General features: G+C 41.4%; 106 protein-coding genes, 2 other RNA genes, 3 pseudogenes and 3 other annotated features (2 of these 114 only partly in view). Of the genes and pseudogenes, 101 read left to right on the forward strand and 10 right to left on the reverse strand.

The features are described from left to right. From IRB43_RS00870 to uvrC, 20 genes are all read left to right on the forward strand, one after another. Positions 1-107 carry the 3' end of an MFS transporter gene (locus tag IRB43_RS00870; RefSeq protein WP_203361539.1) on the forward strand. Its footprint begins 1,090 nt before the window's first position, so 107 of the gene's 1,197 nt are visible here — the last part of the coding sequence; the start codon falls outside the window, past its left edge; it ends in the stop codon at positions 105-107. A gap of 162 nt (positions 108-269) precedes the next feature. Continuing rightward, complete coding sequence (locus IRB43_RS00875) at positions 270-944, forward strand: response regulator transcription factor (RefSeq protein ID WP_203361540.1); 675 nt, start codon at positions 270-272, stop codon at positions 942-944. Continuing rightward, positions 941-2,299 carry a sensor histidine kinase gene (locus IRB43_RS00880; protein ID WP_203361541.1) on the forward strand — a complete coding sequence of 453 codons (1,359 nt, stop codon included), beginning with the start codon at positions 941-943 and terminating at the stop codon, positions 2,297-2,299. The genes IRB43_RS00875 and IRB43_RS00880 overlap by 4 nt, the downstream gene beginning before the upstream one ends. Before the next feature lie 95 nt (positions 2,300-2,394). Next, on the forward strand, positions 2,395-5,451 hold the full coding sequence (locus IRB43_RS00885) for an efflux RND transporter permease subunit (protein ID WP_203361542.1): 3,057 nt from the start codon (positions 2,395-2,397) through the stop codon (positions 5,449-5,451). Between the two features lie 181 nt (positions 5,452-5,632). After that, on the forward strand, positions 5,633-7,321 hold the full coding sequence (locus IRB43_RS00890; protein WP_203361543.1) for a long-chain-fatty-acid--CoA ligase: 1,689 nt from the start codon (positions 5,633-5,635) through the stop codon (positions 7,319-7,321). 97 nt (positions 7,322-7,418) lie between these two features. Then, entirely contained in the window at positions 7,419-8,003 is a 585-nt protein-coding gene (locus IRB43_RS00895; protein ID WP_203361544.1) for a TetR/AcrR family transcriptional regulator, read from the forward strand. Positions 8,004-8,030: 27 nt separating this feature from the next. After that, on the forward strand, positions 8,031-8,804 hold the full coding sequence (locus IRB43_RS00900) for an enoyl-CoA hydratase (RefSeq protein ID WP_203361545.1): 774 nt from the start codon (positions 8,031-8,033) through the stop codon (positions 8,802-8,804). A gap of 67 nt (positions 8,805-8,871) precedes the next feature. After that, positions 8,872-9,645: an electron transfer flavoprotein subunit beta/FixA family protein gene (locus IRB43_RS00905; RefSeq protein ID WP_203361546.1), complete on the forward strand. Its 774-nt coding sequence runs from the start codon at positions 8,872-8,874 to the stop codon at positions 9,643-9,645. 19 nt (positions 9,646-9,664) lie between these two features. Then, positions 9,665-10,645, forward strand: a complete 981-nt coding sequence (locus tag IRB43_RS00910; RefSeq protein ID WP_203361547.1) for an electron transfer flavoprotein subunit alpha/FixB family protein — start codon at positions 9,665-9,667, stop codon at positions 10,643-10,645. A 137-nt stretch (positions 10,646-10,782) separates the two neighbouring features. Further along, positions 10,783-11,889, forward strand: coding sequence for an ABC transporter ATP-binding protein (locus tag IRB43_RS00915; RefSeq protein ID WP_203361548.1), 1,107 nt, complete (start codon positions 10,783-10,785; stop codon positions 11,887-11,889). Positions 11,890-12,044: 155 nt separating this feature from the next. Then, positions 12,045-12,359, forward strand: a complete 315-nt coding sequence (trxA, locus tag IRB43_RS00920) for a thioredoxin (RefSeq protein ID WP_203361549.1) — start codon at positions 12,045-12,047, stop codon at positions 12,357-12,359. 144 nt (positions 12,360-12,503) lie between these two features. Then, complete coding sequence (locus tag IRB43_RS00925; protein ID WP_203361550.1) at positions 12,504-13,703, forward strand: hypothetical protein; 1,200 nt, start codon at positions 12,504-12,506, stop codon at positions 13,701-13,703. Positions 13,704-13,809: 106 nt separating this feature from the next. Next, positions 13,810-14,760 carry an NAD-dependent epimerase/dehydratase family protein gene (locus IRB43_RS00930; protein ID WP_203361551.1) on the forward strand — a complete coding sequence of 317 codons (951 nt, stop codon included), beginning with the start codon at positions 13,810-13,812 and terminating at the stop codon, positions 14,758-14,760. Further along, positions 14,738-15,676, forward strand: a complete 939-nt coding sequence (locus IRB43_RS00935) for a lysylphosphatidylglycerol synthase transmembrane domain-containing protein (RefSeq protein WP_203361552.1) — start codon at positions 14,738-14,740, stop codon at positions 15,674-15,676. The genes IRB43_RS00930 and IRB43_RS00935 overlap by 23 nt, the downstream gene beginning before the upstream one ends. Beyond that, positions 15,673-17,139 carry an alkaline phosphatase family protein gene (locus IRB43_RS00940; protein ID WP_203361553.1) on the forward strand — a complete coding sequence of 489 codons (1,467 nt, stop codon included), beginning with the start codon at positions 15,673-15,675 and terminating at the stop codon, positions 17,137-17,139. Before IRB43_RS00935 ends, IRB43_RS00940 begins: the two co-directional genes overlap by 4 nt. After that, complete coding sequence (locus tag IRB43_RS00945; RefSeq protein WP_203361554.1) at positions 17,132-17,872, forward strand: glycosyltransferase family 2 protein; 741 nt, start codon at positions 17,132-17,134, stop codon at positions 17,870-17,872. The genes IRB43_RS00940 and IRB43_RS00945 overlap by 8 nt, the downstream gene beginning before the upstream one ends. Before the next feature lie 71 nt (positions 17,873-17,943). After that, positions 17,944-18,705 (forward strand): hypothetical protein, encoded by a 762-nt coding sequence (locus tag IRB43_RS00950; protein ID WP_203361555.1) that lies wholly within the window; start codon positions 17,944-17,946, stop codon positions 18,703-18,705. A 24-nt stretch (positions 18,706-18,729) separates the two neighbouring features. Next, entirely contained in the window at positions 18,730-19,653 is a 924-nt protein-coding gene (locus tag IRB43_RS00955; RefSeq protein WP_203361556.1) for an FTR1 family iron permease, read from the forward strand. A gap of 93 nt (positions 19,654-19,746) precedes the next feature. Beyond that, positions 19,747-21,207, forward strand: a complete 1,461-nt coding sequence (locus IRB43_RS00960; RefSeq protein ID WP_203361557.1) for a glycosyltransferase family 39 protein — start codon at positions 19,747-19,749, stop codon at positions 21,205-21,207. After that, entirely contained in the window at positions 21,200-22,975 is a 1,776-nt protein-coding gene (uvrC, locus tag IRB43_RS00965; RefSeq protein ID WP_203361558.1) for an excinuclease ABC subunit UvrC, read from the forward strand. Before IRB43_RS00960 ends, uvrC begins: the two co-directional genes overlap by 8 nt. A gap of 145 nt (positions 22,976-23,120) precedes the next feature. On the opposite strand, the gene IRB43_RS00970 is transcribed toward uvrC, so the two are convergent. Next, on the reverse strand, positions 23,121-23,546 hold the full coding sequence (locus IRB43_RS00970; RefSeq protein ID WP_238941730.1) for a YslB family protein: 426 nt from the start codon (positions 23,544-23,546) through the stop codon (positions 23,121-23,123). A gap of 289 nt (positions 23,547-23,835) precedes the next feature. Between IRB43_RS00970 and IRB43_RS00975 the strand changes: the two genes are divergently transcribed. From IRB43_RS00975 to IRB43_RS01065, 19 genes are all read left to right on the forward strand, one after another. Further along, entirely contained in the window at positions 23,836-24,444 is a 609-nt protein-coding gene (locus IRB43_RS00975; protein ID WP_203361560.1) for a succinate dehydrogenase cytochrome b558 subunit, read from the forward strand. 61 nt (positions 24,445-24,505) lie between these two features. Continuing rightward, on the forward strand, positions 24,506-26,266 hold the full coding sequence (gene sdhA / locus IRB43_RS00980) for a succinate dehydrogenase flavoprotein subunit (RefSeq protein WP_203361561.1): 1,761 nt from the start codon (positions 24,506-24,508) through the stop codon (positions 26,264-26,266). Between the two features lie 2 nt (positions 26,267-26,268). Continuing rightward, on the forward strand, positions 26,269-27,036 hold the full coding sequence (gene sdhB, locus IRB43_RS00985) for a succinate dehydrogenase iron-sulfur subunit (protein WP_203361562.1): 768 nt from the start codon (positions 26,269-26,271) through the stop codon (positions 27,034-27,036). A 122-nt stretch (positions 27,037-27,158) separates the two neighbouring features. Continuing rightward, positions 27,159-27,614 (forward strand): acyl-CoA thioesterase, encoded by a 456-nt coding sequence (locus tag IRB43_RS00990; RefSeq protein WP_203361563.1) that lies wholly within the window; start codon positions 27,159-27,161, stop codon positions 27,612-27,614. Positions 27,615-27,733: 119 nt separating this feature from the next. Next, positions 27,734-27,958, forward strand: coding sequence for a helix-turn-helix domain-containing protein (locus IRB43_RS00995; protein ID WP_094835889.1), 225 nt, complete (start codon positions 27,734-27,736; stop codon positions 27,956-27,958). A gap of 144 nt (positions 27,959-28,102) precedes the next feature. Then, complete coding sequence (locus IRB43_RS01000; protein WP_203361564.1) at positions 28,103-28,552, forward strand: MarR family winged helix-turn-helix transcriptional regulator; 450 nt, start codon at positions 28,103-28,105, stop codon at positions 28,550-28,552. Between the two features lie 10 nt (positions 28,553-28,562). Then, the gene (gene racE, locus IRB43_RS01005; protein ID WP_203361565.1) at positions 28,563-29,360 is read left to right on the forward strand and encodes a glutamate racemase; all 798 of its coding nucleotides are present in this window, start codon (positions 28,563-28,565) and stop codon (positions 29,358-29,360) included. 96 nt (positions 29,361-29,456) lie between these two features. Next, the gene (locus IRB43_RS01010; protein ID WP_481748103.1) at positions 29,457-30,506 is read left to right on the forward strand and encodes a GerMN domain-containing protein; all 1,050 of its coding nucleotides are present in this window, start codon (positions 29,457-29,459) and stop codon (positions 30,504-30,506) included. Positions 30,507-30,614: 108 nt separating this feature from the next. After that, positions 30,615-31,355 carry a ribonuclease PH gene (gene rph, locus IRB43_RS01015; RefSeq protein ID WP_203361567.1) on the forward strand — a complete coding sequence of 247 codons (741 nt, stop codon included), beginning with the start codon at positions 30,615-30,617 and terminating at the stop codon, positions 31,353-31,355. Positions 31,356-31,374: 19 nt separating this feature from the next. Continuing rightward, positions 31,375-31,983, forward strand: coding sequence for an XTP/dITP diphosphatase (locus tag IRB43_RS01020; protein WP_203361568.1), 609 nt, complete (start codon positions 31,375-31,377; stop codon positions 31,981-31,983). Next, positions 31,980-32,483 (forward strand): YfcE family phosphodiesterase, encoded by a 504-nt coding sequence (locus IRB43_RS01025; RefSeq protein ID WP_203361569.1) that lies wholly within the window; start codon positions 31,980-31,982, stop codon positions 32,481-32,483. Before IRB43_RS01020 ends, IRB43_RS01025 begins: the two co-directional genes overlap by 4 nt. A 652-nt stretch (positions 32,484-33,135) precedes the next feature. Next, complete coding sequence (locus IRB43_RS01030) at positions 33,136-33,387, forward strand: hypothetical protein (RefSeq protein WP_203361570.1); 252 nt, start codon at positions 33,136-33,138, stop codon at positions 33,385-33,387. Positions 33,388-33,686: 299 nt separating this feature from the next. Then, positions 33,687-36,893: a type I restriction-modification system endonuclease gene (gene hsdR, locus IRB43_RS01035; RefSeq protein ID WP_203361571.1), complete on the forward strand. Its 3,207-nt coding sequence runs from the start codon at positions 33,687-33,689 to the stop codon at positions 36,891-36,893. Between the two features lie 21 nt (positions 36,894-36,914). Next, positions 36,915-37,982, forward strand: coding sequence for a PDDEXK family nuclease (locus IRB43_RS01040; RefSeq protein ID WP_203361572.1), 1,068 nt, complete (start codon positions 36,915-36,917; stop codon positions 37,980-37,982). A gap of 110 nt (positions 37,983-38,092) precedes the next feature. Beyond that, entirely contained in the window at positions 38,093-39,520 is a 1,428-nt protein-coding gene (locus tag IRB43_RS01045) for a class I SAM-dependent DNA methyltransferase (RefSeq protein ID WP_203361573.1), read from the forward strand. Continuing rightward, a complete protein-coding gene (locus tag IRB43_RS01050) occupies positions 39,520-40,998 on the forward strand; it encodes a restriction endonuclease subunit S (RefSeq protein WP_203361574.1) in 1,479 nt (492 codons plus the stop codon). The genes IRB43_RS01045 and IRB43_RS01050 overlap by 1 nt, the downstream gene beginning before the upstream one ends. 452 nt (positions 40,999-41,450) lie before the next feature. Then, positions 41,451-42,053: a recombinase family protein gene (locus tag IRB43_RS01055; protein ID WP_203361575.1), complete on the forward strand. Its 603-nt coding sequence runs from the start codon at positions 41,451-41,453 to the stop codon at positions 42,051-42,053. A 449-nt stretch (positions 42,054-42,502) separates the two neighbouring features. Continuing rightward, the gene (locus IRB43_RS01060) at positions 42,503-43,021 is read left to right on the forward strand and encodes a hypothetical protein (protein ID WP_203361576.1); all 519 of its coding nucleotides are present in this window, start codon (positions 42,503-42,505) and stop codon (positions 43,019-43,021) included. 51 nt (positions 43,022-43,072) lie between these two features. Further along, the gene (locus IRB43_RS01065) at positions 43,073-43,690 is read left to right on the forward strand and encodes a hypothetical protein (protein ID WP_203361577.1); all 618 of its coding nucleotides are present in this window, start codon (positions 43,073-43,075) and stop codon (positions 43,688-43,690) included. A 265-nt stretch (positions 43,691-43,955) separates the two neighbouring features. Here the strand turns inward: IRB43_RS01065 and IRB43_RS01070 are convergent, their stop codons facing one another. Next, positions 43,956-44,144 (reverse strand): hypothetical protein, encoded by a 189-nt coding sequence (locus IRB43_RS01070; RefSeq protein WP_203361578.1) that lies wholly within the window; start codon positions 44,142-44,144, stop codon positions 43,956-43,958. Positions 44,145-44,591: 447 nt separating this feature from the next. On the opposite strand from IRB43_RS01070, the pseudogene IRB43_RS17750 reads away from it, so the two are divergent. The 9 genes and pseudogenes from IRB43_RS17750 to yihA form a co-directional block, all read left to right on the forward strand. Continuing rightward, positions 44,592-44,711 (forward strand): annotated as a pseudogene (locus tag IRB43_RS17750) (group I intron-associated PD-(D/E)XK endonuclease); the annotation flags it as partial. Positions 44,712-44,868: 157 nt separating this feature from the next. After that, positions 44,869-44,958: pseudogene (locus IRB43_RS18130) on the forward strand (group I intron-associated PD-(D/E)XK endonuclease); the annotation flags it as partial. Positions 44,959-45,309: 351 nt separating this feature from the next. Then, positions 45,310-46,158, forward strand: a complete 849-nt coding sequence (locus IRB43_RS01080; RefSeq protein ID WP_203361580.1) for a CsxC family protein — start codon at positions 45,310-45,312, stop codon at positions 46,156-46,158. A gap of 179 nt (positions 46,159-46,337) precedes the next feature. Further along, positions 46,338-47,309, forward strand: coding sequence for a tetratricopeptide repeat protein (locus IRB43_RS01085; RefSeq protein WP_203361581.1), 972 nt, complete (start codon positions 46,338-46,340; stop codon positions 47,307-47,309). A gap of 149 nt (positions 47,310-47,458) precedes the next feature. Next, positions 47,459-48,745 carry a trigger factor gene (tig, locus tag IRB43_RS01090; RefSeq protein ID WP_203361582.1) on the forward strand — a complete coding sequence of 429 codons (1,287 nt, stop codon included), beginning with the start codon at positions 47,459-47,461 and terminating at the stop codon, positions 48,743-48,745. Between the two features lie 239 nt (positions 48,746-48,984). Continuing rightward, positions 48,985-50,250, forward strand: a complete 1,266-nt coding sequence (gene clpX, locus IRB43_RS01095) for an ATP-dependent protease ATP-binding subunit ClpX (protein WP_203361583.1) — start codon at positions 48,985-48,987, stop codon at positions 50,248-50,250. A 467-nt stretch (positions 50,251-50,717) separates the two neighbouring features. Further along, entirely contained in the window at positions 50,718-52,364 is a 1,647-nt protein-coding gene (lonB, locus tag IRB43_RS01100) for an ATP-dependent protease LonB (RefSeq protein WP_203361584.1), read from the forward strand. A 259-nt stretch (positions 52,365-52,623) separates the two neighbouring features. Further along, positions 52,624-54,948, forward strand: coding sequence for an endopeptidase La (lon, locus tag IRB43_RS01105; RefSeq protein WP_203361585.1), 2,325 nt, complete (start codon positions 52,624-52,626; stop codon positions 54,946-54,948). Continuing rightward, entirely contained in the window at positions 54,945-55,532 is a 588-nt protein-coding gene (yihA, locus tag IRB43_RS01110) for a ribosome biogenesis GTP-binding protein YihA/YsxC (RefSeq protein WP_203361586.1), read from the forward strand. Before lon ends, yihA begins: the two co-directional genes overlap by 4 nt. Before the next feature lie 94 nt (positions 55,533-55,626). Here yihA and IRB43_RS01115 read toward each other — a convergent pair whose 3' ends face one another. Both IRB43_RS01115 and IRB43_RS01120 read right to left on the reverse strand, forming a co-directional pair. Beyond that, positions 55,627-56,130: a DUF2062 domain-containing protein gene (locus tag IRB43_RS01115; RefSeq protein ID WP_203361587.1), complete on the reverse strand. Its 504-nt coding sequence runs from the start codon at positions 56,128-56,130 to the stop codon at positions 55,627-55,629. Positions 56,131-56,141: 11 nt separating this feature from the next. Beyond that, positions 56,142-56,627 carry a LiaI-LiaF-like domain-containing protein gene (locus tag IRB43_RS01120; RefSeq protein WP_203361588.1) on the reverse strand — a complete coding sequence of 162 codons (486 nt, stop codon included), beginning with the start codon at positions 56,625-56,627 and terminating at the stop codon, positions 56,142-56,144. Between the two features lie 205 nt (positions 56,628-56,832). On the opposite strand from IRB43_RS01120, the gene hemA reads away from it, so the two are divergent. From hemA to ysxE, 8 genes are all read left to right on the forward strand, one after another. Next, the gene (gene hemA, locus IRB43_RS01125) at positions 56,833-58,176 is read left to right on the forward strand and encodes a glutamyl-tRNA reductase (RefSeq protein ID WP_203361589.1); all 1,344 of its coding nucleotides are present in this window, start codon (positions 56,833-56,835) and stop codon (positions 58,174-58,176) included. 13 nt (positions 58,177-58,189) lie between these two features. Then, positions 58,190-59,026, forward strand: coding sequence for a cytochrome c biogenesis protein CcsA (ccsA, locus tag IRB43_RS01130; protein ID WP_203361590.1), 837 nt, complete (start codon positions 58,190-58,192; stop codon positions 59,024-59,026). 15 nt (positions 59,027-59,041) lie between these two features. Further along, positions 59,042-59,971: a hydroxymethylbilane synthase gene (gene hemC / locus IRB43_RS01135; protein ID WP_203361591.1), complete on the forward strand. Its 930-nt coding sequence runs from the start codon at positions 59,042-59,044 to the stop codon at positions 59,969-59,971. Next, positions 59,972-60,751, forward strand: coding sequence for a uroporphyrinogen-III synthase (locus tag IRB43_RS01140; RefSeq protein WP_203361592.1), 780 nt, complete (start codon positions 59,972-59,974; stop codon positions 60,749-60,751). It begins immediately after the preceding gene. Beyond that, positions 60,748-61,725 (forward strand): porphobilinogen synthase, encoded by a 978-nt coding sequence (gene hemB, locus IRB43_RS01145; RefSeq protein WP_203361978.1) that lies wholly within the window; start codon positions 60,748-60,750, stop codon positions 61,723-61,725. Before IRB43_RS01140 ends, hemB begins: the two co-directional genes overlap by 4 nt. A 16-nt stretch (positions 61,726-61,741) precedes the next feature. Continuing rightward, positions 61,742-63,031, forward strand: coding sequence for a glutamate-1-semialdehyde 2,1-aminomutase (gene hemL, locus IRB43_RS01150; protein ID WP_203361593.1), 1,290 nt, complete (start codon positions 61,742-61,744; stop codon positions 63,029-63,031). 377 nt (positions 63,032-63,408) lie between these two features. Beyond that, positions 63,409-64,539 (forward strand): stage VI sporulation protein D, encoded by a 1,131-nt coding sequence (spoVID, locus tag IRB43_RS01155; protein WP_203361594.1) that lies wholly within the window; start codon positions 63,409-63,411, stop codon positions 64,537-64,539. Between the two features lie 58 nt (positions 64,540-64,597). Further along, the gene (gene ysxE, locus IRB43_RS01160; RefSeq protein ID WP_203361595.1) at positions 64,598-65,599 is read left to right on the forward strand and encodes a spore coat protein YsxE; all 1,002 of its coding nucleotides are present in this window, start codon (positions 64,598-64,600) and stop codon (positions 65,597-65,599) included. A 48-nt stretch (positions 65,600-65,647) separates the two neighbouring features. Here the strand turns inward: ysxE and IRB43_RS17755 are convergent, their stop codons facing one another. Beyond that, positions 65,648-65,839 (reverse strand): hypothetical protein, encoded by a 192-nt coding sequence (locus tag IRB43_RS17755; RefSeq protein ID WP_238941768.1) that lies wholly within the window; start codon positions 65,837-65,839, stop codon positions 65,648-65,650. 212 nt (positions 65,840-66,051) lie between these two features. Further along, positions 66,052-66,284, forward strand: a binding site (T-box leader). A gap of 57 nt (positions 66,285-66,341) precedes the next feature. On the opposite strand from IRB43_RS17755, the gene IRB43_RS01165 reads away from it, so the two are divergent. The 21 genes from IRB43_RS01165 to pheA all read left to right on the forward strand — a co-directional run bounded on the left by IRB43_RS01165 (position 66,342) and on the right by pheA (position 85,867). Further along, the gene (locus IRB43_RS01165; protein WP_203361596.1) at positions 66,342-68,984 is read left to right on the forward strand and encodes a valine--tRNA ligase; all 2,643 of its coding nucleotides are present in this window, start codon (positions 66,342-66,344) and stop codon (positions 68,982-68,984) included. 73 nt (positions 68,985-69,057) lie between these two features. After that, a complete protein-coding gene (locus IRB43_RS01170) occupies positions 69,058-70,344 on the forward strand; it encodes a bifunctional folylpolyglutamate synthase/dihydrofolate synthase (RefSeq protein WP_203361597.1) in 1,287 nt (428 codons plus the stop codon). Between the two features lie 91 nt (positions 70,345-70,435). After that, entirely contained in the window at positions 70,436-71,179 is a 744-nt protein-coding gene (locus tag IRB43_RS01175) for a prepilin peptidase (RefSeq protein WP_203361598.1), read from the forward strand. Positions 71,180-71,308: 129 nt separating this feature from the next. After that, positions 71,309-72,229, forward strand: coding sequence for a hypothetical protein (locus IRB43_RS01180; protein ID WP_203361599.1), 921 nt, complete (start codon positions 71,309-71,311; stop codon positions 72,227-72,229). Between the two features lie 177 nt (positions 72,230-72,406). Further along, a complete protein-coding gene (locus IRB43_RS01185) occupies positions 72,407-73,000 on the forward strand; it encodes a Maf family protein (protein WP_203361600.1) in 594 nt (197 codons plus the stop codon). An 18-nt stretch (positions 73,001-73,018) separates the two neighbouring features. After that, the gene (gene radC, locus IRB43_RS01190; RefSeq protein ID WP_275296740.1) at positions 73,019-73,708 is read left to right on the forward strand and encodes a RadC family protein; all 690 of its coding nucleotides are present in this window, start codon (positions 73,019-73,021) and stop codon (positions 73,706-73,708) included. A gap of 135 nt (positions 73,709-73,843) precedes the next feature. Then, positions 73,844-74,860: a rod shape-determining protein gene (locus IRB43_RS01195; RefSeq protein ID WP_203361601.1), complete on the forward strand. Its 1,017-nt coding sequence runs from the start codon at positions 73,844-73,846 to the stop codon at positions 74,858-74,860. A 73-nt stretch (positions 74,861-74,933) separates the two neighbouring features. Then, positions 74,934-75,827 (forward strand): rod shape-determining protein MreC, encoded by an 894-nt coding sequence (mreC, locus tag IRB43_RS01200; RefSeq protein WP_203361602.1) that lies wholly within the window; start codon positions 74,934-74,936, stop codon positions 75,825-75,827. Further along, positions 75,824-76,339, forward strand: coding sequence for a rod shape-determining protein MreD (gene mreD, locus IRB43_RS01205; RefSeq protein ID WP_203361603.1), 516 nt, complete (start codon positions 75,824-75,826; stop codon positions 76,337-76,339). The genes mreC and mreD overlap by 4 nt, the downstream gene beginning before the upstream one ends. A 77-nt stretch (positions 76,340-76,416) precedes the next feature. Beyond that, positions 76,417-77,103 (forward strand): septum site-determining protein MinC, encoded by a 687-nt coding sequence (gene minC, locus IRB43_RS01210; RefSeq protein WP_203361604.1) that lies wholly within the window; start codon positions 76,417-76,419, stop codon positions 77,101-77,103. Further along, positions 77,096-77,902, forward strand: a complete 807-nt coding sequence (gene minD / locus IRB43_RS01215; protein WP_203361605.1) for a septum site-determining protein MinD — start codon at positions 77,096-77,098, stop codon at positions 77,900-77,902. The genes minC and minD overlap by 8 nt, the downstream gene beginning before the upstream one ends. Positions 77,903-78,140: 238 nt before the next feature. Continuing rightward, positions 78,141-78,800: a peptidoglycan DD-metalloendopeptidase family protein gene (locus IRB43_RS01220; RefSeq protein WP_203361606.1), complete on the forward strand. Its 660-nt coding sequence runs from the start codon at positions 78,141-78,143 to the stop codon at positions 78,798-78,800. Next, complete coding sequence (locus IRB43_RS01225; protein WP_203361607.1) at positions 78,793-79,650, forward strand: site-2 protease family protein; 858 nt, start codon at positions 78,793-78,795, stop codon at positions 79,648-79,650. Before IRB43_RS01220 ends, IRB43_RS01225 begins: the two co-directional genes overlap by 8 nt. 56 nt (positions 79,651-79,706) lie before the next feature. After that, a complete protein-coding gene (locus IRB43_RS01230) occupies positions 79,707-81,155 on the forward strand; it encodes an Rne/Rng family ribonuclease (protein WP_203361608.1) in 1,449 nt (482 codons plus the stop codon). A gap of 118 nt (positions 81,156-81,273) precedes the next feature. After that, positions 81,274-81,358: a sequence feature (ribosomal protein L21 leader region), on the forward strand. Positions 81,359-81,372: 14 nt separating this feature from the next. Beyond that, positions 81,373-81,681, forward strand: a complete 309-nt coding sequence (gene rplU / locus IRB43_RS01235; RefSeq protein ID WP_203361609.1) for a 50S ribosomal protein L21 — start codon at positions 81,373-81,375, stop codon at positions 81,679-81,681. A 12-nt stretch (positions 81,682-81,693) separates the two neighbouring features. Then, positions 81,694-82,020, forward strand: coding sequence for a ribosomal-processing cysteine protease Prp (locus tag IRB43_RS01240; RefSeq protein WP_203361610.1), 327 nt, complete (start codon positions 81,694-81,696; stop codon positions 82,018-82,020). Positions 82,021-82,035: 15 nt separating this feature from the next. Then, positions 82,036-82,320: a 50S ribosomal protein L27 gene (gene rpmA, locus IRB43_RS01245; protein ID WP_203361611.1), complete on the forward strand. Its 285-nt coding sequence runs from the start codon at positions 82,036-82,038 to the stop codon at positions 82,318-82,320. A 238-nt stretch (positions 82,321-82,558) separates the two neighbouring features. Then, positions 82,559-83,101 (forward strand): Spo0B C-terminal domain-containing protein, encoded by a 543-nt coding sequence (locus IRB43_RS01250; RefSeq protein ID WP_238941771.1) that lies wholly within the window; start codon positions 82,559-82,561, stop codon positions 83,099-83,101. An 84-nt stretch (positions 83,102-83,185) separates the two neighbouring features. Further along, entirely contained in the window at positions 83,186-84,475 is a 1,290-nt protein-coding gene (gene obgE / locus IRB43_RS01255) for a GTPase ObgE (RefSeq protein ID WP_203361613.1), read from the forward strand. A gap of 28 nt (positions 84,476-84,503) precedes the next feature. Continuing rightward, a complete protein-coding gene (locus IRB43_RS01260) occupies positions 84,504-84,959 on the forward strand; it encodes an ACT domain-containing protein (protein ID WP_203361614.1) in 456 nt (151 codons plus the stop codon). Positions 84,960-85,015: 56 nt separating this feature from the next. Beyond that, on the forward strand, positions 85,016-85,867 hold the full coding sequence (pheA, locus tag IRB43_RS01265) for a prephenate dehydratase (protein ID WP_203361615.1): 852 nt from the start codon (positions 85,016-85,018) through the stop codon (positions 85,865-85,867). A 201-nt stretch (positions 85,868-86,068) separates the two neighbouring features. Here the strand turns inward: pheA and IRB43_RS01270 are convergent, their stop codons facing one another. Together IRB43_RS01270 and IRB43_RS01275 are read right to left on the reverse strand one after the other, a co-directional pair. Further along, positions 86,069-86,611: a transcription repressor NadR gene (locus tag IRB43_RS01270; RefSeq protein WP_203361616.1), complete on the reverse strand. Its 543-nt coding sequence runs from the start codon at positions 86,609-86,611 to the stop codon at positions 86,069-86,071. A 15-nt stretch (positions 86,612-86,626) separates the two neighbouring features. Continuing rightward, a complete protein-coding gene (locus IRB43_RS01275) occupies positions 86,627-87,763 on the reverse strand; it encodes an IscS subfamily cysteine desulfurase (protein ID WP_203361617.1) in 1,137 nt (378 codons plus the stop codon). A 92-nt stretch (positions 87,764-87,855) separates the two neighbouring features. Here IRB43_RS01275 and nadB point away from each other — a divergent pair, with 92 nt between their 5' ends. The 6 genes and pseudogenes from nadB to IRB43_RS01305 all read left to right on the forward strand — a co-directional run bounded on the left by nadB (position 87,856) and on the right by IRB43_RS01305 (position 94,332). Beyond that, the gene (gene nadB / locus IRB43_RS01280; RefSeq protein ID WP_203361618.1) at positions 87,856-89,448 is read left to right on the forward strand and encodes an L-aspartate oxidase; all 1,593 of its coding nucleotides are present in this window, start codon (positions 87,856-87,858) and stop codon (positions 89,446-89,448) included. Continuing rightward, a complete protein-coding gene (nadC, locus tag IRB43_RS01285; RefSeq protein WP_203361619.1) occupies positions 89,417-90,295 on the forward strand; it encodes a carboxylating nicotinate-nucleotide diphosphorylase in 879 nt (292 codons plus the stop codon). Before nadB ends, nadC begins: the two co-directional genes overlap by 32 nt. Further along, on the forward strand, positions 90,273-91,376 hold the full coding sequence (gene nadA / locus IRB43_RS01290; RefSeq protein ID WP_481748099.1) for a quinolinate synthase NadA: 1,104 nt from the start codon (positions 90,273-90,275) through the stop codon (positions 91,374-91,376). Before nadC ends, nadA begins: the two co-directional genes overlap by 23 nt. 176 nt (positions 91,377-91,552) lie before the next feature. Next, positions 91,553-91,699 (forward strand): annotated as a pseudogene (gene safA / locus IRB43_RS18135) (SafA/ExsA family spore coat assembly protein); the annotation flags it as partial. A gap of 1,093 nt (positions 91,700-92,792) precedes the next feature. Beyond that, positions 92,793-93,740, forward strand: coding sequence for a phosphotransferase (locus IRB43_RS01300; protein ID WP_203361620.1), 948 nt, complete (start codon positions 92,793-92,795; stop codon positions 93,738-93,740). A gap of 67 nt (positions 93,741-93,807) precedes the next feature. Continuing rightward, positions 93,808-94,332 (forward strand): YhcN/YlaJ family sporulation lipoprotein, encoded by a 525-nt coding sequence (locus IRB43_RS01305; protein ID WP_203361621.1) that lies wholly within the window; start codon positions 93,808-93,810, stop codon positions 94,330-94,332. A gap of 93 nt (positions 94,333-94,425) precedes the next feature. On the opposite strand, the gene ssrS (IRB43_RS01310) is transcribed toward IRB43_RS01305, so the two are convergent. After that, positions 94,426-94,612: non-coding RNA, 6S RNA (gene ssrS, locus IRB43_RS01310), on the reverse strand. Positions 94,613-94,784: 172 nt separating this feature from the next. On the opposite strand from ssrS (IRB43_RS01310), the gene ruvA reads away from it, so the two are divergent. Genes ruvA through yajC form a run of 6 tightly spaced genes read left to right on the forward strand, consistent with a single transcriptional unit; the run spans position 94,785 to position 99,126 of the window. Continuing rightward, positions 94,785-95,396 carry a Holliday junction branch migration protein RuvA gene (ruvA, locus tag IRB43_RS01315; RefSeq protein WP_203361622.1) on the forward strand — a complete coding sequence of 204 codons (612 nt, stop codon included), beginning with the start codon at positions 94,785-94,787 and terminating at the stop codon, positions 95,394-95,396. Between the two features lie 23 nt (positions 95,397-95,419). Beyond that, positions 95,420-96,421, forward strand: a complete 1,002-nt coding sequence (gene ruvB / locus IRB43_RS01320) for a Holliday junction branch migration DNA helicase RuvB (protein ID WP_203361623.1) — start codon at positions 95,420-95,422, stop codon at positions 96,419-96,421. Next, positions 96,418-96,624, forward strand: coding sequence for a DUF2905 domain-containing protein (locus IRB43_RS01325; RefSeq protein ID WP_203361624.1), 207 nt, complete (start codon positions 96,418-96,420; stop codon positions 96,622-96,624). The genes ruvB and IRB43_RS01325 overlap by 4 nt, the downstream gene beginning before the upstream one ends. An 18-nt stretch (positions 96,625-96,642) precedes the next feature. Then, positions 96,643-97,671 (forward strand): tRNA preQ1(34) S-adenosylmethionine ribosyltransferase-isomerase QueA, encoded by a 1,029-nt coding sequence (gene queA / locus IRB43_RS01330; protein ID WP_203361625.1) that lies wholly within the window; start codon positions 96,643-96,645, stop codon positions 97,669-97,671. Positions 97,672-97,692: 21 nt separating this feature from the next. Continuing rightward, positions 97,693-98,832: a tRNA guanosine(34) transglycosylase Tgt gene (gene tgt / locus IRB43_RS01335; RefSeq protein WP_203361626.1), complete on the forward strand. Its 1,140-nt coding sequence runs from the start codon at positions 97,693-97,695 to the stop codon at positions 98,830-98,832. Positions 98,833-98,862: 30 nt separating this feature from the next. Beyond that, positions 98,863-99,126, forward strand: a complete 264-nt coding sequence (yajC, locus tag IRB43_RS01340) for a preprotein translocase subunit YajC (protein WP_203361627.1) — start codon at positions 98,863-98,865, stop codon at positions 99,124-99,126. A 143-nt stretch (positions 99,127-99,269) separates the two neighbouring features. Here yajC and IRB43_RS01345 read toward each other — a convergent pair whose 3' ends face one another. Then, positions 99,270-99,650 (reverse strand): TIGR04086 family membrane protein, encoded by a 381-nt coding sequence (locus IRB43_RS01345; protein WP_238941733.1) that lies wholly within the window; start codon positions 99,648-99,650, stop codon positions 99,270-99,272. A gap of 79 nt (positions 99,651-99,729) precedes the next feature. Here IRB43_RS01345 and IRB43_RS01350 point away from each other — a divergent pair, with 79 nt between their 5' ends. After that, positions 99,730-100,377: a DUF421 domain-containing protein gene (locus IRB43_RS01350; protein ID WP_481748104.1), complete on the forward strand. Its 648-nt coding sequence runs from the start codon at positions 99,730-99,732 to the stop codon at positions 100,375-100,377. A 2-nt stretch (positions 100,378-100,379) separates the two neighbouring features. On the opposite strand, the gene spoVB is transcribed toward IRB43_RS01350, so the two are convergent. Beyond that, on the reverse strand, positions 100,380-101,915 hold the full coding sequence (spoVB, locus tag IRB43_RS01355; RefSeq protein WP_203361629.1) for a stage V sporulation protein B: 1,536 nt from the start codon (positions 101,913-101,915) through the stop codon (positions 100,380-100,382). 117 nt (positions 101,916-102,032) lie between these two features. Between spoVB and IRB43_RS01360 the strand changes: the two genes are divergently transcribed. From IRB43_RS01360 to IRB43_RS01410, 11 genes are all read left to right on the forward strand, one after another. Continuing rightward, the gene (locus IRB43_RS01360; protein WP_238941734.1) at positions 102,033-102,344 is read left to right on the forward strand and encodes a post-transcriptional regulator; all 312 of its coding nucleotides are present in this window, start codon (positions 102,033-102,035) and stop codon (positions 102,342-102,344) included. A 142-nt stretch (positions 102,345-102,486) separates the two neighbouring features. Further along, positions 102,487-104,751 carry a protein translocase subunit SecDF gene (gene secDF, locus IRB43_RS01365; RefSeq protein ID WP_203361631.1) on the forward strand — a complete coding sequence of 755 codons (2,265 nt, stop codon included), beginning with the start codon at positions 102,487-102,489 and terminating at the stop codon, positions 104,749-104,751. Between the two features lie 315 nt (positions 104,752-105,066). Further along, positions 105,067-105,366 (forward strand): LapA family protein, encoded by a 300-nt coding sequence (locus IRB43_RS01370; protein ID WP_203361632.1) that lies wholly within the window; start codon positions 105,067-105,069, stop codon positions 105,364-105,366. A gap of 137 nt (positions 105,367-105,503) precedes the next feature. Continuing rightward, positions 105,504-107,864 carry a single-stranded-DNA-specific exonuclease RecJ gene (gene recJ, locus IRB43_RS01375; RefSeq protein ID WP_203361633.1) on the forward strand — a complete coding sequence of 787 codons (2,361 nt, stop codon included), beginning with the start codon at positions 105,504-105,506 and terminating at the stop codon, positions 107,862-107,864. Next, positions 107,855-108,370, forward strand: coding sequence for an adenine phosphoribosyltransferase (locus tag IRB43_RS01380; RefSeq protein WP_203361634.1), 516 nt, complete (start codon positions 107,855-107,857; stop codon positions 108,368-108,370). The genes recJ and IRB43_RS01380 overlap by 10 nt, the downstream gene beginning before the upstream one ends. A 182-nt stretch (positions 108,371-108,552) precedes the next feature. Then, complete coding sequence (locus IRB43_RS01385; protein ID WP_203361635.1) at positions 108,553-110,742, forward strand: RelA/SpoT family protein; 2,190 nt, start codon at positions 108,553-108,555, stop codon at positions 110,740-110,742. 12 nt (positions 110,743-110,754) lie between these two features. Then, positions 110,755-111,195, forward strand: coding sequence for a D-aminoacyl-tRNA deacylase (gene dtd, locus IRB43_RS01390; protein WP_203361636.1), 441 nt, complete (start codon positions 110,755-110,757; stop codon positions 111,193-111,195). A gap of 68 nt (positions 111,196-111,263) precedes the next feature. Then, positions 111,264-111,488: a binding site (T-box leader), on the forward strand. Positions 111,489-111,568: 80 nt separating this feature from the next. Next, positions 111,569-112,846, forward strand: coding sequence for a histidine--tRNA ligase (gene hisS, locus IRB43_RS01395; RefSeq protein WP_203361637.1), 1,278 nt, complete (start codon positions 111,569-111,571; stop codon positions 112,844-112,846). A 1-nt stretch (position 112,847) separates the two neighbouring features. Beyond that, positions 112,848-114,623, forward strand: a complete 1,776-nt coding sequence (gene aspS / locus IRB43_RS01400) for an aspartate--tRNA ligase (RefSeq protein WP_203361638.1) — start codon at positions 112,848-112,850, stop codon at positions 114,621-114,623. Positions 114,624-114,690: 67 nt separating this feature from the next. After that, positions 114,691-114,880, forward strand: a non-coding RNA gene (ssrS, locus tag IRB43_RS01405) — 6S RNA. 148 nt (positions 114,881-115,028) lie between these two features. Beyond that, on the forward strand, positions 115,029-115,343 hold the 5' end (the start) of the coding sequence (locus IRB43_RS01410; protein ID WP_203361639.1) for a tRNA threonylcarbamoyladenosine dehydratase. The gene runs 447 nt beyond the window's last position; the window shows 315 of its 762 coding nt (coding positions 1-315); the start codon lies at positions 115,029-115,031; the stop codon falls past the right edge of the window.

A 115,343-nucleotide genomic window follows, 5' to 3' on the forward strand; every position in this document is an offset into this window, starting at 1 on the left:
TGACCGTCCCTAATGCCATTTATACATCGAGTCTGTTAATGATCGTGGCCGCTAGTTCGCTTGTCATACGAATAAAAAAGCAAAGAAGGCGGATGGAAAGCGAGTAGAGGGGTTCGTCATTCCCTATTAATTAAAGGAGGAACAAAGGTGAAAGTAGCAATCGGAAGAGCTATCTTATCATGAGATGGCTTTTTTTATTTTATCAATTTGTTCATATATGGTTCATATTATTGCGATATGATGGAATAAAAAGCAGGAGGAGTAAGGTTATGGTAAAAATTTTAATCGCTGAAGATGATCCTAATATTCAACGGCTGTTAAAGATCTATTTAGAACCGGAAGGCTTTGAAATTATTCAAGCTTATGACGGGACCGAAGCGCTTGATCAGCTCTATCAATGTCAACCGGAATTACTAGTATTAGATATTATGTTGCCGAAAATGGATGGAATGGCAGTTTGTAAAGAAGTGCGCCTATTTTCTCAACTGCCAATTTTAATGGTAACGGCTAAAGGAGAACGAATCGATAAGCTAAATGGCTTTCAAAATGGCGCGGATGATTATATTGTGAAGCCATTTGATCCCGTTGAGCTTGTTATGCGGGTGAAAGCGCTGTTAAGAAGATACCGAATTAGCTGGTCGCATCACTTGCAGATTGGTGATGTATTGCTTGATAAATTAGCATTGACACTTTCTATGAATGAACAATCAATTGTGCTCCCACAAAAGGAATTTGAGCTATTATTTCGTTTAGCTAGCTATCCTGGCAAAATTTTCACTCGGGCTCAGCTGATCGAACAAATATGGGGAATGGATTATGAAGGAGATGAACGCACTGTTGACGTTCATATTAAGCGGATTCGTGAACGGACGCGGCAAATGGAAGACTATTTTAAAATTATGACGGTTCGAGGCCTCGGATACCGTCTAGAAGTGATGTCATGAAAACACTCTATACTAGAATCACGCTCATTTATATAGTGACTTTTATTATGAGTCTTGTGGCTGGGGTTGTCACAATAAACTATTTAATGGATGACAAATATAGCAAGGAGCAAGAAGACATGCTGTTAGAGCAGGCGCAAAGCTTTATACAGCTTTATCAATCCATTCCTGATAAGGAGTTGTTAAAGAGTACATATAGCGGATTGCTTGATTCGCTTTATTTGCGTGTTCAGCTATACGATGGAACAGGAGATGTACAAGTGCTTGGAGGTCAAGTAGATGGAGTTACAAAGATTTCCGATGAAATTGTACAATCTGTTCAAGAGGGAGATATGTATAAAAGCAAGAAAAATATTTTTGGTTATATGACGGTCGGACTTCCATTTCAAATGGATGGGGAGCCATATGCGGTGTTTGTATATATTGATGATCAAGGACTGACCACCGATTTTTATAAAATATTAAACATTGGGCTGTTTGTAGCGATCATACTTGGAGCATTGTTGATTTTAATTGTTTCTCGCTACATCGTTCACCCACTGACCAAAATGACGGATGCTACAAAAAAATTAGCGAAAGGACAATTTGATGTTCAGCTACAATCGAAGCGAAAAGATGAAATTGGAACACTTGCTAGAAGCATAGATGCGATGGCAAAGGACTTAAGTCGTCTTGAAGAGATGCGCCGTAATTTTATTTCGGATGTTTCTCATGAAGTTCAAACCCCGCTTACATCTATTCGCGGGTTTTCGAAAGCATTAAAAAGAGAAGGATTATCAGAAATAGAGCGAGTAGAGTTTAGCGAAGTAATTGAACAGGAGAGTGAGCGTTTATCAAGGCTATGCAGCAACTTGCTGAGCTTGGCCTCTTTAGAATCCGATCAGCATCCATTTCAGCCTATTTCCTATGCGCTCGACGAACAAATACGCGGGTTAATTTTGAAAACAGAACCTCAATGGCTAGAAAAGTCATTGGAGCTTGAGATTAAATTGCCAAAAACGACGATTGAAGCGGATCGTGATCTGCTTTACCAAGTGTGGATGAATCTATTGCAAAACAGTATTAAGTACAATCAGCAAGGAGGAACGATTCGCATTTGGCTTCGTTCAAAAGGTGATTGCGTAAAGGTGGGTATAGAGGATACAGGGCCTGGTATTTCTAAGGACGATCAGCGTCACATTTTTGATCGCTTTTATCGAGCAGACTCTTCTAGGACAGAAAAAACAAGCAATGGCATTGGTTTATCGATTGTGAAGAGAATTGTTGATATGCATCAAGGAGATGTTCATGTGGAGAGTGAGGCTGGAGCTGGGAGCCGATTTATTGTCACATTGCCTCTGAAGCAAAAAAGATAAAAATTCATCAAATTCCAATAATTGTTCATATTGAGTTCATATTCGCTTGCTACATTATGGGAGAATTCACTAAATAAAGAGGAGGCTCAGCTAGAATGTTGCAGTTGACGAAATGGAGTCTGAAAAATGGAATTGCTGTTTTTTTACTATGTTTATTGGTTCTCGGAGGAGGAATATTTGCTGCTCGTACCATTCCGAAAGAAATTATGCCCGATGTGACGTATCCGGCTTTGTTCGTTCAAATTACTACTCCAAATGGCACATCCGCTGAAGTAAACGAAGAGCGGGTGACTAAGCCCTTTGAAGAGCAATTGAACGCTAGCGCAGATGCAAAAAGTATCATCAGTACGACATCGAATCAAATGATTACGTTCCAAATTGAATATCCTTATGGAACTGATCTTGATAAATCATCCGCTAAGCTTGAGACGATGATCAGTCAATTGTCACTCCCAGAACATACGGAACACCATATTTTGACGACAGACAGCATGATGAATACGGTCATGCAATTTGCTTTAACAGCCGATCAGCCAGATGAGCTGCAAATGTTTTTGAACGATACATTGATTCCTGAAATGAAAAAGACAGAAGGAATCGCCGGTGTTGATGTGACCGGGGAATCGAAAAATGAATGGTTCATTCAAGTGAATGAAAAGCGTGCTCAAGAGAACGGCTTCACGTTACAAGCTATTAGAGAAGCACTAGAAATGAAAAATAAGGATATATCCATTGGAGCGATAGACAGTGACGGTGGCACCATTCCTGTTAGCTTAAACCGACAAGTTCAAACCGTTGAAGAATTAAAGAAGACGAAGCTCACTCCTCCAGCTATCCCTGGAGCACCCGCCACACCAGTAGAACTGGGGAAAATCGCTGAAATTGAGATGAACAAAAAAGGCGAAGCCTCATCTCGCTATAACGGTAAACCTGCTTTTGTTCTCACGATCACGAAAGAAAAGAATGGAAATACGGTAGAGATCACCAATACGGTAGATAAACTAGTGAAGGACTATCAAAAGCAAGAAAAGTATGATGTGTTTCCGATTATGAATTTCGGAAATGAAATTGAGACGTCTATTTCAAAACTGGTCAAGGAAGGATTGTTTGGCGCTTTATTTACTGTTCTTGTCATTGCTTTATTTTTAAGAAGTTTTCGAGCGACAATTATTTCGATTATTTCCTTGCCCGTTTCTATTTTCGTGACGATCTTTATTTTTGAAAAAATGGGCTACAGCTTAAATGTCATGACTCTTGGTGGTTTAGCTGTGGCAATCGGACGAATTGTTGATGATAGTATCGTTGTGATTGAAAATATCGACCGCTGGCTGAAGGAAAAAGGCAGAGAACTTCCGAAAAAAGTTATTGCCCGTAAAGCGACGCAAGAGGTCATGAAGGCAATTGCCTCCTCGACGCTTGTGACTTGTATCGTCTTTTTGCCAATTGTGTTCGTGTCAGGCTTTACAGGAGAGCAATTCCGTCCATTTTCTTTAGCGGTTGTGTTCTCGATTCTTACTTCTTTCTTTGTAGCCATCATGTTAATTCCGATGCTTTCAAGTGTCTTTTTAAAGATGAAGCCAAAGAAAGAAGAAGAAGGAAAAACGATTCGTTTATACGAAAAAACGCTGCGTGGGGCTTTAAAAAGAAAATGGCTTGTGATCATCGCCTCTATCATAGTATTAGTTGGCTCCTTTGCACTTGTGCCGATGATGGGCTTTTCATTAATGCCATCTGAGAGTGGGACTTCATTAAAAATTGGGATGAAACTACCAGCCGCAGCAGAAGTAGACGAAACAAATGCAGCATCCGAAAAAGTAGAGAACTATTTGGATAGCCGAAAAGAAGTGGATTACAGTAGTGTTCAAGTCGGTCAGTCATTAGACCCGATGTCGATGCAAAGCAGCGACAACGAAGCTGTTTTTATTGTGAAGCTGAAAGAAGGGTATAAAGCAGATGCTTTGCTTAAACCAATTAAAAAAGATTTAGAAAGCAAAGTGGCGGATGCTGAAGTGACAGTGGAAGATTATTCTGTCATGATGGGATCTGGGCCAGCAGGTAACGAAGTCAATGTAGAATTATACGGCGATAACTTCGAAGCGTTAGAGAAAGCTTCTAATCTAGTTGAAGAACGCCTAAAAGAAAATGACCAGCTGAAAAACATAAGAAATGAAATGACGGGCGCCCGTACAAAATGGGAAGTAGCTATCAATGATGAAGGGCGTAAAGCGAACGTTGATGCGACTCAGATCATGTCTGTGATTCAAGAACGTCTCGTTCCAGTTCAATTAATGGATTATGAGTTAAATGATGAAAGATACAGCTTGACGTTGCAGTATGATAGGAAAATAGCAAGCAAAGAGGATTTACTTAACGTAAAAATAGCCACGCTCAATGGTGAAAAAGCGTTAAAAGATATCGCTGAACTCAAAGAAGTGAAAACACCGGTAGAAATTAAACATGAAGACGGTCAAGCGCTGGCGAAAGTAACAGCAACCGTTAAAGGACAAAATGTGCTAGAAGTAACGCAAAAGATTGAAAAAGAAATGAAAAAACTCTCATTTGAAGATGGGGTCACGCTCAAAACGGGCGGTGCGAATGAGGAAATTGACCAAGAGTTCTCCAAAATGATCACAGCGATGCTGATGGCGATTGGATTAGTGTTCATTGTATTATGTGCCACATTCCAAGGAATTGTAACGCCGATGGTCATTTTAACCTCGATTTTCTTTGTGCCGATCGGTTCGTTTAGTTTGCTGTTATTAACAGGCCAGCCGCTATCGCTCAGTTCCATGATCGGATTGTTAATGCTAATCGGGGTAGTAGTGACCAATGCGGTCGTCTTGCTTGATCGTGTGGAAACGAACAGAAAGAATGGAATGGATGTCACAGAGGCATTAGTGGAAGCGGGAAAAGTTCGTCTTCGCCCGATTGTTATGACGGCTGTAGCTACGATTTGCGCCTTGATTCCGCTTGCTTTATCTAGCGATACGGAATCGGTATCAGCGGCGCTGATTTCAAAAGGATTAGCGATTACCGTGATTGGAGGATTAACAACGTCTACTTTATTAACGCTGATTGTGATTCCTTCTATTTATAAAACGGTCAAACGTGACCGAAAAAAAGTCGCCCGTAATAAAAGGCAAACAGCTTAATTAGCTTGAAATATTCGGCTTCTTTCACTCAAATGATGAGTATAGAGAAGCCGGATTTTTCTTTTAGTGGCCGCTGTTATAACCGCTCGATCAGAAAAGAATTCATTGGCATCTACCGTAAAAATATATTATAATCGAATAGAATATTTTTAATATTCAAAACAATTTAAGGAGGGATAAGATGACGGATAAGAGGTGGCTTTCGCAATATCCAAAGGAAATACCAGCGACTTTGACGTACAAAGAGCAACCGTTGCAACAGTACTTAACAAAGGCAGCAAAAGATTATCCTGATAAAACAGCGATCCATTTCTTAGGGAAAGAATTAACGTTTACAGAAGTATATGAGTCTGCTTTAAAACTAGCTCGTTATTTACGAAAGTTAGGAATTGAAAAAGGAGATCGAGTAGCGATTATGCTGCCGAATAGTCCACAGGCGGTCATCAGTTATTTTGGCGTATTGTATGCGGGAGGAATTGTTGTTCAAACGAATCCTTTGTATACGGAACGGGAAATTGAGTACCAAATGAAGGATTCCGGTTCGAAAATTATGATCACGCTCGATATTCTTTATCCGCGCGTCCGCAGTGTATGGGCAAATACCAACTTAGACCATCTAATTGTAACCGCTATCAAAGATTACTTGCCTTTTCCGAAAAACATCATCTATCCTTACATTCAAAAGAAACAAACAGGTCTCGTCGTTCATATTGAAGAGCGGGGAGTCAATCATGAATTTAAGAACATCATGGCACAAGAACAAGCAGAGGAAATCGAGATTCCATTCGATTTTGAAGAAGATATCGCCTTGCTTCAATATACAGGCGGAACGACAGGGTTTCCAAAAGGGGTCATGCTCACTCATAAAAACTTAGTGGCGAATACGACCATGTGTGATGCGTGGTTGTACAAATGCAAGTATGGGGAAGAAGTGGTACTGGGCATCATTCCTTTTTTCCATGTGTATGGCATGACGGCTGTCATGATTTTATCGATTATGCAAGGGTATAAAATGGTGCTGCTGCCTAAGTTTGATCCGAAAACGACCTTAAAGACGATCGAAAAACAAAAACCGACTCTTTTTCCAGGCGCTCCAACCATCTACATTGCGTTATTGAATGAGCCGGATTTGCCAAAGTATGATTTATCTTCTATTCATGGCTGCTTAAGCGGCTCGGCTCCATTACCGGTCGAAGTGCAGCAAAAATTTGAAAAAATTACTGGCGGCAAATTAGTAGAGGGATATGGCTTGTCCGAAACGTCGCCTGTCGTTCACGCCAATTTCCTTTGGGATGGCGAACGGATTAAGGGAAGCATCGGCGTTCCTTGGCCCGATACAGATGCTGGCATTCTTTCCATGCAAACGGGCGAATTTTTGCCGCCGCGTGAAGTCGGAGAAATTGTTGTGAAAGGGCCGCAAATTATGAAAGGCTATTGGAATCGTCCGGAAGAAACGGAGATGGCTTTTAAAGATGGCTGGTTTTTAACGGGAGATATCGGCTATATGGATGAAAAGGGCTATTTTTATGTCGTGGACCGCAAGAAAGATATGATTATTGCCGGAGGATATAATATTTATCCGCGCGAGGTGGAAGAAATATTATACGAACATGAAGCGATCCAAGAAGCAGTAGTGGCGGGCATACCCGATCCTTATCGCGGAGAGACTGTCAAGGCCTATGTCGTGTTGAAGGAAGGCTATGAAGTGACGGAAGAAGAGCTCAACGCGTTTGCTCGAGACCATCTTGCTCCTTATAAAGTGCCGAAAATTTATGAATTTCGAAAAGAACTGCCAAAAACAGCGGTCGGGAAAATTTTGCGCCGTGCTTTAATAGAAGAAGATAAAAAGAAATTAGAGAAAACGAGCTAGGATCATAGGGCTGTCCTCTTGACTAATACAGAAAAAACAGATAATATAGAATTATGAATGAATAGTCATTCATTCTGTGGTTAGGGGGGGACAGCTCTTGAAAAAAAACAAACCAAAATACCATCAAATTATTGATGCAGCGGTTGTTGTCATCGCAGAAAACGGCTACCACCAAGCACAAGTATCCAAAATCGCGAAACAAGCCGGTGTAGCAGATGGAACCATTTATTTATATTTTAAAAATAAAGACGATATATTAATTTCTCTGTTTCGTGAAAAAATGGGGGATTTTGTCGGAAAAATTAAGGAAGCTGTAGCAGGAAAATCGACAGCGGCGGAGAAGTTATTAGTGTTGGTGGAAAACCATTTTAAAATGTTGTCGGAAGATCCTCATTTAGCCATCGTTACTCAGCTCGAAGTTCGACAATCGATCAAGGAGCTGCGCCTGCAAATCAATGCCGTCATTAAAGACTATTTGTTGCTGATGGATGAGATTTTAAAAGAAGGCGTGCGAACGGGTGAGTTTAGGGAATCGTTAAATATTTTGCTCGCTAGGCAAATGATTTTCGGGACGATGGATGAAACCGTTACCACTTGGGTGATGAATGATCAAAAATATGATCTGAAAGCTCTTGCAGAAGAAGTGGGAGACATGTTATTGAATGGATTTTCTGCCCGCTAAACAATGGAACAAAGGGATGGTGAGAAAATGGAGTACATATCTTTGCAAAAAGAAGGACGCGTGGCTGAAATCACGATTCAGCGTCCACCGGCCAATGCTTTATCTAGTGCATTGATTGAAGAGATTGATCACGTGCTGGATGAATTGGAAAACGATCAAGAGATTCGTGTTCTTTTGTTAAAGGGAGAAGGCAGGTTTTTCTCAGCTGGAGCCGATATTAAAGAGTTCACTTCCATTGAGACAGGTGAAGAATTTTCACAGCTCGCTGCGAGGGGACAGCGTGTATTTGAAAGAATGGAAACTTTTCCGAAACCGGTGATCGCTGCTATTCATGGCGCGGCACTTGGCGGCGGATTGGAATTGGCGATGAGCTGTCACATTCGCCTTGTCACGGAAAAGGCAAAGCTTGGTTTGCCTGAACTTTCTCTTGGTCTTGTCCCAGGTTTCGCGGGGTCCCAGCGCTTGCCGCGATATGTGGGTATGGCAAAAGCGGCGGAAATGCTGTTGACAAGTGAACCGATTTCCGGAAAAGAAGCGGTTCAATGGGGACTTGCCAACCATGCCTTTGAAGAGGAAGAACTGTTGCCGAAAGCGAGAGAAATGGCTGCGAAAATCGCACAAAAAAGCCCGGTTAGTATAAAAGCGGCTATTGAGCTATTAAACTATTCAAAGCACGCGGAATACTATAAAGGCGTGCAAAAGGAAGCAGATTGCTTTGGGGTGGTATTCGTTTCTGAAGATGCGAAAGAAGGCATTCAAGCCTTTATCGAAAAACGCCAGCCCGAATTTACAGGTCAATAATTTTTTTGTGAAAAATTTTCACAATCTTTTAAAACGATAGAAAGTTGAGAATGCAGGAGGGGAAAATATGAACATCTACGTATTATTAAAGAGAACATTTGATACAGAAGAAAAAATTTCCGTGGCGAACGGTGCGATTCAAGAAGACGGAGCGGAATTCATTATCAATCCATATGATGAATATGCCGTTGAAGAAGCGATTCAAATTCGCGACGATAAAGGCGGAGAGGTAACAGTCATTTCTGTCGGATCAGAAGAAAGTGAAAAGCAGCTTCGCACAGCTCTTGCGATGGGTGCAGATAAAGCTGTTCTCATTAATATTGAGGACGACGTTGAAGATGGAGATCAATTTACAACAGCGAAAATTTTAGCTGAATATTTAAAGGATAAAGAAGCGGATTTAATCATCGCTGGTAACGTAGCGATCGATGGCGGCAGCGGTCAAGTCGGTCCTCGTGTCGCGGAACTTTTAGATATTCCGTACGTTACAACGATTACAAACATTGAAATCGATGGCGAAACAGTAAATATCGTTCGCGACGTTGAAGGAGATTCCGAAAAAATCCAAACAACGCTTCCTTTATTAGTGACAGCTCAACAAGGATTAAACGAGCCACGCTACCCTTCTTTACCAGGGATTATGAAAGCGAAGAAAAAGCCGTTAGAAGAGTTAGAGCTGGATGATTTAGATTTAGAGGAAGACGATGTCGAAGCAAAAACAAAAACAATCGACATTTTCCTGCCACCAAAAAAAGAAGCAGGACGTATCTTAGAAGGCGATTTAAGCGACCAAGTAGCAGAACTTGTAAACGCATTGCATAAAGAAGCGAAAGTGATTTAACTGACAGGAGGGGACAAACATGGGAAAAAAAGTATTAGTATTAGGTGAAGTTCGTGACGGAGCATTAAGAAACGTATCTTTTGAAGCGATTGCAGCGGCTAAGAAAGTGGCAGAAGGCGGCGAAGTAGTCGGGGTATTGCTTGGCGATTCTGTCAGCTCATACGCTGCTCAAATGATTCATTACGGTGCGGATCGCGTCGTAACAGTAGAGGATGAAAAGCTGGCTCAATACACATCTGACGGCTTCTCGCAAGCATTGTTAGCGGTTGTTGATCAAGAAAGTCCAGAGGGAATCGTCTTCGGTCATACAGCGTTAGGAAAAGATTTATCACCGAAAATTGCGGCGAAGCTAGAAGCGGGCTTAATTTCTGATGCGACAGCTGTGGAAGAAGAAGGCGGAGAAATTGTTTTCACACGCCCAATCTATTCCGGAAAAGCATTTGAAAAGAAAACAGTGAGCGAAGGAGTCGTACTTGCGACTGTTCGTCCAAACAATATCGCACCGCTTGAAAAAGATGAGTCTCGTTCAGGCGATGTATCATCGGTTTCAGCAACGATTAAAGATCTTCGTACGATCATTCAAGAAGTCGTGCGTAAAACAAGTGAAGGTGTAGATTTATCAGAAGCGAAAGTAATCGTGGCGGGCGGCCGCGGCGTAAAGAGCGAAGAAGGTTTTGGGCCATTAAAAGAGCTCGCTGATGTGCTTGGCGGAGCAGTCGGTGCTTCTCGCGGAGCTTGTGATGCGGATTACTGCGACTACTCTTTACAAATCGGTCAAACAGGTAAAGTTGTAACGCCTGATTTGTACATCGCTTGTGGAATCTCTGGAGCAATCCAGCATTTAGCCGGAATGTCTAACTCAAAGGTGATTGTAGCGATCAATAAAGATCCAGAAGCAAGCATCTTTAGCGTAGCAGATTACGGAATCGTTGGTGACTTATTTGAAGTCGTACCGTTATTAACGGAAGAATTTAAGAAATTGAAAGTTGCTACTTCTTAAGGAGCAAAAAAGCTGTTAGTCTAATAGAGGCTAGCAGCTTTTTTTGTAGGATAGAAATAGTCGAAGATAAGCAGGTATTGGCGATCATTCGGCCTTTAGGCGCGGGAAAAGTATTTAGCTAAACAGGGGGACTGGCCATGGCAGAACTGCAATTAAAACAAATTTATAAAATCTATGACAATAACGTAACTGCAGTCGAAAATTTCAATCTCCATATTGAAGATAAAGAGTTTATCGTCTTTGTAGGTCCATCGGGTTGCGGAAAGTCAACCACTTTGCGCATGGTTGCAGGGTTAGAAGAAATCTCAAAAGGTGATTTTTATATTGATGGCCAACGAGTCAATGAAATGGCTCCTAAAGACCGTGATATCGCGATGGTGTTTCAAAACTATGCTCTTTATCCGCATATGACCGTTTATGATAATATTGCTTTTGGATTGAAGCTGCGTAAAGTGCCGAAAGAAGAAATTGAGCGCCGCGTAGTAGATGCAGCGAATATTCTCGGGCTAGAGAAATACTTACAACGTAAACCGAAAGAATTATCAGGAGGTCAGCGGCAGCGGGTCGCTTTAGGACGGGCTATCGTTCGCGATGCGAAAGTGTTCTTAATGGATGAGCCGCTTTCTAACCTTGATGCCAAATTACGGGTGCAAATGAGGGCGGAAATTATTAAACTGCATCAGCGCCTGCAAACGACAACGATCTATGTCACGCATGATCAAACAGAGGCGCTAACGATGGCTAGCCGAATTGTTGTGATGAAAGACGGCAAAGTCCAGCAAATCGGTACGCCAAAAGAAGTGTATGAAAATCCAGACAATATGTTTGTCGGCGGATTTATCGGTTCACCGGCTATGAACTTTTTTAAAGGGATACTTGCAGACGGTAAATTTATGATCGGCTCTACCGCGCTGCAGATTCCGGAGGGGAAAATGAGTAGTTTGAAAAAGCAAGGATATGTCAGACGAGACATTGTTCTTGGCGTCCGTCCGGAAGATATTCATGATGAATTAATTTTTATTGAAACATCTCAAGGGTCAGCAGTGAAGGTGAAGGTCAGTGTGGCGGAAATGCTTGGAGCAGAAATTATGGTATATTCGCAACTAGAAGGTCAAAATTTTGTAGCACGCTTCGATTCCCGATTAGATATTCACGTTGGTGAAGAGCTGACCATCGCTTTTGATATGAATAAAGCTCATTTCTTTGATCCTGATTCAGAAAAAAGAATTGAACTATTTGAATAAATCACGACTTCCTCCCAAACAGGAGGGAGCTATTTTCTTAAGGGATATTTTCTTTAGAAATGGGTTATAGTAGTTTTGAAACAAAAAAATAGCATCACTGTTTAAACGGTGATATACTATCCATAGTATATCGTTATTTTAGGAGGTAATTTCTTATGGCAATTGTAAACGCAACTGATCAAACATTCTCAACTGAAACGGAAAATGGTCTTGTACTTGTAGACTTCTGGGCTCCTTGGTGCGGACCTTGTAAAATGATTGCTCCTGTACTTGAAGAGCTAGATGCTGAACTAAGCGGCACAGCGAAAGTGGTTAAAGTCGATGTAGATGACAACCAAGAAACAGCTGCAAAATTTGGTGTAATGAGCATTCCAACTTTGATCCTTTTCAAAGATGGCCAGCCAGTAGATAAAGTGATTGGTTTCCAACCGAAAGAAGCATTAGCTGAATTAATTAACAAACATGCGTAATGAAGTACACAAGCGCCTTCTGTCATAGACAGAGGGCGTTTTTTTTTATTGCTAGAAAATTACCATTGACTATGAGAATCATTCTCTTTATAATGTGTTTATGTTGAAAAACGTTATCAATTAAGAGGTTTTGGAGGAACAGGCATGAAAAAGAGAGAACTACAGGCAATTTTTGCATCATTTTTAGTAGCGGGGACGGTGTTAGCCGGCTGTGGAGGCACAGAAGAAGCGCCGAAAGAAGAGAAAAAGCAAGAAGAAGCAAAGCCTGCTGAGGAAGCGAAAGATCAAGAACAAGCCCCAGCTGAAACAACAGGAGCAGTTGCAGCTCAAATTGAGGCTTATCAAGTATTTTCTGCTGAGAAAGATAAGCTGAAAGAAGGCGGCAAAGTGGACTGGACCAACGTTGAAAAAGCTTACTCAGAACAGTTGCAAGCGGCGATTAATGAAGTGAATGGGGAATATGCTCAAGGCATTGAAGCGGCAATTGAAGCGGGCAAATCAGAAGAGCTTGATTCCGTTGTGGCGATGCAACTTGTCGATAAATTAACGCAATCGTATTTCTATCAAAAGCAAAAGCGTCTGCAAAAAGATGCGAGTGCCGCATTAGCTGAGAAAAAAGCAGATGAAGCGAAAGCGATGTTTGATGAGATTAAGCAATTAGCGGATAACGTATTTATTCCAACAGCTGAAAAGCGCGATACGTACTATGAACTTTCTGGCAAAGACAGCGTGGCTGAAAACATTCGTAACGGCTTGAAAGTACAAGAAGAAGCATTAACCGCTGGAAATGCAGATGACTTCCAAGTATACGTTCAGTTGACGGATAAATCGATTTATAAAGTATATTACTTAGCGGCAAACGGCTATGCTGAAAAAATTGAAGCGGCTGTGGCTGAAGGAAAAGAAGATGAGTTAAAGATTATGCAAGCAGAAGGATATGGATTCCTTCAAGCGATTAAAGAATCATTATCAGGTGGAAATGAAGAAGCGGCTAAAAAGCTAGATGAATTATTCTCTCTTGATACAGATCCGAAAACAATCAAAGCTGTAGAAGTCAACAGTCTATTTAATACAGCCATTATCGGCAAAGTAACAGGCTATCATGAAAAGGTACCAGAAGCCTTAGCAGCAAACAAAACATTAGATGCGAAAGTAGAAGCGTTAGAAGGAAACATGTTCATGAACATGATTGATCTTCAATTAAAGAAACAGCTAGGTGAAGACAAAACGGCTGAACTTCATCAAAAAGCAGAAAAATGGTTTGAAGCGGTTGCTAATGAAAAAGCGGACGAAGCGAAATCATTAAGTGATGAGATCAAATCTAGCCTTAGCCAGATTAAATAATGAACAAATGAGGGAGAGCCGTTTTGCAGAAAAACGGCTTTTCTATTTTTCTCACAGGCTGTGATACAATGACATGTGACGCTGAAAAAGAAAGAGTTGAAGAAAGATGAAAATTGTCATCACAGGCGGGGCTGGCTTTATCGGGATGCACACAGCCACTCGATTGCTGAAGGAAGGGCAGGAAGTGCATATTATTGATCATTTCCATCCGTATTACTCGCCAGAACGAAAGAAAAAACATGCTGAAGTGATTCGTCAAACAGGTTTTGCTTATTTTTATGAACATAATTTACTCCATCGAGAAGAAACGATCGCGCTTATTGCGCAAATACGTCCAGATGCGATCATTCATCTAGCGGCTTTGCCAGGTGTGTCTTATTCGCTGGAGGAGCCGCTAATGTATGTCGATTACGATATTAAAATGACGATTAATGTGCTAGAGGCAGCGGGTAAGGCAGAGGTAAAGAAAGTGGTTTTTGCTTCTTCCTCTTCTGTCTATGGCGAACAGCCTAATAGGCCATTAAAAGAAGAAATGGCGAATGGCCGAGCGATCTCCCCATACGCTGCATCGAAATGGAGTGCGGAATCATTTTGCCATGTATATGCGCAGCTTTATTCCTACTCTGTATCCGTGCTGCGCTTTTTTACTGTGTATGGACCTTGGGGACGGCCAGATATGGCGATAGCAAAATTTATTAAACGAGCAATGAACGGTGAGGCGATTGACATTTACGGCAAAGGAAGCGGTCGTGATTATACGTATGTGGATGATGTCGTCAACGGCATCCGCTTGAGTTTAAATGATCAACAAAACTATGCTATTTGGAATATTGGAGCAGGCTCCCCGACTAGTATGACTCGCTTGTTAGCGTTATTAGAAAAAGAGTTTCCGCACATGGATATTCGCTACGGCGACCATCGAGTCGGGGATGTTGTTTCGACATGGGCGGACATTTCGAAAGCAAAACAGGAACTGGGATTTCAGCCAGTTACCTCGATTGAAGAAGGACTGAAGCGAACGATTGAGTGGGCATATGACAACAAAGCACATTTATAAAGGAATAAAAAGAGGCATTTCTGTCCTGATCTTAGCTTTGTTTTTCTGGTTATTGTATCGCTACATAGATTCGTCTATGCTGATGTCTTCTTTACAAACGGTGAAACAGCATCCTTGGCTATTAGTTGGAGGCTTAGCTGTTTATGGGCTTTCATTTGCAGTGAAAGCCTTAGCATGGACATGGTATCTTCGTGGGCGCATTCGCTTTTCAACGGCTTTGATTGGTATTTTGTATAGTTTATTCGTCAATCATTTGCTTCCTGTCAAGGCAGGAGAGTTGTTCCGGGCTTACATATGTAAGGAGCGAGAAGGCCAAGCGTATTTCATGGCCTTACAATCTGTGGCTGTGATGAGAGGATTTGATTTTTTCATTCTCATCGCAATTGCCTATATCGGCTTGTATTGGCTCCCCTTCCCAACGAGCTTTCCCCTGTACTTCATAGCAATCCTTACTTTTATAGGAGGACTATTGCTCATAGGTATGATCAGGTGGAAAAAAGAGCTGTTTCTTCGCCAGTGGGTATTCTTTAAAGATACGTTTTGGAGAAGCTCGACGATTCCGGTCTTTGGTCTTGTTTTGCTTAGCTGGTTAATGGAAGCGGCGCTCGTTTGGACCGTGGCTTCTGCTCTTGTTCATCCCGTAACATCTTTTCAAGCGATATGGATCAATAGTATGACGGTTGCGGGTCAAACGTTTCAAATCACCCCCGGCGGGATTGCGAACTATGAAACAGTGATGTCATTGGCTTTTCGTGCTGTGGGTGACACGGTAGAGTTTGGTATGACTGTGGCGCTAATTACTCATGGACTCAAGTTTATTTTCTCATTTGGAGCAGGAGCGGTTGTTTGGCTCATTCATCCGCTCTCGTTTAAAAACGTGTTGTATACGAAAAAGAAAGGAGGCATTCGCCAATGAAAAGTGCATCGAAATTTGAAAAATTTGCGGCGCGCTGCTGGAATTTGTTGAATGAAGGGAAACCCTTCACACCTATTTTTGTTGTTGGTACGATGCTGATTTATCATTTGTTTGACTTAGGGCAAGCGGAGAATGTAAAGGCTTTAGGTATAGGCTTTTTGCTCGTCTTGCCGCTATTTATTCTTTATTTTATTTATGACTTTCCGCTCTTTTTGCGAAATTATTTATGGATGCCGTTCGTCGCCTTTTTGCTCATGGGAGGACAAGTGGACTTTGGGCTATTAGCGTTAGCATTCGGTTTATACTTTTTCTTTACCGTCTTCTTTTGGGGGACGATTTATTATCATTTACGGATCGGGATCACACTTTGGAACTTCACTCGTTTTTGGAAGCTTGTGTTGAAAAATAGTGATTCCACAAGCGGAAATGCTCAAGAACAGCTACCGAAAGTATTGCTGTTGCTGATGCTTTGGCAACAGTTTTTCGAACAAAGTGTAGCAGGTGCCGCCTTCGAATGGACCCATATCGCTTCGTTTTATGCTGGTGTGTTTGTGTTTACTTTTATTCTGCATCGTTATTTATTCGATTGGAAGCCAAAACCGTATGAACAATATGCGACGATGCCTAAAGCTGATCCGGATCACCAAACCGATCGAGTAGTCGTCATTGTGATTGATGGAATGCGGAAAGAACGTTTTTATGAAGCGAACACTCCTTACCTCGATTTTCTAAAGGAAAACGGAACAGAATATACGAATATGGAAACGGTCTACCCAGCTCGAACAGTCGTCTGCTTTTCTTCCATGTTTACAGGGACGTATCCATTTGAGCATGGAATTCAATCGAACATGGTCTATAAGCTCGGGATTAAAACGGAAAGTATTTTTGATTCCCTTAGAAAAGTGAACAAAAAAGGGCGCCTGCTCGGTATTGCTCACTTAGTCGATTCGATGGGCGATGATGTAGAAACTGTCACTGCTGTCATGAAAAACGATGAAGCAGATCCGAATATTATGAAGCGGGCTAAGAAAATTATGAATGAGCAAGATCCGGATTTATTTATTGTTCAAATGATCGCGACCGATCAAACAGGACATAGCCGCGGCGTGTTTTATGATGAGTATATTGAAAAAATTCAAGAAGCCGATGCGCTAGTCAAAGACTTTGTGGAGTGGTTAGAAGCGGAAGGCAAGATGGACAATACAACATTGATAATTTGTGCCGATCACGGTCAAGCAGACGGCATTGGCGGACACGGCCATTTAGATGAAGGAGAACGATTTGTTCCATTCTTCATGTATGGCCCAAATATTAAGCCGGGAGAGAAAGTACAAGAAAAGCGCAGTCTAGTGTCTATGGCGTCAACTCTTGCTTATATACTTGGCGCTCCGTTGCCAGACCATGCCCGTGGACCGGTACTAGAAGAAGCATTTGTAGAAAAGAGGGACCAATCCATTGACTAAAAAGAAAGTAGTTGTATTTTTGCCAGCTTACAATGAAGAGGAAGCGATTGCCGCTGTCATTCAAGAGGTGCCGCGGAAGTTTGATCCTTCAATTGATGTCGAGGTGTTAGTGATCAATGATGGATCAACGGATCGAACAGTGGAGGTCGCTCAAGCAGCAGGCGCCGATCATATTGTGCATATGGAGAAAAACAGCGGACTAGGTGCCGCTGTTCGCCGCGGCCTGCAAGAATGTCTTCGCCTGCAAGCAGATATTGGTGTGATGATTGATGCGGATGGAGAATATCCGGCTCGGCAAATTCCAGATGTCATCGCTCCGATTTTATCAGGGGAAGCCGACTATACGATGGGATCAAGATTTAAGGGAACAATCGATGGGATGAAAATTCATCGCCGTTTAGGAAATTATTGTTTTACGTTGCTACAATCGATCTTGTTGCGTCAATGGATTTATGACGGACAGTCAGGGATGCGGGCCTTTTCGAAAACGGTGATGGAAGAAGCGGAAATTATCCACGATTATAACTATGCCCAAGTGATTACCTTGAACATTGTTCGGAAGGGATTTCGAATGAAAGAAGTGCCGATTGAATATCAAGTGCGTACCACTGGGCAGTCATTTATTAAGTTTAAATCCTATATGATGAATGTATTGCCAGCGATTTATAAAGAAATGAGGACGCCGGTCAAAAAGGTAGAGCAACCAAAAAAATATATAGCCACAAAAAACTAAACTTTTGTGGCTAAAAAGGATTGACAATAAAATTGATAATCATTATCATCAAATAGACAGGAGGCATGAAAATGAAAAGAACTTCTCTTTTTTTAAGTTTCATTTTAATGATGGTACTGAATGGTTTTGCTTTTGCTTTTCCTTTACATACAGCTGCCTATTCTTACGGCGATCCGAATGAAGAGAAAATGGCGGAAGCGTATAAAGAATTGACAGTTCATCTCGATAACGATGACTGGGGAAAAGTGAAAGAGGTATATAGTACATACGAAAAAGACTTCAGTTTATATTTTAAGAAAACGATACCAGATATAGAAAAAGCAATTGAGAATAAAGATAAGGAGCTCATGCGCCGCAGCTGGCAAGCAGCAATGCGCTTAAATATTGAACGGCGCCTTCATTTTGCTCAAGAACAGTTTGATGACTACGGTCAAGCCAAATTGCTGCTGGCAAAAGCGCGCGGGACATTTGCGGTGTTAGAACCTGAGATGGTGAAACAAACCGATCAAAAAACGGTAGATACCATTTATCAGGCATTTGATGACTCCTTAAAATCATTGGGGAATCCTGGGTTGTTTGGAATAGGTAATCAAGAAAATGATCCAGAAACATTTACAAAACAGACTCAATTTATTATTGATCAAATCGAGCCGGTTTTTCCGATTGTGTCTGAAGAACAAGATAAAAGTCATTTAACGGAAGAAAATTTAGATTTTCTTGATCAAATGCAAGAAGGCGGAACATCAAGCTTTTGGTTCTGGCTATCGGTTGGACTTGTTGCTTTGTTAGTTGTCATGATCATCGTGAATAAACGTAAACAAAAGAAACAGTAGGAAAAAGCGCAGGGGGAGTGCAGCATGGATTTTCAAGCATTTTTAATTACGCTACGTGAAGCGTTAGAAGCAATCTTAATTGTTGGTTTAATTCTTTCTTATTTAACGCGGCTAGATGCCAATCAATACAAAAAATGGATTTATGTCGGTGTGTTGTTGGCAATTGTTTCAAGCTTTTTAATTGCTCTTGTGTTCCAAGTCGTGTTCACAGGTTTTGCGAGCTTTGGATCGGAAGTGTATTTAAAAGTCGGCATTTTGTTCGCTTCAGTCTTTTTACTTACCCATATGGTTATTTGGATGAAGAAAGAATCAAAAGATATCAATGGCGATATGCAGAAAAAAATTGGGGCCGCCGTCACAGCGGGCAGTGTGTCAGCCTTAATTATCCACTCTTACTTAATCGTCGTGCGTGAAGGAGTAGAAACGGTCTTTTTCTTCGCTGCGATTAGCGGCGGAGACATTACAAAGGTGTTTCAAAGCTCTGGAGCGTTAGCTGGTTTGCTTATGGCTTTAGTGCTGGGCTATATGTTTTTCTCAGGTACGATGAGATTTTCATTAAAAACCTTTTTTAATGTGACGGGTATTCTCATTATGTTTATTGCCGCCGGTTTGCTTGTTCAAGGAATTGGCGTGTTGCAAGACCTTGGAAAAATGGGTTCCCTTTACACAACAGCTGAAGGAAAGCCAGCGGAACTGTATAATATTGTTCATATTATGCCTGAGCATTACCAAGATGAAATGCACTATCTTCGCGATACAGGAAAAGAGTCGCTCATCAGTGGGCAAGTCGGATTGTTTATGGCAGCGATGTTTGGCTACAGCCATAATCCGTCGCTTGAGCAAGTGCTCGGCTATTGGGGATACTTTGCGATTGTCATCGTGATGACGCGACTGATTGATAAAGGAAAAATAAGCAAACCATCATTTAAAAAAAGAAAAGCTGTATAATAGATAGTATATGGATCTCCCTCTGCAAGACTCGCCTTTAGGCGGGTCTTTATTGTCGTTTAGCTATCACTTTCATTATGAAAGGAGTTTTATATGCGTACTCGTGGTATCAACATCATGCTGATTGTTTCGCTCATTGCTTTTCTAGTATTATGGGGATATATTATTTTTCTACCAGTTGTTATGCCTTCCACATGGGATCAAGTCGATTTTGCTCTAGGTGTGACTCGATTTGATTTGCTGGCGATGCAGCCGCATTTTCCTGGTTATCCCTTTTTTATGTTCGCCGCTATGGTCGTTCATTATGTGGTTAAAGATGCAGAAGCCGCTTTATCGATATGGAACAAGCTCATTTATTTGACTAGCCTTTATCCGCTTTTTAAATTAGCAAGACATTCTTTATCTCCTCGTCCGGCCTTTTTAACAGCGCTGCTGATCCATTGTTTGCCTTTTCCTTTGCTGATGATGCAGCAACCGATTTCTGAACCGATGGCCTTAGCGATTTTCTTTTGGTTCCTTTGGTCCTTGATGAGGGCAGTTGAGCAAGGAACGAGAGAAGCAGGTATTTGGCCAATGGTGCTGCTGGCGGTCTTACTCGGCGTTCGCCTCTCCTATGTAGCCGTGTTTGTTGCCGTTATTGTATACTGGATATGGTATTGGAAACAGACAAAGGATGGTCGCGGCATTGTTTTTCAGCTTTTCATATTGATAGCGGCCAATTTAGCATGGGTGAGTGCATTAATTAGCAATGCTGGCAGTTTGCAAACATTTATAAAAATTGCTTTAGGCTTTACCGACGGTCATTTTACTGAGTGGGGAGGCACAGCGATCGCAAGTGATGCTGCTGTATGGGAAAGAATGTCTTATTTGTTGTTTCATAACTTGTTATGGAGCGGGATGTTTGTCGAGGATTTACCGTTGGCCATTCTATTAGGAGGCACATTTGTAGCGGCTGGTTTTATGATGAACAAACGAATGGGGGATGTGATCTCACTCAGTTGGCTAGCGGTCTTTCTTTCTTATTTTTTATGGGTGTTATTTGCTCAAAACATCGATAAGCCCCGCCATAGTTTGCCGCTCATCTCATTGCTGCCGCTCTTGCTATTAACAAAAGTGAATTGGAAAAGATGGTTCACAGCAGCTGTAGCGGTTACAGTTATGACGGAGATGATGGTCGCCATTCCATTAGTAAAAGAACAAGCACTAGACGAGCCAGCCGTCATTCAAGCATCGAATTATTTGGAAGAAATGAAGGAACCATTTATTGTATATACATGGGAGGAAACAAGAGTGTTTGAGTATCGGCAAGTTTCCTTTTCTCATAAGCGGCTATTTAGCTATGATCGTTTTCTTGCGGATGTTTCGTCACAGAAAAACCGGCGCATTTATTTAACTGATAAAGTGGTGAGCGGTTTTGAACAACAAATTGGTCATTCCTTACAGGAGCAACTGACGAAACAAGCTGAATTTACCTCTAATCATTTATTTGATCCTGTGTATGATCAAGTGATTCTTTATGAGTGGATGCCATCTGGAGGTGGAAAAAATGAATGAAATCATTAAACATAAATTAGCGCTGCTTCCTGATCAGCCAGGCTGTTATTTAATGAAGGACCGGCATGGAACGGTCATTTACGTCGGGAAGGCAAAGGTGTTAAAAAATCGGGTTCGCTCTTATTTTACTGGTTCTCACGATGGAAAGACGCAGCGTTTAGTCAGTGAAATCGAAGACTTTGAGTATATTATCACTTCTTCTAATTTAGAAGCGTTAATTTTAGAGCTGAACTTAATTAAAAAGCATGATCCGAAATATAATATTATGCTGAAAGATGATAAAAGCTATCCGTTTATTAAACTGACAGCTGAACGTCATCCAAGGTTAGTGATCACTCGAAAGGTTCAAAAAGATAAGGGAAAATATTTCGGACCTTATCCGCATGCGCAGGCAGCGAATGAGACGAAAAAGCTGTTGGATCGGCTCTATCCTTTAAGGAAATGTATGAATTTGCCGGATCGGGTCTGTCTTTATTATCACATGGGACAATGCTTGGCTCCTTGTGTGAAAGAGGTGCCCGATGAAGAATACCGACATATTACCCAGGAAATAAGTCGATTTTTACAAGGCGGGCATCAACAGGTGAGAGAAGAGTTAATGGGCAAAATGCAAGAAGCAGCGGAAAAACTGGAGTTTGAACGAGCAAAAGAATACCGCGACCAAATTACCCACATTGATGCTCTGATGGAAAAGCAAAAGATCAATACGACGGATTTAATGGATCGGGATGTGTTCGGTTACGCAGTGGATAAAGGTTGGATGTGCGTGCAAGTCTTTTTCGTCCGCCAAGGAAAGCTGATTGAACGAGATGTGTCTTTATTTCCTTTTTATGATGAGCCGGAAGAGGAATTTTTGACATACCTTAACCAATTTTATGATCAGCCGAATCATTTTAAACCGAAAGAAATTTTGTTGCCGGAAAATGTGGATGCTCATTTAGCAGAACAGCTGATTGAAGTGAAGATGCTAAAGCCGCAAAAAGGACAAAAGAAAGAACTTGTCAAGTTAGCCGAAAAAAATGCGGCTGTTGCACTGCGAGAAAAATTTGCGTTAATTGAACGGGACGAAGAGCGAACGATCAAAGCAGTGGAACGACTCGGTGAAGCGATGAATATTCATCCTCCCCTTCGTATTGAGGCATTTGATAATTCCAACATCCAAGGAACAGATCCTGTTTCGGCAATGGTTGTCTTTGGCGATGGGAAACCGCTAAAGAAGGAATATCGCAAATTTAAAATTAAAACGGTCGAGGGGCCAGATGATTATGAATCGATGCGGGAAGTGATTCGTCGTCGCTACACTCGAGTGCTAAAAGAACGGCTTCCATTGCCAGACTTAGTGGTGATCGACGGCGGGAAAGGGCAAATTGAAGCCGCTAAAGAGATTTTGCTATATGAATTAAATATCGATGTGCCAGTTGCTGGTCTTGCGAAGGACGATAAGCATCGCACTTCGCAATTGTTATATGGTGATCCATTAAAGATCATCCCGCTTAAACATAACAGCCAAGAGTTTTATTTATTGCAGCGGATTCAAGATGAAGTCCACCGTTTTGCGATTACGTTTCACCGGGAGCTGCGTGGAAAGAGCGCGTTTCAGTCGATTCTAGATAATATTGATGGGGTCGGACCAAAAAGGAAGAATATGCTGTTGAAAGCATTCGGCTCAGTGAAGAAATTGAAAGAAGCCACGAAGGAAGAGATCACGGCGATCGGCATTCCTGAGCGAATAGCGGAGGAAGTCGTCAAGAAATTAAGCAGCAACTGAGTACGGATAGAAGAAGAGCGGGGGAGCGATCCCCCCGCTCTTCTTCTATAGAGCATTATAAAGTGAAAAAATGATTGTATATTGATACGATTATGTGTAAACAGAACAGTCCTGTGTTGTGTCACTTAAGTAATGATGAAGGGCCTTACTCCCATTTCACAGTGATTTGTACTTTGTGAGCCCGTTTTTGGACCTCACATATAGATTCAGCGATAGTTTGTTCTTGCAAACTGATTTGCTCGGCTAAAAATCCGCTTTCTATTGTGAAGGATGGTTCAGTATGAATAGAAAATCTTCTATCAATATATGGACCACTCAAGACGAAGATTTTCTCGTTTCTAGCTTCCTTTAACAGTGTAAGTTGCCCCCAGCCTGCTTCGCTGAAAAAAGAAGCAAGTTCTTCAAAGGTAGCGCAAGGAAACTTGCGAGCAATGGATTTTCCTGCCCAGTAAAGAATGTCCGCTGTCTCTTTGCCTAATACATCTGTAAGTAGCACGTCTCTGATAATTTCGTAACCGAAGACAGGGACGGAAAGAGTTGCCGTTTCTTGGTTATCGGTTTGATTTGTCAATTTTAATCCCCACTTTCTGCTATTTATTATATACAACTTGATCAAGAGAAAAAAGGTGTAACCTTTATCTTTCAAATTGTTATTTCGACATAATACTGCAAGGATAGCGTTTGGGGAAAATGAATAAAGATTCATAGATTGTAGTTTTTTCAGAATATAAAAAGATGTATACGCATTCTTGACGCTATGTGGCGATGGGAGTAAAATGGTGGTGTCACATAATTGTTATAAAATGAAGCTATGTCAAATATTTTTTTGTCAGATGCTTCAAAATCAAGGGGGGTAAATCATGGCTGACAATCGAGAGTTTTTTTATCGCAGGCTGCACTCATTACTTGGTGTCATTCCTGTGGGACTGTTTTTGACGCAACATTTAGTAATCAACCATTTTGCAACGAAGGGTGAGGAAGCATTTAACAACGCCGCTCACTTTATGGAGCAGTTGCCATTCCGTTATTTCTTGGAAGCGTTTGTTATTTTCCTACCTTTGTTATTCCATGCTATTTATGGCTTGTACATTGCCTTCACAGCGAAGAATAACGTAGGTAGATTTTCCTTCTTCCGAAATCAAATGTTCTTCTTACAGCGCCTTTCAGGTGTTATTACACTTGTGTTTGTTTCATGGCATGTATGGGAGACAAGAATTCAAGCAGCTTTAGGAGCTGAAGTGAATTTCCAAATGATGGAGAGTATTTTATCTAGTCCATTTATGCTTGCTTTCTACATAATTGGTGTTGTATCTACTATATTCCATTTCGCTAATGGTTTATGGTCATTCAGTGTAAGTTGGGGAATTACAATTTCTCCACGTTCTCAACAAATTATGACTTATGTTACAATGGGTGTTTTCGTAGCGCTTTCTGTTGTAGGTATTCGTGCGATTTTTGCTTTCGTTTGATGAAAATATGATCCGTTTAAGGATCTATTAGTACGGAATGTAGAAAAGGGAGTGAGTCTCAATGGGTAAAGGAAAAGTTATCGTAGTCGGCGGCGGATTAGCCGGTTTAATGGCTACAATTAAAGCAGCAGAAGAAGGAACGCAAGTTGATCTATTCTCATTAGTTCCAGTAAAGCGTTCTCACTCTGTTTGTGCGCAAGGTGGTATTAACGGTGCCGTTAATACAAAGGGTGAAGGAGATTCACCTTATGTTCACTTTGATGATACGATTTATGGCGGGGACTTTCTTGCTAACCAGCCTCCGGTAAAAGCAATGACTGAAGCAGCACCGGGAATCATTCACTTATTGGACCGCATGGGAGTTATGTTCAACCGTACACCGGAAGGACTTCTTGACTTCCGCCGCTTCGGAGGTACGCAACATCACCGTACAGCGTTTGCTGGTGCAACAACTGGTCAACAGCTATTATATGCGCTAGACGAGCAAGTTCGCCGTCACGAAGTAGCTGGTCTTGTAACGAAATACGAAGGTTGGGAATTCCTTGGTGCCATTATTGATGACGAGGGTGTTTGCCGCGGAATCACTGCACAGAACTTAACGGATATGAGCATCCAAACATTCCCTGGTGATGCTGTGATTATGGCAACAGGTGGCCCTGGTATTATTTTTGGAAAATCAACGAACTCTGTTATTAACACAGGTTCTGCCGCTTCCATCGTTTACCAGCAAGGGGTTAACTATGCAAATGGAGAGTTCATCCAAATCCATCCAACAGCGATTCCAGGAGACGATAAGCTTCGTCTAATGAGTGAATCTGCTCGTGGAGAAGGTGGACGCGTTTGGACATATAAAGATGGTAAACCTTGGTACTTCCTGGAAGAGAAATACCCGGCATACGGAAACCTTGTACCGCGTGATATTGCAACGCGTGAAATCTTTGATGTGTGCGTGAACCAAAAACTAGGTATCAATGGTGAAAACATGGTTTACTTGGATCTATCTCATAAAGATCCGCATGAATTAGATATTAAACTTGGCGGAATTATTGAAATCTATGAGAAATTCATGGGCGACGATCCGCGTAAAGTACCAATGAAAATCTTCCCGGCTGTTCACTACTCTATGGGTGGATTATGGGTAGATTATGAGCAACAAACAAATATTCCTGGTTTATTTGCTGCTGGTGAATGTGATTACTCACAGCATGGTGCGAACCGCTTAGGTGCCAACTCTTTACTTTCTGCTATTTATGGCGGTATGGTAGCTGGACCGAACGCTGTGAAATATATTGAAGGTCTTGAGAAAACATCTGATGCGATTTCTTCCTCTGTTTTCGATCGTTATGCGAAACAAGAAGAAGCGAAGTGGAATGAAGTCATGTCCCTTGATGGTACAGAAAATGCTTACATTCTTCACAAAGAACTTGGTGAGTGGATGACTGCCAATGTAACAGTTGTTCGCTACAACGATAAGCTGAAGCAAACAGATGACAAAATCGTTGAGTTAATGGAGCGTTGGAAAAACATTGATATTAACGATACAGCGAAATGGAGCAACCAAGGAGCTACTTTCACTCGCCAGTTGAAAAACATGCTTCACCTTGCTCGCGTTATCACAATTGGAGCCTTAAATCGTAACGAAAGCCGTGGAGCGCATTACAAGCCTGACTTCCCAGATCGTAACGATGAAGACTTCTTGAAGACAACGATGGCAACATTTAAAGGTGACAATGAAGCACCTGCGTTCCATTACGAAGATGTGGATATTTCATTGATCCCTCCTCGTAAGCGCGATTACACTAAGAAGAAGGAGGAGAAATAAAGATGAGCGAGAATAAGACAATCCGTTTTATTATTACTCGTCAAGACACGATGGATTCTGCGCCGTACGACGAAGAGTTCGTGATTCCGTATCGCCCAAATATGAACGTGATTTCGGCGCTGATGGAAATCCGCAGAAATCCAGTCAATGCAAAAGGCGAAAAATCAACGCCGATTGCTTGGGATATGAACTGTCTTGAAGAAGTATGTGGCGCTTGTTCCATGGTCATTAACGGAAAACCAAGACAATCATGTACAGCACTAGTGGATCAATTAGAGCAGCCGATCCGTCTAGCTCCAATGAGCACCTTCCCGGTTGTTCGTGACTTGCAAGTGGATCGCAGCCGTATGTTTGACTCCTTGAAAAAGGTAAAAGCATGGATTCCGATTGATGGAACGTACGATCTTGGACCTGGTCCTCGCATGCCTGAAAGAAAACGCCAATGGGCTTATGAATTGTCTAAATGTATGACTTGCGGTGTTTGCTTAGAAGCTTGTCCAAACGTAAACAGCAAGTCAAGCTTTATTGGACCTCAGCCATTATCGCAAGTTCGCTTATTCAATGCTCACCCAACAGGTGCGATGAATAAGGATGAACGCTTGCAAGCGATTATGGGAGATGGCGGCCTTGCGAATTGCGGAAACTCGCAAAACTGTGTACAATCTTGTCCAAAAGGTATTCCTTTAACAACATCTATCGCCGCTTTGAACCGTGATACGACTGTTCAAGCATTCCGCAGTTTCTTCGGAAGCGATTATCAAGTAGATTAATAAGTAAAGAACGGTTTGATCAACAGGTCATCTCCTATGAGTTTACTTCATCTAGAAAGGATCATTTTTTAGATGCTGTTTCGTAGGAGATGGCTTTTTGATTTCAACAAAGGGGGATGGAAATGAAAAAGGTGGCTTATATTGAGGATTGGGTGAAGTGGGAGAACGGCTTTCGTTTTTTTCACCCTGTCAGCGTTCGCTTCTCTGAAACAGATATGTTTGGGCATTTAAATAATACCGTGCCATTTGTCTATTTTGAAGAGGCGCGGATTGAATTTTTTAAGAAAATCGGGTTGATGGAGGATTGGACGAAAGAAACTGCTCCTGCGATGATTGTTGTGGCTGATCTGCAATGTGACTTTATTCAGCAAGTATTCTTTGGAGAGAAGTTGAACATTTTCGTGAAAGCAGAAACGATTGGCCAATCTTCTGTTGACCTTCATTACAAAGGGGTTAATCAAAAGGGAGACATTTGTTTTGTTGGGAGAGGGAGAGTCGTCCAAATTTCTCGTGAAACGCATAAGCCCTACCCATTATCAGAAGAGATGAAAAGTAAGTTAACACAGAACTCTCGGTAGATTTCTATTAAAATATTTTCCCTCTTAAATGTCAAACCGCCACCTTCTGACATATGATACCTTAACGGCCGTATTATCTGTGTTGAGATGCTGGCGGAGGCGAGGAGGGTAAAAGTTCAGTGAGGGAGCACCGCTTTGTTCGAAAACCACTTTTAACGAAAAGAGAAAAAGAAGTGTTTACGTTATTAGTTCAGGATAAAACAACGAAAGAAATCGCGGAAGAACTATTCATTAGTGAAAAAACCGTGAGAAACCATATTTCTAATTCCATTCAAAAGCTAGGTGTGAAAGGCCGTTCACAGGCAATTATTGAGTTATTGCGAATGGGTGAGCTAAAGCTTTAAAGAGAAAAGATGGCGTGAGTATTCCTTGCGCCATCTTTTTTGTATGGATAGAAGCAATGGGACAACTCTTGCATTTTTTCAAAAAAAAAGAGAAAATATAGGAATACAGGTCAAAAGGAAAAGAGATTAGGGAGTGCAAAAGGAATGGCAGAAGAGCTGGAGTGTTCGTCTGAAATTGTCGCAGAAATCGAAAAAGAATTGCGATACATAAATGTGATCATTAAACAAAAAGGTCGCGAAATATTAAGTGATTATCATATTACCCCGCCGCAATTTATTGCGTTACAATGGCTGTTTGAAGAAGGGGATATGACGATAGGAGAGCTATCGACGAAAATGTATTTAGCTTGCAGCACGACGACTGATTTAATTGATCGGATGGAGAAAACGAAGCTAGTTGAGCGTGTAAAAGATAAGCATGATCGCAGAATCGTCCGCATTCATCTGTTGAGTGAGGGCGCGAGAATTATTAATGAAGTGATTGCTAAACGTCAGTTGTATGTGAAACAAATATTAACGGATTTCACGAAAGAAGAAGTGGAATCACTGAAACAGCATTTGCAGAAAATGCATCAAGAAATGAAAGAAGAATGAGGCGAACGTGTTGAATAGACCAATTGGTGTCATAGATTCAGGAGTCGGTGGGTTGACGGTCGCGAAAGAAATGATGCGTCAGCTTCCGAATGAAACCATTTATTATACTGGGGATACGGCTCGCTGTCCGTATGGTCCGCGGCCAGCAGAAGAAGTGAAAGCTTTCACATGGGAAATGACCCGCTTTTTGCTGGAAAAAGAGATTAAAATGCTAGTGATCGCCTGTAATACAGCAACAGCCGTTGTATTAGAGGAAATACAAGAGGCGCTCGATATTCCGGTCGTTGGTGTCATCCGCCCTGGGGCAAGAGCCGCCATTAAACAGACAAAAAATGATCAGATTGCTGTGTTAGGGACGATAGGAACCGTGAAAAGCGGCGCGTATGAACACGCGCTGAAGGCAATTAATGATCATGTGGAGGTCATTTCCCTTGCCTGCCCTAAATTTGTTCCGCTTGTCGAAAGCGGTGAGCATAAAAGTGCGATGGCTAAAAAGGTGGTAGCGGAAACGTTGAAACCTTTAAAAGGCACATCGATTGATACGGTCATCTTAGGGTGCACCCATTATCCATTGTTGGAATCGATTATTTCGAACACTCTTGGCGATCAAGTGCAAATTATTAGTTCAGGAGAAGAAACCGCTCGTGAAGTGAGTGCGATCCTTGATTATCAGCAAATTCAAGCGAAGGAAAAAAGCGCTTCTCATCGTTTTTTCATCACTGGTTCTCAAAAGCTATTTTATCGAATAGCTTCTGATTGGCTGAAAAATAAACAAATACAAGTTGAAACGATCCGCTTAGGAAACTAAGCGGGTCTTTTTTTGCTAGAATAGAAGATTTATTTCCGAAGGTTCTAACTTGCTGAATGGCTCGTATATTTAGTACAAACAGCTTTAGGAGGGATCATTATGCGCAATAAGAAGACGACAGCTGCAATCACCATCCTGATTGCCTCAGTTTGTGCTGCTGGATGCGGATTGCTTTCTGGGGAGAAAAAAGAAAAGATTGATCCGCCGCATTCCGTCACGTATACCGATAATTTGAAAGGTGAGGAACAGCAATTAGCAAAACAAAATAAAAATATGGTAATGACTGAACTTTATTTAATTGATAAACATGGCTATGTAGTGTCACAGACGATCCCCCTTTCCAATACAGAAAGTTTGGCCAAGCAGGCGCTAGAACATCTTGTGGCGGAAGGGCCGATTACGAATATGCTTCCGAACGATTTTCGCCCTGTGTTGCCTGCGGGTACGCAAATCAACAGTGTTGATGTTCAAAAAGGCGTGGCTACTGTTGATTTTTCTCCTGAGTTCAAGGAGTATGCAAAGGAAGACGAAGCTCGAGTGGTACAAGCGGTTACATGGACATTGACTCAATTTGATTCGATTCATCGAGTAAAGATGAAGATCAATGGCCAGTCATTGAAGGAAATGCCTGTCGCTCATATGCCGTTGAGTACGAAAGGAATGACTCGAAAAGCGGGAATTAATATAGACACCTCCAATGTGGTGGATGTTGCCAACACGAGGCCTATTACTGTATACTTTATGGCTCAACAAGGAGAGGGCTACTATTATGTGCCTGTAACTAGGCGGGTAGCCAATAGTGAACAAGATCCTATTTCTGCTGTCGTGAAAGAGTTAGCGAAAGGACCGAAAGCTGGATCAGGATTAGTAACGGAATTTATCCCTCAAGCGGAATTGCTTGAACGTCCGATTGTGAAGGATGGAAGAGTGACATTAAACTTTAATGAAGCGATTCTAGGCAGCATGGAAAATAAAATGGTGTCTGACCACATATTAAAGCTATTAGCTTTGTCTTTAACAGAAGAAAGTGGTATTGAAAGTTTAGCGATTCAAGTAGCGGGGAGCTCGGAGATCATGACCGAAAATGGAGAACCGCTCAGCAGTTCAGTAACAAGACCTGAATTTATTAACCCGATTGGCTTGTGAACAGAAAAATTTACGCTATTATATAGTAGTAACGAATGAAGAAAGTTGCATCCTTGTTTGCAAGCAGTCGGACAAGCGAGGATGCCTGTTTAATTAAAGGAGGACGTTATGAGAGTTGACGGCAGAAATACGAATGAATTGCGAAACGTGCATATAGAAACAGACTTTTTGAAACACCCGGAAGGCTCTGTGCTAATTACTGTTGGGGATACACGAGTCATCTGTACAGCTAGTATAGAAGATCGGGTGCCTCCGTTTATGCGCGGAAGCGGAAAAGGATGGATCTCTGCTGAATATTCGATGTTGCCAAGAGCGACAGAGCAGCGGAATATTCGTGAATCTTCTAAAGGAAAAGTATCCGGGCGAACAATGGAAATTCAACGTTTAATTGGCCGGGCATTGCGAGCAGTTGTCGATCTTGAAGCGATTGGTGAACGCACAGTGTGGATCGATTGTGATGTGATTCAGGCAGATGGAGGTACGCGTACCGCTTCAATTACAGGCGCTTTCGTGGCGATGGCCATCGCTTTAGATCGCTTGCAACAGGAAAAGGAATTACCAACTTTCCCTGTGACGAACTTTTTAGCTGCTACTAGTGTGGGAGTCGTCAAAGATCACGGAGTCGTGTTAGACTTAAATTACATAGAGGACAGTCAAGCGGAAGTGGATATGAATGTTGTGATGACGGGAGCAGGTGAATTCGTTGAACTTCAAGGAACAGGAGAAGAAGCAACTTTTTCAATGAAGGATCTGCAAAGCTTACTTGAGTCGGCTCAAATTGGTCTAAAGCAACTGTTTGAGATTCAAGCCGCTGCGCTAGGAGATATTGCGAATAAAATGAATAAGTAATCAAAAGGGGAATCTTGCTATGGATGCAGTAATTATTGCGACAAAAAACAAAGGAAAAGCGAAGGAGTTCGCGGAGATGTTTGCTTCTTTTGGGCTGGATGTTGAAACGTTGCTTGATCATCCAGAATTTGCGGATATCGAAGAGACTGGTGAGACTTTTGAGGAAAACGCCATCTTGAAAGCCGAGGCGATTTGCAAACTGACGGGTCGTCTTGTGATTGCTGATGATTCTGGTTTAATCATTGATGCGCTTGATGGTCGCCCTGGCGTTTATTCGGCGAGATATGCAGGGGAAGAAAAAAGCGATGAAGCGAATATTCAAAAAGTGCTTGATGAGCTTCGCGATATTCCTAACGAAAAGCGTACCGCTCGTTTTTATTGCGCATTAGCGATTGCGATGCCCGGCAAAGAAACAACAACAGTAGCGGGCACATGTGAAGGTCGAATGACGAAAGAAAAACAAGGGACGAATGGCTTCGGCTACGATCCGATTTTTTATGTGGAACGGTTTGGAGCAACAATGGCTGACCTTGCCCCCGAAACAAAAAACAGCATCAGTCATCGTGGACAGGCATTGAAGAAGCTTCGGGAGCAATTGCCTGCTTTGCTAGAGGGTGATGCGAAGTGAAGGTATTGATCGTCAGTGATAGTCATGGCTGGAGCGAAGTGCTGCAAGAGTTAAAAGAACGATACGAAGATCAAGTCGATGCGATGATTCATTGCGGAGATTCCGAACTCTCAGCGGATGATCCGGCAATAGAAGGCTATTTTATTGTGCGTGGCAATTGCGATACAGAAAATGAGTTTCCTTATGATATTATAGAAGGGGTAGAAGGAAAGCGAATTTTCGTGACACATGGACATCGCTATAAGATTAAAACGACGTTGATGAATCTGATGTACAAAGCGAAGGAATATGAAGCGGATTTTGTTTTCTTCGGACACTCTCATCTTGTCGGAGCGGAGAGCATCGATGGCACGGTATTCGTTAATCCCGGCAGCATCTCTTTCCCTCGTGGACGTAAAGAAAAAACATATGCGATCCTTGAAGTAGATCACAACACAACAACCGTTTGCTTTTATGATGAAACCCACCAAGAATTGATGGCTTTACGGCAAATATTTTAATGGATTCATTCCGCCAGCGAGTAACATTTGCTGGTGGAAATCCCATCTAAAAAAGAAAAGTAATTTTTTCTTTGAAATAGTATTGACATATAATATCTCACTTGGTATTATAATAAATGTCTTAAAGATAAATTAAATAAAAACATGTCCCAGTAGCTCAGCCGGATAGAGCAACGGCCTTCAAGAATAGGAGCCTCTATAAGGAAACAATAACTTATAGAGTGGACGACACTATATCGGTGAACCCTTAACAGATTATGCTGATGGCAATACCGAGGAAACTTACGATCTCAAGTGAATGAGATTGAGGGGTTTTAAAGGACCAGATTCATTTCATCTGGTGGTAGAAATTCCAAAGAATAATCATACAAATGATTATCGTGAGGTTCCGTAGAGACTACACGTGTCGCACCTGAAATGGTGAAGATATAGTCCAGACTACAAACAACACTCGTTGGTGGCGAAAGTCATAGTGGTAAGCTAAGCCGTCGGTCGGGAGTTCGAATCTCTCCTGGGACGCTACAGAAATCGGGTGTAAAGCCCGTCAAATCAACCTTCTATATCGTTTAGTGAAACGGTCAGTATAACGGTCACGTAAGAAATTACACCTGTTATTGGCTTATATCACTTTCGATATAGGAGGTTTTTTGTTGTGACCAAAAGAAAAGGATTATTAGATGTTGATGTGGATGTAAAGGGACTATTCGAAGGATTAACTGGTACTAGTTCCACCACTTCAAAGACAAAAATAAAACAGACTGAGGTCTTGAGTGACTCAATTTTGATTTCTGATGCTCTCGATACCATTACAAGGCAAATGAAGGTGAGCGGGAATAGAAGCCGTACAATAAGCGATTCTCAAACGAACCGATCACACCATTTTTTGGCTATAAAGCATAATTAAGGAAACGACGTGAGCGTGAAGAAAAGAAAGAGACTAGAACAAATGCTGATGACCTTTTAGAAAAATTAGGATTAGCATAATAAACAGTGAAGTATTGGGATGGCTCAGATTGGAGTTATCCCTTTTTATTTTTGGAGGGTAGAACAGTATGTGTTGGTGAGGACATGTTCCAGCTATAATATCCATTGATTAATAAAACTGTGATTTTAATAATATCGAAGTAGTTATCCTGTTTCCTAATTTCTGCATGTGTATAGTATAATGGACACATACAATCTATTGAGAAAACGGTGATAACGATGAGCAGTAACTTTTCATTTTTCCAAGGGAAATGGGATGTACTTGCTAACTTGGGAGAGACAGCTGAGAAAAATGTATATCATGATCCGCATACAACAGTAATGAAATTGCGATTGTTCGCTGAAACATTAACGAAATTTATTCTTGCCGCTGAAAATATTAAAGAGGCATATGGTACAACACAAGTAGATCGCATTAATACTTTGCGTCGGGAAAGGTTACTTGAGCCTGAATTAATTGATATATTAGAAGCTCTTCGTCGCAAAGGGAATGTAGCGATGCATGAAGCGGATTATGGAAAAGTAGAAGAAGCAAAGGCTTTGTTACAATTAACGTTCCGCTTGTCTATTTGGTTTATGGAGGTATATGGTGATTGGGACTTTCAAGCACCTGAATACAAAGAACCTCAAGAACAAGCAGAACAGAGTACAGAAATGCTTCAGCAAGAATATGAAGAAAAAGTCAAAAAGCTTGAAGAAGAATTAGAGGCAATTCGTCAACAGGCAAAAGTGGAACAAGAAGAGGTAAAAATCGAGCGTAAAAAGATATCTAAAAACTTTATGCGTCGACAGCAATTAACAGAAGCTGAAACACGTACGATTATCGATGGAAAACTACGTGCTGTTGGATGGGAAGTAGACACAACTGTACTAAATCATCAAAAGAACGGAACGCTGCCAGAGAAAAATCGAAACATGGCAATTGCTGAATGGAAGGTCAATGGCGGCAGGGTCGACTATGCGTTATTTATTGGCTTAAAGCTTGTTGGCTTTATTGAAGCTAAGGCAAAAAAGAAAACGATTCCTGGCGCATTAGAAAGTCAAACAAAAGTGTATGCAAAAAATGTGGTACAAGTCGAAGATGAAGTCATCACACCTACAACAGGTGAATATAAAGTGCCGTTTTTATACGCAACGAACGGCCGACCATACTTGAGACAACTTCAAGAAGAGTCGGGCATCTGGTTTTGGGATTCACGTAAACCGTTAGAACATGCTCGCCCATTAGAAGGCTGGCATTCACCTGACGACTTGCAGCTTCTTCTTAGTCAAGATGATAAGGATGCAAATAAACGATTAGAAGAAGAGGATATTACGAAGTTTGGCTTGCGTCATTATCAGCAAAAAGCTGTACTTTCCGCTGAAGAGGGATTAAAAGAAGGGCAACGAAGAATGCTCATTGCGATGGCAACGGGAACAGGGAAGACCCGCACAGCAATCGCACTCATGTATCGCTTAATTAAGTCAAAAAAATGTCGTCGTATTCTTTTTCTCGTTGACCGTAATTCGTTAGGAAAGCAGACAGAGGATGCACTTAAGGATACAAAAATTGAAGGCTACTCATTTGCTGATATATACGATGTAAAGTCTTTAGAAGACATGTCTCCAGAAGTTGAAACGAAGGTGCAAATTGCGACAGTACAGGGAATGGTTCGAAGACTTTTCTATAGCGATAATGAAAAGCTTCCAAGTGTCGGGCAGTATGATTTCATCATTGTAGATGAAGCACATCGTGGCTATACAAGTGACAAAGAAATGTCAGAGGAAGAATTGGATTTCCGTGACCAGAATGATTACATCAGTCAATATCGACGTGTGATTGACTATTTTGATGCAGCCTGTCTAGGACTCACGGCAACACCCGCTCTTCATACAACAGAGATTTTTGGTATGCCTATTTTTAAGTATTCTTATAGTGAAGCGGTTCTGGATGGCTACTTAGTTGACCATGAACCACCATATCTTTTTAAGACAGAACTTTCACAAGTTGGCATTACTCTTGAGAAAGACGAAGAAGTTGAAGTGTATGATGTTGATAAAGGTGAGATTCAACTAGAAAAAATGGAAGATACAGTTCATTTTGAAGTTGAGCAGTTTAATAAACGGGTGATTACTGAACCTTTTAATCGGGCGGTTCTAAACAAACTGGTCGAATACATTGACCCGACAGGAAAAGAGAAAACCCTTATCTTTGCAGCTACTGATCAACATGCAGATTTGGTTGTTCGGTTATTGAAGAAAGCCTTTAAAGAACGTGGCGATGAAATTGAAGATGATGCCATTATGAAAATTACTGGCTATATCTATAAGCCATTAGATGCCATTAAAAGGTTTAAGAACGAGCGGTTGCCAAATGTCGTTGTAACGGTTGATTTACTCACTACAGGCATTGATGTCCCTCCAATAACAAACATAGTATTTTTACGGCGTATACAGTCTCGTATTCTTTATGACCAAATGCTTGGACGTGCAACTCGTCTTTGTTCAGACATTGGAAAAACGCATTTTAACATTTATGATGCGGTGGGTATTTACGACAAATTGCAAAGTTATACGGAGATGAAACCTGTTGTAAAGAAACAAAATTACAGTATTGGTGAACTATATGAATCACTTGCCAATGCTACGACAGAAGACGAAGTGTCGTTTTTTCGTGACCAATTGGTAGCGAAAATTCAGCGTCGAAAGCAAAGATTGGATGAAGATGGAAAGCAGAAATTTGAAGAACTGTCAAATGGGAAAAATGTGGATGAGTGGGCGAAAGAAATTCAGTCGTATACTCCACAAGAAGCAAAACAGCACAACATGTTATTTGAATATATGGAAGCCTATCGGGTAAAAGGCGAGAAACGATATATCTCCAACAAAGAGGATGAAGTAACAGATGTGGTTCGGGGATACGGTGAAGGAAACAAGCGACCTGAAGATTATTTAGAAGGTTTCGTTCGTTTTATCCAAGAAAATATTAATGAAATTCCCGCTCTTCATCTTATTTGCACACGACCGAAAGATTTAACAAGGCAGGATTTACGAGAACTTATTACCATTCTAGAAACGAAAGGCTTTAAGCAATCTCATTTACAAACAGCTTGGAAGCAGACGAAAAATGAAGACATCGCAGCGGACATTATTAGCTTTATTCGCCAAGCTGCATTAGGTGAAGCACTCGTTGCCCATGAAACACGTATTAAACAGGCGATGCAGAAAGTGTATTCACTGCATGATTGGACTCCAAGGCAGAAGAAGTGGTTAGAGAGAATAGAAAAGCAATTACTTCAAGTACCTGTATTAGCACCAACACCGCAAGATGCTTTTTCAGAAGAGCCATTTCGCAGTCAAGGTGGATATAAGTTATTACATCGTGAATTTGGCGATCTTATTGATACTGTTGTGTTAACCATTAATGAAAATCTTTATGTAAGCTAATCCACTAGGGGGATAACTACCTTGTATAGACTTGATACAGAAAACAATAGACTAGAAGAAGTCCGAGAAACCACGTTCTCTGAGAATGACTTAAAAGAGCGGCAACATATAGAGGAATGGATTCGTAAAAGTCCAGAAGTTCTTAATGAGGATTTACTAATCATTGCTCATGAATACGATAAATTTGAAGTGAACGAAAGATTAGACCTCCTAGCCATAGATAAAGAGGGTAACCTAGTTATAATTGAAGTGAAGAGAGACACTACAGGAAGCGGCGTTGATTTTCAAGCTTTAAAATATGCCTCGTATTGTGCGAGGCTTAGCCCCACTGATATCCTTGAAATATATGAAGATTATTCAAGAGTTCATGCTCCGTTAATTAATACCAAAGATGAGTTGATGGAATTTCTTGAAGTAGACAGCGAAGAAGATTTAAATAATCTTCTTAACAACAGTCAGCGGATTATCATTGTCGGTAAAGATATTGATAAGAGGATTCTTTCCGTTTGTACATGGTTATATGAAAATAGCATTGATGTGAAATGTGTAACAATCAAGCCGTACAAACTGGGAGATCAGCTTATTGTAGACACCGATCAAATTATCCCTCCATACAAGCTTGAGAATTATTATATTAACAAAAAGGCTTCAGTAAAAGAACGCAAAATAAAGGTTGACGAAGATGTTTCTTCATTCCTGCAAGGAGTAGCTAACTTTATCAACAACCAAACGGATTACACTGCTCGATATGGGGGAAAAAGAGATTACTTCAAAGGACACCGCTTCTTAGGGAAGAAATGGAACTTTGTATTTGTCTACAAGAAGGATCATACTGCTTCTATGTTCGTAGAGTCTTATAAAAAACAAGAAACAGATTTGATCCGTTCGATAGCAGAGAGGTATACAGACGAATTGAAAACGTTACTGGGGTGTGAAATAGAGCTTTCTCAAGGATCAAAAAATACAGATTTATATAGATTAGCGGCAAAGTTTAACTTTGTAGAAAAACAGGATATTGAGGAATGTCTAAAACAATATACTGAGACGTTTGTTAAGTTCTATCAATTCATAAAGGAAAAGGCTCAATAGCAGGGGAGTTCCTAAAAGGGACTCTCTTTTCCTTGAGATTAAAAGTAATTGCTCGGAGTAATCAATTTTCCATTATAATAAGATAGTTGAGCAAATATTAGGAGGAAGTTATGAATAACCAAGAGATTGTACAAAAATTATGGAATTTATGTAATGTCCTGCGTGATGATGGGATCACTTATCAGCAATATGTAACAGAGTTAACCTACTTATTATTCCTCAAAATGATGAAAGAGCAGGAAACAGAAGGTGTGATTCCACAAGGCTATCGTTGGGATGATTTGTTAGATAAAGAAGGTTTGGAATTAAAGACATTTTATCAGCGGTTGTTACTTGAATTAGGAAGCAGTGAAAATGAGCGGCTGCGTCTAATATACAGTGATGCTTCTACAAGTATTGCCGAGCCGAAAAACTTAGAAAAAATTATCAAATCAATTGATGCCCTTGATTGGTACAATGCCAAAGAAGAAGGATTAGGCAATCTTTATGAAGGATTGTTAGAGAAGAATGCTAGTGAAAAGAAATCGGGAGCGGGGCAATACTTCACACCTCGTGTATTAATTGATGTAATGGTACAGCTTATCGACCCGAAAATTGGAGAGCGGTGTGCTGACCCTGCAGCTGGAACGTTCGGTTTCATGATTGCAGCAGACCAATATTTAAAGAATCAAACAGATGACTACTTTGATATAGAGCCACAAGAAGCCGAGTTCCAAAAGAAAGAAGCCTTTACTGGAATGGAACTTGTTAAAGATACGCATCGTCTGGCACTCATGAATGCGTTGCTTCATAATATCGAAGGACGCTTGGAACAAGGTGATACTTTATCAGGTAACGGTAAATGGATGAAAAACTTAGATGTGATTTTAACGAATCCCCCATTTGGTACAAAAAAGGGTGGCGAACGTGTATCTCGTGATGATTTAACGTTTGAAACATCAAATAAGCAGTTGAATTTCCTGCAGTTGATTTATAACGCTTTGAAAGATGATGGAAATGCAAGAGCAGCGGTTGTATTGCCCGACAACGTGTTGTTCGAAAGCGGTATTGGCTCACAAATTCGTCGTGACTTGATGAACAAATGTAATCTACACACGATTTTACGATTACCAACAGGGATTTTTTATGCTCAAGGTGTAAAAACCAATGTTTTATTCTTTACAAGGGGAACAACAGACCAAGATAATACGAAAGATGTATGGGTATATGACCTTCGTACAAATATGTCTTCATTTGGAAAACGGAATCAGTTAACAATGGCTCATTTTGAGGATTTCATGAAAGCCTATGTCGCAGAAGACCGCTCGAAAGTCGAAGATGAACGCTGGAATAAGTTCACACGAGAAGAAATCGCCAAAAAAGACGATAGCTTAGACATTGGATTGATTGCAGATGAGTCATTATCTTCATACGAAAATTTACCAGACCCAATCGAATCAGCAGAAGAAGCAATTGCGAAGCTCCAACAAGCTATGGATTTGTTAAATGAAGTAGTAGCGGAACTGCGTGCTGTTGAAGATGATGAGGTGGTCGAATAATGAGTAAGAAAAATAAGACCTTTGAGGAATTGTTGGAAGAAGCGTTAGTGCCTGAGGATGGGCAACCATATGAAGTTCCTACTAATTGGGTTTGGACAAGAGTTCAATCATTAGGTGAAGTAGTAACTGGGTCTACACCTAGTAAAAGTAACCCAGAATATTATGGTTCGATATGTCCTTTATTTAAACCTACGGACTTGAATCAGGGTTTCAATGTTATTGAAGCAAATGAGTATTTATCTGAATTAGGATTTTTAAAAACTCGACCTATTCCAGAAGGAAGCATAATGGTGACTTGTATTGGAGCAACAATAGGAAAAACAGGTTTCTCTAGAAAAAAGGAAGCTGCTACAAACCAACAAATCAACACTATTGTCGTTAATCCAAATTTAGTTCCGGAATTTATCTATTTTGGAGTGATTTCCAGTTTTTTTCAAAATAGCATTATTGAAAATTCATCATCAACTACTCTACCTATTATTAATAAAGGAAGATTTGAGAAGTTGAGTTTTCCGTTACCACCATATAACGAACAAAAACGAATTGCTGATAAAGTGAAGCGGCTTTTAGGTAAAATTGAAGAAGCAAAGCAGTTGATTGAGGAAGCAAAGGGAGCATTTGAACTTCGTCGAGAAGCTATTTTGGATAAGGCTTTTCGTGGGGAGCTAACGAAGAAGTGGAGAGAGAGTTCATTTTCAATAACGCCAATTGAAGAGACACTCGAAGCAACTGAAGTAGTAAATAATAATGCGAAAAATAAAAATATCAAATTTAGTGAGTTGAATGAGGTGCCATTTGCCATACCAGACAGTTGGAAGTGGATAAAACTACATCAAATATGTTTATCCTTAAAGAATGGACTGTATAAACCAGCTAGTTATTATGCAGAAAGTGGTACGCCTTGTTTAAGAATGTACAACATTGATAATAATGAATTGAATTTGAAAGATATACACTACATGACTTTGACTGATGAGGAAATTGAAGAATATGGATTGAAACAAGGCGACATTTTGATTAATCGAGTAAATTCAAGGGAGTTAGTTGGAAAGTGTGCGCCTGTGCTGAAAGGTTTTCCAACTGTAGTATTTGAAAGCAAAAATATACGTATAAGATTACATGAAGATATCTCAACAGAATATGTGAGTGGGTTTTTGAATTCAATTTACGTAAAGAAATGGATTAATGAAAGTTGTAAGCAGACTGTAGGTATGGCAACAATTAATCAGGAATTTCTAAAAAATCTATATATTCCTATGCCACCTGTAGAAGAACAAAAACACATTATGAACATTCTAAATCGCATTTCAGAAAATGAAAATAAAATAAGGGACACCATAAAGCTCTCTGAAAAATTTAATGAACTAAAAGACTCAGTCCTTTCAAAAGCCTTTCGTGGTGAACTTGGAACAAATGACCCAAGCGAGGAAAATGCAATTGAATTATTAAAAGAAGTGCTACAAGAACAAGTAAAATAGTTGTAAGAAGGCATCCAAATTAATTGGATGTCTTTTATGCTTGCATACATGCCAAGTTGTGGAATTGGTTTGATACAGAACCACTCTCATTCACAAACTGACAATCGGTAAATTTCCGACACGACTCACATTATCAATATGATTTAGCATGGTAAAGTAATAAGAATTGCAGTGAAACCCTACTCAACTTCGATAATGATATCGATAGCAGAGGTGTAGACTAATAAGAGGTATCAAAGAAAAGATACGGCTGCCTTTATCGCATTGTTTTCGATAAGTTATCTGTTTCAAAAGGTACACTTTTTGCGACGCACTTTGTGAAACGGTAGAATAAGGGTTCAGGTAGTCTCATATGGTATATGATTGGGTTTTGATACGTATCATAATTACAATTGACCTTTTGATACAAAGGCGTTACGATTAGAGTATCAAATAACAAGGCGGAATTAATTATGGAAAACAAAGAATTTGGATACGTTAGAGTAAGCAGCAAAGACCAAAACGAAGCACGACAACTGGATAGTATGTATGCTCTTGGAATCGATGAGCGTGATATACATATCGATAAGCAAAGTGGGAAAGACTTCGATAGACCTCAATACCAAGCTTTGAAATTGCGTTTGCGTAAAGGAGATATGTTATACATACATTCATTAGATAGGCTAGGTCGTAACAAAGAGATGATTTTAAACGAGTGGAAAGATATCACACAGAACATCAAAGCACACATTGTCGTAATTGATATGCCATTGTTGGATACACGGAAATACAATGATTCCATCGGTTCTTTCGTGGCTGACTTGGTATTACAGGTATTATCGTGGGTTGCTGAAGAAGAGAGAACTAAGATTAAGACTCGTCAAGCTGAAGGAATAGCTTTAGCAAAGGCACAGGGTAAACACCTAGGAAGACCTAAAACATCGATTACATCTGAATTTGAACATGCGTATAAGGAATGGAAGGCAGGAGAAATCACAGCGGTTGAAGCAATGAAGAAATCAAATATGACTAAGGCTACATTCTATCGGAAGGTTAAAGAATATGAGGCAAGTTAAGGGGACTCTGCGAGGGGTCTTTTTTCATTTGGAATCGAGGTGGGGGTGTATTTCCACATTTTTAGTAGGGTTTATGGACAGGAATGGGGTATGTTACCTTATCTACACGTCCCAAAAAATCTAGAGTTACCGATTCAATACAAGATTTTAACAGTCCCTTGTAAAAAGATTCATAATTTATTCGAAGAAGATGAAAACAATGGTACTGTTGTATTAAATCACCAAGATGTTACATTTGTGCGTAATATAGCCAAAATTTGATTGCCTAGTTAAAGTAAGGGAGACTTACTTTTGATCTCTTCCTTTTTAAGAGGTTTATAGACTAAAATAACAGTGAGACATATTTCGAGGGGAAAGATCATTAGAAGTTTTTGAAAGATATCTGGTGAGAGTCGTTTTTTTATTTATCAACTCTATATCAAGTGATATTTGGGAAAGGTGGTGAGGTTTTGGATGAATTAATTCCTATACTCCCGATGATAGGGGTAATTATAGGTGCATTGATAGCAGGTATAAGCTCTTTTGTTGTTCAATCTATCTCTTTTAAACGACAGCAAAAGTGGGAACAAGAGAAGCTAGATAGACAGTTTGCACAAGAACAAGAAAAAATAGATAAACAGTTCGCTAGAGAACAAATACTTAAAAAAATTGATGCATATAACAAAATCTTAAGTGAGAACAACAATACACAGGTAGTGGAATGGGATTATTACACAGGTGAAACTACGTTTAAGAGCGAACGATTTGAACAATTAATTAGACCTTTACTCTATAACTCATTTCATCTGTTGGAACAAGATGTGGCTAATGCTGTTGTTAATATTGATAATCTTCTTATGAAGTGGGAAGTCCTGGGGGAAGGGGATGAAGAGGATGTAAAAGCGTTAAATGAACATTATCAGAAAATCATTTCATCAATAGAACGCCAACTCATTGAATATAGAATGGGGTATATCGAAAAAGTATAAGCATTATTCAAAAATAGAACTCATAAAATAACGAAAAGAGTGTCGATCGGTATGAAAGAATTGCTAAAGAAATTCCTGTTAATGCTAGTAACGAGTGTAATAGCAAAAATAGTTTTGTTGTTCTTGGTAGCTTTGCCTGCTGTTTCAGGATTCCTTCATTTAGTTCGAGAAGGTTCATTTGTTATTCCAGCATGGACATGGTATGTGGCAGGTGCGGCATTGGTCATTGGACTGACTATTTATTTTCTGGTAAAAAGAGCAGGTTTTATTGGAAAAAAGAATAAAAAAATGCCGATGCCGTTTTTTTATACTCCTCCTGGTGGATGGAAAGATGTTGGATATGAGGAACATTTTAAAGTGCTTTGGAGAATAAGGTTTCCGAATAATCCTTTCTCACGTTCGTTTGATACACCTTCGCCAGAACAAAGTATAGAAAAACTAAACATTTACCATTCACCATACTGTCCTAAATGTGAAACGGAAATGGATGAAAAACATGCCTTTTTCGGTAATTTTCTTTGGGGCAGATACAATTGGTCATGTGTTAATTGTAATTATAAAGTAAGAAGTAAACTGAAATTTTACGAAGCTGTTGAAATGGTAGATAAAAAAGTTAAAGGCGGCGTAAGAAGAGAGGTCGCAAAACAACGGAAAAATTCCCGACAATAATTACAGTCTTTAATGGGCGGCGGATTTACCATCGATAATCCGAATGCTATTGGTTACTTATGGCTGTGTTTTTTTCCTTTAAATAAAGCAGCGGAGAATGTGGGTAATTGAAACACTCTAGATCGAGCATCTAACCTAGATATGATTAGATGCTTTTTTATGGACTAAATTGGTGACGACAATTAATGAAGTAATTAATGAAGTATCGATTTTATTTATTATTAAAACCAGCTTTATCTGAATTATGATTTTGTTGGACAAATAATCAATCCCTATCCCATTCTTTGTTACAGTCTGGACATTTCCATTTAATAATCCTATCAGCTGCTATACTGCTTATACCAATTTTTCGTGTGAAATAGGAAGAACCATATACTTTCTGCGATTCTTTAGGAATAGGTTCTCCTTGCAAATCAGCATTGCAATATGGACAACATTCTTTGTTATCTCTCATGAAACCACTCCTTTAAATAAATACCTTTGCGTTTTAATATAGCAGATTTAAGTACAACTGTATTACCTTTTCAATAGGATTGTTTTCTACTATATGAATGCTTGAATTATAAAGCGTAAGCAAATATAATAGAAATTAAGTCAATCGGTCAAAGTTCGGAAAGTGACCGTTACACATGAACGTAAACAAATAGCGATATATAGGGCGTTGGTGGCGAAAGTCATAGTGGTAAGCTAAGCCGTCGGTCGGGAGTTCGAATCTCTCCTGGGACGTCATGAGTTTAATTTTAATCACGATTTTAAAAAAGGGAAACGTCGTTAAGTGTTGATATATCAATACTTAACGACGTTTCTCTTTTTTATTGACTTCAGTGTTGAATGATGCAAGAGGTTTTTGTCTTGGATAAAAATTAAGGAAACTTATGGTTTCTAGAAAGTGGTGTTATATATGTATCACCATACTAAGAGTAAAGGAGATTTAGCGGTTTTAAAAGCTCAGGTGGATTTGTTTGAAAAAGGCTATATGATCTTACTGCCACATACTGAGCATGCCCCATTTGATTTAGTTATTTATCCCGCATTAACGGGCTGTAAGACCCCCACCTCAACATTGCAGAAAAAGCGCAGACGTGTAGGTGGGGGATCAACAGCCCGTAAACGCCCGATCCGTTCAACTAACAATCAGTGGGGGATGAAAAAAACCCCTACTGATTGAAGTTTCACTTTATAAAGACGGTTCATTCAAGCGAGTGCAAGTGAAGTATAGGGAGTTAAATTCAAAAGGAATTATCGAAATTAGATTTCGCTCAACTTACTGCAACTCTAACGGAACAGTTAATACTCCGAAAGCATTAAACTTTCTAACGCGTTAGATAAATCAACGAGTTTAGAAGGTTTTTTTATGATGCCAAAAGAAACACTATGTTTCCTTTTCTCCGTCTTCAAAACATCCCCTTACAAAATTATGTTGTTATATCACTAAAAACTTAAAAAGGGCTCTCATTTGTACCTTTTGTCCATTCCGTTTCAAGCCTCTTGAATAGTATATAAAAGCATCTAAAAAGGGGGGAAGGATCGCTTCTAAATGGATTTATATTGTGAGAAACCAGCAGGTGAAGGCCGGTAGTTTGGAACAAAAATAAAATCTATTATTGGAGGATGGAAATATGGGTAAGAAGCATTATGATTACTATGATGACTACGATCATCATAAAAAAGAAGAAAAAACGAGCGATTGTCATAAAAATAAGCACCACCATCATGAGCATCAAAAACATGAGCAAAAAGAGATTCAGTGTGAATTTGTAAAAGCAGAAACTCTTTCAGAATGTAAAAGCTATCCGGTTTGTCCAGATGCCGCGTATGGTCCATTTATTGCGAAGCTTCCTGTTGTATTAGCGGAAGTATTCGTTCAAATCCCTGTCGAAGCGGAGGTGCCTATGCCGAAGTTTGTCTATGAAATTAAAAGAATTAAAAAGAATATTCATATTACCCAATGTGAAGTGGTTCCGTTGCCTTCGATGAAACACCACGATAAATGTCATCAACATCATGATAAACGCCATCATCATGATGAGGAAATGGTGAAGCTATTTTTAGAGGGATTTGTAGAGAAGAATATTGAGTATGTAGAGGATTGCTCTGGTCCTGTTTATCATCATACGGTGAAAGTGCCGTTTAGATGTTTTACGGAAATTGAAGTAGAGGATTTAAAACCTTTCAAGAAAAGCTTTAAATCTGGCTTTGAATATAAATTTATCGCCAAAAATAATCATGAAGCCGATCGAGAAAAGCATTTCCAAACAAGCTCTGAGTTTTTCAATGAGAAACCTTTCTGTGAAATTGTTGATGCCGATATTAGTGAATTTGATTTTCTTGAAAATGACTATAAGTCGTATAAAAGTAAAATCACAGAAAAAATGGCTATTCACTTGACGGTGAAGGTGCTTCAAGTTCAACAGCGATGGATTAACAAGCATAAGCACGATCATAAATGCGATTGCAATCACGATTAAGCCAACGCTCGATCGTTTCGTTGAATCAGTAAGACCATACTGCTAGTTACGGCGGTATGGTTTTATTATGCTTGCTTTTTTTTTGAAAAATATCGTGCTACACTTACAGAAATGAAATAGAAAGGAAATGGCTGCTGATGCGGTCCATTTGAATCTATCAATGATCGGGTGACCACTAAATGAAAAAGAAAAAATGGATAAAAAAGGGGAATTTATTTGTTTTTCCGGGAACGGCTCAAGAGTTGATCCGTAAAGGAAGAGTGGCGCTAGAGGAGAACGATTATAATCACGCGGTACTTTATTTAAAAGAGGCGCTTCAATATCCTTTAGAGGAAGAGGGGGATGTGAAGATGGCCTTATTGCTTGCTCTATATGAAAGCGGTCAAGATGAACAAGCTCTTTCGTTATGCACCGATATGTTGCATCAAGGAATTGGTGAATATTTTGATGTGCTTGACGTATACATTCTCATTTTAATGCAGCAAAAAAAATATGAGGAAATTTATACAACATTATCTGCTTTAATGGAAGAAAAGCAGCTTCCTGAAGCGAAAAGAGAGAATTTCGAACGGCTGTTAGCGCTGAGTAACAAAATGAAGCAAGCTCCTTCAACAAAGGAAACGCGGCTTTTTAGCGGACAGGAGAGTTTGCAGGAGCAAACGATGAAATTGATGGAATTAGTCAACCAAAATATTCATCCTTATAAAAGGGAATTGGCAGCCCTGTTGAAAGATGCTGCCACCCATCCGTTTGTGCAAACACTCGTTTTAAATGTGCTGAAAGAGCACGGTGTGGAGCAGCTGACGGAAGTTAAGAAATTTTCTTTTCACCAGCAAGTAGTGCCAGCTATGTTAAAGGATGTATTTGAAAATCCATATTACCAAGAAGTGATTCATCTTTTGGAAGAACAACTTAGCCAGACAAATCCTGTGCTGTTAGAGCAGGCGAAAGAGTATGTGCAACGTCATTTTTTCTTGCTGTATCCATTTGAACCGGAAGATGTATCTCCTGAGAGCTGGGTGAAAGCCTCTTTATGTCTCCTTCAATCGTATTATGAAGAGGCGCCAGACGAGGGGGAATTAGATAAAGAGGTGAGCCGCAGTCTTGCCTTTATGAAGGAACTAGATGAAATTTCTTCACCTATTATGTAGCCTTTTTCTTGAAAGAGCATCATCGTGTGTTATAATGTAAAGGTCGTAAAGTGTCCTTTTTGTTTAATGGTTAACATACATAGGGCGTTCGAACACAATAAAATGTTCAATTTTATTATCAATTTATAGATTTTTGGAGGGAACTTTTTATGTCTGCAAAATGGGAAAAATTAGAAGGTAACCAAGGCGTTCTTACAGTAGAAGTAGATGCAGAAACAGTGAGCAACGGCCTTGATGCTGCATTTAAAAAAGTAGTAAAAACGATTAACGTACCTGGATTCCGTAAAGGAAAAATGCCTCGTGCAATGTTTGAAAAGCGCTTCGGTGTAGAATCTTTATATCAAGATGCTCTTGATTTCATTCTTCCAGAAGCATATGGAAAAGCGATCGAGGAAGCAGGCATTGAGCCAGTGGATCGTCCAGAAATCGATATCGAACAAATGGAAAAAGGCAAAGAGTTAATCTTCAAAGCGACTGTTACAGTTAAGCCTGAAGTAAAACTTGGAGAATATAAAGGTCTTGAAGTAGAAAAAATGAGCACAGAAGTGACAGAAGAAGACGTTCAAAACGAATTGACTTCTTTACAAAAACGTCATGCGGAGCTTGTTGTGAAAGAAGACGGAAAAATTGAAGCAGATGATACAGTTGTTCTAGACTTTGAAGGCTTTGTAGATGGTGAAGCATTTGAAGGCGGAAAAGCGGAAAACTATTCATTAGTGATCGGTTCTGGCACGTTTATTCCAGGCTTTGAAGATCAATTGATCGGCATGGCGACTGGCGAAGAAAAAGACGTGGAAGTAACATTCCCTGAAGAATATCATGCGGCAGAGCTTGCTGGAAAACCAGCTGTATTCAAAGTAACGATTCACGAAATCAAATCTCAAGAGCTTCCTGAGTTAAACGATGAGTTCGCCAAAGAAACAGATGAAGCAGCGGAAACTCTTGCTGAACTAAAAGAAAAAATTCAAAAGCGTTTAGAAGAGCAAAAGAAAAACGAAGCAGAACAAACTCTTCGCGACACGCTTGTTGAAAAAGCAGTAGAAAACGTAGAAGTAGATCTTCCTGAAGTAATGGTAGAAACAGAAATCGACCGCATGCTTCAAGAATTCACTCAAAACCTTTCTATGCAAGGAATGAACCTTGACCTTTATTACCAATTCTCAGGTCAAAGTGAAACAGACCTTCGCAACCAAATGAAAGAAAACGCTGAGACTCGCGTTCGTACAAGCTTAACTCTTGAAGCAATCGCTGTTGCAGAAAATCTTGAAGTAACAGAAGAAGATGTAGAACAAGAGTTAGCAAAAATGTCTGAGCAATTCAACTTACCAGTAGAAGACATCAAAAAAGCATTAGGAAGCACAGAAGGCATGAAAGGCGATTTGAAAATCCGCAAAGCAGTCGAATTCCTTGTAGAAAACAGCAAAACTAGTGCATAATAGAAGTAAGGGAAGACAAGGCGCGAATCTCTCGTGCCTTGTTTTCTACCATTACATAAAAACTTTTGTGTTTTAAGTCATAGTTCTATACGTCACACATTATATATACAGAAAGCCTTTTTATTTTCAGGTATGTGTATAAATGTGTTACAATGCAGTACATAACTTTTCAAGAACAGAAGTGAGTAATCAAATTTAATCATTTGTTTCATATTATTCTCTATAAGGGGTGACATATTTTGTTTAAGTTTAACGATGAAAAAGGGCAATACAAATGTTCTTTCTGTGGAAAAACACAGGATCAAGTTCGTAAGCTTGTTGCTGGTCCTGGCGTGTATATATGCGATGAATGTCTTGAACTGTGCTCGGAAATCGTCGAAGAAGAGCTTGGAACAGAAGAAGAAGTAGAGTTTAAAGATGTTCCAAAGCCAACAGAAATTCGTGATATTCTTGACGAGTATGTGATTGGACAAGAACGGGCAAAAAAATCGTTGGCGGTTGCTGTTTACAATCATTACAAACGAATTAACTCCAACAGCAAAGTAGACGATGTTGAGCTTTCGAAAAGTAACATTTGTTTAATCGGGCCGACGGGAAGCGGGAAAACCCTTCTTGCTCAAACATTGGCGCGTATTTTAAACGTACCATTTGCCATTGCCGATGCCACTTCTTTAACGGAAGCTGGATATGTAGGGGAAGATGTAGAGAACATTCTTCTTAAGCTAATTCAAGCAGCGGATTATGATGTAGAAAAAGCCGAAAAAGGCATTATCTACATCGATGAAATTGACAAAGTAGCCCGTAAATCTGAGAACCCTTCGATTACGCGCGATGTGTCTGGTGAAGGTGTGCAGCAAGCCTTATTGAAGATTTTAGAAGGTACAGTGGCGAGCGTTCCTCCACAAGGCGGCAGAAAGCACCCGCATCAAGAATTCATCCAAATTGATACAACCAATATCCTCTTTATTTGCGGAGGAGCTTTTGATGGTGTCGAATCGATTATTAAACGCCGTTTAGGACAAAAAGTGATTGGCTTTGGTGCCGACACAAAACAAGAAGAAGTAAGCGATCAATCCCTTCTTGCGAGACTTGTGCCGGAAGATTTATTAAAGTTTGGATTAATTCCAGAGTTTATCGGACGTCTTCCAGTTATCGCAAGCTTAGAACAATTGGATGAAGAAGCGTTAGTAGAAATTTTAACAAAACCGAAAAACGCATTGGTGAAACAATATCAAAAAATGCTTGAAATTGATGATGTAGAGTTAGTCTTTGAAGAAGAAGCTCTTCGTGAAATTTCGAAAAAAGCAATCGAGCGCAAAACAGGTGCTCGTGGGCTTCGTTCCATCATCGAAAGCATTATGCTAGATGTGATGTATGACTTGCCATCACGCGAAGACGTGAAAACATGCATTATCACAAAAGAAACAGTAACAGACGGTGCGCCACCGAAATTGCTAGGCGAAGACGGCCAAAACATCGACCAAAACACAAAAACACCGGCGTAAAGAAAAGCGGAGCCGACTGCCCTGGGGCGATCAGCAGATGACGGACCGGCAAGATGGTGCTCTTTGCCATGAAGCCGGGCTCGGCATCTGACTAGAGCCCCAAGGAGGCGGAGCTGGACAAGAAAAGCGGAAGCGCCTTGTTTAGCCCCGACAAGCAAAAGGCGAGCCAGCTGAAAGGTTGTTCTTTAACCTTTTGGCTGGCTTGGTTTTTGACCTCGAGGGGTTAGGCGCTTGTAGCTGGACAAGAAAAGCGGAGCCAAAACAGGACAGTGAAAGTTATAAGTAGCTGTCCTTTTTCGCGTTGTTTTTATATAAAGGCTTGATTCAATTAGAAGGTTAATGATGCTCTTCTTAGAAGAAATAAGACTTTCTCATCAAGTCTACTGTAAAAAACGGATGATCTGTGCCTTAACTGGAAATACTGAAAAATTAAGTATAAATCATTTTTTAGTACAGGAGGGTACCAGATGGATTGGACGACAGTAGCTATTGTAGGACAGTTTATATTTGGAGTGATCATTAGCTTTTATTTTTTAACTTTGCTGAAAAAACAGCACGCTAATAAAATAACGATTGACCGGGAATCCAAAAAAGAGATGGAAGCGTTAGAGAAAATGAGAGCGATTTCGTTAACGAAGCCGCTAGCTGAGAAAATCAGACCGGCAAGCTTTGCTGATGTAATCGGGCAAGAAGAAGGGATTAAAGCGTTAAGAGCCGCTCTTTGTGGTCCGCATCCCCAGCATGTTATTATATACGGACCGCCTGGTGTCGGCAAAACGGCGGCTGCGCGGTTAGTGTTAGAAGAAGCAAAAAAGAGTCCGAAATCGCCTTTTACAGCTGATTCGGTGTTTGTTGAGTTAGATGCGACAACAGCTCGGTTCGATGAAAGAGGCATCGCCGATCCTTTAATCGGGTCGGTGCATGACCCGATTTATCAAGGAGCCGGAGCGCTCGGCCAAGCAGGGATTCCCCAGCCGAAAAAAGGGGCAGTAAGCGATGCGCACGGAGGGATTCTCTTTTTAGATGAAATTGGTGAATTGCATTCGATTCAAATGAACAAGCTATTAAAGGTGCTAGAGGATCGGAAAGTATGGCTTGAAAGCATTTATTATAGTGAAGAAAATGAAACGATTCCGAAGCATATTCATAATATTTTTCAAAAAGGGATGCCTGCTGACTTTCGCTTAATTGGTGCCACGACGAAAAGACCCGAAGAAATTCCAGCAGCCATTCGGTCACGCTGCCAAGAGGTCTTTTTTAATGAGCTACACCATAAAGATCTCGTGGAAATTGCCAAAAAAGCAGCTGAAAAGGCACAAATGACGATAACGGAAAAAGGGCTATCCTTAACAGCGAAATATACACGCAATGGTCGGGAAGCGGTCAATTTAATTCAAATGGCGGCCGGGCTAGCGATGATGGATAATAGAAGTGAGATTCGTGATGAAGAAGTAGAATGGGTTGTTTATTCTAGTCGCCTTTCACCCAAATGGTTGCCTTCTATACCTGAAAAAGCCATGATCGGGATCGTTAATGGGCTGGCGGTTACTGGTCCTGCTAGCGGAGCCTTATTGGAAATTGAAGCGCTTGTCATCCCGACAACAAGTGCTAGCTCGGTGGTGGTGTCTGGCATTGTAGAGGAAGAAACCTTTAATCAGCCAGGTAAATCCATTCGGCGTAAAAGTATGGCTAAAGGATCAGCTGAAAATGCATGGACGGTATTAAAATCTTTAGGTGTCCCTGTCGACCAATTTGATATTCACCTTAACTTTCCGGGAGGTATTCCTGTCGACGGTCCATCGGCTGGAGCAGCTATGGCTGTGGCGATTTATTCAGCGATTTACCGTCATCCTGTGAACCATACAGTAGCGGTTACTGGAGAAATTAGTTTGTCGGGGAGAATTAAACCGGTTGGCGGTGTAAGACAAAAGGTATTAGCAGCGAAGGAAGCAGGAGCGAAAAAGGTGTTAATTCCGCATGAAAATGACCTTCTTGATTTAAATGGGCTCGAAGGAATTACGATTGTTCCTGTTGCTCATTTAAGGGAAACGTTTGAACACTTTTTTGATAAGCAGGCTGAAATACAAGGGAATCAGCATTCAGAGGCGCTATAAGGAAAGGCTGCTCGGTAAAATGCTAAACATCTCCAGGAGGTTTTGATCAAGCAGCGGAGATACTAGCTGTTTTTAGCGGGCAGCCTTTTTATTATGGGGATGAATCAAGCGTGGAATGCAAGTGATCCTCTTCAAAGAATAGACACTCCCTTTTAAATAAGATAGAATTAAAAAAAGTATGCATGTTTTAGGAAGAAAGCAACATAGAGATCAACAGGGAATAGCTTGTCTCATGTTGTAATTGATGGAGGTAATGTTTATGAATAATCAACCAGTACATACTGTTCCCCTCCTGCCGTTAAGAGGCTTATTAGTTTATCCAACGATGGTACTGCATCTTGACGTAGGTCGCGAGCGTTCCGTTCAAGCATTGGAACAAGCGATGATGGACGATCATTTGATCTTTTTGGCTACCCAAAAAGATACGAATATAGATGACCCGATTCAGGAAGATTTGTTTGAAACAGGGACATTGACAAAAGTGAAGCAAATGCTCAAACTGCCAAACGGAACGATTCGTGTGCTAGTAGAAGGAATAGAACGGGCAACGATCGAAACATTAGAAGATAAAGAAGACTACTTTTTAGCTACTGTTCGCACACAGGCAGATGACAAGCAAGTAAATGCGGAACTTCAGGCGCTCATGCGCACGCTTTTGCAATATTTTGAACAATACATAAAGCTTTCTAAAAAAATATCCGCTGAAACATATTCCACTGTAGCGGATATTGAAGAGCCGGGTAGATTGGCGGATATTGTAGCCTCTCATTTGCCAATCAAATTGAAAGAAAAACAGGAGATTTTGGAAACGTTCGATGTGAAAGAGCGTTTAAATCTCATTATCCAATTATTGAATAATGAGAAACAGGTGCTGAGTTTAGAGAAGAAAATTGGGCAACGTGTAAAAACGTCGATGGAGCGCACGCAAAAGGAATACTTTTTGCGTGAGCAAATGAAAGCCATTCAGCAGGAACTTGGAGAGAAGGAAGGAAAAACCGGCGAAGTCGAAGAATTGACGAAGCGCATTGAAGAAGCGGGGATGCCTGAAAATGTGGAAAAAACCGCCTTAAAAGAACTGAGCCGTTACGAAAAAATCCCTTCTAGTGCAGCGGAAAGTGTCGTTATTCGCAACTATTTAGATTGGCTCCTTGCGTTACCGTGGTCGAAAGCAACAGACGATGATCTCGATGTGTCTCACGCAGAAATGATTTTAAATCGCGACCATTATGGCTTAGAAAAAGTCAAAGAACGAGTATTAGAATATTTAGCGGTTCAACAGCTGACGAAATCATTGAAAGGTCCAATTCTTTGTTTAGCAGGACCTCCAGGAGTGGGGAAAACCTCTCTAGCTCGTTCAATTGCTGAATCACTCGGCAGAAACTTTGTCCGTATTTCCCTTGGGGGGGTGCGAGATGAATCGGAAATTCGCGGCCATCGCCGCACCTATGTTGGAGCGATGCCGGGACGTATTATTCAAGGAATGAAAAAAGCGGGAACGATCAATCCTGTATTTTTGCTAGACGAAATTGATAAAATGTCGAGCGACTTTAGAGGAGATCCGTCCGCTGCCTTACTAGAAGTTCTGGACCCGGAGCAAAACCATAACTTTAGCGATCATTACATTGAAGAAACGTACGATCTTTCGAATGTCATGTTTATTGCAACAGCGAACGATTTAGCGACGATTCCAGGGCCGCTCCGTGACCGAATGGAGATTATTACAATTGCCGGCTATACAGAAGTAGAAAAAACACATATTGCGATGGAACATTTATTGCTAAAACAAATTGAAGAGCATGGATTAGCGAAAAGTCAACTGCAAGTCAAAGAAGAAGCGATACAAGATATCATTCGCTACTACACGAGAGAAGCTGGCGTGCGCAGTCTTAAGCGGCAGTTAGCGTCTATCTGTCGAAAGTCGGCGAAAAGAATTGTATCCAACGAGCGTAAGCGAATCGTCGTGACGAGCAAAAACATAGAAGAGTTTCTAGGAAAGAAAATGTTCCGTTACGGCCAAGCCGAAACAGTTGATCAAGTTGGAGTAGCGAATGGACTGGCTTATACGGCTGTGGGCGGAGATACGCTGCAAATTGAAGTCTCGCTTTCTCCGGGAAAAGGGAAATTAATTTTAACGGGTAAGCTTGGAGATGTGATGAAAGAATCTGCTCAAGCAGCCTTTAGCTATGTCCGTTCGAAAACAGAAGAGCTGCAGATTGAAACGGATTTTTATGAAAAATATGATATTCATATTCATGTGCCAGAAGGAGCGGTGCCGAAAGATGGCCCATCTGCTGGCATCACCATGGCAACGGCTCTTGTGTCGGCTTTAACTGGTCGTCCGATTCGCAAGGAAGTTGGCATGACAGGAGAAATCACTCTGCGCGGACGCGTATTGCCAATTGGAGGCGTGAAAGAAAAGTCATTGGGAGCGCATCGTGCAGGATTGAAAACGATTATTCTTCCGCAAGATAATGAAAAAGATATTGAAGACATTCCAGAAAGTGTGCGTAAGGAATTAACATTTGTTCTCGCTTCCACTATGGAAGATGTGTTAAAAGTAGCATTAGTAGGTGAAAAGAAATGAAAGTAAATCAAGTAGAAATGGTCATTAGTGCGGTGAAGCCTGAACAATATCCAGACAGTACTTTGCCGGAGTTTGCCCTAGCTGGACGCTCCAATGTCGGAAAATCATCCTTTATTAATAAAATGATCAACCGCAAAAGCATGGCTCGCATTTCCTCTAAGCCAGGGAAAACACAAACGCTTAACTTTTATAAAATTGAAGAGGCGCTTTATTTTGTCGACGTTCCTGGCTACGGCTTTGCAAAAGTTTCTAAAAAAGAGCGCGAAGCATGGGGGAAAATGATTGAAACGTATTTAACGACGCGAGAACCACTGAAAGCGTGTGTGTTAATTATCGATTTAAGACATCCCCCAACGGAAGATGATGTCATGATGTATAACTTTCTTAAGCATTACGAAATTCCAGCGGTTGTTATCGCCACAAAAGCGGATAAAATTCCAAAAGGGAAATGGCAAAAACATTTGAAAGTGATCAAGGAAAAGCTTGAATTTGAGCCGGAAGATGATATCATCATTTTTTCATCTGAAACAGGTCAAGGGAAAGACGAGGCTTGGAAAGTACTGCAAAGACGAATGAAGAATTAAAAAAAAGCAACGAATCCACTTGAAGGATTCGTTGCTTTTTTCATATGTGATTGCTACTCGTGCAAATGTGGTAAAAATCATGTTAAAAGACTAGTTATCTTTGAATCGCTGGTCGTTTCACCCATTTGATGTATATGTATTGCAAGATCTTTTTTTGATATCGCTTGGAAATAATGTAGATCGGCGGGTACAATAAACAAATGAAAATGGCAATGTTAATGAGCATGCCGATCATAAATGTCCGACCGAGCGAAAGGCTTGTAAGAAGCGATTGGTCAAGTGACGCTGAATGATTCGCTACTTGTTCAATGACATCGCCTAAATCATCCGGAAAAACAAAGCGTCCTGTTAGTAAGTTCAAGTAAAACAGCACTGGAAATACCCACATTAATGAAATGCCCCCTAAAAAGCCAGCGATGGGATTTCCTTTAAATAGTTTGGCAATGGCAACAGAGACCAATACGCCAACGCCAAAGGATGGCACAAAGTTAATCGAAGCCCCTAAAGTAAAGCCGATCGAAATACTGTGGGCGCTTCCTTTTAATCTGAAAAACTTCAACAGTAAATATTTTACCCTCCGTTGTATCGTTTGAATCATTTCTCTGCTCCTTATTTCTTTTTAATAAATAACAAGTAACCACCGATAATGACTAGAACAATCGGCCAAAATTGCCATAAAGAAAGAGCTCGGTTTTCAAGGACACCTAACCATTGCACCACTTTGTCATAAAAAAGGGTGATGATGGCTAAAATAAGAAATAATAAACCTTGAAATAGGCCTTTTCTCGTTTTTTGATATTGCATTAAAAATCCAAGTGAAATAATTAAGATAAAGACACCGGTATCGTTGGACCAAAAATTAAAGTGATTGACAACATGAAAGTGAATGCCAAAGCCTGTTAAAATGACGCCTGGCAAAATACCGCTGGCCTCATTTCCACTGTATGATTCAGCTAAAAAGGCTAGCCCAATCACGATGAGTAAAGTAGGCCAACTTAAAAAAGGCTGGATACTCTCAATCCCTGTCTGCTGTAAGAAAAAGTACAATCCAAACCCGATTAAAATCACGCCTGGAAATAATCGTTGTTGCTTCATCCACTATTTTCCCCGCTTTCTTTGTCGCAATCTTGAATCTTACGTCTCATTTTGTTACTCTATTTAAAGGGATTATATCAGTTACTGTCTATTTGTTTCTATTTCACTGCTTTTAATGTTAGCATATGTTCACAATTTGCGAAAAAGGAAATTTTTTTCCGTGGTATAATAGAGCCAATAGATTCTTTCGGGGGTGTCATGAAACGTGCATATTATTGTGGTGGGACTGAACTACAAAACGGCCCCAGTGGAGATAAGAGAACGGTTATCTTTTAATGACTCTGATTTGGAGAAAGCGATGTCAGAGCTTCAAAATCAAAAAAGCATTTTAGAAAATGTGATTTTGTCTACTTGTAACCGGACAGAAATTTATGCGGTCGTCGATCAACTCCATACAGGGCGATATTACATTAAAGATTTTTTATCAAAATGGTTTAAGATTGAAAAGGAAGAGTTTACACCTTTTCTATTTATTTATGAGCAAGAAGCAGCTGTTGAGCATTTGTTTAAAGTAGCGAGCGGATTAAACTCAATGGTGCTTGGCGAGACGCAAATTCTTGGACAAGTGCGCTCGAGCTTTTTGCGCGGTCAAGAAATTGCGTCTACTGGTACGGTATTTAACCATTTATTCAAACAAGTGATCACGTTAGCGAAAAAAGCGCATGCCGAAACGGATATTGGTGCCAATGCTGTATCTGTCAGCTATGCGGCTGTGGAGTTGGCGAAAAAGATTTTTGGAAATTTACAAGGAAAGCATGTGCTTGTTGTCGGAGCGGGAAAGATGGGCGAGCTGGCTATTCAAAACCTGCATGGCAGCGGTGCAACGAAAGTGACGGTCATCAATCGAACGTTTGAAAAGGCGGCCGTATTAGCAGAACGTTTTGATGGAGATGCCAAAACGTTACAGGAGTTGCAATGCGCGTTAGTGGAGGCGGACATTTTAATCAGCTCAACCGGATCCAAAGATTATGTAATTACAAAAGAAAGAATGGCTATTGTGGAAAAGATGCGTAAAGGCAAACCATTGTTTATGGTGGATATTGCTGTTCCGCGCGATCTTGACCCTGCAATTTCTGAACTCGACAGTGTGTTCTTATATGATATTGATGATCTTGAAGGAATTGTACAAGCCAATCTTGCGGAGCGTCAAAAAGCAGCGGAAAAAATTGAGCTGATGATTGAACGTGAAATTGTGGCATTTAATGATTGGATCAATATGCTTGGCATCGTTCCAGTGATTTCTGCTCTTCGTCAGAAAGCGCTCTCTATTCAAGCGGAAACGATGGAAAGCATCGAACGAAAAATGCCGAATTTAACGGATCGTGAACGGAAAGTATTGAGCAAGCATACGAAAAGTATTGTGAATCAAATGCTCAAGGATCCGATCTCACAAGCAAAAGAATTGGCGGGAGATAAGAAGGCCGCTGAAAAATTAGAGCTGTTTATGCAAATCTTCAATATCGAACAAGAAGTAGAGGAACAAAAGCAGGCAAAAGTCGCAGAACAACGCGTTCAAGTAGCACAAGCAAAGCCTTTATTCCAAGTGTAAGTGAGGTTGCACGATGTTATTTGAACAAGAAATGACAAGAATACATGAACTGATGGTCATTTTATATGCAGCAAGTATCATGTTCTATTTCATTGACTTTTTAAATCAAAACAAGAAGGCGAATCAAATCGCCTTCTCGATGTTATCGATTGTTTGGGTACTTCAAACAATCTTTTTATTTCTTTATATGAAGCAGACTGGTCGATTCCCTGTGCTTACCCTTTTTGAAGGGCTTTATTTTTATGCCTGGATATTGATTACGTTGTCATTGGTGATGAACCGACTGCTGAGAATGGATTTTATGGTGTTTTTCACGAATGTGATTGGCTTCGTTATTATGGCGATCCATACATTTGCGCCTGTGCAAGTAGAGTCCCAAGCGATGGCGGAAAAGCTTGTGTCTGAGCTGTTATTTATTCATATTACAATGGCAATCCTTTCTTATGGGGCCTTTTCCTTATCGTTTATTTTTTCTTTGCTTTACTTGCTGCAGTACAGGCTGCTCAAAATGAAAAAATGGAGCCAGCGTCTTTGGCGGATTGGCGATTTACAGAAGCTGGCGAAGCTCTCTTATATTTTTAATGCGACCGGAGTGCCGATTTTGTTGTTAAGCCTTATTTTAGGGCTAACTTGGAAAGTGATGAAGCTTCCGGATGTCAGCTGGTTTGATGTGAAAATCGTCGCTTCATTAGTATTGTTAACGATCTATAGTATATTCCTATACTTAAAAGTCCGACGGGGAGTGTATGATAAAACATTAGCGCAATTAAACTGCGCGGCTTTTTTAATCGTATTAATTAATTTCTTCCTAGTGAGTCGATTTTCATCGTTTCACTTTTGGTATGCATAAAGGTAGGAGAATAAAATGAGAAAGATTATTGTTGGTTCACGAAGAAGTAAACTAGCGTTAACACAAACCAATTGGGTCATCGCTCAATTAAGAAAGATCAACGCTGATTACGATTTTGAAGTGAAAGAGATCGTGACGAAAGGGGATCGTATTTTAGATGTGACCCTTTCAAAAGTTGGCGGGAAAGGCTTGTTCGTAAAAGAGATTGAGCAAGCGATGCTCGATAAAGAGATTGATATCGCTGTACATAGTATGAAGGATATGCCAGCTGTGTTGCCTGAAGGGTTAACGATCGGCTGTATTCCAGTACGCGAGGATCATCGCGATGCCTTTATTTCTAAAGGACATATTAAGCTGGCTGATATGCCGGCAGGTGCAGTTGTTGGTACGAGCAGCCTTCGACGAAGTGCGCAAATTTTAGCTGTTCGTCCTGATTTAGAAATTAAATGGATTCGCGGAAACATCGATACACGCCTAGCGAAGTTAGAAACAGAGGAATATGACGCGATTATTTTAGCGGCGGCTGGTCTTGCACGTATGGGCTGGTCTTCTGATATCGTCACTGAATTCCTTGATACCGAGCTATGTGTCCCAGCTGTCGGACAAGGGGCTTTAGCGATTGAGTGTCGCGAGGCTGACGAAGAAGTTCTAGAGTTACTTGCAGCATTTACTTCACAGGAGACGAAGCAAACGGTAGAAGCAGAAAGAGCGTTTCTTCATCAAATGGAAGGTGGCTGTCAAGTGCCGATTGCTGGATTTGCGACGATCGAAGGCGATGAAACACAATTAACGGCTTTAGTTGCTTCCCCAGATGGAAAGACGATTTTCAAAGAAGTGGTTAAAGGAAAAGATCCTCAAGCGGTTGGGGAACAAGCAGCGGCCCTTTTAAGTGAACGTGGAGCGAAGAAGCTCATTGAGGACGTGAAAGCGGAGCTGGATGCGTAAATGACAGTCCGTCTGCCGCTCGGTAATAAACGTATTTTAGTGACACGTCCAAGAGGACAAGCGGCCCCATTTATTGATAAAATAAAAGCAGCCGGGGGAATAGCCTATGCTGTTCCCTTGATTGCTTTTCGGGCAGTTCAAGCTCCGAATGAAGCGATCGTTGTTAGCAAGCTATATACATATGATTGGATTGTGTTAACGAGTAAAAACGGCGTCGATTTTTTCTTTCAGCAGCTGGAAAAAATGGGCGTTGATCGCAAGCGGATTTCCGCTCGCTTTGTTGCAATTGGCACGAAAACAGCCGCTGTATTGCAGGAATATGGCTTTCAAGCGGATTATATTCCGGAAAAATTTTCTGCCGATCAATTGGCAAAAGAGATTGAACTAGGACTTTTTCAAGCACAGAACGTTCTTATTCCTAAAGGGAATCTCGCTAGAACAACGATTGCTGAGGCGCTTCGAAAACAAGGTGCACAGGTAGAGGAGTGGATCGTATACGAAACCTTTTTTCCTAAAGAGGAAAAAAGCCGTCTCCTTCAGCTTTTGCAAAGCGAGCGGCTAGATGTGATTACGTTTACGAGTCCATCAGCTGTTCGCCATTTTATGAATGCGATCGAAGAAGCAAATCTTTCGCTATCAGCGGTGATTGCCTGCATTGGACCAGTGACAGAAGCAGTAGTAAAGAAATTTGGTCTTTCCGTCTCGATTTGTCCAGAGGAATATACGATCGAAGCATTGATTGAAGAAATGGCTCAATACTTCAGAAAGGAAGAGGAATAATGGAATTACAATTTACACGTCATCGTCGTTTGCGACAATCAGCAAATATGCGCGCCCTTGTTCGTGAAACGGTGCTTCAAAAAGAAGATTTAATTTACCCGCTATTTATTGTTGAGGGAGAAAACATTAAACATGAAGTATCCTCGATGCCAGGCGTGTTCCAACTATCCCTGGATCGTTTGCACGAAGAAATGGATGAAATCGTTTCTCTCGGTATTAAGTCGGTCATTTTATTCGGTGTACCTCATGAAAAAGATGCAACAGGAACAGGTGCTTATCACTCTCACGGGATTGTGCAGCAGGCGACTCGCGTGATTAAAGAACAATATTCAGAGATGATCGTAATTGCAGATACATGTCTTTGTGAATATACCGATCATGGCCACTGTGGTGTGATTGAAGGCGGAAAAGTATTAAACGACCCATCCCTTGATTTATTAGCGAAAACAGCCGTTAGTCAAGCGGAAGCGGGAGCTGATATTATTGCTCCTTCTAACATGATGGATGGATTTGTCGCTGCTATTCGCAAGGGGCTAGATGAGGCTGGCTATACGGATGTGCCAATCATGTCTTATGCCGTGAAATACGCTTCAAGTTTTTACGGACCCTTCCGCGATGCGGCCGATTCAACACCGCAATTTGGTGACCGGAAAACGTATCAAATGGACCCAGCCAATCGCCGGGAAGCACTGCGTGAAGCCCAATCCGATATGGAAGAAGGCGCTGATTTCTTAATCGTGAAGCCTGCCCTTTCTTATTTGGACATTATTCGCGATGTGCGCAATCATTTCAATGCACCCGTTGTTGCTTACAATGTCAGTGGAGAGTATTCCATGGTGAAAGCTGCAGCGTTAAATGGCTGGATTGATGAAAAAGCAGTGGTCATGGAGAAATTAACAAGTATGAAACGAGCAGGATCTGATTTAATCATTACTTATTTTGCAAAAGATGTAGCCCGTTGGCTGAGCGAATAAAAGGGGGAAATGATCAATGCGTTCGTATGAAAAGTCGAAGCAAGCATATAAAGAAGCAGTCAAATTAATGCCGGGCGGAGTGAATAGTCCAGTCCGTGCATTCAAATCAGTGAATATGGATCCGATTTTTATGGAACGGGGCAAAGGATCGAAAATTTATGATATCGATGGCAATGAATACATTGATTACGTGCTCTCTTGGGGGCCGCTTATTTTAGGTCATAGCAATGACGAAGTAGTAGAAGGGTTGAAGAAGACAGCTGAAACAGGTACAAGCTTCGGAGCCTCGACATTAGTTGAAAATGAATTAGCGAAGCTTGTCATTGAGCGTGTGCCATCGATTGAAGTGGTTCGCATGGTTTCTTCAGGAACAGAAGCGACGATGAGTGCGCTTCGCCTTGCTCGCGGATTCACTGGCCGAAATAAGATTTTAAAATTTGAAGGCTGCTATCATGGTCATGGAGATTCCCTATTAATTAAAGCAGGCTCAGGAGTCGCTACATTAGGTCTGCCAGACAGCCCAGGTGTTCCTGAAGGAGTCGCAAAAAATACGGTGACAGTTCCTTATAATGACCTTGATGGCGTCAAATATGCCTTTGAACAATACGGAGAGGATATTGCTTGTATTATTGTTGAACCAGTTGCTGGAAACATGGGGGTTGTTCCTCCGCAGCCTGGCTTCCTTCAAGGGCTTCGTGACATTACAGAGCAATACGGCGCACTGTTAATTTTCGATGAAGTGATGACGGGCTTCCGTGTAGGCTATAACTGCGGACAAGGTTATTTCGGTGTGACACCAGATTTGACATGCTTAGGAAAAGTTATAGGCGGCGGTTTACCAGTCGGTGCATTCGGTGGACGAGCAGATATTATGGAAAAAATCGCTCCAAGCGGTCCAATTTATCAAGCGGGCACACTTTCTGGAAACCCGATGGCGATGACAGCTGGCTTAGAAACGCTTCGTCAATTAACACCAGAAACGTATGATGAGTTTATTCGCAAAGCTGATCTTTTAGAAAAAGGGCTATCTGAAGCAGCAGAAAAACACGGTATCCCTTATACAATTAATCGCGCAGGTTCGATGATCGGTATTTTCTTTACAAATGAAGACGTCATTAACTATGAAACAGCGAAAACATCTGATTTACAATTGTTTGCTGAGTATTATAAAGAAATGGCCAATGAAGGAATTTTCCTTCCTCCTTCTCAATTTGAAGGGTTATTCTTATCAACTGCTCATACAGATGAAGATATTGAGAAGACGATTGCCGCGGCAGAAAAAGCATTTAGTAAACTGAAAAAATAATCATTTTTAGGGTTGTTTTCAATCAAAATTAGGAAGTAAGGAGAAATGAATTCTCTTTATATACGACCTATTTTGATTGGGAGCATCCCTTTTTCTTTTTCCATTGGAAAGGAAGATCTACGGTAAGAAAAAGCATATTCCCTTTTTCAAAAGCATACATTCGAATAAAGTGAAACTTCAATCAGTGGGGGTTTTCTTTATCCCCACTGATTGTTAGTTGAACGGATCGGGCGTTTACGGGCTGTTGATCCCCCACCTACACGTCTGCGATTCTTTCGCCATGTTGAGGTGGGGGTCTTACAGCCCGTTAATGCGGGATGAAGAGAACGTTATGAAGTATGAGATGAAAGCTGCATTTAGTGGAAGGAGGAATAAGCGTGACTTCTCAAGATCAGTCGTATTTACGATTTTCTCTAGAAGAAACGATTCGATTTGATAGCGGACAGGAGGTAGAGGAGTTATATTCTATTTCCCTTGATCCCCAAATACAAATGGAGGAGCAGGATCAGTTTATCCGCCTGTACGGATGTCTTGAGCTTTCTGGAGAATATCAGCCAGCTATGGCAGAGGAAAAAGAAGATGAGCACAACTTGCCGATTAAGTACGTTCAGCAAGTGTTGGAGCGAAGTGAATATGAATGTGAGTTCTTTCATGAATTTCCTATTGATATTACGATACCGAAAAACCGGATTGAACGGCTAGAGGAAGTAGAAATTTATATTGATTCTTTTGATTACGCTCTTCCTCAAAAAGGGGATTTAAAGCTGACCGTCGATTTATCCATCTCCGGCATTTATGGAGAGCAGCAAACGCATAGACCGTTAGAAACGGAAGAAATAGAAGAAATAGAAGAATTTGTTGATGAGGAACCATTAGAGTCCATTGACTTACAAGAGGTCAAACAAGAGCAAGACAGTGTCGATGAGCTTCAGCAAGAAGTGGAGGAAATAGAAGAAGAGCTGGAATTTTCAATGGTCACACTCGATTTAGAACCGATCGCTAATGTAACAGATGAAGAAGAAGAAGACTTTTCTGTAGAGGTCAAAAGAAAGCCAGATGAGTGGGAAGAAGAGAAAAAACCATCATTTGTGGCAGCCATTGAAAAAAGAAATGAGGAGGAAGAATTCCAGCAAGTAGAAAACAGCGAAATCACGGCAGAAGAGAATATGGAGAATCATAGTCCAATGATGAACGAAGAGATGGAGAGTGGTGAGTTAGTAGAAAGCAAAGAGGAAGCACCAGCACCTGAGCCGAAAAAGAAAAAATCATTTGGCTTCAAACAAACAGAGACGATGTCGTTAGCTGATTTTTTTGCCAGAAAAGAAGAGGATGAATCAGTGACTTGGAAGATCTGCCTTGTGCAAAAAGAGGATACGCTACAAAAGTTGGCGGAGCGCTACGGATTGTTAGTGTCTGAGATTGTAAAGGAGAATAAATTAGAGGCGAACCAAACGATTACAGAAGGCCAGGTGCTCTACATTCCGAGCCATGAGCAGGCCAGAAAATAAATAGTCTGGCTGTCTCATGGTGGGACAGCCTTACTTTTGGATAAAGCGGGTGAAGAAGGTGGAACAGCCCTTTTCAGAAGTGTGGAAACAGTATGGTCTGCAGCCGGAATATATGGAATCCTTTGGCCGCATTCAAAAGCTATATACGGACAAAGGGAATTTTGCTTTAAAAAGAATACCAGCGACTCGCGGGATGTCTTTTCTTCCGAGCATGCAGCGATTGTATCAATCAGGCTATCATCATTTCGCGCCTGTGTACCCGGCGTTAGATGGTCGCTACGGCATTCTCGAAGGACAGCATATTTATTATTTAATGCCATGGATTGAGGGAAGGAATGAGAGGGATACCATTTTAAAAGATAAGCAAATGTTAAGAGAAGCAGCTAGACTACACTTATTATCTTCAAAAGAAATAGAGGTGGATCCAAAGGAAAGGCTTGAACATTATGAGCAGATGAAAAACATATGGGAGCGACAAGAAGAACAATTAGAACAATATATCACTTTAGCGGAAAAAGAGACGTATATGTCTCCTTTTAGTTTGCAATATGGAATATATTATCACGATGTGGCGATGGCATACTTTTACGCTAAGGAGAAGTTGAAAGAGTGGATAGAGGAAACGAAAGAACATAAAAAGGCTCGCACCGTTCAAGTGCATGGGAATCTGTCATTGGACCATTTTATTTTAGATCATCATGGCACCGGTTATTTTATTAATTTAGAGAAATCTCGACCAGCGACACCCATTCATGATCTTGTGCCGTACTTTGCGGATTCTTTGACTACTTTCCCAAAGAAGGTAGAGGCAGAAATTGAGCAGTTCGCTCATTACACGCAATACTTCCCTTTAAAGAAGGAAGAAAAATTATTATTTCATAGTTACTTGGCCTACCCAGGAGCGATCTATCAAACGGTTTCATCCTACTTTACTCATTCTAGAAAACACAATGAGTATCAATTCACTCAGCGGCTGCAGCAGCAATATTGGCAGTTGAAAAACAGTGAATCCTTTCTTGTTCATCTCGATTCCAACAATAGCGGGGGACTGTCATCGTAGGCGGAGCGGCTCTGTGCGACGGAGACAGTCCCATTGTTCATGGCAGGCTTAAATCCATTCGAGATAAAGAGCAATGGCCAGCAAAATAAAAATGGCCAGCAAAATAACATCAAAAGTAGTCGGGAAAAAAAGAGTTCGAATTCCTTGGAAAATACAAAAGGGAATCGCTAACTGTGAACAGATGGCCCGGCACTTCCGCAGCCAAGGAGGAAGGGTATATGGGTTGTATCGTCTTCTCATCATTACCACCTGCTTCTTCCTTTTTATTGTTGGCTTTGTTAAATAGCAAGATGGACTTTCGATTAGGTGAGTTTCGTTCAAATGAATTCACTACTTAACATCGCCTTATTATTAGCATATGAAAAAAAGTGAGCGTTCGTGAGTAAATCTGAAAAATCAGGGCAATAATGATTGACGAAAACGCCTGTTTTTCGATAATATATGAATGATACGAAAAAGCAAAGACCGGGAAGAGTATGATGAACGGCACGTCTTGCAGAGAGGAAAATTCATGGCTGAGAAATTTTCCGACAAGCCCCATCAGAAAGTCGCCCGCGAGCTGCTTCTGTGAACGTTGTAAGTAGCAGAAGCCGGTTACCAGCCGTTACTGGATTGAGAGCCGAATGTGCCTGCAAAGCCATTCGTGAAAAAAGGTGGCACCGCGAACAACTCCTTCGTCCTTTTGGCGATAGGGGTTTTTTTGTGGTTAAAAAGCAGGCTGCAAATAAAGGAGGACTATGGAATGGAGAACAAGGAATTAACGATGCCGACAAAGTATGATCCGCAGGCCATTGAACAAGGTCGTTATGACTGGTGGGTCAACGGCAAATTTTTTGAAGCGAAAGATGATCAAACGAAAGAACCTTATACGATTGTGATTCCACCGCCAAACGTAACAGGAAAGCTTCATCTTGGACATGCATGGGATACAACGTTGCAAGATATTTTAACACGCATGAAACGGATGCAAGGTTATGATGTGTTATGGCTACCAGGAATGGACCATGCGGGGATTGCGACGCAAGCAAAAGTCGAGCAAAAACTGCGTGAAGAAGGGAAATCACGCTACGATCTTGGCCGTGAGAAATTTTTAGAAGAAGCGTGGAGATGGAAGGAAGAATACGCTAGCTTTATTCGTGAGCAATGGGCAAAGCTTGGCCTTGGTCTTGATTACAGCCGCGAGCGTTTTACATTAGACGAAGGGTTGTCCAAAGCGGTTCGTGAGGTGTTTGTTTCTTTATATAACAAGGGATTGATTTACCGCGGTGAATATATTATTAACTGGGACCCAGCAACGAAAACGGCTCTTTCTGACATCGAGGTTATTTATAAAGATGTTCAAGGAGCGTTCTATCATATGAAATACCCGCTTGCGGATGGCAGTGGACATATTGAAATCGCAACGACTCGTCCGGAAACAATGTTAGGCGATACAGCCGTTGCGGTGCATCCAGAAGATGAGCGCTATAAGCATTTAATCGGTAAAACAGTGATCTTACCAATCGTTGGCCGTGAAATCCCAATTGTCGGTGATGACTATGTCGATATGGAATTCGGTTCTGGCGCAGTGAAAATTACACCAGCGCATGACCCGAACGACTTTGAAATCGGTAATCGCCATGACCTAGAGCGTGTGCTTGTTATGAATGAAGACGGTACGATGAATGACCTTGCTGGCAAGTACAAAGGAATGGATCGTTTCGATTGCCGCAAACAAATTGTGAAAGATTTGCAAGAACAAGGCGTGCTGTTCAAAATTGAAGAGCATATGCATTCCGTTGGTCATTCTGAGCGAAGCGGAGCCGTTGTTGAACCATATTTATCTACACAATGGTTTGTTAAAATGCAGCCGTTAGCGGACGAAGCGATTGCACTGCAAGCGAAGGAAGAAAAAGTTCACTTCGTACCTGATCGCTTTGAAAAAACATACCTTCATTGGATGGAAAATATTCGCGACTGGTGTATTTCTCGTCAGCTTTGGTGGGGGCATCGCATTCCTGCTTGGTATCATAAAGAAACAGGAGAAGTGTTTGTCGGTCACGAAGCGCCAGCGGATAGTGAAAACTGGGAGCAAGATACGGATGTACTTGATACATGGTTTAGCTCTGCTTTATGGCCATTTTCTACAATGGGCTGGCCGGATACAGAAGCGGCAGACTTTAAGCGCTACTATCCAACAGGTGCGCTAGTAACTGGCTATGACATCATCTTCTTCTGGGTATCTCGAATGATTTTCCAAGGATTGGAGTTTACAGGTGAGCGTCCGTTTAAAGATGTACTGATTCATGGACTTGTTCGCGATGCAGAAGGTCGTAAAATGAGTAAGTCGTTAGGAAACGGTGTCGACCCGATGGAAGTGATTGCTAAATACGGAGCGGATTCCTTGCGCTATTTCTTATCAACAGGAAGTTCTCCGGGCCAAGATCTTCGTTTCTCCGTGGAAAAAGTGGAGTCCGTTTGGAACTTTGCTAATAAAATTTGGAATGCGTCTCGCTTTGCTTTAATGAATATGGACGGATTGAAGTATGAAGAAATCGATTTAAGCGGTGAGATGTCCGTTGCCGATAAATGGATTTTAACAAGACTCAACGAAACGATCGAAACGGTGACAAAACTAGCGGATCGTTACGAGTTCGGTGAAGTGGGTCGTGTATTGTACAACTTCATTTGGGATGACTTCTGTGATTGGTATATCGAAATGGCGAAGTTGCCATTGTACGGAGAAGACGAAGCGGCGAAGAAAACGACTCGTTCGATTCTTGCGTATGTGCTCGACAATACGATGCGTCTGTTACATCCATTCATGCCGTTTATTACGGAAGAAATTTGGCAAAACCTTCCGCATGATGGCGAAACAATTGTGACAGCGAAATGGCCGGAAGTGCGCTCTGAATTATCGGATGAAAAAGCGGCGAGCGATATGAGGCTTCTAGTGGATATTATTCGCGCTGTTCGTAACATCCGCGCCGAAGTAAATACGCCAATGAGCAAGAAAATTAAGCTAACGATCAAAGCGAAAGATGAAGCTATTCTTTCCGTACTTGAATACAACCGTGCGTATGTAGAGCGCTTCTGTAACCCAGAAGAACTGACGATTTCTATCGATGCGGTTGCTCCTGATAAAGCGATGACAGCGGTTGTCACAGGTGCAGAATTAATTTTACCACTTGAAGGGTTAATTAATATCGAGGAAGAAATTGCTCGTCTGCAAAAAGAGTGGGATAAATGGAATAGCGAAGTGGAACGCGTTCAGAAAAAACTAGGGAACGAGCGTTTCATCAGCAAAGCACCTCAAAAAGTCGTTGACGAAGAACGCGCGAAAGAACAAGACTATCTTGAGAAACGTGGGGCAGTAGAAGCGCGTATGAACGAATTAAAACAGTAAGAGCCATTGCTCTAGGACGAATCTGTATATCTTGTACAGATTCGTCTTTTCATATAGATGGAGGACTTCTCAAATGATACACACTTATCAAGAAGCATTACATTGGATTCACAGTCGTCTACAAATGGGAATCAAACCAGGGCTGTTGCGAATGGAATGGTTAATGGAAAGAATGAATCATCCCGAGCGACGACTGAAAACCGTACATATTGGTGGAACGAATGGCAAAGGCTCAACGGTGACTTATATGCGTTCAATCTTGCAAGCCGCTGGTTATGAAACGGGTACGTTCACTTCCCCCTACATTGAACAATTCAATGAACGGATTAGCATCAATGGAACTCCGATTACGGACGAAGAGCTTACCGAACTTGTCAATATCATTAAGCCGCTAGCGGAGGAGCTTGAACAAACGGAGCTTGGAGGACCTAGTGAGTTCGAAGTCATTACGGCGATGGCTATTTATTATTTCGCCTATGTGCATCCGGTGGACATCGTGCTGTTTGAAGTGGGGCTAGGTGGACGGTTGGATTCAACGAATGTAATCTATCCGCTTCTTTCTGTGATTACAACGATTGGTATGGATCATATGCAGTTTTTAGGGGATACGCTAGAGGAGATCGCCTTTGAAAAAGCAGGAATCATTAAAAGGGGCGTTCCTGTCATTAGCGGCGTGAAGCAAGAGGAAGCGAAAGAAGTGATTGCTAAGCGAGCGATGGATCAGAAGTCGGCGGTTTATCAACTGGGAGAGCAGTTTCAAGGAAAGTGGCAACAATCTCTTTCAACCGGGGAAGCCTTTCATTTTGAGTCTGTCTTTGCCAATATGGAATCTCTTCATACGGGCTTAAACGGATTGCACCAAGCCGACAATGCTGCGCTTGCCGTTATGGCAACGCTTTATTTGAAAACATTCTATTCTTTTTTGATCGAAGAATCACATATCCGAGAAGGAATTAAAGCAGCTTATTGGCCAGGAAGAATGGAACAAGTGTCGCATAACCCAGTCATTTTGCTAGATGGCGCACATAACGAAGAGGGCGTAAAGGCTCTAGTGCACTCATTAAAAATGCGCTATCCTCAACAACGCATCACCGCTCTATTTGCCGGGCTAAAAGATAAAAAGCTAGATAAAATGGTTGCTTTGCTTCAAGAAGCAGCCGATGTTGTCATTTTTACTACATTTGACTTTCCAAGAGCAGCAAAGCAGGAAAACTTTGAACTGCTATTCAATAACCGGACCATTTGGAGAGATGACTGGCGTCAATGCATCAAGGAGTTTCAAGAAAATACAGAAGAGGGACAAATGTTTGTGGTTACCGGCTCACTGTATTTCATTTCAGAAGCAAAGAGATTGTTTTAACGAATATTTACAATATTGTTATTTTAGATTTACAAATAGCTATTACGATAAGTGGTATAAATAGTTAATGGAAAGGTGGAGGGATCGAGTGATGAGTTTTGTTGTCTTTCTCTACGGTTTGGTATTTGGCTCATTTTTTCATGTGGTGGGCTGCAGAGTACCTGTTAAAAGATCCTTCATTCTCTCAAGAAGTACTTGTTCCCATTGCCACCATCCATTAACAGCTATGGAGTTAATCCCGGTTTTATCTTACATCAAACAAAAAGGACGATGTATAAATTGTCAGGCGCGTATTTCACCGATTTATATATTGGTGGAACTGATCACAGCCATTTTGTTTACTTACGCGTATATTGATTTTGGTATCGGATTGGAGTGGCTACTTGCCATTACTTTCATTTCGCTTCTTATCATTATTACGGTTTCTGATCTGCTTTATATGGTGATTCCTGATAAATTATTATTGTTTTTTAGTGGGTTCTTTTTGATTGAACGATATTTGCTGCCTTTGGAACCGTGGTGGGACTCGTTTCTTGGCGCGGCTGTCGGTTTTTTTCTTCCATTTTCACTAGCGATCATCACGAAAGGTGGTATGGGTGGGGGAGATATTAAGCTATTTGCGGTCATTGGGTTAGTTTTAGGAACGAAAGGAATATGGCTTACGTTCATTTTATCCGCTTTTTTAGGTGTAATTGGCGGTCTTATCGGACTATGGCTTGGGCTCATTTCGCGAAAACAACCGTTTCCGTTTGGACCATTTATTGCAGCTTCCGCTCTCCTCGTTCTGTTTCGTGAAAATAGTCTGTTAAAATGGTACGAAGCGCTTGTGACGTAATCTTTAGCCAGAAAAATACGGCTGTTTTTGCCGAAAACTTTCCTGAACAAGGCGACAAAAGTCTTGTTCTTTTTTGAGGCTATTATGATAGCATCAAAGCAACTTAAAGAGGCGAGAGGTGATCCCAAAGTGGACAAACCAAAAAAGCAGCGATTATTTTTAACGATTTCAAGTCAAACAAAAGAGGAACCAAAAAAGAAAAAGCTTCCTGTACAAGATTGGCAAAAAGGCGGCGAGGAAAGCGCTGCCGCTGTTGAGCGTGACAAAGAAGAAGAGTTTCAGTGGGTCTTTCCAGATGAATCGGAAAAGAAGGAGGAAACGGTGAGCCTCAAGGCGACTCTTCATCCGCAACATGCTCGAAAAAGAGTGATAGGCAAGCTCTTATTCATTATTATTAGTGCGATCCTTATAGGGTTATTATTCGGTTATACGATGGTCAAGATTGTGACACAAAAAGAAGAAGTTCCCCCACAAGCGATGTTAAAAGAACCAACAAAGCAGCAACATACGGCTGCTCCAACCTCCCCAACAGCTTCTAGTCTTCTTCCCTCGATAGAGGTATCGATTGTACAAGGCGGCGTCTTCTCTACAAAAGAGGCGGCTAATAAGGCAATGAAACGTCTCAATGATGAAGGAGCTCCCGCTGGAATCATTCATAAAGATGAACAATTTATTGTGGTGTTAGGGGTCGCTTCCGAATTGGCAACGGCGAAAGAGTTAGGGGAAGCGTACCGCGCAAAGGTAGACGATGTTTATGCAAAAACCACGACTATTTCCTCTTCAACGAAAGCGACAAAAGCAAAAACATTAGCTAATGTTTTTTTAATAGTAGCGGAAGAAAGTGCAAAAACGATCATGAGCCTTCCTATTGACAAAAAGAAGCTGGCGCAAGCGGAAAAAGAAGTAAAAAACATAAAAGGAACAAAAAAGGACGAGGCCGCCTTGCTGCAACGATTATTATTAGATGCTGTCAATCAAGCTAAAAGTGATCAGCCGCAAGCCGCCCAAGCTGCGCAGGAGAAGCTTTTAGCTTTTTTAGCTGCTTATTAATAGGGGGGATAAATGGCTCGGTAACTTCTTGAAGATGGAGTAGAGAAGTTACGGAGCCTTTTGTCATTATATACATAGGTAACTGATGTTTAGCGTGGAAAAGTTTGAGGTCACTGTCCAATTTTGATAAAATAAAAGCGGTATTTCCCTTAATTCTTGAAAGACAGGTGATGGATGTTGGCGAAAATCATTTTAGCTTCTGGTTCTCCTCGCAGAAAAGAACTTCTCCAAAAAATTGGTCTACCTTTTACTGTTGTTGTTAGTGATGTAGATGAAACGATCTCCCACCCGATGTCCTCTGAAGAAATTGTCATGCAATTAGCTTCCCGTAAAGCTTATGCTGTCGCAAAAGATCATGAACAAGATGTGGTCATCGGAGCAGATACTATCGTTGTTCTTGATGGAGAAATATTAGGTAAACCGCAAGACCGGAATGATGCGAAGCGAATGTTAAAACAGCTTTCTGGTCGGGAACATTCCGTTTATACCGGAGTTGCAATCATGCAAGCAAATAAGCAATACCTCTTTTACGAAAAAACAAATGTCACATTTTGGGAGCTGTCAGATGAGGAAGTGGACGCTTATCTTGACAGTGGTGAACCGTTTGATAAAGCGGGTGCATACGGCATTCAAGGAGCAGGTGCCATCCTTGTGAAGAAAATTGACGGTGACTATTTCTCCGTTGTCGGTTTACCGGTGGCTTCTTTGTATAGACAACTTCAACGGTTTGACCTACCAGGGGCGACCATTTCCTTTCCTTCTCAAACGTGATCAAAGGAGAGAAGATGGATGTCAAACGAGATGTTTATGATTAAAGATGTTCCATTAGAAGAACGCCCGAGAGAACGAATGATTACAAATGGCCCCAAAAGCCTCTCGAACCATGAATTGCTCGCGATTATTTTGCGAACAGGCACGAAAAATGAATCTGTGCTGCAATTATCGAATCGAGTGCTACAAACATTTGAAGGATTGCGCATGTTAAAGGATGCCTCCTTAGAAGAAATCACTTCCATTAAAGGAATCGGTCAAGCAAAGGCTGTACAAATCATGTCGGCGCTTGAGCTTGGCCGCCGCATTAGTCATTTGAAATTTGAAGATCGCTATGTCATTCGCTCTCCTGAGGATGGAGCGAACTATGTAATGGAAGAAATGCGGTTTTTATCACAAGAGCATTTCGTATGTCTGTACCTCAACACGAAAAATCAAGTCCTTCATAAACAAACATTATTCATCGGAAGTCTCAATGCCTCGATTGTGCATCCCCGCGAAGTTTTTAAAGAAGCATTTCGCCGTTCCGCTGCTTCCGTTATCTGCATTCATAACCATCCGTCTGGAGATCCTGCACCGAGCAGGGAAGATGTCGAAGTGACGAAGCGACTAGTCGAATGTGGAAAATTGTTAGGAGTGGAAGTGTTAGACCATTTAATTATTGGTGATAAAAAATACGTCAGCTTAAAGGAAAAAGGCTATGTATAATGCTAGGATTTTTTTTTTGATTACGTTATAATATAAGTTATGATTTTTGCTTGTTGTTTTTTGTTGAAATCACAAATAATAATGTTCAATCTATCACTATAAAATAGTAACAGATCAAGAAAGGGAGATACCTGTATGTTTGGAATTGGAAGTCGAGATCTTGGAATAGACCTTGGAACGGCGAATACGCTTGTCTATGCCAAAGGAAAAGGTGTAGTTGTGCGCGAACCTTCAGTGGTGGCGCTTCAAACAGATACAAAGCAAATTGTCGCTGTTGGTAATGACGCAAAAAAAATGATTGGTCGTACACCTGGGAATGTCGTCGCAACACGCCCAATGAAAGATGGGGTTATCGCTGATTACGAAACGACAGCTACAATGATTAAATATTATATTAAGCAAGCAACTAAAGGTGGAACAGGAATGTTTGCCAGCAAGCCTTATGTGATGGTTTGTGTGCCATCAGGCATTACGGCTGTAGAAGAGCGGGCAGTGATTGATGCGACTCGTCAAGCAGGCGCGCGTGACGCTTACACGATTGAAGAGCCATTCGCAGCAGCTATTGGAGCTAATTTGCCTGTTTGGGAGCCTACGGGAAGCATGGTCGTTGATATTGGTGGAGGAACAACAGAAGTAGCGATTATTTCTTTAGGCGGTATTGTCACAAGTGAATCCCTGCGTATTGCTGGTGATGAAATGGATGATGCTATTGTTGCCTACATTCGCAAGCAGTATAATTTATTAATTGGAGATCGTACATCTGAAACCATCAAAATGGAGATCGGTTCTGCCGGTGATTTTGAAGAAATCCCGAGCATGGAAATTCGCGGGCGCGATTTATTAACAGGCCTGCCGAAGACGATTGAAATCACAGGCAAAGAAATCGCTGATGCTTTAAAAGATACAGTCTATGCGATTGTCGATACAGTGAAAAGTACATTAGAAAAAACTCCGCCAGAACTTGCGGCTGATATTATGGATCGCGGCATTGTGTTAACTGGAGGCGGTGCTTTATTGCGCAATTTAGATAAAGTGATTAGTCAAGAAACGAATATGCCGGTGTTGATTGCAGAAAATCCACTTGATTGTGTCGCTGTTGGTACAGGTCTAGCATTAGATCATATTCACTTATTTAAAAATAAAAACAAATAATCAATTATTTATTCCGGCAGCGGTTTTCTGCTGCCGGATTCTAACTTAATGCAAAAAAATAGAGGTGGAATAGATGCCACAATTTTTTACAAACAAGCGTTTGATTATCCTTCTTGGTAGCATCATCGTTCTTGTCGCATTGATTGGTTTTTCTCTTCGCGATCGCGAAAATATTTCTTGGCCTGAACAATTTGCAAAAGATATTGTCGGTTTAGGGCAAGCTGTTGTTTCTAAACCTGCCAATGGTATTGCAGGGTTTTTTAATGATATTGGAAATTTGAAAAATACCTATAAAGAAAATGAAAAATTAAAGGCGCGGTTAGATGAATTAGCTCAATTGGAGAGCGATGTTGCCCGACTCGAGAAAGATAATAAGGAACTTCGAGCGATCATTGATAAAAAACAAAGTTTAGCAGATTACGAGCCTGTTCAAGCCACCGTTATTGCTCAAAATCCGGATCGTTGGTTTGACGTGTTGACCATTGATCAAGGATCTGCTAGCGGTGTGCAGCCTAATATGGCTGTTATTACAGCAGAAGGACTAGTTGGGAAGGTGAAAGACACGTCTAAGTTCACCTCAACCGTCCAACTGTTGAGCGCGCATGATCCAAGAAATCGAGTGTCTGCGGTGATTCAAGGCAAGAAAAATGTTTACGGTGTGATTGAAGGATATGATAAAGAAAAAGATTTGCTACTGATGACAAAAATTCCTTATGACGCCAAATTGAAGAAAGGCATGATGGTGACTACTTCAGGAAAAGGCGGCGTCTTTCCGAAAGGGCTTATTATCGGTAAAGTAAAGAAATTAGTGCCTGACCAATTTGGTTTAACGCAAACCGCATTAATTAAGCCGGCTGCCAAGTTTGATGATTTAGAACATGTTATGGTAGCTAAGCGAGGAATGATAACTGTGTTGCCAGAGAAGCAAGAGCGTCAGCAAGTAGTTGTTGAGGAGGGGAATCTGTGAAACGGTTTCTCCTTCCTCTATTAATGACCATTCTTTTTTACAGCGATAGCGTGTTTATGTCTTGGATCCCTGCCCGTGCTTTTGAGGGGGAGTATGTATTAGTCTCTCATTTGTTTGTGATCGCGTTATTGTTGATGTCGATTTATTTCGATCGTAATACAGCTATCAAATATGGTTTCCTTTTTGGTTTTCTTTTTGATATCTTTTATACGGGTATTTTAGGGGTTTATATGTTCTTTTTACCGCTCCTAGTTTATATCACATCGAAAATGGTAAAAGTGTTGCAAAATCATTTATTTATTGTTGCTTTTATCATTCTTTTTGATCTATTTTTGTTAGAATTAATTATGTTCCAATTAAATACATTTGTGAGCCGGACAGAGATGCAAATGCCGCAATTTTTGTCTATTCGATTATGGCCGACTTTGATGGTAAATGGCATTTTCTATCTATTTGTAGCTATTCCGCTGAAACATGTTTTTGAAAAGCTTCGACGCATTTACTTTGATTAATGGCTGATATAGAAAGAAAAAAGGAAAAAGTAGAGGACTTGTCGAATTATTTGGACAACAGAGGTGAAGAACATGCTATGAAGAAAAAACAAAATGTTGTCATAAAGGGAACAAAAGATGGCTTGACGTTGCATTTAAATGATAAATGTGCTTATGCTGATTTATTAGATGAACTCAAAGAGAAAATGGTGACAGTGAACGATGAAGATCACGGAGCGATCATCACGGTGACTGTCCAGCTAGGAAACCGTTATTTAACGCAAGAAGAAATAGAAAAGATCACCAGTCTGATTGTTGAGCAAAAGCATCTTGTGGTTGGAGAGGTAAAATCTAATGTGATGACTGTAGAGGAAGCGATTCGCTGGAAAGAGGAGAGTGAAATTGTTTCCTATACAGGAAGAGTTCGATCTGGACAAGTATTAGAAGTTGCCGGGGATTTGCTGTTGATTGGTGATGTAAATCCGGGTGGAACGGTGAGAGCAGGACGAAATATTTATGTGATGGGTGCGTTAAAAGGAATGGCCCACGCTGGATGTTATGGGGATGACTATGCCGTCATTGTTGCGGGTCAAATGATGCCTACACAGCTTAGAATTAGCCGTTATTTAAACCGTGCACCCGACCGCTATGAAGAAGATGAAAGCTTCGAAACGGAATGCGCCTACATAGATGAATCTAATCAAATTGTTGTTGACCGCTTGCAGGTGTTAAGGCATCTGAGACCGGAGATTTCTACGTTAAAAGGGGGAAGCCATAGTGGGTGAGGCTATAGTTATTACATCTGGTAAAGGCGGAGTGGGGAAAACGACCACTTCAGCTAATTTAGGTACAGCACTTGCTCTGCAAGAAAAGAAAGTGTGTTTAGTAGATACAGATATTGGCCTTCGTAATCTAGATGTTGTGATGGGACTTGAAAACCGTATCATTTATGATTTGGTTGATGTGGTGGAAGGTCGCTGTAAAATTCATCAAGCATTGGTAAAGGATAAACGCTTTAATGATTTATTGTTTTTATTGCCAGCAGCTCAAACATCAGATAAAACAGCTGTGACTCCAGAACAGATGAAGAAATTAATTGAGGAATTAAAGCAAGATTTCGATTATGTGTTAATTGATTGTCCAGCAGGTATTGAACAAGGCTATAAAAATGCGATTGCTGGAGCGGATAAAGCCATTGTTGTAACGACGCCAGAAAAAGCATCTGTGCGCGATGCGGATCGAGTGATCGGTTTGCTTGAAAAGGAAGAAGGAATGGAGCCGCCCAAATTAATTATTAATCGAATTCGCAGTCATATGATGACGCAAGGCGATATGCTCGATGTGGATGAAGTGACGACCCATTTATCGATTGAATTAATTGGCATTGTTGTGGATGATGACGAGGTCATTAAGTCGTCACACACGGGTCAACCGATCACACATAATCCAAACAATCGGGCTTCCATCGCTTATCGCAACATTGCTAGAAGAATTCTTGGTGAGTCTGTTCCGCTTCAACCGCTCGAAGAAGTGAAAGAAGGATTTTTCGCTCGCTTTAAAAACTTTTTTAGCGTGCGTTCTTAATGAATAAATAGAAGAGGCATTCTCATACATATGCAGCTATTTCAAAATCGTTATACAGGAACGATCAGGTTTTTAGCTTCTTATCATGAGAAGCTTCTTTTTTTTGCTTTTCTTCTACTATACTTCTTAATTTTTGACTCCTTTCATATGTTTTAGTAAGGCGATGCTAAACCATCATGTGGAGTCGAATGACCTTTTATTTTTAACATTGCCTTTATTAATGAAGAGGAGTAAAGGAGTGAGTAAGTTGAGAGAAGAGGAGAAAGATTTTCTATCGACTGAACAAGATCAGCAGGATCATCAGTTGTCCTTTCGATTGAATCGCCTGTTATTTAAAGGGTTAGCTTCTCTTATATTTGTTCTTGCTGTAGCGATTATGTTTAAACAATCCTCTTCGCCATTTGTTGAGGGACAGGCGTGGATGAGAGAAGTGATGGAAAAGGAATTTCAATTCTCTAAAGCGGCTGAATGGTATGAGAAAACGTTGGGAGAACCTCTTCCTTTTACCGTTGATGGCTGGACTCAACAGGAGACGGTGGTAAACGAGCAAACGGAATATGCGATACCCGTCTCTGGGAAAGTAGTAGAAGACTTTCAGACGAATGGAAAGGGGCTTATGGTAGAAGCTGGTGTCAATGAAGGAGTGAAGGCGATTAAAGCGGGGACCGTGATTTTTGTCGGGCAAAAGGATGAATTCGGCCAAACCGTTGTTGTTCAGCATGCGGACAATAGCGAATCATGGTATGGGCATGTGGCAGACCCAACTGTCCGACCTTATGAAAAGGTGGAAGCGGGAAATGTACTAGCCCAACTGTCTCCAAGTCAACAGACATTCTATTTAGCGATTAAGAAAGATGGAGTATTTGTCGATCCGGGAACGGTGATCTCATTTGAATAAGCTCATTAGAAAGATATCTATTCATCCGCTGATGTGGGTCATGATTGCCTTTTCGGCACTGACGGGGCGATTTATTGATTTATTGATGATTTTTTTCATTATTGCGATTCATGAGTTGGGACATGCTTGGATGGCTTTGTTGTTTCAATGGCGCATTAAGCGAGTGGTATTTCTGCCCTTTGGCGGCGTGGCGGAAGTAGATGAGCATGGCAATCGACCAGCTAGAGAAGAATTGTGGGTCATTTTAGCGGGTCCACTGCAGCATATATGGTTGTTTTTGGCCGCTTGGTTGCTATTTATATTAGGATGGATGCCAGAAAATCTTTATCAAACGTTTTGGCAGTTTAATTTGGCTATTTTCTTGTTTAACTTACTCCCGGTTTATCCGCTTGATGGCGGAAAGCTGCTGATGCTTCTCGTTTCTTTACGGCAGCCTTTTTTATTCACGATTCGTCTAGCAATTTTGTTTTCCGCTTTATGTCTCTTGTGTCTTCAGCTGATTATTTTATTCTTTTTACCTTTCCACCTTCAAGCTTGGTTAATTATTGCTTATTTGATAGTGGCTCTATGGAGAGAATGGAAAGATAAGCAGTACACCTTTATTCGCTTTTTGTTGGAGAGGTATTATGGGAACAAAGAGGGAGCCATCAAGTTAAAGCCGCTTAAGGTGTCTTGTGATGCTAAGCTCTCTTCTGTTTTAGAGCAGTTTCGACGCAATACGAAGCATATTGTCTATGTTACTGAAAATGGGGAGGAAATTGGACGATTGGATGAAAACGAAGTGTTGTATGCTTATTTTTCCGAAAAGAGAACAGCTGCTTGTTTAAAGGAATTGCTTCCTGTTGATTGACGAATAAGGAATTGCTCGGTAAAGTGGAATGAAATAGATCAGAAAGCAGGTTTTGTATGAACACGTTAATTGTTAGTGTGAAAGGAAGAGAACAAAGAGTAGCGGTCGTGCAAAATGGCCGAGCAGAGCAATTTCATGTGTTTCAGCCGGCAGAACAATCTCATGTCGGCTTTTTATATTATGGAGTGATTGAGAAGGTAGAAAAAGGAATGAATGCTTGTTTTGTCAACATCGGTCTTAGACAAAACGGTTATTTGCATCGCGATCAATTGCCAGGGCATCAAAATCGATCCATCGGACAGCTCGTGCATCAAGGTCAAAAAATAATTGTGCAAGTAATGAAAGATGGAACAGAAACGAAAGGGCCTCGTCTGTCAGCTGTGATTGAGTGGCCAGGTGAGAAGTTAGTGTATTTGCCTGACGGCGGCTATACTGCGCTCTCTAAAAAAGTAACGGATGCACAAAAGCGCGAGCGAGTAGCCAGCTGGGCAAAAAATTGGAAGCGTGAGGAAGAGGGGCTTATTTTACGTACAGCTGCTTTTGATGCAACAGAAGAAGCTCTTTTGTCAGAAGCGGAACAGTTAAGAAGTGAGCATGAACAGCTCGTCAAAAACGTATTAACAAGCAAAGCCCCGTCTTTATTGCGGGAGAAGCCGCTTTTAATAGAAGAATTATTTGCTCGGATGCAATCGTTGCACACAGGAGAGCTCATTTGTGATAGTGTCGAGTTTCTGTCATTGTTAACAAAAGATCCTCGTTTTCAGCCAAGTCAGTGGGCGGTAAAACATCACTCAGCGGATGAAGATCTATTTTCAGCGAATGGAATGGACAGTGAATTAGAGAAAGCGTTAAAGCGAATCGTCTGGCTGCCAAGCGGAGGATTTCTTGTGATTGAGCGTACAGAGGCGATGACGGTCATCGATGTGAACACAGGGAAATTCACTGGGAAAAGCAGTCAAGCTCAAACCGTTTTATTAACAAATAAAGAAGCAGCGATTGAAGCGGCGCGCCAACTGCGATTGCGAGATATTAGCGGCATTATTATTATTGATTTTATTGATATGTTTCACGATCAAGATCGGCTTGTGATTGAAAGACTGTTAAAGCAAGAAGTGAAAAAAGATGCTAAATCCGTCTCTATCCGTGAATTTACTTCGCTTGGCTTGATGCAGATCACTCGAAAGAAAACGAAGCCTTCGGTATTAGAAACGCTAACGGAACCTTGTCCAATTTGTCAAGGTAGCGCGCGGGTGAAAAGTGCTGAAACGGTCGCTTTTGAATTAGAACGCCAGCTGCTGCAATATGCGAGGGATGAACAAGAAGCGATTCTAGTAGAATTGACACAAGAAGTGAGGGAAATCTTTGTTGGCGAACAGCGGCAATTTCATCAGCAGCTTGAAGCGCTTCTCCACAAAAAAATCATTTATCGTCTCATTGATGCTCCAATTCCAATGGCAAAGATCATTCGGGCAGGGACAACAGCGGAGCTATCAACAAATACATAATTGTATAAATGTTATCGATTGGCCGTGGATCATTTACACTGTATGAAAAGATAGACGATAAAAAACGTTGACACCTAATTAGTAAAATGATAAGATTCTAATGTTATTGTTTGTAGCACCCGTGCTACAACCGCACATTACAGGTTGTAAGTGTATGCTTTCTTTTCGCATGTCACCTGACAATGGCGAGTCTGAGTTAATTAAGGAGGTGCAGAGAATGTACGCAATTATTGAAACTGGCGGTAAACAACTAAAGGTAGAAGAAGGTCAAGCAATCTACATTGAAAAATTAGATGCAGCAGAAGGTGAATCTGTTACATTTGATCAAGTATTATTCGTTGGTGGCGACACTGTGAAAGTAGGAAGCCCACTTGTTGAGGGAGCTACTGTTACAGCGAAAGTTGAAAAACAAGGCCGTCAAAAGAAAATTACTGTTTTCAAATTCAAAGCTAAGAAAAACTACCGCAGAAAACAAGGTCATCGTCAACCATACACTAAAGTTGTAATTGAAAAAATCAACGCGTAAGGCGATGTTTTTATGATTCGAGTCAACATATCGAAGCTTCCTTCTGGAAAGATCTCATCTTTCACGATGAAGGGGCATGCGGAATTTGCCGAACATGGAAAAGATTTAGTTTGCGCGGCAGCAACAGCTGTCTCTTTCGGAGCATTAAACGCCATTCTTTCTTTGACAGAGGCGGATCTCCAAATCGATCAAGGAAAAGAAGGCGGTTTTCTCCGCTGCGTCGTACCGGAAAATCTTTCTGAAAGCGAACAGGAGAAAGTACAATTGCTTCTTGAAGGCATGATTGTTTCCCTGCAAACAATCGAACGTGATTATGGCGAATACATTAAAATCAACTAGCAGGAGGTGAAACTCATGTTAAGATTAGATCTTCAGTTTTTCGCATCTAAAAAAGGTGTAGGTTCTACGAAGAACGGTCGTGATTCAATCGCGAAACGCCTTGGTGCTAAACGTGCAGACGGTCAGTTCGTTACTGGTGGATCCATCCTTTACCGTCAACGCGGTACAAAGATTTATCCAGGTGAAAACGTTGGTCGTGGTGGAGACGATACTTTATTCGCGAAAGTTGATGGTATCGTTCGTTTCGAACGCCTAGGCCGCGACAAGAAGAAAGTAAGCGTATATCCAGCTGCTCAATAAGAGTAAAGGCTATAGCAATAAAGCTCTAACCCATGGGTTAGGGCTTTATTTTTTTCTGAATGAGCGAGCGATAGAAGAGAATGAACTCTCCATTTCGAAGTGATTTCTGTTATACTAACATAAAGCCAGCGTTAATTGACGACTAATGGATAATGGCATAGGTTTAATGAAGAAGAGGGAGTACAAGGTATTTTCTGACTCCTCCCTTCGATTAATTCATGGAGGTCTTTTGTAATTGATGATGAAAAATGAAGACTGGACGGTTATCCAAGCGATGCGGCATGCAAGGCATGATTGGATGAATCAACTTCAGCTAATAAAAGGCTTTATGGCTCTCGGAAAATTGGAGGAAGCAGAACGTGTGATTGAAACAACGATTTTGCAAGCGAGGCAGGAAGCGCACTTATGTAATTTGTGTTTACCGAAGTTTGCTGAAAAGTTGTTAACCTTCAATTGGGAAGAACATTCCTTTCAATTAGAATACGAAGTTTTAGACCATGAAATTTGCGTAAATATAAATGATGAGTGGCTAAGTGAATGGGTTGGTTCACTTTTTCACTTAATTGAGGCTCATATTGAACGATATGCAGATAACCTTCTCTGCCTCTCCATTCATAAGGCAGATGAAGGGCTTCGTTTCTTTTTTGAATTCAGTGGAATAATACAAAATGAGCATGGATTGTTAGAATGTGTCGAAGCCCAGCTAAACACACCGTATATTCAACAATGGAATATTCATGAGTATTCTAGTAAAGAATTGTTATTTGAAGTCGTCCTTTAATGGTTTCTTCCATACGGTAGGACACGAAAGGTTTATCTCGCTTATTTTAAATTTAAGATGTTTTAATGATAACAGGAGGGTTTTATGTTTGTAGATCAAGTGAAAATTTATGTAAAAGGCGGAGACGGCGGAAATGGGATGGTTGCGTTTCGCCGAGAGAAATATGTACCTAAAGGCGGACCAGCCGGTGGCGATGGCGGTAAAGGAGCTGACGTCATCTTTGAAGTGGATGAAGGTTTGCGGACGCTCATGGATTTCCGTTACCAGCGTCATTTCAAAGCGGATCGTGGAGAACATGGCATGAGCAAAAATCAGCATGGAAGAAATTCAGCTGATATGATTGTCAAAGTTCCACCTGGGACAGTTGTGACAGATGATGACACGAAAGAGGTGATCGCGGATTTAACGGAGCATGGCCAAAGAGCAGTGATCGCTAAAGGCGGTCGCGGCGGCCGTGGAAACTCTCGTTTTGCTACACCAGCGAATCCGGCACCAGAGCTTTCAGAGAACGGTGAACCAGGGACAGAGCGATACGTAGTGTTAGAATTAAAACTATTGGCAGATGCTGGGCTTGTGGGCTTCCCAAGCGTTGGGAAATCAACGTTGCTATCAGTCGTATCCGCTGCTCGCCCGAAAATTGCTGAGTATCATTTCACGACGATTGTTCCCAATCTTGGTGTAGTGGAGACGGACGATGGCCGCAGTTTTGTGTTAGCCGATCTTCCTGGGTTAATTGAAGGAGCGCATGAAGGTGTGGGGCTTGGGCACCAGTTTTTACGGCACATTGAAAGAACGCGCGTCATTGTCCATGTGATTGATATGTCTGGGTTAGAAGGACGTGATCCTTATGAGGATTATGTGACCATTAATAAGGAATTGCAAGAATACAATTTACGTTTAACAGAGCGCCCGCAAATTATTGTCGCTAATAAAATGGATATGCCAGATTCAGAAGAAAATCTTCGCATATTTAAAGAAAAAGTGGGCAGTGATGCGCCGATCTTTCCAATTTCAGCTATCACTCGAGAAGGACTGAAAGAACTATTATTTGCGATTGCGGATAAAATTGAGCAAACGCCAGAGTTTCCACTTGAGCATATTGAAGAAGAAAAAGGTATTCACCGCGTCATGTACAAACATGAAAATCAAGCAGCTGAATTTGAAATTACAAGAGACTCTGACGGCTGCTTCGTAGTCAGCGGAGCGAAAGTGGAGAAATTATTTAAGATGACCGACTTCTCACGCGAAGATTCCGTTCGTCGCTTTGCACGCCAGTTGCGTTCAATGGGTGTCGATGAGGCGTTGCGTGAGCGCGGAGCAGAAGATGGCGATATTGTTCGACTATTGGAATATGAATTTGAATTTGTCGAGTAATCGGTCGCTGTAAAGTGGGGGAAGCACATTGGCAAAGAAGGATTTTGATCAAAAATTTTATCTTGTGCGAGCGGATGTTTTGCCAGAAGCGATGAAAAAAACGCTCGAGGCAAAAGAACTCATTGAGCGACGCAAAGTAGATTCTGTCTGGGATGCCGTTAAAAAAGTCGACTTAAGTCGCAGCGCTTTTTATAAATATCGAGATACGGTCTTTCCTTTTCATAAAATTGTGAAAGAACGAATTATTACTTTGTTTTTTCATCTTGAAGACCGTTCAGGTACATTGTCAGAATTGCTTCGGCTAGTAGCGAAATATCATGGTAACATTTTAACGATTCACCAAACGATTCCGATTCAAGGGAGAGCAAATGTCACCTTGTCGTTAAATGTGACCGATATGACGATTGATTTGGAAGAAATGCTTATGGAATTGAAAAACTTAGAATTTGTAGATACGGTAGAAGTTCTCGGCTCTGGTGCTTAAGAGCCGCCTTTTACTAAGGTGAATTTTTTTAATATTCTTACAAGGGAGAGAGCCAGTTGAAGAAAATAGCTTACTTAGGTCCGGAAGCGACCTTTACTGATATTGCTGTTCGAAGTGCGTTTCCAGAAGAAGAGCGTATTCCTTATTTAACGATTCCGGCATGTATGGATGCTGTCATTGAAGGGGAAGTCGATTTAGCCGTTGTGCCGCTTGAAAATGCTCTTGAAGGAACGGTCAATTTAACGATTGATTATTTATTTCATGAAGCCAATTTAAAAATCATTGGGGAAATGACAGCACCGATTCAGCAGCATTTGCTCGTACATAAGAATCATCTAGCAGATTGGAAGCAGGCAGAAAAAATTATGTCTCATCCGCATGCGATCGCTCAATGCCATAAATTTTTACATACGCATTTTCATCGAGTATCTTTTGAACAAATGACATCGACAGCGGCTGCTGCTCAATATATAAGTGAACACCCAGAACATCGGTATGCCGCGATCGCCAACTCATTATCAGCGAAGCAATATGATTTAGCGATCGCCCAAGAAAATATTCATGATTATAGTTATAACCATACAAGATTCATTGTGTTGGCAAAAGAAGATCAAGCACTAACCTTGCCATTAACCAACCCGCTAGATAAAACAACGATTGTCGTCACCTTGCCATCCGATCGCGCAGGGGCCTTACACCAAGTGTTATCTGCTTTTTCTTGGAGAGACATCAGTTTAAGTAAAATTGAATCCCGGCCGTTAAAAACAGGGCTAGGAAACTATTTCTTTATCATTGATATCGCCCAAAAAATAGATGATGTCTTGCTTCCGGGGGCTTTTGCGGAAATGGAAGCGCTCGGTTGTTCGGTGCAAGTGCTTGGAAGCTATCAAGCTTATTCGATTGAATGACTCGTCTTTAAAGAAATCTTTAATGGATGAGGAAAAGAAATGAATCAAAAAGTAGCGATTATATGCCTGGGGTGAAAATAAATAATACAGACATTGCATCTTTTAATATTCGGCAAATAAAAGATAAGGAATATATTCATAAACCCCCTTTTATAGCCAACTAGAAAACTAGCCAGATGAGCGCTCATCTGGCTAGTTTTCTTAATTCTCCGTCAGCAAAAAACCAGCTTTTTTCAATGCGGCTTCTGCTTCATCTAACGTGCGCTCATCCTTTGCGGCAATCGTGTGCAAATGCACCCCATTTGTCAGCTGAGAAAGATAAGCGGCATTTGTTTCGGCTGCTTTTTGAACGAATTGTGCGACTTCTTTCCGGTTGGATACCATGATGGAAGCGGTTAAGTCGCCATAAATCGGATGTTCGATTTTGACATCTTTCACAAGAAGGCCGAAATCGACGAGCAAATTTAATTCATCTTCCGTTTGTTCAGGTGAATGAAAACAAGCAACGGAACGCTCATACCATTTCTCTTGTGATGGCTGAGGTAAGTAGACATATCCTTGGCTCGTCGCCATAATCGGTTCATTTCGCGCTTTTAATAACGTAATATCATTAACGATCACTTGACGGCTAACATTTGTACGATTAGCCAGTTCACTTCCGGTTAACGGCTCTTGACTTTCTTGAAGCCATGTTAAAATCAGTGATCGCCGCTCTTCTCCTAAAATTTTCTTCCCTGGAGCCATTTGAATCCCTCCATGTTAAATTTCAATACTCTCTATTGTAGCACAATTGTTCTCAAGTAGCCGCTTCGCCAAAGCGTCGACTTCTGCTATCGTTGTTTGTTCGCCAAAAGAAATACGGAAAAACTGTTTCGCCTCCTCTTTGGAAAATCCCATCGCTTGTACCGCTTTTGTGCCGCCTTCATTTGAAGATTGGCAAGCGCTTCCGGTGGAAATCGAAAAGCCGTATTCATTTAAATGCAACATCATCAGTTGCCCCTCTGTTCCCATTAATTTCATGCCGATGATGGACGGGAGCTGACGCTCATGTTTTGTCTCAATCCATTCGTAGGAGGAGGCGGCTAATTGTTCTTTTAGCCGTTGCCGCAATTTCCATTCTTTATCGAGCGAGTACGATTGACACATTTTTTCAGCAGCAGCTATAAATGCTGCGATCCCAGGCACATCAACGGTTCCTCCGCGAAATCCTTTTTCATGAGAAATGCCTGGAAATATCGGTCGCCAAGGGATAGACGGAGACACGTAGGCTGCTCCGACTCCTTTCGGGCCATATATTTTATGAGAGGAAATCGATAGGCTAGTGATAGAAGGGAGTAACGGCTGTAGATCGATTTTACCAAAAGCTTGAACACAATCGCAGTGCAGCAGAATTCCCTTCTCCTTTAACATCATGCCGGCTTCAATGACGGGCTGAATCGTTCCAATTTCAGAGTTGACATATTGTAAGCAAACAAGAACAGTTTCCTCTGTTATCGCATCTTCAAGTGTCTGTATGTCTAATACGCCTTCAGAATTGAACGGAAGTCGAGTAATTTGAAACCCTTCTTGTTCAAGATAATTCATCGCCGCATGAACCGAAGAATGTTCAGCCATCGTCGTAATAATGTGAGTCCCTTCTGGCTGCTTTTGTTTAGCTAAAGAAATAACGGCTAGTAAATTGCTTTCTGTCCCGCTGGACGTGAAATAAACGCCTTCTGGCTGTCCGCCAATCAGAGTGGCTAGCTTTTCCCGGCAGCTATCAAGCAAAAAGCGAGCACGCCCTCCCTCATCATGCAGACTTGAACTATTTCCAAAGAATTTCCGGCTCGCTTCTATATACACATTGAGTGCTTCTTCGCACATCGGCGTAGTGGCTGCGTAGTCAAAATAAGGCATGGTTATCTCTCCTGTATAAAAAAGTCTTGTCTTTAGTTTAAATTTGTGTAAATATATGTGTCAAGACACCTGTTAAAACAGGAGGAGAAAATATGAAAAATCAAATGGATGTATTGATTATTGGTGGGGGAATTGCCGCTTTACAATTAGCCCGTCTATTACATTCGTCTTTGCATGTGAGTGTTATCACAAAATCAGTGATTCGGCAAAGCAATTCGTATTGGGCGCAGGGAGGAATTGCCGCGGTTGTTGATCGTAGTGATCACCCGAAGCTCCATATTGAAGACACGATCACTGCGGGGCGTTTTCATCACTCTTATCGTGAGGTAGAACGTTTAGTCGAAGAAGGAACGGCTGCTGTTCAACAGCTAATAGCGGAAGGTTTGCCAGTTGATCGGGATGAGTTGGGACATATTTCATTGGGATTAGAAGGGGCACATCGAGCCAATCGAATTGTTCACGCAGGCGGTGATGCAACTGGTCGGCATACAATTGAATTTTTGCTTGAACAGCTGCCAAAGCATGTGCAAGTGATTGAACAAGAAATGGCCTATGAGTTGTTATTATCAGCAGACCGTTCGGCTTGTGTTGGTGTAAAAACGAAAAGAAAAGATGGGTCCATTCAAATATATCGTGCTCACCACGTCGTGTTAGCTTCAGGTGGGGTGGGTGCCATTTATCCGTTTACGACAAATCAAAAAACTTTAACAGGCGATGGGATTGCAATGGCTTTTCGCGCGGGAGCAGAGGTTGCCGATATGGAGTTTATACAATTCCATCCCACCTTGCTTTATGTGAACGGAGAAACAAAAGGGCTTATATCTGAAGCGGTGAGAGGAGCAGGTGGTGTTCTTGTTGATCATATGGGCCATCGACTGATGGAGCATGTTCATCCATTAAAAGATTTAGCTCCGAGACATGTTACCGCTTATGAAATTTACAAAGCTCGAGCCAATGGAAAAGAAGTGTACATTGATATTCGCTCGATTGCTAACTTTGAGCAGCAGTTTCCGACGATCACGGCTCTTTGTAAGCAACATGGAATTTCGATTGCAGAAGGTTTGTTGCCGGTTGCTCCCGGCAGCCATTTTTTAATGGGAGGCATTTGTGTCGACACGTTTGGTCGGACGACGCTCCCAGGGTTATATGCCATCGGAGAAACAGCAAGTAGCGGCGTCCACGGAGCAAATCGGCTGGCAAGCAATTCGTTGTTAGAGGGAATTGTGTTTGGTCGCCGGCTCGCGAAATATTTAAATGAACAGCCTTATGTGTCAAACTCGGCATCTGTTTTTCATTATGAAGAGCAAATCGATCAAGGCAAGATCGCCTCGTTATCTAAAAGTGAGCTGCAACAGCGAATGATGGATGCGGTGGGAATGATTCGCTCAGGCGAAAAGCTTCAAAGGCATCTGCAATATTTAAAGGCAATAGGGGTCAATGATTGGATGAAGAAGGGGATCGATGTTCTTTCACAGGAAGAAATTGAGAAGCTATTTTTATTTATGAACAGTTATTTAATTAGTTACCCGGCGCTGCTGCGGGAAGAAAGCCGAGGGGCGCATATTCGTGCAGATTTTTCAGTGGAAGAAGAAAGCTGGCTCGGAAAACGCATTATACAAACGATACAACAAACGTGGGTAAGGAGAGGTTTTTGTGAATCGGATCAAGCTAGAATCCATGCTTAAAGAATTTTTTTTAGAGGATATTGGCGATGGCGATTTAAGCGGGGAAGCGGTCTTTTCATCGAAAGAACGGGGACAGTTTCAGCTTTTAGCTAAACAAAGCGGGATTTTTTGCGGAGAAGAAGTAATTGCCGTTGGATTTTCTTTAATTGATCCCGTTAGTTCGGTAGAGATGAAGGTGAAGGATGGGGATTGGATCACGGCTGGAGCAGTCATTGCAGAAGTGGCAGGAACGATGCGCGGTTTGCTTCAAGGGGAGCGAGTCATTTTAAATTTGATTCAGCGCATGTCGGGAATTGCGACAGCTGCACATCAGGCCGTTTCTCAAACAAAGGGAACAAAAGCGAAAATTTGTGATACGCGGAAAACAACGCCAGGTCTTCGGATGCTGGAAAAGTATGCTGTGCAAATGGGCGGAGGTGTCAATCATCGTCGCGGCCTGTATGATGCGATTATGCTTAAAGATAATCATATTGCCTTTGCGGGCGGCATTATACAAGCAGTACAAAAAGCCAAAGCCTTTGCAGGTCACACCGTGAAAATCGAAGTGGAGATTGAAACGAAGCAGCAGCTAGAAGAAGCGATTGAAGCTCAAGCCGATATTATTATGTTTGATAATCGAACACCGGAAGAGATTAAAGAGTGGATCAAGATTGTACCAGCATCGATAATAACAGAAGCGTCAGGCGGGATTCATTTAGGTAATATTCGAGAGTATGCTGCAAGTGGTGTGGACTACATTTCTCTCGGCGCGTTGACTCATTCTGTTCAAGCCCTTGATATTAGCGCGAAAGTGCAACCATATGTAAAGAAGGAGGAAGTTCACGGTGTCTATTCAAGAAATGCTTAAGCAGCCATTATTTTCATTGCCTGATCGTTATCGCCAAATGACGAAAGAGCAAATGGAAGAGCGAGTAAGAGCGATTAAAGAGGAATTGGGGGATTCGCTCTTTATCCCAGGGCATCATTATCAAAAAGATGAAGTGATTCAATTTGCGGACGCAGTCGGTGATTCACTGCAGCTGGCGCAAGTATCGGCAAGCAATAAAAAGGCTAAATACATTGTGTTTTGCGGTGTTCACTTTATGGCAGAAACGGCGGATATGTTAACAACAAAGGAACAAACGGTCATTTTACCAGATATGCGCGCTGGTTGTTCGATGGCAGATATGGCGAATATTCACCAAACGGAAATCGCTTGGGGGAAACTGCAAGCCTTATTTGGTGATACGATGCTACCGTTAACGTATGTCAATTCAACAGCAGCGATTAAAGCCTTTGTTGGTCGCAATGGCGGAGCAACGGTCACCTCATCGAATGCGCATAAAATAGTGAAATGGGCCTTCGCCCAAAAAGAAAGAATTCTTTTCTTGCCTGATCAGCATTTGGGGCGTAATACTGCTTTTGATTTAGGGATTGAGCTAGATGAAATGGCGGTTTGGGATCCGATTCGTCACGAACTGGAGTATGAGGGGGATCTCAGTCGAGTGAAAGTGATTTTATGGAAAGGGCATTGCTCTGTACATGAAAATTTCACGGTGAAAAATATTGAAGAGGTTCGTCAACAATATCCTGACATGAACATTATCGTTCATCCAGAATGTCGCCGGGAAGTAGTGGGATTATCTGATGATAACGGTTCAACGAAATACATTATTGACACAATTGAACAATCCGCTCCGGGCAGCGCTTGGGCAATCGGTACAGAAATGAACTTGGTGAACCGCTTAATCCAGAACCATCCGGATAAAAAAATTATTTCATTAAATCCAAATATGTGTCCGTGTCTGACGATGAATCGCATCGACTTACCGCACTTGCTTTGGTCATTAGAACTCATTGTAGAAGGCGGCCCAAGCAATGTCATTGAGGTAGACCAGCAAACAACAAATGATGCCTTGCTTGCGTTAAATCGGATGTTAGAACAATAACATGAGAGATCCTTCGCTTATCGGGCGAGGGATTTTTTGTGTGAAGCCGAAGAAGCAATCTCCAGCGCGATGATTCATATTCTCCTTCTTTTGCGCATAAAATTTTTGTGTAAGTTTGTTCGCAAATTCGCATCGCCCACATACACTATATCGACGAATGCCTAAGGAGGGAAAAAATGAAGATCCATATTGTACAGAAAGGGGATACACTCTGGACGATCGCTAAAAAATACGGAGTTAATTTTGAAGAGTTGAAGAAGATGAATGCCCAACTCTCCAACCCCGATTTAATCATGCCAGGCATGAAAATTAAAGTGCCTACATCAGCAGGCATGCCTAATAAGGAAATGCCGAAAATGGGAACGGTCGAGAAAGAAAAGAAAGTAGAACAACCGCTAGCCCCTCCTGTGAAGGAAAAAGAAAAGGTGGTTGTTCAAAAGCCAGCCATGCCACCTCCAATGCCGCCTATTATTCCTGAGGTGGAAATCAATCAAATTTTTCAAATGCAGCCGCCCCCCCCACCTGCTCCGGCAGCAAAAGCGCCGATTGCACCGCCTGCACCAGAAGTGAAAAAGCCGGTTGCACCGCCCGCACCGCCGGCTCCAGTAGCAAAAGCACCAACCCTTAAGCCGGCGCCAAAAGTACCGAAAAAGCCGGATAATATTTTTCCGGGGCTAAATGAAAAAGAAGAGGTGGAAAGCTCAGAAGTACCGATGATACCGCCAGTCATGCCGCAGATGGCTATGGAACCTCAACTACAAGGAGGATGTTTTCAACCGATGAATCCATACATGTCTATGTATCCTATGTCGCCGCAAACTTGTGGCTGTGGAACGGCTATGCCACAACAGTGGAGTATGCCGGCCGCCCCAGTCCAGCCGATGGCTATGCCAATGCACTATCCGAACGTCAATATGGCCATGATGGAAGAATCGTCGGATGAATCTTCTATCATGCCGAATATGATGATGCCAAATGCCATGATGCCCAATACGGCAATGCCAAATATGATGATGCCTAATATGCCAGTTGGAAATGTGCAAGGGGTACAGACCGCAGAGTCGCCAATGATGTCGCCTCAAGCGTTTCCGATGCAAGGGTATCCAACACAAGCGTTTCCAGCACAAACTTTTCCGGCTGCGATGCCAGCAACCGGATGTGTGCCTGTCACACCGGTGATGCCAGGAACTGGTTTTGGTTCTCCTTTTGCTATGGTTCCAGCGGGGTACGGAATGGAATCGCCAGCAGTTATGGGAGCATATACGCAGCAGCCTGCTTACGGAGCGTATCCGCAACAAATGATGGCATCTCCTTATATGTATAGCCCATATCCGAATCAGCCAATGGCTCCAACCGGATGTGGCTGTGGGCAACCTCAGCCGTATGGCATGATGGGCTTTCCGCGATTTGATGAAGATGAGGAATAAAGCAACATTTGGAGACGCGCCTTTATCCCGTCTCCTTTTTCAATTGTCCGCAGCTTTAGGGGAAGAAATCGACTGTATTTATCCTATAAAAACCGGCAAATGGGTCGTCTATGCTGGCGATCATCAATGGTTTTTAAAGCGTTATGGCACTCAAGAGCAATTTATGAAACAGTGGAAGCTGACAGAAAAGTTATTGTCGGCTAAATTTTATTCCATTATTCCTTTTCATTCGGCGTCCCCCATTATAATTGAAAAAAACATTTTTGCTCTGATGCCGTTTATTAAAGCATCTAAGCGGATGTATACGTTTCAATCAAGGCAGGAAAGAGAAGAGGCGTTACAGTTGCTGAGCTCCTTTCATACACAAACGAAGACATTTGTTGATGAGCTAAATGGCCATTTTCCTCCGCTTGACCAGCTGACTCGCTGGCGGCAAAGATTGAACTCCTTTATTCAATTGTCTCCTCAATTACAGCACTATTTTCCAAAGTCACTGCTAGAGCGGTATATAGAAATGGGAAAGTGGTCTTTGACGCAGCTAATGAAACGAACATGGCGTGAAAGAAAACCGGTCATTATTCATGGTGACATCGTCGCTCATAATTTTTTGCGAGCGGAAAAAGGACCGTTATTTTTAATCGATTTCGATTTAGCGATGAAAGCCCCAGCGATGTATGATTACTTACAATTTGCTAATCGTGTCTTGCCTCTTGTCGATTGGGATCTCGATCCAATCATGGAGCATGGAGCGCTTGCGGAATTTAAAGAGGATGAAGAATTTTATTTGCAGTTATTATTTCCTACCGATATTTTTCGTGAATGTCGCCGTTTTATCCATTCTATAAGCGGAGATTATCAGCATACTTACGATTTAACTGTAACTAACTTTCAAAAAAGAGAGGCCTTTTTTGTGAAATGGCAAAATGAACTAGCATAAGTCGTCTGAATCCCCTCAAACTAAGAAGGGTGAGAAATGCCCGAAATCTAGTTTCAGGGGTGGAGACATGAAGGATATGCTCACAGCTTGTGTAATGACATTTTTAGTGATCAGCTTAGCGGCTTGTAATTATGATCAAGAGAAAAGCTACGAAGACCCTAATAAAGAGCATGGTTTTTATTCTGGTGAAAGTTATGGAGAAGAGCATCAGCGGAGCACCGATATTAATTATCACGGGAATAGAGGATTGACACCGGAAAAGGTCAAAACTTCTTATTACGAAAATTATCCAGGTCGGTTAGCGGAGAGGCTGTCAAAAGAGGCAATGACAGTTCGTGGTGTGACGGATGCCCGAGCGTGGATTAACGGAAAAAAGATTGAAGTCGCTGTTCATTTAAAGGAAGAAGGTACAGAAAGAAAAGAAAAAGCAAGAATTAAAAAAGGTGTGGAAAAAGCCATAGCTCCTTATACAGATGGATATCAAGTGCGCGTCTCGACTGATCACGCTTCTTACAGTCATTTGCGGAATTTAGATAATGATTTGCGGGATGGCGGGCCGATCGATTTGCCGAATGAAAGATTTAGTCGCTAATAAATAAGCGGGAGTGTTGACAACTCCTGCTTGTTTGATTGACGAAAAATAAAAAGCCAGCTTCCCTAAAAGGAAACTGGCTTAGTATGTAATGGAAAGGCCGCGGTTGCCGTACAGTTAATAGAGTTTTAAAACCACCACTCCATAAAGTGGGTGTTTGCAGAAACGTTCCTATCGTCCTCATTCAAAATGGGGCATGATATTCCTGCTTCAATATAAAACTCCCTATTTCAGCTTAAAGGTTAAAACTTTATTAAGATTACGCACAACGCAGCTGATAGGACTATATTACATAAAATCATCGGAAAATGCAAATCCAAATTCATTCATGCTTAGCTAACATAGGCAAAAAGGATTTTTTATTTAGGAACAAACGTTTCTTTTTGATTTCGTGCACAGATAAATCATGGTATGATACAATGAAGTGTACTGGATAGAAGGGGAGAAACGAAGTGTACGAATATATTAAAGGAAGCGTGGAATTTATTGGACCGGAGTATGTCGTCATTGAAAACGGTGGCATCGGTTATAAAGTGCTCACGCCGAATCCGTTTGCTTTTTCGAAATTTGAAAAGCAGGTCATTACGATTTATTTGTATCAGCATGTGCGCGAAGATGTACTGGCATTGTACGGCTTTCTTTCGTTAGAAGAGAAGAGAATGTTTGAGAAGCTGATTTGCGTGTCGGGCATTGGGCCAAAGGGGGCGCTTGCGGTATTGGCCAGCGGGGAACCGCAGCAAGTAATTCATGCGATTGAACAAGAAGATGAATCGTTTTTAGTGAAGTTTCCAGGTGTCGGCAAGAAAACAGCGCGGCAAATGATTCTTGATTTAAAAGGGAAATTAGCGGATGTTGTGCCGGAGTATTTTCCTAATTTATTTCAAGCGGAAGAGGATGAAAGAAGAGTCGCTCTTTCTGCTGAGCTGGACGAAGCCATGCTGGCGCTAGAAGCTCTCGGTTATTCTGAGCGCGAACTTAAAAAGATTAGCGCGAAACTAAAAACGGAAGAAATGACGACTGATCAATATATCCGTAAAGGATTGCAGTTACTCTTGAATGGTTAAACTGAATGAAGAGGGGTGAAAGAATGGAAGACCGGATCGTCTCTGGAACAGCGGAAATGGCCGAAATGTATGAAGAACAGTCATTGCGTCCTCAAACATTAAAGCAATACATCGGCCAAGATCAAGTGAAGAACAATCTGGAAATTTTCATTGAAGCCGCCCGTCAGAGAGAAGAAACATTAGATCATGTGTTATTATATGGACCACCGGGGCTTGGGAAAACAACATTAGCTGCTGTGATCGCCAATGAAATGGGGGTGCAACTGCGAACGACAGCAGGTCCAGCCATTGAACGTCCAGGTGACTTAGCAGCGGTGTTAACAGCACTTGAGCCAGGTGATGTGTTGTTTATCGATGAAATTCATCGTTTGCCACGTTCGATTGAAGAAGTGCTTTATCCAGCAATGGAAGATTTTTGCTTAGATATTGTCATAGGGAAAGGGCCAAGTGCTCGTTCTGTTCGTTTGGATTTGCCGCCGTTTACGTTAATTGGAGCGACGACACGGGCAGGATCATTGTCCGCCCCGTTGAGAGATCGTTTTGGCGTATTAAGTCGATTAGAGTATTACAATGAACAGCAGCTGCAGCAAGTGGTGCTTCGGACGGCGGATATTTTGGAAACGAAGATGGATGCTCAAGGTGCCGCGGAAATTGCTCGTCGTTCACGCGGGACACCAAGGATTGCGAACCGTCTATTGAAACGGGTGCGCGATTATGCCCAAGTGCGCGGCGATGGAACGATCAATTTTGAGATCGCCCAAGAAGCATTGGAGCTGCTGCAAGTCGATCGCCGGGGACTTGATCATATTGACCATAAATTATTAAAAGCGATTATTGAACGTTTTCGTGGCGGGCCTGTTGGAATTGAAACGATTGCCGCAAGCATCGGAGAAGAAGCGGTGACGATTGAAGATGTATATGAGCCTTACTTGCTGCAAATTGGTTTTTTACAGCGTACACCAAGAGGGCGGATTGTGAGTGAGCTTGTGTATCATCACTTCCAAATGGAGGTGCCGAAAGAATGAGCGGGATCGGAAAAACATTGATGCTGCTTGGAGTAGCCATTTTCACGATTGGACTAGTAATGCAATTTGTGAAAATTGGCCGCTTACCAGGTGATATTCTCATTAAAAAAGGAAATACGACTTTCTATTTTCCAATCATGACATCGATTCTTGTTAGTGTGGTATTATCATTGATTTTTTATGTGGTTGGAAAATGGAAATGACAGATAGGGATGAAGAACGTGAAAGTAGAAGATTTTGATTTTTATCTTCCAGAAGATTTGATTGCCCAAACGCCTTTAAAAGAGCGGGCGGAAAGCCGGTTAATGGTATTAGATAAAGAAACAGGAGCCATCGAGCATCGAGTATTTAAGCAAATCACCGAATTTTTGAATCCAGGCGACTGTCTTGTGCTCAATGATACGCGGGTCTTGCCAGCACGTTTATATGGCGTAAAAGCAGAAACCGGTGCTAAAATTGAAGTATTGCTTTTGAAGCAAGAAGAGGGAGATCGCTGGGAAACACTCGTGAAGCCAGCGAAACGAATTAAAGAAGGAAGTGTCATTTCCTTCGGTGACAGTCGTTTGACGGCTACTTGTATCGCTGAGAAAGATCATGGCGGACGCATTCTTGAGTTTTTCTATGAAGGGATTTTCTATGAGGTGTTAGAGGAGCTTGGAGAAATGCCGCTTCCACCTTACATTAAAGAACAGTTAGATGAGCAAGAACGCTATCAAACGGTGTTTGCGAAAGAGCGTGGTTCAGCAGCAGCACCAACAGCTGGGCTTCACTTTACCGAACAGTTATTAGATGAAATCCGTGCAAAAGGTGTGCATATTGCATTTATTACGCTTCATGTCGGACTTGGTACGTTTCGTCCCGTTTCGGTGGATACGATTGAAGACCATGAAATGCATTCGGAGTTTTATCAAGTATCAGAAGAAACAGCTCGTTTAATTCAAGAGGTGAAGGCACAAGGCGGCCGCGTGATTAGTGTAGGAACAACGTCAACTCGAACGCTAGAAACGGTGGCTCGTGATCATGGTGGAAAGGTTGAAGCAGCGAGTGGCTGGACGGATATTTTCATTTATCCAGGTTTCCCGTTTCAAGCGATTGATGGCATGATTACGAATTTCCATTTGCCGATGTCAACGCTGATCATGCTTGTGAGTGCGCTCGCTGGCAAAGAGCATGTGATGAAGGCGTATGAAGAGGCTGTAGCAAATAAATATCGCTTTTTCAGCTTTGGCGATGCGATGTTAATTAAGTAATTAGGAAGGAGCTAATATCATTTGTCAGCTATTAAATATGAATTAATTAAAACTTGTAAACAAACAGGTGCCCGTCTTGGTCGTGTGCATACACCGCACGGCAGTTTTGAGACGCCTATTTTTATGCCGGTCGGTACACTGGCAACAGTCAAGACAATGTCTCCAGAGGACTTGAAAGAAATGGGTGCGAATATTATTTTAAGTAATACGTATCACCTATGGCTTCGTCCCGGTCATGACATCGTGAAAGAAGCAGGCGGACTTCATAAATTCATGAATTGGGATCGTTCGATTTTAACCGATTCCGGCGGATTTCAAGTCTTTTCTTTAAGTGAATTTCGTAAAATAGAAGAGGAAGGCGTTCATTTTCGCAATCATTTAAATGGAGACAAGCTGTTTTTATCTCCTGAAAAAGCGATGGAGATTCAAAATGCGCTCGGGTCCGATATTATGATGGCATTTGACGAGTGTCCACCTTATCCAGCTGAATACGATTATATGAAGAGGTCCGTAGAGCGGACATCACGCTGGGCGGAGCGTTGTTTAAAAGCGCATGCGCGTCCGCAAGATCAAGGATTGTTTGGTATCGTTCAAGGTGGAGAATATGAGGATTTGCGACGTCAAAGTGCCGCTGATTTAGTCTCCATGGATTTTCCAGGCTATGCGATTGGCGGATTGTCTGTAGGGGAACCGAAAGATGTGATGAACCGCGTGCTTGATTTTACGACACCATTCTTGCCGGCGAATAAGCCGCGCTATTTAATGGGAGTAGGTTCTCCAGATTCTTTAATTGACGGAGCGATTCGCGGAGTGGATATGTTTGACTGCGTGCTGCCGACTCGAATTGCTAGAAATGGCACATTAATGACAAGCGAAGGCCGCTTAGTTGTGAAAAATGCGAAATACGCTCGTGATTTTGGTCCCCTCGATGAAAATTGTGATTGCTATACTTGCCGCAATTACTCTCGTGCGTACATCCGCCACTTAATTCGGACAAATGAAACCTTTGGTATTAGACTTACAACTTACCATAACCTCTATTTTCTGATAAAATTAATGGAACAAGTGAGACAAGCGATTAGAGAAGACCGTTTAGGTGATTTCCGCGACGAGTTTTTTGAAGCATATGGCTTTAATCGTCCAGATGCGAAAAACTTCTAATTTCAATCGTTCTCGGAAAGGGGTGATACCATGCAACAAATTATTATGCTTCTATTGATGTTTGTTCTATTCTACTTTTTGCTTATTCGTCCGCAGCAAAAACGTCAAAAAGCGGTAGCAGCGATGCAAAGCAATTTGCAAAAAGGTGACAAAATCGTCACAATCGGAGGCCTTCACGGCTTTATCGATGCGATTGATGAAGGAACTGTCGTAATTAAATGTGGAGATGGCAGCCGTCTTACATACGATCGTAATGCGATTCGTGAAGTGGTAGAGAAAACAACAACTGTATAAGTTGAAAAAAGCGTCCTCCGTACAGGAAGGACGCTTTTTTATCGGCCTTCGCAAGAATAAATCGGCCTTCGCAAGAATAAATCGGCCTTCGCAAGAATAAATCGGCCTTCGCAAGAATAAATCGGCCTTCGTACAAGAATAAATCAGCTTCCACGCTTTCCAGATAAGTTGACGCCGAGGATGCCGCCCATCATCGCGGTAATGATGAAACAGCTGTGATAGACAAATTGCTCCCAATGGAAAGGTGCTTGGTAGCCAAGGGATTGATAGGAGAACATTGTCAGGCTATATAAGACACCTGTTAATCCGCCTGCCATCCAGCCTTTACTTTGAGCGAACTTTCCAGAGATAAATCCTCCTAGAAACAAAGCGATAAAAGAGGTGACCGTAATCGAAAATTGAACGGAAGACTCTGTTAAAGCACTCCAGCGCAAAATAGAAGAAAATAAGAAGCTGCAAACAATGGCAATAATAAAGATAACAGCTGTTCCATACATGACCCCATAACTAAATGACTTCATCATACATTCCTCCTTTATTTTTCTTCATGTTTTTTCAATTGGTGACCATACTAGTATGTATAGACGATTGAACATGAAGGAGATGGCTATGGTTTATTTAACAATTGTCTTTCGGACGATATTTTTGTATATCGTCATTTTATTTGTGTTTCGGCTCATGGGCCGAAGGGAAATCGGGGAGCTTAGCATATTGGATTTAGTTGTTTTTTTAATGATTGGTGAGATGGCAGTCATAGCGATTGAAGAACCGGGTGAGCCAATCATGCACACAATCGCTCCCATCTTTGTTCTAGCAGTGGTGCAGATTACTTTCGCCTTTATTTCATTAAAAAGTAAGAAGTTTAGAGAAGTCATTGACGGCAAGCCGGAAATCATCATCTTTCAAGGTAGAATTAATGAACAAGCAATGAGGAGACAACGCTACAATTTTCATGATCTTCTTCTGCAAATGAGAGAAAAGGATATTCGCCATATTGATCAAGTGGAATATGCCATTTTAGAACCATCAGGTAGCTTATCAATTTTACAAAAAGAAAATAAACGAAAAAGCGGAACCTTCACTTTGCCGCTCATACTCGATGGCGATATTCAGTATGAGCATCTGCAAATGATTGAACAAACAGAAGAATGGTTGTTAAAAGCGTTAAAAAAGAGAGGATATCATAACGCAACCGATATCTCTTTTTGTAGCTTTCATGACGGTCAATTTTTTATTGATGAAAAAGACTAGGCCTATTTTTTTCGTCTGAACTTTGCCATATCTTGCTTTGTAATTAAACCTAATAACAGTGCTAGACATCCGTAAATCATAGCTGTAAAGCTAAGACCCAGTAGAAGAAAGGTGAATCCACTCCATTTGGAGGCAAGAAAATGATTCATCCAGTCGCTTAAAAAGAGAACGGCGATTAAGGTCAAAAGGAATTTTCCATATTGCCGTAAATCCAATGACAGCGATATCTTTTTAAAGACACTGGCCAAATGTAAAAGAGTGACGAGCAAAGTGCCGACTGCGATGCCTAATGCTGCGCCATATATCCCAAATTGTGGCTGGGAAGCAAAAATATAAATCACCGCTAGCTTTACAACCGCCCCAATGAAGCTGTTCACCATCGCAGTATTGGCTAAGTTTAATGCTTGCAGTACGGCTTGAAGTGGACCTTGGTAGTAATAAAATAAAAAAAACGGAGCCAATAATTGAATAAACCTTGTACCGTTCGTGGAATGGTACATAAACTGCATTAGTGGTTCAGCATACAAATATAACAGCAAGACGGCGAGTCCTCCCGAAATTAAACAAAATCGTAGCGCTTCTTGAATGCGATGTTCGAGCAGGCGATGCTGCTTTTGAGCATACGCTTCACTGATTGCCGGGACGAGAGAAGTAGATAAGGCCAGCGTCACAAAGGAAGGCAAAAACATAACAGGCAAGGCGTATCCCGTTAGCACCCCATACTCTTTTGTGGCGGTCACAGCAGCCACTCCAGCTATCGCCAAACTATGTGTGACGACGATCGGTTCAAAAAACCAAGAAAGGGAACCAATCATTCGGCCTCCTGTCGTTGGAAGAGCCACTTCTAATAATTCCTTCGCTGTTTCTTTGCCGGAATGAATGGCAGTGAAAAAACGATTCCGTAAGCGGAAATTTTTTTTGATTTTAAACATCGTCAGCAAATAGACAAGGGAAGCTAATTCGCCGATCGCCGCTGCTGTCATTGCTCCTGCTGCTGCATATTCAATGCCCAGCGGCAAAAATTTCTTCGTTAACACGACAATTAATAAAATGCGTGCGACTTGTTCAATAATTTGGGAATAAGCAGCTGGCTTCATATTTTGTTTTCCTTGGAAATAGCCCCTGAGAACAGAGGAGATAGCGATGATTGGAATGGTTGGTGTAATCGCTACTAATGGATAATATGTCCGCGGGTCGGTAAATAACACTTTTGATAAAGCGGGCGCTAGAAATAGTAACAGCGGTGTGAAAATGAGAGATAATGAGAGTGTGATTGTTAGTGAGACAGCAAGAATCTTCTTGACCTTTCCGTGATTCCCTTTCGCTAAAGCGGTGGCGACGCTTCTAGAGATGGCTACAGGGAGACCAAATTGTGTGATGGTGACGACTAAGATGAAGGTTGGAAAGACCATCATATAAAGGCCTACACCCTCCTCTCCGATCAGGCGGGCAATCACAATTCGATTAATAAATCCTAAAATTTTCGTAATTAATATGGAGACCATTAAAATCATCGTACCTTTTAAAAACTTCGACATCTTTCTCCCTGCCTTCTCAAAAAGGATAAATTGCTTTACAATAAGATGTATATGCCTAAAAGGTGGGCAAGCATGACATGTTCATCATAGTTCTTCTAACTAAAGGGGATGAGAAGTTTGGTAAATAAGCACCCTTATGACGTTTATTTTCATCAGCTATTGCCAGTGCTAAGGAGTAAGGTCGAGGAGTTTCGTCTTTTAAATTATGGGACGATTGATATTCCATCATTATGGGAGTATTTAACGAAGAAGAAGTGGAAGAAACCGGCGGAAGAGGTTCATATGTATCAGCTCGTGGCCGATATTGTATCGACAAAACCGGTTGATTATATGAATTTTGCTACGGTGGAAGCCTATCGATCACCCAATTGGCTAGAGGAAGTCAACCACGAAGAACTGCAGGAGCTATTTCGTCCCAAAAAGCCATGAGGCCATAAATTGACACGAGTTATTTTCTGCTTCATAATAGTTTTGTTGAGGAATTCTGGTATCCTTTTACCAGAATTTTTTAAATGAGTAAGGACTATTCCATATTTTTCGAGTTTTATATGGCTAAGGAGGAAGTTACATAATGGTAAAACGCAGCCGGATCGTAGCCTTTTTTCTCATTGTGCTATTACTTGCTAGTACCATTGGGCTTACGGCGAAGGATATTGTAAAGGATATTAAGCTTGGTTTAGACCTTCAAGGCGGATTTGAAGTCCTTTATGAAGTAAAGCCGATGAAAGAAGGGCAGAAAATCACCAAGGATGTGGTGGCTGATACCGTCGATGCGCTGGATAAGCGGATAAACGTGTTGGGGGTCAGTGAGCCGAACATTCAAGTAGAAGAAGGCAACCGCATTCGCGTGCAGCTTGCAGGGGTGGAGAACCAAAATGAAGCGCGCAAGCTTTTATCCACTCAAGCAAACTTAAGTTTCCGAGATGTCAATGATAAGCTGATGATGGACGGACAAGATATTGTTCGGAATGGAACGAAGCAGTCATTTGACCAAAATGGGAAACCGAGTGTAGCGGTGAAGCTAAAGGATAAGAAAAAGTTTAAAGAAGTAACGGAACATATTTTAGGGTTAGCGCCGATGAACCAGATGGTCATTTGGCTAGACTTTGAAGAAGGTAAAGATTCCTATATAAAGGAAGCTCAAAAGAAAAATCCGAAATTTATTTCTGCAGCGACGGTTGGAGAAGTATTTGACACAAACGAAGTGAGTATTACAGGGGATTTTACTTTAGAAGAAGCGAAAAATCTGGCTTCGATTTTAAAGGCTGGTGCTTTACCAGTTAAATTAGACGAGATTTATTCTACTTCGGTTGGGGCTTCTTTCGGAGAAAAAGCGCTTGATCAGACAGTGCTTGCCGGAATTGTGGGCGTGGCGATTATTTTCTTATTCATGATTCTCTATTATCGCTTGCCAGGATTTGTAGCAACCATTACGTTGTCTGTTTATATTTATTTAATCCTATTAGTGTTTGACTGGATGAACGGGGTACTCACCTTGCCTGGTATTGCCGCCCTCATCCTCGGGGTCGGTATGGCGGTTGATGCCAATATTATTACGTATGAGCGAATTAAAGAGGAAATTAAAGTAGGACGTTCGATTAAAGCGGCGTTTAAAGAAGGAAATAAAAACTCTTTCTTTACGATTTTAGATGCAAACCTCACAACGATTTTAGCAGGGGCGGTTCTGTTTTATTTCGGTACAAGCTCGGTTAAAGGGTTTGCGACAATGCTCATTATTAGTATCATTGTCAGCTTTATTACAGCCATTTGGGGCTCGCGTCTTCTTCTTGGCTTATTCGTTCAAAGCGAGTTGTTTAAAAGTAAGCCAGGTTGGTTTGGCGTCAATAAAAAAGATATTAAAGACATTAGTGAAAACTATGATACGCTTGATTTACCAACGAAATTTGATCGCTTCGATTTCGTGAAACACCATCGTAAGTTTTTTACTGCTTCGATTGTAGCGATCATTGCTGGAATGATTGTGCTAAGTGTGTTCCGTTTAAACCTTGGCATTGATTTCTCAAGTGGAACGCGCATGGAAATTATGGCAAATAAACCATTGACAGAAGAAGTGATTCAAACAGAATTAGAAAAAATGAATTTAACAACAGAAGACATTGTTATTTCTGGTGAACAAAAAGATGTGGGAGTTGCTCGATTTAAAGAAGCTCTGTCGCAAAAAGAAGTTGCTCAAGTAAAGGATCATTTTGCGAAACTGTATGGCAACGAACCGAGCATTAGCACGGTATCACCGGTCGTTGGGAAGGAATTAGCCAAAAATGCGATGAAAGCATTAGCGATCGCTTCTGTGGGAATCGTGTTATATGTTACGCTTCGATTTGAGATATACATGGCTTTAGGCGCGATTATCGCCTTGTTGCATGATGCCTTTTTCATTGTTGCTTTCTTCAGTTTAACTCGTTTGGAAGTAGACATTACCTTTATTGCAGCAGTCTTAACGATTGTCGGTTACTCGATCAATGATACCATCGTCACGTTTGACCGGATGCGTGAGAATTTAGCAAAAAAACGAAAAATCAAAACCGAACAAGAACTAGAAGATATCGTGAACAGCAGTTTGCGTCAAACATTAACGCGCTCCGTGAATACGGTATTGACAGTCGTTATTACGGTTATCGCATTGCTTGTGTTAGGAAGCAGTTCGATCTTGAACTTCTCTATTGCGCTATTAGTAGGTCTGATTTCTGGAACATACTCTTCCCTATTCATCGCCGCTCAATTATGGCTCGTATGGAAGAAGAAAGAATTGAAGAAAAAGGGCACACTCATTACGTATAAAGAGAAAAAACAATGGAGCGACGAACCGCAAGTGTAAAAAGAAAAGCGAAAGCGGACGTTCAGGCTCGGCAGTCATAAGGTGGATTGCCGAAGTGGCGTTCTTTGCCACATAGGCGAGACAACTTATGACCGAGAGCCTGTCCGCTGGAGCTAGACAAAGAAAAGCGAAAGCGGACGTTCAGGCTCGGCAAAAAACGCGTTCAAAGGGAGAAATCTTTGAACGCGTTTTTATATGGATCAATCAATATAATGGTTAAAATTTTAACATATTAGATTATATTCATTGTTATATGGGTATGGTACAATTCCAGGTGCAATTAGCATTTATTTTTTATTAAAGGAAGGGAAAAGGATGAAAGGACAATTTAATTTATTATTAGGTGTGTTTTTTGCACTTATCATTTCTATTTTTGCTGTTATTAACGTAGACCCGGTAACGGTTAACTATTTGTTTGGTCAGGCGGATTGGCCACTCGTGCTCGTCATTCTTTTTTCTGTTTTAATGGGTGGAATCATTTCTGCTTCGTTAAGCGTGTTCCGAACGATAGGATTGAAAAAACAGAATAAAGTGTTAATCAGCGAAGTGGAAGCATTGAAAAAGAGATTAAATGATGCAACTCATCAGGAAGTTGATCAAAAAGACCTGAAATAAGGTCTTTTTTTCATGCTCAGGCAGAAATATAATTTAATGACATTTCTCTTCATCCATATGATTCGATAGGAAACAAATTCTGTGCATTGAAACCCGATTTTCCCTCTTGTATAATAAAAAGGTTGAGGGGTGACGATATGTTAAAACCAAAAACCCGCTGGATTGTTCGGCAAACGGACGAAGAAATGCGAGATCGACTATGTAAGAAACTAGCGATTAGCCCATTGTTGGCTTCCTTGCTTATAAACCGTGGCATGACGGATGAAGAGTCTGCCCGGGATTTTTTATTTGATAAGGGCAAAGACTTTCACGATCCTTTTTTATTAACAGGAATGGCGGAAGCTGTTGAGCGAATTCGAACGGCGATCGAAAAGGATGAACCGATTCTTATCTTTGGTGACTATGATGCCGATGGAGTCAGCAGTACATCCGTCATGATGACGGCTTTACAAGATTTAGGCGCGAATGTTGAATTCTATATTCCCAACCGTTTTACAGAAGGGTACGGACCAAATGAGGGAGCGTTTCGCTGGGCTCATGATAGTGGGTTCCGCTTGATTATTACAGTGGATACAGGAATTGCTGCTGTCAAAGAAGCGAAAATTGCGAAGGAGCTTGGGGTTGACTTAATTATTACGGATCATCATGAGCCTGGTCCGGAACTGCCGGAAGCGTTGGCGATCATCCATCCTAAGCATCCAGAGGGAGACTACCCATTTGGCTATTTAGCTGGTGTCGGGGTTGCTTTTAAAGTGGCCCATGCTCTGTATGGCTATGTGCCAGAGCATCTTCTTGATTTAGCGGCGATTGGCACGATTGCTGACCTTGTTCCATTACAGGGAGAGAACCGAACAATCGCGAAAGCTGGTTTGAAAAAGCTACAGCAAACGACCCGCCCTGGTATTGAAGCTTTATGTAAATTGACGGCGACGAAAAAAGAAGCGATCAATGAAGAAACGGTAGGATTTATGATTGCTCCGCGTATTAATGCGGTAGGAAGACTGTCAGATGCAGATCCAGCGGTGGAATTACTGTTAACAGAAGAGAAAGAGACGGCAGAACAGTTAGCGAAAGAAATTGATGCGATGAATAAAGAGCGCCAAGCGATTGTCAATGACATTACAGAAGAGGCATTAGCGATGGTGGAAGAGCAGTATCCACTAGAAGAGTATCCGGTGCTTGTAATTGGAAAAGAAAAGTGGAATCCAGGCGTTATCGGTATTGTCGCCTCAAGGCTCGTTGAAAAATTTTATCGGCCGACGATTGTGTTGAGCTTTGATCCAGAAACGAAACTAGCAAAAGGATCCGCCAGAAGTATTGCAGGATATGATTTATTTAAAAACTTATCGACTTGCCGTGAATTGCTTCCGCATTTTGGCGGACACCCGATGGCTGCTGGGATGACGCTTCAAATTTCCGATGTGGACGAGTTGAGGTCAAGGCTTTGTCAATTAGCGAAAGAGCAGCTAACAGCAGAGGATTTCATTCCAGTCACCGAGCTTGATTTAGCTGTGCCGCTAGAAGAGGTCGATTTAGAGGTGGTGGAACAGCTGGAGGCGCTTGCTCCTTATGGCATGGCTAACCCTAAACCGAAAGTGCTGATTGAAGAAGTTGGACTTTCCTCTATGCGCAAAATTGGTTCCGATAAGACCCATTTGAAGCTGCAGCTGGAATATCACGAGACATCGCTTGATAGCATTGGCTTTGGGTTAGGACATTATGCCGATCATATTGCGCCATTATCAAAGGTTTCTGTCATTGGGGAACTGGCGGTAAATGAGTGGAATAATATTCGCAAGCCTCAGCTCTTTTTGCAAGATCTTCGAGTGGACGCATGGCAGCTGTTTGATGCGCGCGGTCATCGGCAATTTGACAAGTGGCTTGAACAAGTGCCTAAAGATCGGGTGCTGATCGTGTTCAATAAAGAGACGATTAAAGAGCTAAATCTAGGGCGATGGCAAACAGAAATCGTTGAAATCAACAAACTAGAAGAAGCGAAGCAAGTCATCATTGATCAAAAAAATATTGTTTTGGTGGACATGCCATCTTCTGTGCGACTAATGGAAGTCTTGCTGGCAAATGGACAACCGGATCGGATTTACGTTCATTTTCATCAGAAAGATTCTCATTTCTTCAGTACGATGCCAACGCGAGATCATTTTAAATGGTTTTATGCATTTTTAATGCAACGAAAAAGCTTTGATTTAAATCGATACGGAAACGAACTAGCTAAACATCGTGGCTGGTCGATAGAAACGATTGATTTTATGTCAAAAGTGTTTTCTGAGTTAGAATTTGTTACAATAAACAATGGAGTCATTCAGCTAGATTCAACATCTGCTAAGCGCAGCTTAACGGATTCACCGTCTTATCAAAATAAGAAAATGCAGTTAGAATTAGAAAATAAACTGCTGTATTCTTCCTACCAAGAATTAAGAGATTGGTTGGAAGAACGTTTGTCTGTCGATAATAAGGAGGAAGTTGACACATGGATTTAACACAGTTCATTAAAATTGTTCCCGATTGGCCAAAGCCGGGAATTAAATTTAAAGATATTACGCCATTAATGGAGAATGGAGAAGCGTTTCGCTATGCAACCGATCAAATTGTAGAGTATGCAAAAGAAAAACAAATTGATTTAGTTGTAGGCCCTGAAGCGCGCGGTTTTATCGTAGGCTGTCCGGTGGCTTATTCTTTAGGTATTGGCTTTGCGCCTGTTCGAAAAGAAGGGAAGCTTCCCCGTGAAACAGTGAAAGTGGAATATGGTTTGGAGTATGGAAAAGATGTACTGACGATTCATAAAGATGCTGTCAAGCCGGGCCAACGCGTATTAATCACGGATGATTTGTTAGCCACAGGTGGAACGATTGAAGCAACGATTCAGTTAGTCGAACAGCTGGGCGGTGTAGTAGCCGGCATTGCTTTCTTAATCGAACTTGAATATTTAAATGGACGCAGTAAATTAGACGGTTATGAGGTTTTAACGCTGATTCCATATGAGTAATAAGAAAATGGGCACTTTCTGTGTCCATTTTTTATATAGAGATTTCGTGAAACAACTTTGATTGTTTTTTTAGAAAATGTGCAAGATGACTTTACATCTCTTCTGTTTTTTTCGATAATAGGAACAATTAGATTCTTTTTGAAAAGAAAAATACTTTAAACATGGCAAAGGTGAGTAAACATATGGCGAATGATCGGGTGCTAACCGCCGAACAAGTGATTGAACGAACGAGCGTGTATTTAAACCCAGAACATGTAGAATTTGTGCGGAAAGCTTATATATATGCACAGGAAGCGCATAAAGAGCAGTATCGTAAATCAGGTGAACCGTATATTATTCATCCGATTCAAGTGGCGGGAATTTTAGCTGACTTAGAGATGGATCCAGCGACTGTAGCTGCTGGTTTTTTGCACGACGTAGTAGAAGATACAGATGTGACACTTGAAGATATGGAGAAAGAGTTTGGAGCAGAAGTAGCGATGCTTGTAGACGGTGTGACCAAACTCGGGAAAATTAAATATAAATCAAAGGAAGAACAGCAAGCAGAAAATCACCGGAAAATGTTTGTCGCCATGGCGCAGGATATTCGCGTGATTTTAATTAAGCTGGCTGACCGCTTGCACAATATGAGGACATTAAAGCATTTGCCTCAAGAGAAACAGCGGCGAATCTCCAATGAAACGTTAGAGATCTTTGCACCGTTAGCTCACCGTTTAGGGATTTCTAAAATTAAATGGGAGCTTGAAGATACGGCCCTTCGCTACTTAAATCCGCAGCAATATTACCGAATTGTGAATTTAATGAAACGAAAGCGAGCGGAACGGGAGCTATATTTAGAAGAGGTCATTGATGAAGTAAGAGATCGTCTAAACGATTTAGATATTAAAGCTGATTTATCAGGCCGTCCAAAACATATTTACAGCATTTACAGAAAAATGGCTCTTCAGCATAAGCAGTTTAACGAGATTTATGATTTATTAGCGGTGCGAATCATCGTTGATAGTATTAAAGATTGTTATGCGGTGCTTGGCATCATCCATACATGCTGGAAGCCAATGCCGGGTCGGTTTAAAGATTACATTGCCATGCCGAAGACGAATATGTATCAATCGCTCCATACGACCGTCATTGGACCTAAAGGTGATCCGTTAGAAGTGCAAATCCGGACGACGGAGATGCATCAAATTGCTGAATATGGGGTGGCTGCTCACTGGGCATATAAAGAGGGGCGCACGATGGATGAAAAGGCCTCTTTTGACAAAAAAATGACGTGGTTCCGTGAGATTTTAGAATATCAAAATGATTCAGCCGATGCGGAAGAATTTATGGAATCATTAAAGATTGATTTATTTTCTGATATGGTGTTCGTTTTTACTCCAAAAGGAGATGTCATCGAGCTGCCGTCCGGCTCTGTTCCACTTGACTTTGCTTATCGCATCCATTCTGAAATTGGCAATAAAACGATCGGGGCAAAAGTGAATGGGAAAATGGTGACGCTAGATTATAAATTAAAAACAGGCGATATTATCGAAATTTTAACGTCCAAACATTCGTATGGGCCAAGCAAAGACTGGATGAAGATGGCGCAAACTTCACAAGCGAAAAATAAAATTAAACAATTTTTCAAAAAGCAAAACCGTGAAGAGAACGTAGAAAAGGGCCGCGAACAAGTCGAGCGGGAAATTAAAAATATGGGCTTCGATGTAAAAGAGGTCATTACGCTTGAAAATGTGAAGCGGGTAGCGGAAAAATTCAATTTTTCCAATGAGGAAGATATGTATGCAGCAGTCGGTTATAACGGAATTACTGCGCTTCAAGTGGTGAACCGCTTAACAGAAAAGCTGCGGAAAATGCGTGATCAAGAGGCCGCTGTTCAAGAATCGATGAAAGAGTTAAAGCCGCAAATATCATCGAATAAGAAAAGCTCCGGCGTTACGGTGAAAGGTGTCGACAATTTACTTATTCGTCTATCCCGTTGCTGTAACCCTGTGCCAGGGGACGATATCGTTGGTTATATTACAAAAGGCCGAGGAGTGTCGGTTCACCGGTCGGACTGTTTGAATATTATCGATGAAGAAGCGTCCAACCGGTTGATCCCAGTCGAATGGGAAGGCGGAGCCGATCATCAGAAAGAATATATGGTGGAAATTGAAATCTCCGGCTATGACCGTCAAGGCCTGTTAAATGAAGTGTTGCAGGCGGTGAGTGAATCGAAAACAAATATTTCCGCTGTTTCTGGACGGTCGGATCGCAATAAGGTGGCGAAGATCGATATGACCATTTATATTCATAATATTAGCCATCTTCATAAAGTGGTCGAGCGAATCAAACAAATTCCGGATATTTATTCCGTACGCAGAATTTTAAATTAAGGGTGTTAGAGCATGAAAGTAGTTTTGCAACGAAGTAAAAAAGCGTCGGTTACAGTGGACGGCGAGACGGTTGGCCAAATTGAGAGCGGACTTGTTTTGCTAGTGGGTGTGACTCATGAAGATAGCGAAGAGGATATCGATTATTTAGCCGATAAAATCATTCATTTGCGCATTTTTGAGGATGAAGCAGGGAAGATGAATCATTCCTTGCTGGATGTGGGTGGTTCGATTTTATCAGTCTCCCAATTTACTCTTTATGGTGATTGTCGGAAAGGGCGCCGTCCTAACTTTATGGCGGCAGCTAAAGGAGAACAAGCGAAACATCTATATGATTTGTTTAACGAAACATTGCGTGCAAAAGGCGTTCATGTTGAAACAGGTGTGTTCGGAGCGATGATGGATGTGTCTCTTGTCAATGATGGACCAGTGACGTTAATTGTAGAAAGTAAGTAAATCTTGAAAAAGAAACTTGAATGCCTATATAAAGTTTTTTATAATAGGAGCATTACGAAAAGTAAATGAGTCAACCGTTGAGGGAGAAAAGTAGTTAAGACCCGCTTCTGCAGAGAAAAAATGCCTTGGCTGAAAGCATTTTTGTTGCGACTTAATGAACGAACACTCCTTAGGTTTTTCCTTGAACATCACAGTAGGGGAAAACGTGTAGCAGGCGTTAACTGGAAAAGTGAAAGCTAGATGATTAGCTTTAACTAGGGTGGTACCACGGGAATCAAACTCTCGTCCCTTTTCTTTAGGGATGAGAGTTTTTTATTTTGGAAAAAAACGCCTGCTGGCTCATTAGAGCGTTCAAATAAAGGAGGAAATGACAGTGAGTGTAAAAATTCCACGCGGCACGCAGGATATTTTACCTGGAACGGTAGAGAAGTGGCAATACGTGGAGCAAATTGCGAAAGAAGTATGCCGCAAGTATCAATATAAAGAAATCCGGACGCCGATTTTTGAACATACAGAATTATTTCAACGAGGTGTAGGAGATACGACGGACATCGTTCAAAAGGAAATGTATACGTTTGAAGATCGCGGCGAACGCAGTTTGACTCTTCGCCCGGAAGGAACAGCAGCGGTTGTTCGTTCATTTGTTGAAAATAAAATGTTTGGTGATCCGAATCAGCCAGTCAAACTATTTTACAATGGCCCGATGTTTCGTTATGAGCGTCCACAATCTGGCCGCTATCGCCAGTTTGTGCAATTCGGCATTGAGGCGATTGGAAGTGAGGATCCAGCCATTGATGCGGAAGTATTAGCTCTTGTGATGGATATTTACAAAGAGGCTGGATTAAAGCAAATTAAATTAGTGGTGAACTCTTTAGGAGATGCCGAAAGTCGAATCGCTCATAGAGAAGCGCTCGTTCAGCATTTTCAGCCGAGAATTGGTGAGTTTTGTAGTGATTGCCAAAGCCGTTTAGAAAAGAATCCGCTGCGTATTCTTGATTGTAAAAAGGACCGTGATCATGAATTAATGGCAACAGCGCCTTCGATTCTTGATTACTTAAATGATTACTCGCGCGCGTATTTTGAAAAGGTACAGAAGTACTTAACAGCGTTACAAATTGACTTCGTTGTGGACCCTACACTCGTTCGCGGGCTGGATTATTACAATCACACAGCGTTTGAAGTAATGAGTAATGCAGAAGGGTTTGGAGCCATCACAACGTTATGTGGAGGCGGCCGCTACAATGGATTAGTGAGCCAATTAGGTGGACCAGATGTTCCAGGGATCGGCTTTGCCTTCAGTATTGAGCGGTTAATTGCCGCAATTGAAGCAGAAGGCATCGATTGGCCGCTAGAGAGTAGTCTCGATTGTTATCTCGTTTCTCTCGGAGAGGAAGCAAAGGATTACACCGTGAAGCTATTGCATGACTTGCGCCAGGCAGGCATGAGTGCAGAACGAGATTATCAAGACCGCAAAATGAAAGCTCAATTTAAGGCGGCGGATCGCATGCAAGCTCGCTTCGTGGCGATTCTTGGAGAAGATGAGCTGAAAGAAAATAAAATAAACGTAAAAGATATGCAAACTGGTGAACAGCAAGAAGTCGCGCTGGATCAATTAGTCAATGTATTGAAAACAATGATGGAGGAAAAATAACATGTTTGGTAGATCATATTATTGTGGAGAAATCAATGAACAGCACATTGGAGAAAAGGTGACATTAAAAGGGTGGGTACAGCGCCGAAGAGATTTAGGTGGCGTCATCTTTATCGATTTTCGTGACCGCACTGGCATTGTGCAAATCGTCTTTGACCAAAAAACATCAGCAGAAGCATTGGCATTAGCTGAAAAGATTCGTAATGAATACGTACTTGATATTCAAGGTACGGTCATTGCGCGTGATGAGAGCACAGTGAATGATAATATTGCGACGGGAAAAATTGAAATCGAAGTAGAACAAGTAACGATTTTAAGCGAAGCAAAGACACCGCCGTTTATGATTGAAGATGATACAGACGTGTCAGAAGATATTCGTTTAAAATACCGCTACCTAGATCTTCGTCGTCCAGTGATGTATGAAACATTCAAAATGCGCAGTGACATTACAAAAACGATGCGTGATTATTTAGATGAAAATGGCTTCCTTGATGTGGAGACACCGATTTTAACGAAAAGTACACCAGAAGGCGCACGTGATTATTTAGTGCCAAGTCGTGTGCATGAGGGCGAGTTTTATGCATTGCCGCAATCGCCACAAATTTTCAAGCAATTGTTAATGGTATCTGGATTTGACCGTTACTATCAAATCGCTCGCTGCTTCCGTGATGAAGATTTACGTGCAGATCGTCAGCCGGAGTTTACGCAAATCGATATCGAAGCAAGCTTTATGAGTCAAGAAGATATTATGGCGATGACGGAAGAAATGTTAAAGCGCATTATGAAACGTGTGAAAGGTGTAGAAATCACAGAAGCTTTCCCGAGAATGTCTTATGATGAGGCGATGAGTCGTTTTGGTTCAGATAAGCCAGATACTCGCTTTGGAATGGAGCTAATTGATGTATCTGAGATCGTCAAAGATTCAGGCTTTAAAGTGTTCGCAAGCACAGCATCAAGCGGTGGTCAAGTGAAAATGATTAACGTCAAAGGTGGCGGCATCGACTACTCCCGTAAAGATATCGACCACTTAACAGAATTTGCGGCGATTTACGGAGCGAAAGGCCTTGCTTGGATGAAAGTGGAGGAAGATGGTTTAAAAGGGCCAATCATTAAATTCTTCACTGAGGAAGAGCTAGCGCAAATTTCAGCAGCAGCAGAAGCGACAGCTGGTGATTTGCTCATGTTTGTAGCGGATAAAAAATCAGTCGTCGCGGACGCTTTAGGCGCACTTCGCTTAAAGCTTGGAAAAGAGCGCGGCTTAATCGATGAAAATCAGTTTAACTTCCTATGGGTAACAGATTGGCCATTGCTTGAGTACAACGAAGATGACGGCCGTTATTATGCGGCGCACCATCCATTTACGATGCCAGCTCGGGAAGATTTAGCAATTATGGACGAAAACCCAGGAGCGGTGAAAGCACAAGCGTATGATATCGTCTTAAATGGTTATGAGCTAGGCGGCGGATCGATTCGTATTTTTGAGCGCGATATTCAAGAGAAAATGTTCAAACTTCTTGGTTTTACGGAAGAGGAAGCGAAAGAGCAGTTCGGCTTCTTACTAGAAGCGTTTGAATATGGTACACCTCCACACGGCGGAATTGCCCTTGGACTAGATCGTCTAGTAATGCTATTAACTGGTCGCACAAATCTTCGCGATACGATTGCGTTCCCTAAAACAGCAAGCGCGAGCGATGTATTGATGGACGCACCGAGCGAAGTAAGCAATAATCAGCTAGAAGAATTACACTTATCTGTTCGATTAACAGCGAAGAAGTAATTGAATTTTTTGAAAATGAATCAGTTGAAATGAAATAATTGATGTGTTATCATTACTTCAATAACAGTAAGTCCTGATGTGTTCGTTTCGTTTACTATCTGTTTTGACCGAACAATATATGTTTAGGGAGTCCGAGTTTTTAAGTGGCATACATGCCTCCATGGATTGAGGACGTATAATACTTATTATAGGACACCCACCTGCGAAGAGCGGGTTCAAAACATATAGATCCATAGGACGGCACGATTGGGACTTACTCCCTCTTTTGAAACATCGACAGTCTCTAGTGATAGAGGCTGTTTTTTCATGCGAAAAATCGGGAAAGATATTGAATGAATGGTTAAATTCAAGTATGATTAATCCTATCTGAAATAAGAGAATATAAAGACGTGGAGTGGTCCTGTAATGTTACATCAATTTTCTCGTAATGAACTGGCCTTTGGGAAAGAAGGGCTGGATCGATTAAAAAATACAACAGTAGCGATTCTTGGGATTGGCGGGGTAGGCTCGTTTTCGGCTGAAGCACTCGCTCGTTCTGGCGTAGGTCGTCTTGTGTTAGTTGATAAAGACAGCATTGATATTACGAACGTGAACCGCCAGCTTCCTGCTTTGTTATCAACGGTTGGACAGCCGAAAGTAGACGTGATGAAAGCGCGCATTGCGGATATTAATCCAGAGTGTGAAGTCATTGCGTTGAAAATGTTTTATACAGAAGAAACA

The organism is Bacillus sp. REN10 (assembly GCF_016820555.1).
Taxonomy (GTDB): domain Bacteria; phylum Bacillota; class Bacilli; order Bacillales; family Domibacillaceae; genus Bacillus_CE.

Excerpts from the sequence above, each read along its gene's own strand:
- IRB43_RS00875 (WP_203361540.1), top strand. The coding sequence starts at position 270 with ATGGTAAAAATTTTAATCGCTGAAGATGATCCTAATATTCAACGGCTG.
- IRB43_RS00880 (WP_203361541.1), top strand. The coding sequence starts at position 941 with ATGAAAACACTCTATACTAGAATCACGCTCATTTATATAGTGACTTTT.
- IRB43_RS00885 (WP_203361542.1), top strand. The coding sequence starts at position 2,395 with ATGTTGCAGTTGACGAAATGGAGTCTGAAAAATGGAATTGCTGTTTTT.
- IRB43_RS00890 (WP_203361543.1), top strand. The coding sequence starts at position 5,633 with ATGACGGATAAGAGGTGGCTTTCGCAATATCCAAAGGAAATACCAGCG.
- IRB43_RS00900 (WP_203361545.1), top strand. The coding sequence starts at position 8,031 with ATGGAGTACATATCTTTGCAAAAAGAAGGACGCGTGGCTGAAATCACG.
- IRB43_RS00905 (WP_203361546.1), top strand. The coding sequence starts at position 8,872 with ATGAACATCTACGTATTATTAAAGAGAACATTTGATACAGAAGAAAAA.
- IRB43_RS00910 (WP_203361547.1), top strand. The coding sequence starts at position 9,665 with ATGGGAAAAAAAGTATTAGTATTAGGTGAAGTTCGTGACGGAGCATTA.
- IRB43_RS00915 (WP_203361548.1), top strand. The coding sequence starts at position 10,783 with ATGGCAGAACTGCAATTAAAACAAATTTATAAAATCTATGACAATAAC.
- trxA (WP_203361549.1), top strand. The coding sequence starts at position 12,045 with ATGGCAATTGTAAACGCAACTGATCAAACATTCTCAACTGAAACGGAA.
- IRB43_RS00925 (WP_203361550.1), top strand. The coding sequence starts at position 12,504 with ATGAAAAAGAGAGAACTACAGGCAATTTTTGCATCATTTTTAGTAGCG.
- IRB43_RS00930 (WP_203361551.1), top strand. The coding sequence starts at position 13,810 with ATGAAAATTGTCATCACAGGCGGGGCTGGCTTTATCGGGATGCACACA.
- IRB43_RS00935 (WP_203361552.1), top strand. The coding sequence starts at position 14,738 with ATGACAACAAAGCACATTTATAAAGGAATAAAAAGAGGCATTTCTGTC.
- IRB43_RS00940 (WP_203361553.1), top strand. The coding sequence starts at position 15,673 with ATGAAAAGTGCATCGAAATTTGAAAAATTTGCGGCGCGCTGCTGGAAT.
- IRB43_RS00950 (WP_203361555.1), top strand. The coding sequence starts at position 17,944 with ATGAAAAGAACTTCTCTTTTTTTAAGTTTCATTTTAATGATGGTACTG.
- IRB43_RS00955 (WP_203361556.1), top strand. The coding sequence starts at position 18,730 with ATGGATTTTCAAGCATTTTTAATTACGCTACGTGAAGCGTTAGAAGCA.
- IRB43_RS00960 (WP_203361557.1), top strand. The coding sequence starts at position 19,747 with ATGCGTACTCGTGGTATCAACATCATGCTGATTGTTTCGCTCATTGCT.
- uvrC (WP_203361558.1), top strand. The coding sequence starts at position 21,200 with ATGAATGAAATCATTAAACATAAATTAGCGCTGCTTCCTGATCAGCCA.
- IRB43_RS00975 (WP_203361560.1), top strand. The coding sequence starts at position 23,836 with ATGGCTGACAATCGAGAGTTTTTTTATCGCAGGCTGCACTCATTACTT.
- sdhA (WP_203361561.1), top strand. The coding sequence starts at position 24,506 with ATGGGTAAAGGAAAAGTTATCGTAGTCGGCGGCGGATTAGCCGGTTTA.
- sdhB (WP_203361562.1), top strand. The coding sequence starts at position 26,269 with ATGAGCGAGAATAAGACAATCCGTTTTATTATTACTCGTCAAGACACG.
- IRB43_RS00990 (WP_203361563.1), top strand. The coding sequence starts at position 27,159 with ATGAAAAAGGTGGCTTATATTGAGGATTGGGTGAAGTGGGAGAACGGC.
- IRB43_RS01000 (WP_203361564.1), top strand. The coding sequence starts at position 28,103 with ATGGCAGAAGAGCTGGAGTGTTCGTCTGAAATTGTCGCAGAAATCGAA.
- rph (WP_203361567.1), top strand. The coding sequence starts at position 30,615 with ATGAGAGTTGACGGCAGAAATACGAATGAATTGCGAAACGTGCATATA.
- IRB43_RS01020 (WP_203361568.1), top strand. The coding sequence starts at position 31,375 with ATGGATGCAGTAATTATTGCGACAAAAAACAAAGGAAAAGCGAAGGAG.
- hsdR (WP_203361571.1), top strand. The coding sequence starts at position 33,687 with ATGAGCAGTAACTTTTCATTTTTCCAAGGGAAATGGGATGTACTTGCT.
- IRB43_RS01045 (WP_203361573.1), top strand. The coding sequence starts at position 38,093 with ATGAATAACCAAGAGATTGTACAAAAATTATGGAATTTATGTAATGTC.
- IRB43_RS01050 (WP_203361574.1), top strand. The coding sequence starts at position 39,520 with ATGAGTAAGAAAAATAAGACCTTTGAGGAATTGTTGGAAGAAGCGTTA.
- IRB43_RS01055 (WP_203361575.1), top strand. The coding sequence starts at position 41,451 with ATGGAAAACAAAGAATTTGGATACGTTAGAGTAAGCAGCAAAGACCAA.
- IRB43_RS01065 (WP_203361577.1), top strand. The coding sequence starts at position 43,073 with ATGAAAGAATTGCTAAAGAAATTCCTGTTAATGCTAGTAACGAGTGTA.
- IRB43_RS01070 (WP_203361578.1), bottom strand. The coding sequence starts at position 44,144 with ATGAGAGATAACAAAGAATGTTGTCCATATTGCAATGCTGATTTGCAA.
- IRB43_RS01080 (WP_203361580.1), top strand. The coding sequence starts at position 45,310 with ATGGGTAAGAAGCATTATGATTACTATGATGACTACGATCATCATAAA.
- IRB43_RS01085 (WP_203361581.1), top strand. The coding sequence starts at position 46,338 with ATGAAAAAGAAAAAATGGATAAAAAAGGGGAATTTATTTGTTTTTCCG.
- tig (WP_203361582.1), top strand. The coding sequence starts at position 47,459 with ATGTCTGCAAAATGGGAAAAATTAGAAGGTAACCAAGGCGTTCTTACA.
- lonB (WP_203361584.1), top strand. The coding sequence starts at position 50,718 with ATGGATTGGACGACAGTAGCTATTGTAGGACAGTTTATATTTGGAGTG.
- lon (WP_203361585.1), top strand. The coding sequence starts at position 52,624 with ATGAATAATCAACCAGTACATACTGTTCCCCTCCTGCCGTTAAGAGGC.
- yihA (WP_203361586.1), top strand. The coding sequence starts at position 54,945 with ATGAAAGTAAATCAAGTAGAAATGGTCATTAGTGCGGTGAAGCCTGAA.
- IRB43_RS01115 (WP_203361587.1), bottom strand. The coding sequence starts at position 56,130 with ATGATTCAAACGATACAACGGAGGGTAAAATATTTACTGTTGAAGTTT.
- IRB43_RS01120 (WP_203361588.1), bottom strand. The coding sequence starts at position 56,627 with ATGAAGCAACAACGATTATTTCCAGGCGTGATTTTAATCGGGTTTGGA.
- ccsA (WP_203361590.1), top strand. The coding sequence starts at position 58,190 with ATGTTATTTGAACAAGAAATGACAAGAATACATGAACTGATGGTCATT.
- hemC (WP_203361591.1), top strand. The coding sequence starts at position 59,042 with ATGAGAAAGATTATTGTTGGTTCACGAAGAAGTAAACTAGCGTTAACA.
- IRB43_RS01140 (WP_203361592.1), top strand. The coding sequence starts at position 59,972 with ATGACAGTCCGTCTGCCGCTCGGTAATAAACGTATTTTAGTGACACGT.
- hemL (WP_203361593.1), top strand. The coding sequence starts at position 61,742 with ATGCGTTCGTATGAAAAGTCGAAGCAAGCATATAAAGAAGCAGTCAAA.
- IRB43_RS17755 (WP_238941768.1), bottom strand. The coding sequence starts at position 65,839 with ATGAGAAGACGATACAACCCATATACCCTTCCTCCTTGGCTGCGGAAG.
- IRB43_RS01165 (WP_203361596.1), top strand. The coding sequence starts at position 66,342 with ATGGAGAACAAGGAATTAACGATGCCGACAAAGTATGATCCGCAGGCC.
- IRB43_RS01170 (WP_203361597.1), top strand. The coding sequence starts at position 69,058 with ATGATACACACTTATCAAGAAGCATTACATTGGATTCACAGTCGTCTA.
- IRB43_RS01175 (WP_203361598.1), top strand. The coding sequence starts at position 70,436 with ATGAGTTTTGTTGTCTTTCTCTACGGTTTGGTATTTGGCTCATTTTTT.
- radC (WP_275296740.1), top strand. The coding sequence starts at position 73,019 with ATGTCAAACGAGATGTTTATGATTAAAGATGTTCCATTAGAAGAACGC.
- IRB43_RS01195 (WP_203361601.1), top strand. The coding sequence starts at position 73,844 with ATGTTTGGAATTGGAAGTCGAGATCTTGGAATAGACCTTGGAACGGCG.
- mreC (WP_203361602.1), top strand. The coding sequence starts at position 74,934 with ATGCCACAATTTTTTACAAACAAGCGTTTGATTATCCTTCTTGGTAGC.
- minC (WP_203361604.1), top strand. The coding sequence starts at position 76,417 with ATGAAGAAAAAACAAAATGTTGTCATAAAGGGAACAAAAGATGGCTTG.
- IRB43_RS01230 (WP_203361608.1), top strand. The coding sequence starts at position 79,707 with ATGAACACGTTAATTGTTAGTGTGAAAGGAAGAGAACAAAGAGTAGCG.
- rplU (WP_203361609.1), top strand. The coding sequence starts at position 81,373 with ATGTACGCAATTATTGAAACTGGCGGTAAACAACTAAAGGTAGAAGAA.
- IRB43_RS01240 (WP_203361610.1), top strand. The coding sequence starts at position 81,694 with ATGATTCGAGTCAACATATCGAAGCTTCCTTCTGGAAAGATCTCATCT.
- rpmA (WP_203361611.1), top strand. The coding sequence starts at position 82,036 with ATGTTAAGATTAGATCTTCAGTTTTTCGCATCTAAAAAAGGTGTAGGT.
- IRB43_RS01250 (WP_238941771.1), top strand. The coding sequence starts at position 82,559 with ATGATGAAAAATGAAGACTGGACGGTTATCCAAGCGATGCGGCATGCA.
- obgE (WP_203361613.1), top strand. The coding sequence starts at position 83,186 with ATGTTTGTAGATCAAGTGAAAATTTATGTAAAAGGCGGAGACGGCGGA.
- IRB43_RS01270 (WP_203361616.1), bottom strand. The coding sequence starts at position 86,611 with ATGGCTCCAGGGAAGAAAATTTTAGGAGAAGAGCGGCGATCACTGATT.
- IRB43_RS01275 (WP_203361617.1), bottom strand. The coding sequence starts at position 87,763 with ATGCCTTATTTTGACTACGCAGCCACTACGCCGATGTGCGAAGAAGCA.
- nadB (WP_203361618.1), top strand. The coding sequence starts at position 87,856 with ATGAAAAATCAAATGGATGTATTGATTATTGGTGGGGGAATTGCCGCT.
- IRB43_RS01300 (WP_203361620.1), top strand. The coding sequence starts at position 92,793 with ATGAGGAATAAAGCAACATTTGGAGACGCGCCTTTATCCCGTCTCCTT.
- IRB43_RS01305 (WP_203361621.1), top strand. The coding sequence starts at position 93,808 with ATGAAGGATATGCTCACAGCTTGTGTAATGACATTTTTAGTGATCAGC.
- ruvB (WP_203361623.1), top strand. The coding sequence starts at position 95,420 with ATGGAAGACCGGATCGTCTCTGGAACAGCGGAAATGGCCGAAATGTAT.
- IRB43_RS01325 (WP_203361624.1), top strand. The coding sequence starts at position 96,418 with ATGAGCGGGATCGGAAAAACATTGATGCTGCTTGGAGTAGCCATTTTC.
- yajC (WP_203361627.1), top strand. The coding sequence starts at position 98,863 with ATGCAACAAATTATTATGCTTCTATTGATGTTTGTTCTATTCTACTTT.
- IRB43_RS01345 (WP_238941733.1), bottom strand. The coding sequence starts at position 99,650 with ATGATGAAGTCATTTAGTTATGGGGTCATGTATGGAACAGCTGTTATC.
- IRB43_RS01350 (WP_481748104.1), top strand. The coding sequence starts at position 99,730 with ATGGCTATGGTTTATTTAACAATTGTCTTTCGGACGATATTTTTGTAT.
- spoVB (WP_203361629.1), bottom strand. The coding sequence starts at position 101,915 with ATGTCGAAGTTTTTAAAAGGTACGATGATTTTAATGGTCTCCATATTA.
- secDF (WP_203361631.1), top strand. The coding sequence starts at position 102,487 with ATGGTAAAACGCAGCCGGATCGTAGCCTTTTTTCTCATTGTGCTATTA.
- IRB43_RS01370 (WP_203361632.1), top strand. The coding sequence starts at position 105,067 with ATGAAAGGACAATTTAATTTATTATTAGGTGTGTTTTTTGCACTTATC.
- recJ (WP_203361633.1), top strand. The coding sequence starts at position 105,504 with ATGTTAAAACCAAAAACCCGCTGGATTGTTCGGCAAACGGACGAAGAA.
- IRB43_RS01380 (WP_203361634.1), top strand. The coding sequence starts at position 107,855 with ATGGATTTAACACAGTTCATTAAAATTGTTCCCGATTGGCCAAAGCCG.
- IRB43_RS01385 (WP_203361635.1), top strand. The coding sequence starts at position 108,553 with ATGGCGAATGATCGGGTGCTAACCGCCGAACAAGTGATTGAACGAACG.
- dtd (WP_203361636.1), top strand. The coding sequence starts at position 110,755 with ATGAAAGTAGTTTTGCAACGAAGTAAAAAAGCGTCGGTTACAGTGGAC.
- aspS (WP_203361638.1), top strand. The coding sequence starts at position 112,848 with ATGTTTGGTAGATCATATTATTGTGGAGAAATCAATGAACAGCACATT.